Consider the following 110,594-nt stretch of genomic DNA (forward strand, 5'->3'; position numbering starts at 1 on the left):
GAACCACTTCGGCCGCAGGGCCGGCTCGGCCTTCCGCAGCGCGATCAGCTCGCGGGTGAAGGCGAGCAGGTTGAGGTCCGCGTTCTCCCAGTCGAACCACGAGATCTCGTCGTCCTGGCAGTAGGCGTTGTTGTTGCCGCCCTGGGTGCGCGCGATCTCGTCGCCGCCGAGGATCATCGGCACGCCGGCCGAGAGCAGCAGCGTCGCGAGGAAGTTGCGGCGCATCCGGGCGCGGCGCTCGTTGACGGCGCCGTTGTCGGTCGCGCCCTCCGCGCCGTTGTTGGAGGAGCGGTTGTCGCTCTCGCCGTCGTTGTTGTCCTCGCCGTTGGCCGCGTTGTGCTTGCGCGAGTAGGCGGTGAGGTCCGCGAGGGTGAAGCCGTCGTGCGCGGTGACGAAGTTGACGCTCGAGACGGGGGAGCGCTTGTCGGCCTCGTAGACGTCCGGCGAGCCGAGGATCCGCTGCGCGGTGGTGCCGAGCACCGAGTCGGCGCCGTGCCAGAAGTCGCGCACGTCGTCGCGGAACTTCCCGTTCCACTCCGACCAGTCGGCGGGGAAGCCGCCCACCTGGTAGCCGGCGGTGTCCCACGGCTCGGCGATCATCTTGACGGGGGCGAGCACCGGGTCCTGCGCGATCAGGTCGAGGAAGGCGCTGTGCACCTCGGCCTCACCGGTCTGGCGGGTGAGCGTGGTCGCCAGGTCGAAGCGGAAGCCGTCGACGTGCATCTCGGTCACCCAGTAGCGCAGCGAGTCCATGATCAGACCCAGTGCCGCGGGGTGCGCGACGTTGAGACTGTTGCCGGTGCCGGTGGTGTCGAAGTAGTTGGCGCGGTCGTCCTCGACGAGGCGGTAGTAGGAGCCGTTGTCGATGCCCTTGAAGGACAGCGTCGGTCCCTTGTCGTTGCCCTCGGCGGTGTGGTTGTAGACCACGTCGAGGATGACCTCGAGGCCCGCCTCGTGGAACGCCTTGACCATGGCCTTGAACTCGTCGACCTGCGAGCCGTCGTCGCCGGCGTGCGAGTACTCGTTGTGCGGCGCGAAGAAGCCGAGCGAGTTGTAGCCCCAGTAGTTGCGCAGGCCCTTCTCGACCAGGTGCGAGTCCTGCACGAACTGGTGCACCGGCAGCAGCTCGACCGAGGTCACGCCGAGGTCGGTGAAGTGCTTGATCGACGCGGGGTGCGCGAGACCGCGGTAGGTGCCGCGGACGTTCTCGGGCACGTCGGGGTGCAGCTGCGTGAAGCCCTTGACGTGCACCTCGTAGACGACCGTCTCGTCCAGCGGGATGCGCGGGGCCTCGTCGCCGGTCCAGTCGAAGGAGTCGGGGTCGGTCACGACGCAGCGCGGCACGGCGGCCGCGTCGTCGGCGTCGTTGCGGGTGTCGGCGTCCTCGTAGAACTGGCCGAAGACGTCCTCGCTCCACTCGTAGCCGCCCTCGATCGCGGTGGCGTGCGGGTCGAGCAGGAGCTTGGCGGCGTTGTGGCGGAGGCCGTTGGCGGGGTCCCAGGGGCCGTCGACGCGCAGACCGTAGCGGGTGCCGACCGTCATCTCGGGGACGATGCCGTGGAAGACGTGACCGGTGCGCTCGGAGAGGGTGACGCGGGTCTCGGCTCCGGAGGAGTCGAAGAGGCAGACCTCGACGCTGTCCGCGGTCTCGGAGTAGACGGCGACGTTGGCGCCGGCGTCGCCGCGCAGGGAGACGCCGAGGGGATAGGGGAAGGAACGGGGAGATGCGGGCATGCGACCATCCTGACGAACGCTCCCTGAGCGGTTCTCGCCCTTGTCCGGCGGGGCACGGGCCGGTACTGTTCCGGACCCCTCTCCACGCGCCACCCTGGCGCGAGCGGCCCGCCGAGGCATATAGTCAGCTGGCTTACTAATGGAGCTCCGGACCGGATCCTGGGCGGAGGAGGACGGCATCATGGCTCTCGCAGCAGCTCGGCGCCGCTGGATCGGACTGATCGTGATCAGCCTCGGCGTGGCGACGATCATCGTCGACTCGACGATCGTGAACGTGGCGATCCCGTCGATCGTCGCCGACCTCGGCATCACCTCGACCCAGGTGCAGTGGGTGCAGGAGTCGTACACCCTCGTCTTCGCCGCGCTCCTGCTCGCCTTCGGCACCCTCGCCGACCGCTGGGGCCGGCGCCGGATGCTCGTCGTCGGCATCGCGCTGTTCGCGCTCTCGTCCGTCGCCGCCTCGCTCGCGGCCACCGGCGACCTGCTGATCCTCTCGCGGGTGGTGCAGGGCGTGGGTGGCGCGATGGTGCTGCCGTCGACGCTCTCGCTGATCAACGCGACATTCCGCGGCAAGGAGCGCGCGATCGCGTTCGCCGTCTGGGGCTCGACCATCGGCGGGATGACCGCCGTCGGCCCGCTGCTCGGCGGCTGGCTCACCACCGACTTCTCCTGGCGCTGGGCCTTCGGGATCAACATCCCGCTCGGGATCGTCATCGTCGTCGGCGCGCTGCTCTTCGTCGACGAGTCGAAGCAGCCGGACGCGGGCCGCGTCGACCTGGTCGGCGCGCTGCTCTCGGTCGTCGCCTCCGCCGGCCTGGTCTTCGGCCTGATCGAGGGCCGGAGCCTGGGCTGGTGGCTGCCCTCGCCGGTGCCGGTCGCCTTCGTCGTCGCGGTCCTCGCCACGATCGCGTTCGTGCTCTGGGGCCGGGCCCGCGAGCGCGCCGGCCGCTCGGCGATGCTCTCGCTCCGGCTGTTCCGGCTGGCCTCGTTCCGCAACGGCAGCATCGCCGCGATGATCGTCTCGCTCGGCGAGTTCGGCATCATCCTCGCCCTGCCGATCTGGCTGCAGAACGTGCTCGGCTACACCGCCGTGCAGACCGGTCTCGTGCTGATCGCCCTCGCGCTCGGCTCGTTCGTCGCCTCCGGCTTCGCAGGCGCGTTCGGCAACCGCGTCTCCGCCGTGGTGATCGTCCGGGTCGGGCTCGCGGCCGAGATCGTGGGCGTGGTCGGCATCGGCGCCGTCGTCTCCGACACGACGCCGTGGTGGGCGCTCGTGCCCTTCCTCGCCGTCTACGGCTTCGGCGTCGGCCTCGCCACCGCGCAGCTGACCGGAGTGGTCCTCCGCGACGTGCCCGTCGAGCTCAGCGGCCAGGGCTCCGGCACCCAGTCGACCGCCCGGCAGATCGGCTCGGCCCTGGGCATCGCGGTGCTCGGCACGATCCTCTACACCTCGACCGCGGGTGTCCTCACCTCGTCGCTGGAGGAGCAGGGGCTGCCGGCCGCGCAGGTCAGCAGCACGGTGGACGCCGTCGTCGACTCCTCGGGAGCGGCCATCGCCGGACTCGCGGCCGACCCGGGCACGGCGGACGTCGCCCGCGCGGCCGGGGAGGCGCTGTCGGACGGCACGCGCTTCGCCGCCTTCGCCGCGGCGGGCTTCCTCGCCGTCGGCTTCGCGGCGACCCTCTCCCTCGGCGTGGCGCCGCGCGAGGAGAAGCGCGAGTCCGCCGAGCCGGTCGGCTCGGGTCCGATCAGCTCAGCGGAGCCGCGTCGTCGGCGGTGAAGACGATCTTGCCGATCGTGCGGTCGGTGCCCTGCGCCCGCCGCGAGAGCACGGTGATGACGTCCTCGAGCGGATGCACGGCGCCGGCCGCGGGGACGAGCTCGCCGGAGACGGCGAGCGAGACGGCCCGGCCGATGCGCTCGGCGCTCGCCGTGACGATCAGGTTGCTCACCTTCGGGCGGCCGCGCCGGACGCGGCTCGCCGCCTGGGCGCCGAGGTCCGGGCCGCTCGGCACGAGGGTGGCGTAGCGGCCGCCGTCGGCGAGGAGGAGCGCGGCGTCCCTCGCCGGCAGGTGCCCGGAGACGTCGAGCACCGCGTCGAAGCGGCCGCCGAGCACACCGAGGTCGAGCAGGCGGTAGTCGTGCGGCTCGGCGCCGAGCGCACGCAGGGTGTCGGCGGACGCGGCCGAGCCGGTCGCCGCGACGGTGCAGCCCGCGCGGAGCAGCAGCTGCACGACGAGGTTCCCGATCGCGCCGGAGCCGCCGCCCACCAGGATCTGCTCGCCGGCCCGGACCCGCAGGGCGTCGACCGTGCCGATCGCGGTGCCGCCGGACATCGCCAGCGTCACTCCCTGCACGTCGTCGAGGGCGTCGGGCAGCGGGACCAGCGAGCGGCCGCGGACGATCGCGGCGTCGGCGAAGGCGTCGCCGTCGCGGGTCATGCCGACGACGCGGTCGCCGATCGAGACGGAGTGGTCGCCGGGGCCGAGCGCCTCGACCGTGCCGGCGATGTCGAGTCCGAAGCCGTACGGGCGCTTCCGGCCGACCGCCATGATCCGGGCGGCACCGGAGAGGATCTTCTCGTCGGTCGCGTTGATGCTCGCGGCGCGCGTGCGCACCAGCACCTCGCCGCGTCCGGGCATCGGCACCGGGGCCTCCCGCCAGGACAGCACGTCCGGTCCGCCGAACCGCTCGTAGCCGAGTCGTCGCAATTCCCGCTCCCGTCGTCGCGCCGCCGAGGCGGTCGTCCTCCGAGCCTAGGCGCTGGCCGCCCGGTGCTACCGTGGCGGCCATGAGCGCAGACGACAGCCCCGAGTTCGCCGGATTCACCAGCGGAGGCTCGGCGAACGTCGAGCACCCGGACGACGTGCAGCCGGCCGACGCCGACAACGAGGAGAGCACGACCCCCGAGGAGAGCGCCGACCCCGACCACCCCTACGACTCGATGGCCGAGAGCGGCACCGAGAACGCCCCGGAGGACGAGGTCGGCTCCCGCGAGGACGAGGAGGGGCTGCTCGCCCCCGGCAGCACGGCCGAGGGCGCGGGCACCTCGCTCGGGGCCGTCCCGGTCGAGGCGCGGCGCGAGGCCGAGCCGCTCGGCGCGCACGACGGCGAGGCCGGCTCGGGCCAGCTCGCCGACGAGCGCTGGCGGCAGAACGGCGTCGATCCGCTCGGCTGACGCCCTCCCGCGCGGGGCCCCGCGTCCAGGAACTACTCCGGTTGCTCGGAGGAGCCCCCCTGGCGGGCCCCGTACGGTTCCGGAGGACGCGGCAGGCCCGCCGCGTGGACGGAGAGTCTCATGTCGTTGCTGTTCAACCGCACCCGGGAGCTCCGCTGGACCCCGGACGAGCGGAAGGCCCTCGCGGAGGCCGTGGCCGAGGACCGCGCCCAGCTGTGGCGCAGCGTCGGCGACCTGGACCGCACGGTCGTCGTCTCGACCGAGGACCCGGGCGTCCGCGGAGGCGCCCGCTGGCCCACCGATCACCGCGCCTTCCTCCGCGTCGAGCGCGGCCCCTCCGTGGTGCTGGCCACCGACGGCCTCAGCGATCCCTTCGACCGCCTCGCCCGCCCCGGCACCGGCCTCGGGCTCGAGCTGTGCCTCGAGACCTCGGCGCTGCGCGGCATTCCCGCGGCCGACCTCTGGAACCACTGGCAGTTCCGCGTGCTCTACGAGGCGGCGCGGCTCGCCGCACTGCAGGGCGTGTGCTGCCGCACGGGCGTCGACACGGCCACTCTGCCGGGCGCGGCCGCACCGGCCGCTTGGGCGGACGAGCGCGGCTCGGTCGGCGTGCTGCTGGGCCTGCGCGGCGGCGGACTCCCCGAGCGCCTCGAGCTGGCGACGGGCGACGTCGAGCTGGTGACCGTCACCCCGCTCTGGCCCGAGGAGTACGCCTGGGCCTCGGTCGACACGACCGCCCGCGAGGAGATCGCGTCCCGCCTGCGCGCCCTGCCCCACGACGAGCTCGTGCACACCGCCCGCCCCCGCGTGGTCTGAGCACCGCGGAGCCGGTGGATCTCGATACGCGCCCTGCGGGCGCTACTCGATCAGCATGAGGGGCGCGGCGGCCGCCTGCTTGCCGGTCGAGCGGCCGCCCGTTTGCCGGTCGAGCGGCCGCCAGCATGCTGGTCGAGTAGCCCCGAAGGGGCGTATCGAGACCCGGCGTCCTCAGCAGGCGGGTCTGCAGGCTCGTCGTCCGGCGGGGGTGGATCTCGATACGCCCGCTGCGCGGGCTACTCGATCAGCATGAGGCCGCGGATCAGTGCATCGAGGTCCGGGGATCAGGCGTACTCCGGGTATCAGGCGTGCTCCGGGGGCTCCTCGGTGAGCACGAGCTCGCCGGTGCTGTTGGCGTGGGCGATCAGCTCGTCGATCCAGGCGCGGTTGAGCGCCGGGCGCCGGCCGCCGTGGAAGCGGAAGTGCAGCGGCGTGGTCGGGTGGATCCAGACGGAGCTGCGGCCGTAGCCGCTCGACTCCGGCTCGGTCCAGGAGAGGCTGAACGACTCGTTCCGCCGCATCTTCGCGAACATCGCCACCTTGAGGTGGGCGAGCAGTCGATCGTCGAAGTCGATCTCGAGTGACTGCGGCCCGTAGATCAGTCGTCCCATGCTGGCGAGGATACCGCCGCGGCGCGCTCCGGGCGGGTCGGACCGGGAACGGCGAACGCCCCGTCCAGCGGATCCGAGGATCGCGGTGGACGGGGCGTTCAGAGGTCGTTGCGACCCGGAGGCCGTGTGACGCTGGAGTCGGTGATTACTCGCCGACGCCGCGGATGTTCGCGGCCTGCGGGCCCTTGCGGCCCTGCTCGACGTCGTACTCGACGTGCTGGTTCTCGACGAGCTCGCGGTAGCCCTCCTTGGCGATGGCGGAGAAGTGCGCGAACACGTCGGCGCCTCCGTCGTCGGGAGCGATGAAGCCGAAGCCCTTTTCGGAGTTGAACCACTTAACGGTGCCAGTAGGCATTTCTTTTCCTTACGTGATGGTGACGCCCGCGTGAGCGGCCGTCGTTAGATTTCGCACAGCTGTGCGGTACCCGGTCCGCTCGTCCGCCGCGGGTGAAACACGCGTCGGCCGGTCGATCCGGGTCGTCTGGGGGCGGAGAGCGCGGCTCCTCGTGGGGAGTGCGACTGCGCGGGGGAGAACGTCCCGCTCACCGAGAGTGTCGGAGAAGCGGGGGTCGAACGAGGAACGGCGCGGCTTCCGCGGCGTCCTGTGAAGGGCGGTACCCGCGGGTGAGGCGGGCGTTCGAACCGGCGGATCGAGGGCGATGCACTCGATCGTTGCGGTCTCTATCAGGGGCTGAGTCTCTTCGTCGTCGTGCGACTTCTCAGCCGTGGAATTCGGGCGATCGCCCAGGAGATGTCTCCACTCTACGGGAGAGGAGCGCCCGAGCGCGACCGTCGGGCCCAGACCGGCTCCTCGCGCGGCCCGCGCCTGTGGCACGATGCAACTCCGGGTGCGGCTCGCGCACCCCTCACGGCGAGGTGTCGATGCTGCTCACGACTGCCGGGCTCCCGAGCGCCGAGGCCGCCGACGCGGATGCGCTCGAGGTCCGCCGCGAGCAGGGCGAGGTCGGCGTCGCCTGCGCGCGCCGGGCCGGGGGAGTGTTCGCGGGCGCGTCCGCGCTCCACCTGGTGATGCTCGTGCCGACCGAGCTGCCCGCCGTGCTGCCGAGCGCCCTCCTCCTCGTGATCAGCGCCGCGATCCAGCTCTCCTCGCGCCGGGCCGGCCCGAGCGGCGCGCGGGCCGTGATCGCCGGCCTGGTGCTCGGCGTCGTCGCGCTCGCGGCGTTCCTCGGCCCGGGCGTCCCCGACGGCGACCGCACCGTGCTCAGCTGCGTGACCATGCTCGCCTCGATGGCGCTGCCGGCACCGCTGCTCGCGATCGGCTCGTCGGCGCGGCTCGGCTGGGCGGCCGTCCTCGGCGGCGTCCCGGCGCTGGCCCTCGGGATGGCGGCGACGACCGGCTCGGGACGGGCGCTGTTCGTCGGACTCTCGGTCGTCGTCTGCTGGGTCGTCGCCGTCATCGGCGCCCGCTGGCTCGCCTCGAGCGTCGAGCGCGCCCACGCCGGCACCACCCGCCTGCGCACGGCGCACGCCGCCGAGCGCCGCTCGAGCGAGAGCGAGGCGCAGCGCCGCCGCGAGGCGCGCCTGATGCACGACACCATCCTCGCCACCCTCACGCTGCTCGCCCACCGCGGCGAGGGCGTCCCCGTCGCGACGCTGCGCTCGCAGGCGGCGGCGGACCTCGCGCTGCTGCGCCGGCTCGACCGTGCCGATCCCGCTCCCGCCGACTCCGCGGAGGGGAGCCCGGCGCCGGCCGAGGACGCGGGCAGCGCGCCCTCGGTGCTCGCCGAGGTCGGCCGCCGCGCGGAGGCGCTGGGCGTGCAGGTGCGCTGGCACTCCGGCACGGCCGCGCCCGACGCGCCGCCCCTGCCCGGCGCGGCGCTCGACGCCCTCGCGCGCGCGGCGGGGGAGTGCCTCGAGAACGTGCGGCGGCACTCCGGCGCGACGACGGCCCACGTCACGCTCGACGAGGGGGCGGACTCGGTCCGCGTGACCGTCGCGGACGCCGGGCGCGGCTTCGACCCCGCGGCCGTCCCCGCGTCGCGGCTCGGCCTCGCGCAGTCGGTCGTCGGGCGGATCGAGGCCGTCGGCGGCTCGGTGCGCGTCTTCTCCGCGGTCGGCGCGGGCACCACCGTCCTGCTGAGCGTGCCGCGATGACCGCGCCGATCGCGGCCGGCGACCGCGCCGACCGCTCCGCCGGATCCGACCGCGCCGACCGCGCCGACCGCGCCGACCGCGCCGACCGCTCCCACCGCTCCCACCGCGCCGGAGAGGGCACGCTCGTCGAGCTGGTCCGCGCGGCCGGCGAGGGGCCGAGGACGCTCGACTCGGTCCGCCAGCGGATCACCCGCACCCATCGCCTGACCGCGAGCTACCTCAGCGCCGGCTTCCTCGCGATCACCGTGGCACTGGTGGTCCGCGGGCTGGCGTCCTTCCTCTGGGCGCTGAACGACCGGTCGGCGACCGGGCTGTCCGGACTGTCCTGGGCGCTGGTGCTCGCCGCGCTCGCGGTGGGGATCGTCGTCGTGGTGACCCGGCACGGCGAGCTGCCCCGGCCGGTCTTCGCGGGGGTGCTCGCCGTCGACGCGGTGGCGATGGTGCTGGAGTTCGCCGACTACGCGCTGCCGGCGCCGGCGCCGCTCTATTACCCCACGGTCTGCATCGGGGTCGGCGCGACGGTGATCGCGCTGCTCGGCTTCCAGCCGCCGTCGCGGAGCACCGCGGCGATCATCGTCCTCGTCGGGCTGAGCCTGCTCGGGCTGCTCGCCCACGCGCTGATCTCCGGCGAGGGGTCGAGCATCGCGGTCGGCAACGTGCTGCTGGCCACGACCCCCGTGGCGGTCTACGCCTCGCTGCTCACCGCGCTCGACCGCCACGTGCACCGCGGGCTCGACCGCACCCTGGCCGACAGCGTGGTCGACGGGCCGGGCACCGGTCCGGGCAGTCTCGCGGCCGTGGAGCTCGCGCGGGTCGACGCGGAGATCGCGGAGCTGCTCGAGGAGGTCGTCGCCCGGGGCGCCGCGCCCGACGCCGACCTCGGCGAGCGGGCCCGGGTGCTCGGCGACCGGCTCCGCGAGGTGCTGGCGCGCAGCCACGACCGCACCTGGCTCGTGATCGCCGTGGAGGAGTCCGCGCTGCTCTCCGGGGCGGTCCTCGTCCGCGACCCGCGGGGGATCGCCGCGGCTCTGGCGCCGCCGGACCGCTCGCGCCTGCTCTCCGTCCTCTGGCTGCTCACCGCGCAGGCCGCCGCGGGCCGGCCCGCCCTCGAGCTGGTGCTCGCGCAGCGCGAGGACACGGCGGTGCCGGTGCGGATCGTCCTGCGCGCGCCGGGCCTGCGGCCGCGGGACGTCGATCCGGCGGTCTGGGGGATCCTCGGCGAGATCGGCGCGCACCGGGCGTCTCCCGAGGGCACGGGCACGACGATCGAGCTGGACCACCGCCCGCCGGGGCGGTCGGCGTGAGCGCGGACGCCGGGACGGCGACCGGCGAGCAGCCCGGGATCGCCCTCGCGATCCTCGACGACCACCCGATCCTGCTCAGCGCGCTCACCGAGTGGATCAACCGCTCCGGGGCCGAGATCCGCGTCGTCGCGACGGCTTCGAGCTGGACCGGTCTGCTGGCGCATCCGCGCTTCCCCACCGACGTCGTGCTGCTGGACATCGACCTCGGCGACGACCTCGACCTCGCGATGAAGATCCGCACGATCACCGCCGCCGGCGCGGCCCCGGTCATCATCAGCACCCATTCGCAGGCGGAGATCGTCGCGGGGGCGCTGGAGGCCGGAGCGCGCGGCTACCTGGTGAAGAGCGAGCGGACGGAGGTGATCCTCGAGGCGATCCGCACCGCGGCGCGCGGGGAGTGCTTCCTCACCCCGCAGACCCGGGCGCTGCTGGGCGGCGGCGGCACGGGCCCGCTGACGGCCCGCGAGCGCCGGATCGTCGGGCTCTTCGTCGAGGGGCTCTCGCTCAAGCAGGTCGCGACCGAGCTCGGGATCACCCAGGACGCGGCGCGCAGTTCGCTGCGGAACGCCCGGGCGAAGTACCGCGCCGAGGGCGTGGGCGTGAGCACCAAGATCGCGCTGCGCCGGCAGGCCCTGCGCGACGGGATCATCGGGCGCACGCCCTAGCGGCGCGGCCGACGATCACGTCGTGGTCGGCGACCGGCTCGGGTCAGACGGACTCGTCGCGCTTCTGCCGGGCCGGCTCGGCCGGGCGGTCGGGGCCGTTCCAGACCGAGACGATGCCCCAGGCGACCGCGGCGATCGGCACGGCGAGGACGGCGCCGACGATGCCGGCGAGCACGGTGCCGATGGTCAGCGCGATCAGCACGATCAGCGGGTGCAGCTTGAGCGAGCGGGCCATCACGACCGGCTGGAGGAAGTTGCCCTCGAGCTGGTTGACGGCGATGACGACGATGATCACGATCAGCGCGGCCAGCGGGCCGTTCGCGACGAGGGCGACGAGCGCGGCGAGGATGCCGGCGGCGGTCGCTCCGACGATCGGGATGAAGGCGGTGAGGAAGACGATCACGGCGAGCGGGAGGGCCAGCGGCACCTGCAGGATCGCGAGGGCGACGCCGATGCCGATCGCGTCGACCGCGGCGACGGTCGCCGTGCCGCGGATGTAGCCGCCGAGGACGTCGACGGTCTTGCCGCCGACGCGCTTGGCGCGGTCGTAGCTCGAGCCGGTGAAGGGGCGGAGCAGGAACTCCCAGATCTTCGGGCCGTCCTTCATGAAGAAGAAGAGGACGACGATCATCAGCACCAGGCCGGTGACGAAGTTCGCCGCGGCCGCAGCGCCGGCCAGGGCGCCGGAGCCGAAGGAGCTGGAGGTGAGGAAGTCGACGACGCTCTGGCGGGCGTCCTCGATCTGCTGCTCGTCGATCTGGAACGGCAGGTGCTGCACGTAGTCCTGCAGCGAGGCGATGCCGTCGGAGGCGCTGCTGACCAGCTCGTCCCACTGGTCGCGGACGGCGACGGTGATCAGCCAGCCGATGGCGCCGAGGATCGCGAGCAGTCCGATCAGGGCGATCCAGGTGGCGAGGATCGACGGCACGCCCTTGCGGCGCATCCAGGCCAGGACGGGGTGGATCGCGGATGCGAGGATGATCGCGATCAGCACGGGGATCAGCACCAGCGTCAGCTGGGTCATCGCGAGGACGAGGACCGCCGCGAGCGCCAGGACGACGAGCACCTGGAGGCAGCGCAGGGCGAAGCGCCCGAGTCCGTCGGTCCACACCGTCGGCCGCCGCTCGGCGGGGGGAGTGGCCGGGGAGGCGGCCGGGGAGGCGGCCGGGGGGACGGTGCGGTCGAAGAAGCCCATGGGGGGAACCGTAGTGGAGGGACGGGGCGCGGTTCTCCCGCTTGACGGCCGCGCGGTCGCCCAGGAGACGGGGTCTGCCGGGCGGCGGCCGGATCGGGCGTGGAGTGCGGAATCGGTTGCGTCCGGTCGACTCCACTGAGCAGAATCGCCTGTTCTGCGGCGAAAAGGAGCGCAGAGGTGCGGAATCCATTGCTTCGACGACGGAATGCGCACTAGGGTCGCCGTGTCCATGCAAGCGCATGGGGTGCGGGACCCGAACCCGCGCCGCAGTCGCTCGCCGGTGCCCGCCGCCTGCCGATCAGGCGGCGGGTCCGCGCTCGTCCGGGACGACCGCGCTACGCGGCGGGGACCCGGACGGTCAGTCCGCCGGGCTCGATCCAGGTGCGGAACGCCGACGTCGTCCCGAACGGGTCGCCGTCCAGCTCGATCTCCTGCGGCTTCTCCAGGCGCACCACGAGCTCGTGGCCCTTCACGTAGCGCAGCGCCGAGACCTCCTTCGTGAGGCCCATCAGCTTCGTGCCGACCACGCCGCTGCGGCGCAGCACGCCGTTCTCCCAGACCACCTTGAAGATGATCTGAACCCAGCCGAAGAAGCCCTCCGGGCGCAGCAGCACGATGTCGAACTCGCCGTCGTCGACCGCGGCGTCCGGCAGCAGCAGGATGTTCGCCGGCAGGGCGCCGCAGTTGCCCACGATGATCGTGTGCGCGCGCACCTTGCGCGTCTTCGCACCGTTCAGGGAGTAGCGGAACTCGAGCTGGTTCTTGTCCAGCAGGGCCTTCCGCAGCGCGTCGACGTAGGCGAGCCAGCCGGCCCGCTTCTTCAGGTCGTCGTCGGTGTTCGCGAGCATCTTCGCGTCGATCCCGAGACCGGCCATCACGACGTAGGAGCGCCGGTCGCGGCCCTTCGAGGTCTCGATGTCGATCACGCCGATGTCGATGGCGCGGTCCTCACCCGAGAAGGCGACGGTCAGCGCGTTGTCGACGTCGTCGAGCGTGAGGTTCAGATTGCGGGCGAGCAGGTTGCCGGTGCCGGAGGGCAGCAGCGCGAGCGACGCCTTCGAGTCCTGCAGCGCCTCGGCCACCACGCGCACGGTGCCGTCGCCGCCGGCCGCGATCACCATGTCGACGCCCTGCTCGAGCGCCTCCCTGGTCTGGCCGGCTCCCGGGTCCTCGACGGAGGTCTCGAACCAGAGGGTCTCGTCCCAGCCGGCGGCCTCCTGGGCGCGCGCGACGGCGGCCTTCACGGCCTCGAGGTCGACCTTGACGGGGTTGTAGACGATCGCGGCGCGGCGGAGCTCAGACATCGGCGCCGTCCTCGTCCTCGTCGAGCTCGTTCCCGTCGGCGTCGACCCGGCCGGGGCGCACGGCGGCGTCGTCGCGGATGTCGATGCGGGTGTCGCCCGCGGGGGTGGTCGTCACGTCGATGCGCGGGGCCGCGTCGGCCTCCGTCGCCTTCGGTGCGCTGGTCAGCTGGTCTCGGCGATCATCCGCCTTCTGGTCGCTCATGCCTGGACGGTAGCAGCGCGATCGCGAGCGCCGCTCGGGGTTGCGTCGGCCTCGGCGGCCGCTCTCAGCGCGGGGTCGAGCGGGCGGCCTGCAGCCCCCAGAGCACCAGCGGGATCTGCAGCGGCAGGCGCAGCAGCGTGATCGCCCGGGTCCGCGGGCGGCGGGCGTCGAGGGCCATCTGCACGTTGGCGGGGAAGACCCCGGCCATCAGGGCGGCGGAGGCGAGACCGCCGGCGGCGCGGGTCGGCGGCCAGAGGGTCGTCGCGGCGCAGGCGAGCTCAGCGACGCCCGAGACGAGCACCCAGCCGCGGACCGAGCCGGGCATCGCCCGCGGGACGGCGCGCTCGAAGACGGCGGGGCGCGCGAGGTGGATCACGCCGGAGACCGCCATCGCGCCGACGAGCGCGAGCGGGCCGGCGCCGAGGCGGGCCGCCCCGGCGCGGGCGGAAGCGCGTCGCCGGAGCACGCGGCGGCTCATCGTCCCTGCGCCCCGCGCTCGAGCGGAGCGACGTGGTCGAGGATCCGGCGCCACTCGCGCACCAGCGCCAGCCGCCCGGTGCCGTCGACGGTCGCGGAGCGCGCGTCGGCGAGCCGGGAGCGGAACCAGCGCGCGTCCTCCGAGCCGGCGACCGGGTCAGCGTCGCCGTTCACGATCAGGACCTCGGCCGTGACCCGGTCGAGCTCGTCCGCCCAGGAGCCGTCGCGGAGCGCGACCAGGTCGGTCGCGGCGCCGCCGGGGCCCTGGCGCCAGCCCTCGCCGAGCATCCGCTCGAGCCGGTTGCGCAGCCCGCCGTTGCTCTCGAGGACCGGGTCGCCGGGGTCGACGCCGAGCGAGTCCAGGCCGGGCACGTCGGCGGGGAGCGTCGCGGCGATCCCCGCGACGTCCTCGCCGGGCAGGGTCTGCCGCCGCTCCCACGCCGTCGTCGGGTGCACGAGCGCCCCGGCCTGCGGGGGAGCGGGGGTGCCGACGATCGCGATGCGGTCGACCAGGTCCGGGTGCCGTGCGGCGAGCGAGAGCGCGAAGGCGCCTCCGGAGCCCCAGCCGACCACGCCGACGCTGCCGAAGCGGGCGCCGTCGACGTCGCGGGCGGTGCGCTCGGAGCGGCGGAGGTACTCCGCGAGGTCGTCGGCGCGGTCCTGGACGCGGCCGTGCTGCGCGTCGACGGGATCGGAGGCGCCGTAGCCGGGGCGGTCGAGGATCAGCAGGTGCAGGCCCCACGGGCCGGTGACCAGCGGGTCGGGGTCGAAGCCGCCCGCGCCGGGAGTGGGGTGGCAGAACACGACCAGCCGGTCCGCGATCGGGTCGCCGGCGGCCGAGACGCCCATCCCGCGTCCGGACCGCAGCTCGAATCGGTGGTTCGCCATGTCTCCTCCAGAGTGCCGCCGTCGGTCGGCGGAGCGACCCCAGTCAACCGGAGGCGCGGGGTGCGCCGCTGGGGATTGTGCGGGGGCGTGGGCATCGTGGCCTCCCCGGGCCGCCCGCCGCCACCCCCTGGCGCGGTCCGTGCGGCGCGGAGGAGAGTGGGCGTTCCGGCAGAGCGCCGGGCGAAGGGAGAGCGGCGATGAGCAGCGACAGCAGCAACGGCACCGAGGACGAGAAGACCGAGAAGACCGAGGACCTCCCCGACGGCACCGGCACCGACACCTCCAGCGGCGGCGGCGACACGGACACCGTCTCGGGCGGCGAGCCGGACGACGAGTAGTCGCCGCGGCACGCTCGGCGACGAGAAGAGGGGCGCCACCGGTGATGCCGGTGACGCCCCTCTCGTCGTTCTCCGAGGTCAGACGACGGGGCCGTTGCCCTCGCTGGTGCGGCGGGTGACCTGCTCGCCGCTGGCGGGGTCGACCGCCGAGCGGGTGGTCGAGACGGCCTGGCGGCGGCGGGTCATCAGGACGAGGCCGAGGATGAGGCCCACGGCTCCGGCGGCCATCAGGATGTAGCCGACCAGCTTGAGGTCGACTCCCGACACCTGGACGTCCACGGCGAACGCGAGGACCGCGCCGACGACGAGGAGGAAGATCCCTGCTCCGATGCTCATACGTGCTCCTTCTGCGTGCGCCGGCGTGCGCGGGAGGCGCGATGGGCACCGGCGGGCGACGCCCCACCGTAGTGCCGCGGCGCCCCGCGGCCGAAGCCCTATCCCCCACCGCCGGCCGGGGTGTAGGCGGGACATCCATGTTGATCGAGTAGCCCGCGGAGCGGGCGTATCGAGATCCACCACCGTCAGCACCAGAGTCTGCAGACCCGCCCTGCTGAGGACGTAGGTCTCGATACGCCCCTGCGGGGCTGCTCGATCCGCATGGATGCGTCCCTGCGGGGCTGCTCGACCAGCATGGAGGGCCGCTCCCGCGTCCCCACGGCATTTCGCCAACAGCTTGTTGGCGAAATGCCGGCGATCACTTCGATCCTGCGTCGGCACCACCCGGAAGGGGTGCGACGGCCTGCCGGAGGACGGCTGCGAGGTCCTCGTTGCTGCCGGTGTCCTGGCTGTGGAACCTCGCCTCCACGAAGGCGTCGCGCAGTGGCGCTCCGGGCGCGAAGAGTGCTGCATCAATCTGGTAGCCCGCCTGTTCGGCGAGCTGTGAGAAGAACACGAACTGTGTGCGGGTGTTGCCCTCCCTCGCGAAGTGGATCACGTTCAGCTCGCCCCAGCTCTCGGCGAGCTCATCGATGAACTCCTCCAGTCCGAGACCGCGGAGATGATCCTTGCGAGCGAGCTTCGCGTACTCGGCATCAGCCGCTTCGGAGAGGGCCGGGCCGGCAGGGTAGTAGGCGTGCCCGTCCTTCGTCATGCGCGCGCCGACCGGAGCGACCCGCTCCTGGCCCGCCCACGCGTACACGTCGTGGAAGATCGCACGATGGATCGCCTTCATGTGCGCGTAGTCGAACCGACCCTTGACGGGGTTCTCGTGCAGTTCTCGAATGCGGACAGCAGTGATCGCCTCCTCCATCGCACGCAGCTTCACCGGATCCGTCTCGCCGTAGGGCTTGCCCGGTCCTGTGAACTTGTTGCGCAGAACAGTCGTACCCGGAATGAAGTAGTCATCCCAGGTACGGAAGGTGGAACCGAGGGGCATCAGCCCTGAATGTGTCGCCGAATCGCGGCGACGGCCTCGTCCCCTGTCAGCTCATGGCGCGCGGCACGCTCGATGATCGCGAGTAGTGCGGGATCCGTGACCTCGTGTCCTGCCAGCGAAAGAGCCGCTTCGGCGAACATCAGGTGCTGATCGACCTCAGCGTGATCGGGCGTGACCGCCCCGAGTGCGTGCGCCATGCCGACCTCCCTCGTGAGCCCCTCTACTTTACCAGCGCCACCCCTTCCGGGGCTCAGCGGTCGGCGATGCGGAGCATCACGCGGGTGCGGTCGCCGCGGGAGACGATCCGCTCGATCACCATGAAGGCGCGGTACTCGAGGCGGTACTTGCGGAGGAAGACGCGGCCGAGGCGCTCGACGGTGTCGGTGTCGGAGACGATGTGCGCCTCCGCCTCGAGGACGGTCGCGCCGTCGGCGACGCGGCCGCGGCGGTCGCAGGGGACGAGGGTCACCCGCGGGTCGTTGCGCAGGCGCTTGACCTTGCCGCTCTTGCGGGGCGTGGTGACGATCAGGTCCGCGCCGTCCCGGGCGATCCACACCGGCGTCGACACTCCGACGCCCGTCTTCCGGAAGGTCGTGAGCGAGACGAACGAGGCGTCGGAGAGGGCCGCGAGAGCGGGCGAGAGGGTCATCCTCGAAGAGTAGGGGTGCGCGGGAGCGACTCCGCAAGCCTCCCTGGCAGCTCCGATCGCCGCCGTAGGGTGGAGGCATGACCGACCCGTCCCCCCTGATCGGTCCGATCCCGGCGCCCGAGCTCCACGTCATGACGTACAACATCCGCCGCCGCATGCCCCGGCTGACCGCCCGCGCGGTCGACCAGTGGGAGCGCCGCAAGCCGCTGGTGCGCCGGCTGCTGCAGGAGGAGAGCCCGTCGATCCTCGCGGTGCAGGAGGCGCTGCCCGACCAGGCGCAGTGGGTGCACGAGTCGCTCGGCGCCTCGTTCGAGGGCATGGGCTTCGGCCGCGACGCCGACCGCGGCGGTGAGCGGGTGATGCTCTTCGTCGACCGGAGCCGCTTCGCGGTGCGCGACTGGTCGCAGATCGCGCTGTCCGCGACTCCGGACGTCGCCGGCTCGCGCAGCTGGGGCAACCGGATCCCGCGCACCGCGGTGATCGCCGAGCTGACCGACCACGCGACGAACCGCGAGTTCACCGTCGTCGCGACGCACTTCGACCACCTCTCGCGGCGCTCGCGACTGCGCTCGGCCGAGCTGGTCGCCGAGCGGATCACCGACCTCGGCCGGCCCGCGATCGTGATGGGCGACACCAACACCGACGTCGGCACGGAGCCGTACCGGGCGCTGCTGGACGAGGGCGGGCTCGCGGACTCCTGGGTCGTCGCCGGCACGCACCTCACCCCGCACTGGGGCACCTACTCCAACTACCGCCCGCCGAAGGCCGGCCGCCAGATCGACTGGCTCACGGTCAGCGCCGGGGCCTTCGAGGTCGTCTCGGCGGCGATCAACGCGACCCGCTACGGCACGGCGCCGGGCTCGGACCACGAGGCGGTCCAGGCCGTCCTCCGCTTCACGAAGCCGTGACCCGACCCGCCGTGAGAGCCCGCCCCGAGAACGAGCCCGTCCTGATCTCGACGTTCATGGAGCCGCCGCGCACCCGGGGCGAGTGGTTCGCCGACGCGGTCCGCGCCCTCGGCGCCGTGAGCATCGTCGCCGCGATGATCGGCTGGGACCTCGTCGACGTCGCCGTGCTCGCCCTCGCCGCGATCGGGCTGGTGCTGCCGCGGTTCCTCGGGATCCGCCCGGCGCTGGACGCCACCTTCGGACTCGCTCTGCTGGTCGCGTCCTGGAGCAGCGTGCTCGGGCTCTACCAGGCCTGGGCGTCGTGGGACCTCGTCGTGCACTTCGTGCTGAACGGGCTGGTCGCGGCCGTCGCCTACATCGTCGCCGCGCGCGCCGGCGTGGTTCCGACGGTCGCCGGCGACCGCGGTCCGCTCGCCCCGGCGATCGTGCTCTGCGCCTGCTTCGGCCTGTCGATGGGCGTGGTCTGGGAGTGGGGCGAGTGGGCCGGGCACCGCTTCGTCGACCCGTCGATCTTCGTCGGCTACGAGGACACGCTGGGCGACCTCGCGGCCGGCGCGGCCGGCTCGATCGCGGCCGGCGCGCTGATGCGCTTCTGGTCGGCGAAGAGCCGCGTCGTCGGCGACCGGCGATGACCCGCCGGCACAGCCTCCTCGCCCTCCTCGTCGTGCTGCTCTGGGGGCTGAACTTCGTCGTGATCGACGTGGGGCTCGCGGACGTGCCGCCGCTGCTGTTCCTGGCGATGCGGTTCACGGTGGTCGCGGTGCCGGCCGTGTTCCTCGTGCCGCGGCCGCAGGCGCCGCTGCGGACGGTCGCGACCATCGGCGCCTTCATGAGCCTCGGGCAGTTCGCGCTGCTCTACCTGGCGCTGGCGCTGGGGATGCCCGCGGGGCTCGCGTCGCTGGTGGTGCAGGCGCAGATCGTGCTGACGGTGCTGATCGCCGCGGTGCTGCTGAAGGAGCGGCCGACGCGGCGGCAGAGCATCGGCCTGGTGGTCGGCGTCGCGGGGCTCGTGATCGTCGCCCTCTCGCACGGGGCAGTCGCGCCCTGGCTGCCGTTCGTGGTCTGCCTCGGCGGCGCGCTCTCCTGGGCGATCGGCAACGTGCTGACCCGGCGCGCGAAGGGCGCCTCGGGGCTCTCGCTGGTGGTCTGGTCGGCGCTGGTCGTGCCGATCCCGGCGCTGCTGCTCTCGCTGCTCGTCGACGGCGGGCCTGCGATCGCCGAGGCGATCCAGGGGCTCTCGCTCGCGGCGGTCCTCAGCACCCTGTACACGGCGGTGTTCGCGTCGCTCATCGGCTACGGCATCTGGAACTCGCTGCTCGCCCGCTACCCCGCCGCGTCGGTCGTGCCGTTCACGCTGCTGGTGCCGGTGGTCGGCGTGCTGTCGGCGTGGGTGCTGCTGGGCGAGGTGCCGTCGGTCGGCGTGCTGATCGGCGGCGCGGTGATGGTCGCGGGGCTCGCGGTCGCGACGATCCGCCGAGGCCGGCGCGATCCCGTCCTCGCCGCTGTCGGCGGTCCGGCGTAGTGTCGCCCGCATGTGCGGACGCTTCGCAATGGATTCCGAGACCGACGCCCTGATCGCGGAGTTCGTGGCGGCGGGCGGCCGGGCGGCCGACTGGGCGCCCGACTTCAGCGTCGCCCCGACCGACGCGGCGCCGATCGTGCGCGAGCACCGGCACGAGGAGTCGCTGGAGCGCGAGATCGAGCTGGCCTCCTGGGGGTTCCGGCCGTCCTGGGCGAAGGGGAAGGGGCCGTCGCCGATCAACGCGCGGCTCGAGACGGTCGCCTCGAACGGGCTGTTCCGCGGGGCCTTCGCCAAGCAGCGCGCCATCGTGCCGATGCGCGGCTACTACGAGTGGGAGGCGCGCGCCGACGGCAAGCAGCCGTGGTTCCTGCACGGCGAGGAGCCGATCCTCGCGGCGGCCGGCCTGTACGCGGCGCGCAAGGAGGGCGACGAGTGGCGGGTCTCCTTCACGATCATCACCCGCGAGGCGCGGGACGCCTCCGGCGAGGTGCACGACCGGATGCCCGTCTTCCTCACGCCCGACGTCCGCGACGCCTGGCTGAGCCCCGACCCGCTCGCCTCGAGCGAGGAGATGCTCGCGACCCTCGACCGCGCGTCGGTCGCCGTCGCGTCGACGATCACGGCCTACGCGGTCGACCGCCGCGTCAACAACGCCCGGACGGTCGATCGCCACGACCCGGGCCTGCTCGACCCGGTCGCGTAGGGGCTTCCTGCCGGCGATCAGGGACAGTCGTCGCATCGTGCGCCAGGCAGCGCTCCGCCCGCACGGTCGGTCACCGTCACGAATACCCTCGCCAGATGTGTTTCGCGCGCCTGTCGTTGCCTGTCCTCGCATCGGACATCCGTACTGAGCCAGATCTGTCGGCTTGGACCGACGAGATCATGGCCGAGATCGAGAAGGGCCAGCAGCTCGCCGACCATTTCCCCTCGAAGGAGGCCCTCGATCGCGGTCGCCGTGTTCTAGTCGGCGAGCTGTCCATCAGCGACGCTCGACGGGAATTGCGCGTGAAGCACACCGCGTCGGGTGAAATGCGAATGCGCACGCATTTGCGTACGCATCTGTACGCTAAGACCATGACTTCCCGCAGCCTGCCGACGTCCCGTGCCGTGCCTGTACTGTCTTTCCGCGAGGCGCGCGACGAACTCGGCCGCGCCGTAGGCCGCTTCCGCGAGGACGCCAACGCCGAGATCCTCGTGTTCGGGTCGCATCGGCGAGCGGAAGCGGCGATCGTGCCGATCGCCGTGGTCGACCAGCTCCTCTCCCGCCTGGACGACGAGGAGATCGCGGCACTCGTGCGGGAGCGCTGGGACATGGAGAGCGAGCCGCTCTCGGACGTCGCCGCTCGATTCGGCGTGGTCCTCGACGAATCGTGAGACTGAAGCTCGACGCTCTGAAGCCCGGCTTCGGCGACGACCTCGCCGATCTCATCGCCCGTGAAGGCGGCGGCACTGCTTCTCCGCATCCTCTCGCGGTCCGCGTCATCGGCCTGCTTGCACTGGTGGCTTCCGGCGATCTCGTGGGTCTCCCGCTCGAGGAGCGGAAGTTCACAGCCGACCTGAGCGACTGCCGCAAGATCTACTTCGACCTCGATCCGCGTGAACTGCGGCCACGGTTCAGACTTGTCTATCGGCTCCTGCCGAACGAAGACCGAGCGACGCGGGTGCAGGCGGTGGCGGTCGGTCGCCGTGCTGATCTCGACGCGTACGCACGAGCGGCTCGCAACCTCGGAAGGCCCTGAGGCGGACCCCGGGCGACGACGTGGTCACCCGGGGGCGGGCCGCTTCACTTCGTTCCGGCGTGGCCCGCCCGCCGGCGGAGCCGGCTGATGGGCGGGGTTCCCGGGGCGGGCCGGATCATTTCGTTCCGGCGTGGCCCGCCCGCCGGTGGAGCCGGCTGATGGGCGGGGTTCCCGGGGTGGGCCGAATCATTTCGTTCCGGCGTGGCCCGCCCGCCGGCGGAGCCGGCTGATGGGCAGGGTTCCCGGGGCGGGCCGGATCATTTCGTTCCGGCGTGGCCCGGGAACGGCTTGCCGTTCAGGCTGACCTCGTCGGGGTCGACCTCGACGGTGCCGACGTCGTCCGCGCCGCCGGTGCCGGGCACGGAGATGACCTCGGCCGAGCCGGAGACCTCCGTCCGGCTGGTGGTCGGGTCCTGGTCCTGGCGGACCTCGGTCTCGCGCTCGCTGCCGGGGGACTCGGCGCGGTCCTTCTCGACCTGCTCGCTGCTGGTCCGCGTGGCCGGAGCCGCACCGTCCGTCGCGCCGATCGTCGATCCCTGCTCGTGCTCGTCCATGTGCCTCTGCCTTTCGTCGGGACCAGCCACGCTACGCGCGGCTCCTCGGCCGAGCACCCGCTTGACAGCTCGCGAGCCCCCCGTCGAGCCCTGCGGCTCGGAAGACGGACGTACTACCCTGGGGAGACGGTCGCACCGGGGGGCGCGGCGTTGCCGCAGCATCCGCCCGAGGAGGAACCGTGTCATCCCACCGAACGGGCGAGAACCGCGTCGTCGGCACGACGATCGGCGGTCGCTACACGATCGAGGAGCTGATCGGCCGGGGCGGGATGGCCACCGTCTACCGGGCCCGCGACGGGATCCTCGGCCGCTCGGTGGCGCTGAAGATGTTCGCGCCGGGCATCGACGACGCGCAGGACCTCCAGCGCAAGTCGTCCGAGATCCGGCTGCTCGCGGCCCTCAACCACCCCGCGCTGGTGACCCTCTACGACGCCGACGACGGCGGTGACGACACCGGCGGCCAGGCCTACATGGTGATGGAGCTCGCCGAGGGGCCGAGTCTCGCGGAGCGGCTGGCCAGCGGGCCCGTCCTGCCGAACGACGTCGCGTCGATGGCCGCCGACCTCGGCGAGGCCCTGCACACGGTGCACGCAGCCGGAGTGGTGCACCGCGACGTGAAGCCCTCCAACGTGCTGCTCGTGCCGAGCCCGCTGACGAGCCGCGAGTTCCGGCCCAAGCTCGCCGACTTCGGCATCGCCTACCTGATCGACGCCACCCGGATCACCTCGCCGGGCACGCTGATCGGCACCGCCGCCTATCTCAGCCCCGAGCAGGCGCACGGCGACGTGCTGACCTCGGCGAGCGACGTCTACTCCCTCGGCCTGGTGCTGCTCGAATCGCTGACCGGGCGCCGCCCCTTCACCGGGTCGGCGATCGAGGTCACCCTCGCGCGCCTGCTGCGCGACCCGGAGGTGTCGGACTCGCTCGGCGGCGGCTGGTCGGCGCTGCTGAACGCGATGACGCGGCGCGAGCCGGCCGAGCGGCCCACGGCGATCGAGGTCGCGGAGTCGGCGCGCGCGCTGATCGATCCGCGCCGCGACGGACCGCCGACGGCGATCGTCGTCCCCGACGTGCCGGTCCGGGAGCCCGCCGGACCGCCGCCGACCGAGCGGATGCCTGCGACCGAGCGCTTCGCTCCGACCGCGGCCGCGACCGAGCTGCTGGACGCGACGTCGGTGCTGCCCGTGGGGGCGACCGAGCTGCTGCCCGGCGCCGCTCCCGCGACCGCGACGACCACGCGGGTCGCGCCGAGCGCGCCGGTCACCCCGCCCGCCGCCGTCGCCCGGCGCCGCAGCGGGCCGAGCCCGTGGCTGATCGTCGTGGTCCTCGCGCTGGTCGCCGTGGCGGTCGGCCTCGTGATCGTGCTGTTCGACGGTCCGCAGTCGCCGCTGCCCGCCGTCGACGGAGAGCTCGGCGAGCACCTCCGTCAGCTGCGCGAGAGCATCCGCTCGTGAGGGGGCCGGGTCGACGGGGCGTGAGCCGGCGGGGCCTTCGACTGCCGGCCGGGGGTGCGGCGCTCGCCGCCGTCCTCGTGCTGTCGGGCTGCTCCGCCGCGGATCCGTCGATCGACGACGGCACCGCGCAGGCCCTCGACGACGCGGTCGTGGCGGTCGCCGAGAAGGCGTCGGCCGACGACTGGGACGGAGCGCTCAGCGAGCTCGACGCGCTGCAGGCGACGCTCGACGCGGCGATCGCCGGCGGGAACGTCCGGGAGGACCGGGCCACGTCGATCCGGGCGCAGGCCGACCTCGTGCGCGCCGACCTCGCCGCGCTGATCGCCGCCGTGCCGACGCCTGAGGAGTCGACCGAGCCCGAGCCGGAGGAGACCACTCCCGTCGAGGAGGAGCCGCCCGCCGAGGAGACCCCGGAGGAGGAGACGCCGGCCCCGGTCGAGACTCCCGAGGAGGAGCCGTCGCCGACGCCCGAGGAGACCGAGCCGGTGGAGCCGACCGAGCCTCCGGAGGAGGAGTCGCCGGCGCCTGCCGCGACGACGCCGGCCGCCGGTGCGCCCGCCGTGCAGGCGCCCGCGACGCAGGCGCCCGTCGAGGAGCCGATCGAGGGACCGGGGAACTCCGGCGGGAACGGCGGCGGGAACGGCGACGGCCGCAGCCCGGAGAGCGGGCAGAACCCCGGCAACGGGAACGGCCCGGGGAAGGGCTGAGCCCCTCCGCTCCCGCGTCCTACTCCTCCGTGCGGACGACCGCGTAGGACGCGTCGAGGTCGACGTCCACGTCCGTGCCGTCGGCGCGGGTGACCTCGACGTCGAACGCGTGGTCGGCGTCGTCGCTGCGCTCGGCCTCGGTGACCGTGCCGCCGCCGATCGCGGCGATCGCGGCCTCGCTCGCGCGGGTCAGCTCCTCGCCGACGAGGTCGTCGGGGTCGACGGCGCCGGTGACGCCGGTGGTGCTGTCCTCGGAGGTGCCGGTCGTGCCGTCGCCTGTGCCATCGTCCGTGCTGCCGGTGCCGCGCACCGCGTCGTCGTCCGGGTCGACGACCAGCACGCCGAAGGAGTCGTCGAGCCGCACGTCGTACTCGAGGCCGTCGTCGCCGCGCAGCTCGAGCTCGTAGCCCGGCGTGCCGTCGTCGTCGCGCTCGGCCGAGGTGACGGTCCCGCCGCCGATCTCGGCGATCGCGACCTCACTGGCGCGGTCGAGGTCGGCGCCCGTCAGCGCGTCCGAGCGCTCGAAGCCGTCGGTCGCGGCGAAGGCGATGCCCGTGCCGGCTCCGACGAGCACGATCGCGCCCGCGACTCCGACGATGATCCCGGTCTTCTTCTTCATGATCCGCTCCGTCTCCGGCGCCGTTCCTCGACGCCGCGGCCACTGTCCCGCGGCGCCGCTGAAGCCAGCCTGAAGCGGATCGGGCCCGGCGCCGGTCAGCGCAGCGGCACCCGCAGCGTCACTCGCGCGCCGCCCCACGGCGACTCCTCGATCGCGACGCTCCCGCCGTGCGCCGCCGCGATCTCGGCGACGATCGCGAGCCCGAGACCCGAGCCGCCGGCGTCGCGGGCGCGCCCCTCGTCCAGCCGCACGAAGCGCTCCAGCACCCGCTCGCGGTCGGCTGCCGGGATCCCCGGCCCGTCGTCGTCGACGACCAGCACCGCGGAGTCGCCCTCCCCGCGGGTCGCGATCGCCAGCCGCGCGGCCCGGTGCCGCACCGCGTTGTCGACGAGGTTCCGCAGCGCCCGCCCGAGCAGCGCCTCGTCCGCCACCGCCTGCACCGGCGAGACGCCCGAGGCGTCCACGGCGATCCCGGAGTCGCGCAGCCGCCGCACCTCGCGCAGCGCCAGGTCGTCGAGGTCGACCGGGGCCGCGAGCACCGCCAGCCGCGCCTCGTCGGCGCGCGCCAGCAACAGCAGGCCCTCGATCAGGCCGCCCATCCGCACCGACTCCTCGGCGACGGTCGTCGCCAGCCGGCCCGCGTCGAGCCGGTCGGGGTGCGCGAGCGCGACCTCCGCGCTCTGCCGCAGGGCCGCGACCGGCGAGCGCAGCTCGTGCGAGGCGTCCGAGACGAACCGGCGCTGCCGCTCCTGGGCGTCCTCGAGGCGGCCGAGCATCCGGTTCAGGGTCTGCGCGAGCCGGTCGATCTCGTCGCCGGAGCCGGGCTCCGCGACGCGGCGATCGAGGGCCGCGGCGGTCACCGCGTCCGCCTCCGCGCGCATCCGGTCCACCGGCCGCAGGGCGCGGCCGACGACGATCCAGCAGACGATCGCGACGAAGGCGATCAGCAGCGGGACGGCGACGGCCAGCAGACCCGCGGTCGTCGCGAGCGCCTCCGCACGGCCCTCGTCGGGCACGCCGACGACCAGGATCGCGCCGTCGTCGAGCTCCTGGGTCGCGACGACCAGCGGATCCTCGTCCGCGGGCGTCGTCGTGAACGGCTCGTCGCGCTCCTCGGTCGCGAGCGCCGGCAGGTCGTCGGCGTCCTCGCCCGCGGCGGCCACGCGCCCGTCGACGACCAGCTGGACCACGCCCTCCGAGGCCCGCACCGCGTCGGCACCGCCGCGCTCGACCAGCGTCGCGACCCGCTCCGCCTCGGTCTCGGCGGCCGTCGCGGCACTGCCCGCGAGCACGGAGGAGAGCACCAGCAGGAAGCCGGCCGCGCCGAGCACCGCGGCGAGGGCGACGACGGCGGCGGCCGCGAGCGTGATCCGGGAGCGCAGGGAGCGCCGCCGCGTCGTCCCGCCCGTCACGGCAGCACCGTGTAGCCCGCGCCGCGCTGAGTGCGGATCGTCTCGCGCCCGAACGGCCGGTCGATCTTGTTGCGGAGCGTCCGGATGTAGACCTCGACGATGTTGGGATCGCCGTCGAAGTCGAAGTCCCAGACCGCGCCGAGCACGTCGCGCTTGGAGACGACGTCGCCCGCCCGCGAGACGAGGTACTCCAGCACGCTGAACTCGCGGGCCGTGAGCGGGATCGGGACCCCGCCCCGCTCCACCCGGCGCGCGGCCGGATCGAGCACGAGGTCGCCGACGATCAGCACGGTGGGTCGCTCGGCGGCGCCGCGGCGGATCAGCGCCCGCAGCCGCGCGACCAGCACGGGGAAGGAGAACGGCTTGGTCAGGTAGTCGTCCGCGCCGGTGTCGAGCGCCTCGACCTGGTCGAGGTCCCCGTCCTTCGCGGTGAGCATCAGGATCGGCGTCCAGTCCTCGGCCGCGCGCAGCCGCTCGCAGACGCGGAAGCCGCTGATGTCGGGGAGCATCAGGTCGAGCACGATCGCCGCGTACTCCGCCTCCCGCGCGAGCCAGAGCGCGTCGGTGCCGTTCGTCGCGGTGTCGACCGCGAAGCCCTCGCCCTGCAGCCCCGCCTCGAGCGCGCCCAGCAGGTTGATCTCGTCGTCGACGATGAGGATGCGGATGGGAGCCTCCCGGTCTCGGCGCGGACGCCCAGGTTAACCCGCGCGTTCCCCGCGTGCGCTAAGACGGTCCGGTGACAGCCGACGCCTCCCTCGCCCGCCGCCTGGGCTTCCGCGACGCCGTCGTCATCGGGCTCGGCTCGATGATCGGCGCCGGGCTCTTCTCGGCCTTCGGCCCCGCCGCCGCGGCGGCCGGGCCGTGGCTGCTGGTCGGCCTCGCGCTGGCCGCGATCGTCGCCTGGGCGAACGCCTCCTCCACGGCGCAGCTCGCCGCGCAGTACCCGCGCTCGGGCGGCGCCTACCTCTACGGCCGGGAGCGCCTCGGCGAGTGGCCCGGCTTCCTGGCCGGCTGGAGCTTCGTCGTCGGCAAGACAGCGAGCTGCGCCGCGATGGCGCTGACCGTCGCCGCCTACGCCGCGCCCGCGGGCTGGGAGCGGCCGGTCGCGGTGGCTGCGGTCGTCACGCTGGTGGCGGTGAACGTCCTCGGGGTGACCCGCACGGCGCTCGCGACGCGGATCCTGCTCTCGATCGTGGTCGTGGTGCTCGTGGTCGCGATGGCGGCGGCCGCGGCGTCCGGACCGGCGTCCGTCACCGGCGCCGATCGGCCCTTCGACGCCTACGGCGTGCTGCAGTCGGCCGGAATGCTGTTCTTCGCCTTCGCCGGCTACGCCCGCCTCGCGACGATGGGGGAGGAGGTGCGCGACCCCGCCCGCACGATCCCGCGCGCGATCCTCGGCGCCCTCGTGCTCGCGGTCCTGCTCTACACCGTCGTCGGCGCCGGGCTGCTCGCGGCGCTCGGACCGGAGAGGCTCGCCGCCTCGACGCAGCCCCTCGTCGACGCGGCCGCCGCCTGGCCGTGGACCGCGGTGCCGATCCGCGTGGGCGCCGCGGCGGCGAGCCTCGGCGCGCTGCTCGCGCTGATCGCGGGCATCGGCCGCACGAGCCTGGCGATGGCGCGGAACGGCGATCTGCCGCGGGCGCTCGCCGTGATCGACCCGGTCCGCAGCGTCCCGCGCCGCGCCGAGATCGCCGTCGGCCTGATCGTCGTCGTCCTGGTGCTCGTCGCCGACCTGCGCTCGGCGATCGGCTTCTCCTCGTTCGGCGTGCTGCTCTACTACCTGATCGCGAACATCGCGGCGCTGACCCAGGAGGCCCCGCACCGCCGCTACCCGCGCCCGCTGGCGGTCGTCGGCGTCGCCGGCTGCCTCCTCCTCGTGGCGACCCTCCCGCCCGCCTCGATCGCGGGCGGCCTCGCAGTGCTCGCCGTCGGGGCCGCTTACCGCATCCTCGCTCAGTCGCGGGTGCGGCGGAGCAGCCAGACGAAGTAGGGCGCGCCGACCAGCGCGATCATCAGCCCGGCGGGCAGCTGCGACGGCGCGATCAGGGTGCGGCCGAGGGTGTCCGCGACGAGGACGAGCAGGCCGCCGAGCAGCATCGCGACCGGGACGATGCGCCCGTGCCGCGCGCCGACCAGCGTCCGGGCCAGGTGCGGCGCGACCAGTCCGACGAAGCCGACCGTGCCGACGGCGACGACGGCCAGCGAGGCGAGCACGGCGGCGAGGGCGAGCACGCCCAGGCGGGTGCGCTCGGGCCGGACGCCGAGGATCCGCGGCGTGTCCTCGTCGATCGCCAGCAGGTCGAGGCGGCGGCGCAGCCCGAGGAGCACCGGCAGCAGCACCAGGATGCCGAGCGCGACCGGCAGCACGTCCGGGAGCGAGCGGCCGTAGGTCGTGCCGGAGAGCCAGGTGAGGATCCGCGGGGTCCGCCACGGGTCGGAGCTCAGCAGCAGGAAGGCGGTCACGGCGCTCAGCGCGTAGCCGGCACCGATGCCGACGAGCACGAAGCGGTCCGGCTGCAGCCCGCCGCGCCAGGAGAGCAGGGCGATCGCGCCGAAGGTCGCGAGCCCCGCGGCGATCGCCATCGCGATCAGCACCGGCCGGCCGCCGCCGCCCAGCCCGGTGGTGACGACGATCACGGCGCCGAGCCCGGCGCCGGCCGTGATGCCGAGCAGCCCCGGCTCGGCCAGCGGATTGCGCACGGTGCCCTGCACGGCGGTGCCGGCGAGGGCGAGCGCCCCGCCCGCGAGCACGGCCGCGGCGATGCGCGGCGCCCGCTCGTCGAGGGCGCGGGCGACGAGATCCGGTGCCGCGCTCTGCAGCCAGAGGACGACGTCGCCGAGCCGCAGCTGCAGGCTCCCCGCGAGCAGGGCGAGCACGATCGTCACGGCGAGCAGGACGGCGGCGACCGCGAGCACGACCCGGAACCGCCGCGCCGTCCGCAGCGTCGAGCGGACCGTCCGCGCCGACCGCGCCGCACCGGCGTCGCGCATCCGCAGCGCGAGGACCACGATGACGAGCCCGCCGAGCACCGCGGTGGGGATGCCCGTCGGGATGGCCGTGGCTCCCTCCGGGCTGAGGATCGCGCGCAGCAGCGCGTCGGCGAGCACGATCAGCGCGGCGCCGATCAGCGCCGACGCGGGCACCAGGAAGACGTGGCGGCGCAGCGCCGGCACCCGCGCGGCCAGGAGCCGGGTGAGGACGGGGGCGCCGAGGCCGACGAAGGCGATCGGACCGGCCAGCGTCACCGAGGTGCTGGTGAGCAGGACCGCGCAGAGCACGGCGAGCGCCCGCGTCGAGCGGACCGGGACGCCCAGCGAGGCGGCGCCGTCCTCGCCGAGGCCGAGCACGTCGAGGCGGCGCGAGAGCAGCAGCGCGAGCGCGAGGACGACGACGATCAGCGGGGCGGCGCGCGCCGACGCGTCGATGTTGAGCTGTCCGAGCGAGCCGCTGCCCCAGGCGAAGAGCCCGGTGGTGTTCTCCCGGAAGAGGATCAGCAGCATCGCCGTGCCGGAGTCCAGCGCCATCGCGATGGCCGAGCCGGCCAGGATCAGCCGGGTGCTCGAGGTGCCCGCGGCCCGCCCGGTGAGCGCGAGCACGATGGCTGCGGCCGCGAGCCCGCCGAGGAAGGCGACCCCGCTGGACGCCCAGAGCGGCACGGTCAGCGAGAAGGCGGCGACCACGGTGAGGGCGAAGTAGGCGCCCGCGGTCACCGCGAGCGTGTCGGGGGAGGCGAGCGCGTTGCGCGAGATCGACTGCAGCAGCGCGCCGGCCGCGCCGAGGGCGAGGCCCACGGCGATGCCCGCGGAGAGGCGCGGCAGCCGGGAGCCGGCGAAGACGTCGCCGGCCGAGACTCCGCCGACCGCCACGTCCTCGCCGAGCAGGGCGCGCAGCAGCCCGTCCGCGCCGATGCCCGAGGTGCCCTGGGTCAGGTGCCAGAGCCCGATGAGCACGACCGCGACGGCGAGGGCCGCGAGCACGCCGACGCCGCCGAGCGCCGCGCGCCGCCCGGAGGGGGCGGTCGCGCGGCGCTCGGCGGCGGTCGGCGTCGTCGTCACTCGCCGACGATGACGTCCACGAAGGCGTCGATGGCCTGCTCGCCCGACTTCGGTCCGCCCGCGCCCCAGACGCCGGGCGGGAACTCGAAGGCGCGCCCCTGCTGCACGGCGGGCAGCGCGGACCAGACCGGGCTCTTGGCGAGCTCGGTCACGTAGCTGTCGGGGGTGCCGTCGTTGGAGTAGACCAGGTTCGCCTCGCCGACCGCGGTCAGCCCCTCGATGTCGGTCTGCGCGAGTCCGTAGGAGGGGTCGACGCCGCCGCTGCCGTAGGAGTCGTTGATCTCGTCGGTCCAGGCGCCCTCCAGGCCGAGCTCCTCGCCCAGCTCGGTGAACAGCGCGCCCTTCCCGTAGGGGCGGATGACGACGTTGCCGCTCTCGATCCAGCCGTCGAAGAAGACGAACTCCGGCGTCGCGAGCGCCGCCTCGGCGACCTGGGTCTTGGCGTCGGCGAGGTGCTGGTCGAACTCGGCGAGCACCGCGTCGGCGCGCTCGGTCCGGCCGGTGGCCTCACCGAGGAGCGAGAACACCTCCTTCATGTTGTCGATCTGGCCGCTCGCGTCCGCGCCGATGGTGACGAGCACGGGCACGTCGCGCTCCTCGAGCTGGGCGAGGAGCTCGTCGTCGGCGCTGTACGCCTCCATCACGATCAGGTCGGGGTCGAGACCGTAGAGGGTGTCGAGGTCCGGCTCGCCGCGCTCGCCCACGTCCGCGGTGCTCGCGGGCAGGGTCTCGGCGCTGACGTAGGTGGCGTAGTCCTCGGTCGAGGCGGCGCCGACCGGGGCGACGCAGAGCGTGAGCAGGTCCTCGGTCTGCTGCCACTCCAGCACGACGATCCGCTCGGCGGGCGCGTCGAGCTCGACGGTGCGGCCGAGGCTGTCGGTGAGCGAGACGGCGCCGGTGGCGGTCGCGGTGTCGTCGGCGGCGCACTCGGCGGAGTCGACGGTGCCGGCCGCGTCGGCGCTCTCGACGGCGGTCGTGCCGCAGCCGGTGAGCAGGAGCACTCCGACGGCGGCCGCGGCCAGGGCGGAGGGGAGGAGCGGGGCTCGGGTCATTCTTCGGTGTCCTCTCGGGAACGGGCGGGGGTCGGGTGGAGCGGGTCGTGCAGGCGGCTGCTGTGCCGGCTGACGGGGTCGATGCGCAGACGGCCGGTCCGCTCGTCCACTGCGACCTCGACCCGCAGGCCGTAGGCCGCCTCGATGTGCTCGGCGGTGAGCACCTCGACGGGAGCGCCCTCGGCGAGGACGCGCCCGTCGCTCAGCAGCAGCAGGCGGTCGGACACACGCGCGGCGTGGTCGAGGTCGTGCAGGACGACGCCGACCGCGGCCCCGTGCACCTCGGCGAGATCGCGGATCAGATCGAGCGTCTCCACCTGGTAGCGGAGGTCGAGGTGGTTGGTCGGCTCGTCGAGCAGCACCACGCCGGTCTCCTGCGCGAGGCAGGCCGCGAGCCAGACCCGCTGCAGCTCGCCGCCGCTGAGCTCGCCGGCCGCGCGCTCCGCCATCGACAGCACCCCGGTGGTGGCCATCGCCTGCTCCACCGCCTCGCGGTCGCGGGTGGACGGCCCGGCGAAGGCCCGGCGGTGCGGGTGGCGGCCGAAGGCGACGACCTCCCGGACGCTGAGGCCCTGCGGGGCGGTGCGGCTCTGCGCGAAGAGGGTCACCTCGCGGGCGAAGTCGCGGCTGCTCAGCGCGGTCGCGGGGCGGTCGCCGTCGAGGACGACGGCGCCGCCGCTCGGGGCGTGCAGCCGTGCCAGCGCGCGCAGCAGCGTCGACTTGCCGGAGCCGTTCGGGCCGACGAGTGCGGTCACCCGCCCCGGCTCGAGCCGCACCGAGACGCCGTCGACGACGGTGCGCCGGCCGAAGCCGAGCACGAGGTCGGTACCGGCGAGGCGCGAGGACGCGCGCGCGGGCTCGGGGGAGGGAGGCATGGGAGGAGCGGATTCCTGCGTCGGAGAGGGAAGCGGGAGGGGATCCGCTGAGTAAGGGTTGGCTTACCTTCCTCAGGCTAGGCGGCCGCCCTGTCGTCCGCAATCGACTGCCGACGACACCGGATAGAGCGTTCCGGCCACTCAAGCCGCCTCTGCGTGGCACGGGACGGCGCCGCTCGAAGCGGCGGCTCGGACAGGGGCGGATCTCCTGGAAGAGACGCCCGCCGCATGCTGGTCGAGTAGCCCCGCAGGGGCGTATCGAGACCCAACGCGGTCCGACGCCCCGCCTCAGCCCGCGGCCGATGCCGCAGCCGTGCGCTGATCCTGCGCGAAGGCGCCGGGAGTGGTCCCCATCACCCGCTTGAACGCCGCGATGAAGGTGCTCGGGTGCGTGTGGCCCATCAGCTCCGAGACGTCCTGCACGCTGCGCCCCTCCGCCAGCAGCGCGAGCGCCCGGTGCGCCCGCAGCGCCTGGCGCCACTGCAGGAACGACAGCCCGGTCTGGGCGCGGAGGACCCGCGAGAGGGTCCGCTCGCCGACGCCGAGGTGCTCCGCCCAGTCGGCGAGCGTCCGCCGGTCGGTCGGGTCGTCGAGGAGGGCCGCGACCAGGGGCGCGAGCCGCTCGCCCTGCGGCACGGTGACGGAGTACTGCGCCGCCGACGGCGCGATGACGTCGAAGACCACCGCCTCCGCCCGCAGCCGCGCCGCCGCCTCGAGGTCGGTCCGCGCGAGCCGGGTGAGCAGCGCGGCGAGCACCGGGGTGATCTCGACGAGGACCGGCGCCGTGATCGGCACGGGCGAGCGCTCCGGATCGAAGAGCGCGTCGCAGAGGGCGGTGCGCGCGGTCGTCCGACCGGCGTGCTCCGTCCCGGCCGGGATCCAGACGCCGAAGCCGTCCGGCACGGTCAGGATCCGGTGCTCGAGCCGGACGGTCATGGTGCCGCCGCGGACCCAGACCAGCTCGTGCAGCGCGTGCCGGTGCGGCGCGAACTCGTGCGGCGCCTCGAGCCGGACGCTGCCGGCCGCGATCGCGAACGGCTCGGCGATGCGCGTCGGTGCACCGGTGTCCGCGACGACGACGGTGCTCGGCTCGCGCCGCCAGGTGCCCCGTGCGCTGTCCTCGTCCATGCACACGATCTTAGGAAGCGCCCGCGCCGGGCAGACTGTCCCGGTGACCGCAGCCCAGATCTTCCGCGACCGCCTCGTCGAGCACATCGACGCCGTCGGCTTCGGTGCACACGGCCTGCACGTGCTGATCGGCGACGACACGGCCGAGCACCGCTGGACGCCGGACGTCCGCGAGGACGTGCACTCCGTCGCCAAGGGCGTCTGCGTGCTGGCCGCGGGCCTCGCGGTCGACGAGGGCCTGATCTCCCTCGACGAGCCGCTGGGACCGCTGGCCGCGGACGTCTCGACCGACCTGGGTGAGGGAGTCGCCGACCTCACGCTGCGCCGGCTGCTCAGCATGACGAGCGGCATCGACCTGCCGTGGTCGCCGACCCTGATGACGGACTGGCCCGACCTCGCCGTCGAGTTCCTCCGCCGGCCCTCCGCCGGGCCCGTCTTCCAGTACTCCAACGCCAGCAGCTACACCGCGATGCGGCTCCTGGAGACGCGGGTCGGCGACGTGGGCGTGTACGTCGACCGCCGCCTGCTGCGGCCGCTCGGGATCGAGGGCGCGGAGTGGGAGCGCTGCCCGAACGGCCGCATCGTCGCCGGCAGCGGACTGGCGCTCCGCACGGAGGAGACCGCCCGGATCGGCCGGCTGATCCGCGATCGCGGCGTCTGGCGGAACGAGCGGATCCTCGCGCCCGAGTGGAGCGACCTGATGCACTCCGAGTGGGTCGCCGCGGGCACCGGCCCGGGCTACCGGCGCTACGCCCTCGCCGGCTGGGACGGCCCCGGCGCGAGCTGGCGCCTGCACGGCGCCTACGGCCAGCTGCTCGTCTTCGCGGGCGACGCGGTGGTGACGATCAGCGCCGACGACCATCCGGGCGCCGACGCGATCGCCGCGTTCATCGCGGCGGAGCGGGCGGCCGCCCAGCGCTGACGGCCGGCCCGCACCCGCGGACTACTCGTCGCGGTCGGTGTACTCGCCCTCGCCGGTGGAGTCGGGACCGGAGCCCTCGGTGTCGACGTAGCTGCCCTTCTCGGTGCTCGACTCCTCGTGCGAGGAGGTGTCGACGTAGCTGCCCTCCTGCTCGCCGTCGGTGTGCGAGACGCCGTCGGTCTCGGTGTACTCGCCCTCGGCCGAGGTGTCGGTGCTGTGTCCGTCGGTGCCGTGGCCGTCCGCGTCGCCGTCCGCGAGGTGGCGGCCGCGTCGGGTCGTCTCCTCGGTCGTGCCGCCGCTCTCGGTGGTCGTGGTGGTCTCGAACTCGTCGTCGTGTGCCATGGCGGGGCTCCTCGCCTCATCGCGTCGGGTGGATGCAGTCGACGATCCTGCACCCGGTCCGCCGGTGCAAGCCGTCGCGGCTGCACATCCGCGCACCTTGACATCCGGCGCACGTCCGCGGAACGTCGGCGTCCCGGTCACTTCGCCGTTCCCTGCCCCGAGCGCAACTCCTGTCGTGACCCGTCCGCCGCCGCCTAGCCTCCGAGCATGACTGCACGGACTGCACGCACCCGCTGGAGCGTCATCGGCCAGCTCGGCCCCCTGTTCGACGACGGCGGCCCGATGCTGCTCGTCGAGGCCCGCTCGGCCTTCGGGCGCCGGCCGATGCACCGCGCGAAGGCGCAGCTGCTGCTCTCGGCCCTGCGCCACCGCGGCCGCGAGCTCGGCGACCGCGTCGAGTACGTCCGCGCCGAGACCTTCGCCGAGGGGCTCGCGGGCCGCGACGACCTCGAGGTGATCGACCCGCCGACCCGGGGCGGCCGCCGCCTCGCCCGCCGGCTGGGCATGAGCGTCCTGCCCAGCCGCGGCTTCGTCACGGAGGAGGAGGACTTCCGCGAGTGGGCGCTCGCGAAGTCCGGCAAGCGCCTCCTCCTCGAGGACTTCTACCGCTGGAGCCGCGAGCGCACCGGCGTGCTGATGCGCGGCGACCAGCCGGAGGGCGGCCGCTGGAACTACGACCACGACAACCGCAACCCGCCGCCCAAGGGCGCCTCGCGGCTAGGCCTGCCCGATCCGTGGTGGCCGGAGGAGGACGACATCGACGAGGAGGTTCGCGCCGATCTCGCCCGCTGGGAGCGCGAGGGCGCGATCCGGCTCGTCGGCGAGGACGGCCCGCGCCGGTTCGCGGCGACGCCTGCGGAGGCGGAGGCGGCGCTCGCCGACTTCGTCTCGTCGCGGCTCGGCGACTTCGGCACCTACGAGGACGCGATGCTCTCCGGCGACTGGACGATGGCGCACTCGCTGCTGAGCGCACCGCTCAACCTCGGCCTGCTCGATCCGCGCGCCGTGATCGACGCCGCCGCGGCCGAGCACGCCTCCGGCGGCGCCCCGCTCGCGAGCGTCGAGGGCTTCGTCCGGCAGATCCTCGGCTGGCGCGACTACGTCTGGCACCTCTACTGGCACCTCGGTCCGGACTACCGCGAGCGCAGCAACGCGCTCGGCGCGAAGGCCCCGCTGCCGCAGCAGCTGCTCGACCTCGATCCGGCCGGCATCGAGGCGAACTGCCTGCACGAGACCCTCGACGACGTGCGCCGCCACGGCTGGGCGCACCACATCCAGCGGCTGATGGTGCTGGGCAACTGGGGCCTGCAGCGCGGCTGGGACCCGGCCGAGCTGAACGACTGGTTCGTCGACGTCTTCGTCGACGGCACGGAGTGGGTGATGCCCGCGAACGTGATCGGCATGTCCCAGCACGCGGACGGCGGGATCGTCGCGACCAAGCCGTACTCCTCCGGCGGCGCCTACATCAACAAGATGTCCGACTACTGCGGCGGTTGCCGCTTCAACCCGAAGGTGCGCCTGGGCGAGAACGCCTGCCCGGTCACCGCCGGCTACTGGGCCTTCCTCGACCGCACCGAGCCCGTCCTCCGCGGCAACCACCGGATGGCCCAGCCCCTCGCGGGCCTGCGCGCCCTCTCGGACCGCGCCGCCGTCGTCGACCAGGAGCGCCACCGCGAGAGCTACTGACCCGCGGCGGATCGAGCGGGACGTCCCGCGCCCACTGCTGATCGAGTAGCCCGCCTCGCGGGCGTATCGAGATCCGCGGTCTGCCGGGGCCCGGTCTCGATACGCGCTGCGCGCTACTCGACCAGCATGTGCGGGCGCGTGCTGACGCGCGCTGCAGGCGCTGCACGCTGATGCGCCATGCAGGCGCTGCATGCTGATCGAGTAGCCCGCGGAGCGGGCGTATCGAGATCCACCCACCGTCAGAACGGTGCGGGAACAGTGTCGAAGCGGGGCCCCGGCGGCCGTTCGGGCGGCCGGCCGGGCAATGGCGGTGGCCGGTTGCTGATCCGCTGACCGGTCGGGCTCGTCCACTCGAGCGTCCCCTGGTCATCGACTCGGTCGTAGCTCCACTGCTCGCCGTGCCGCACGTGGTGGTGCGAGGTGCAGAGCATGACGAGGTTCTCGAGCGAGGTCTCTCCGCCGTTGCGCCACTCGATGGTGTGGTCCGCCTCGGCCGTTGAGGCCGTGCGGGTGCAGCCGGGGAAGCGGCAGGTCTGATCGCGAAGCTGCAGGTGCAGGCGCATCCGTGCGGGCGGGAGGCGCTGGGTGCGGCCGACGGAGACGACGGCGCCGGTGTGCGGATCGGTGAGGACCCGGGCGAAGGACGCTGCAGTACGAATCAGCTCGCGGGCGACGTCGGCGGGGACGGGGCCGTAGCCGTCGAGGTCCGCGGGTGCGTCGTCGAGGCCCACGGCCGTGGACGCCGCGAGCGTCAGCCGCACCTCGGCGCGGACGCCGGGGACGAAGGTCGGGTCGGGCCGATGCTCGTCGTTCGGCGTCGTTCCGGCGATGTCGCCGTCGCAGAGCAGATCGACCGCGGCGTCGGCGCTGAGCTGCTGGAGTGTGCGCGGGTCGCCTTCGTCGCGGAGGATGCGGGCGATGCGGCGGAGTCGGTCGTAGGCGCCGGAGACGGCGGGCGCGGGAGCGTGGACGCACAGCGTGGCCATCCCGTCGACGTCCGGTGTGACCCAGACGGCGCGGTCCTCCTTGGCGCGGGCGTGGCGCTCGGCGAGGGGCTGCTCGTGCAGCTCCTCTCGCCAGCGGCCGAGCGCTCGGCGCAGCTGCGTCGTCGTCATCGTGAGGGCGGCGTCAGCGGCGCGTTCGTCGAGTGCCTCGCGGGAGGCCTCCGGGAGACTGCTGGCCGTCCTGCAGATGGCTTCGCCCGCATCCCACAGGATCCGACCGTCGCGCAGCAGCGCGCGCGTGAGGGGCAGGTGCTCCATCAGCGTCTGCGCGGTCTCGAGGCGGCGGGAGACCTCCCGCTCGGAGACGCCGATCGTGGTCGCCAGGTCGGCTCGGATGGAGCGCTCGACGAGGTCGCGGGTCTCGCTGCGGGACGCTCCGCGGGCGAACGCCTCCGGGACGCTGAGCGCGATTCGGTAGCCGCGGTGCATCCGTTCCGCGGCCCTCAGGCGCGTCGGGGACGCGGCGCGCTCGGCGGCGGCGGAGTCGTCGAAGCAGTCGCGCGCCTCCGCGAGTGCCGCTGCATTCTCATCTTCTGACATACGCGTATTGAAGCAGGATCCACCGACACCGGAGACGGAACCATGGGCTGATCGGGGACAACACCGTCGGATCGACGAGTGTGGAGGAGGCTCGCTCCCGGATCTCTCGGTGATGGTGGGTCTCGATACGCCGCCGAAGGCGGCTACTCGACCAGCATGCGAGGGCCGCCGGAGGCGGCTCCTCGACCAGCATGAACGGCCGCCCTGCGGGGTGCTCGACCGGCTTGTGTCGCCTCTCTTGCTGGTCGAGTAGTGCGCGCAGCGCGCGTATCGAGACCCACTCGCGTCAGAAGGACGAGCCTGCAGACCGGCCTTGCTGATGACGGTGGGTCTCGATGCGCCCCTGCGGGGCTACTCGACCAGCATGCTCGCGGGCGTCTCTTCCGAGGAGATCCACCGACGTGAGGAGGTGCGGGTCGTGAGACGACCAGCGCCCCCGCGCCGCTCCGCCTAGCCCGCGCGGTACACCGACACGGTCACCGCGACCGTCACCGTCGTCGTCTCCTCGCGGCCCGCCAGCAGGGCGTCGACCGCCGCGGCGTCCACGTGGTGCGCGCTCGGCCCCATCAGCACTTCGGCCCGCAGCTCGTCCGGTGTCATCGCGACCGCGTAGTCCAGCTCCTCGCGCGCGACCCGCTCGAAGCCCTGCAGCTGCTCGTCGAGCCGCTCCGCCTTGCCCGCGTCGATGCCGAGCATCCCGAACACCGGGCGGATCTCGCCGAGGTGCCGCTCGCGCGGTGTCACGACGATCGCGACGCCGCCCGCCCGCAGCACCCGCCGCATCTCCGGCGCGTTCCGCGGCGCGAAGACGGTCAGCAGCGCGTCCGCGCAGCCGTCGGCGAGCGGCAGCGGCTGCCACAGGTCCGCCGTGGCCACCGCGGCTCGCGGATGCGCCCGGGCGGCCCGGCGCGCCGCCGCCGCCGACAGGTCCAGCCCCAGCCCGCTCGCCTCCGGCCGAGCCTCGAGCACCGCCGCGAGGTACGCGCCGGTCCCGCAGCCGAGGTCCACGACGAGCCGCGCGTCCGCCGGCACCGCGGTGGCGACCGCGTCCTGGATCGGCCGGTAGTGCCCGGACCCCAGGAGCTCCTCGCGCGCCTGCACCATCGCCGCGGTGTCGCCCGAGGTGGCGTGCCGGCCGCGCAGCAGCGAGACGTAGCCCTGGCGCGCCAGATCCGCGCTGTGTCCGACCGGGCAGCGCAGCAGGGTCGGCCGCGGCAGCGCGTCCGGGGCCAGCGGCGCCCCGCAGACCGGGCAGGCGAGCGCGGGCAGGACCGCCGACCCGGGGACGCCCGCCGGGTCGAAGGGGTGCCGGCTCACGCGGAGCGCCCCGGATCGCGGGGCACGGAGTCGACCTGCTCCGGATCGTGCCGCATCGCCGTGATCGCCGAGTTCAGCGTCGCGATCACCGGCACCGCGAACAGCGCGCCAGCCAGCCCCGCCACCTCGAGCCCGGTCGCGACGCCCAGCACGACGGCGAGCGGATGCACCTTCACGGCCGAGCCGAGGATCAGCGGCTGCAGCACGTGCCCCTCGAGCAGGTGCACGACGACGACGACGCCGATCATGATCAGCGCCGCCACCGGTCCGCTGAACAGCAGCGCGACGACCGCGGCGAGCGCCCCTGTCACGATCGCGCCGAGGAACGGCACGAAGGAGCCGAGGAACACCACGATCGCGATCGGCACGACCAGCGGCAGCTGCAGAGCGAGCGCGCCGATCCCGATGCCGATCGCGTTGATCGCCGCGACTCCGAGCTGCGCCCGGACGAACTGGCTGAGCGTCCGCCAGCCGGCCGCAGCCCCCGTCTCCAGCGGCAGGCGCGCGGCGCGCGGCATCAGGCGGAGGAACCAGGTCCAGATCCGCCGGCCGTCCAGCAGCAGGAAGATCAGCGAGAACAGGGTGAGCAGCGCGCCCGCGAACACCTCGGCCACCTGCGAGCCGACGGCGAGGGCCCCGGAGGCGATGGTCGACGCCTGGGTGTCGGCCCAGTCGATCGCCTTCTGCGCCCAGTCGCCGAGCTGCACGTCGGAGAAGCCGAGCGGCGGGCCCTGCAGCCAGGCCTCCACGTCGTCGACCGCGTCGAGCGCCCGCTGCCCGACGCCGCCGAAGCCAGCGCGCGACTGGACGACGACGAGCCCGATCAGGCCGACCAGCGCGAGCAGGAGCGCGAGGATCGAGACGAGCACGGCCAGCGGGCGCGGCAGCCGCCAGCGCTCGAGCCGGTCGCGGAGCGGAGTGAGCAGCGCGGTGACCAGGATCGCGATCAGCACCGGCACCACGACGACCGGCACCAGCGCGACCAGCTTCACGACCAGCCAGAGCAGCGCCGCGACGGTCAGCACCCGCCAGCCCCAGGCGGCGGCGATGCGCATGCCGGGGGAGACGTCGTGCGGCTCGTCGCCGACGGCGTCGGAGGAAGTCGCGACCGGGGGAGAGGCGGCCGGCGGAGCCGCGGCCGCAGGGGTCGCCACCGAGTCGCGTCCCCCGTCGCGCGGTCGGCGTCCTCGCATGTCCCCTCCGATTTCCCTCGCAGTGTACGACCGCGGCGGACGACCTGCCCGGGAGTCCCGCGCCGGAACGACGGATCCGGTTGCGAAACGGCGAAGAAACTGACGTAATGGAGGCACTATGGCCCTCACGAGCACGGTTTTCGAACGATCCGCCCCCGATCCCGCCGTCGTCGACGCCGCCCTGGCCGGCACGCGGCGCGGGGTGTTCTGGCTCGAGGACCCTGACGCCCCGCGCCCGGCCCTCGCCGGCGCCGTCCGCGCCGACCTGGTGGTCGTCGGCGGCGGCTACACCGGCCTGTGGAGCGCCCTGCGCGCGAAGGAGCGCGACCCGAGCCGCCGCGTGGTGCTGCTCGAGGCCCGCTCGCTCGGCTGGGCCGCCTCCGGTCGCAACGGCGGCTTCGTCGAGTCGAGCCTCACGCACGGCCGCGAGAACGGCCTCGCGCGCTGGCCCGCCGAGGCCGCCCGCCTCGAGGAGCTGGGCGTGCGGAACCTCGACGACATCGAGGCGACCGTCGCCCGCTACGGCATGGACTGCGACTTCGAGCGCACCGGCTCGCTCGCCGTGGCGGTGGAGGAGTACCAGGTCGGCCCGCTCGCGGACGGCGACGGCGTCGCGGGCGGCCGCTTCCTCGACACCGCCGAGGTCCGCGCCCTGGTCGACTCGCCGACCTTCCTGGCCGGCCTGGCCGCGCCCGCCGAGCAGTGCGCCCTGGTGCACCCCGGCAAGCTCGTCCGCGAGCTCGCGCGGGTCGCCGAGGAGCTCGGCGTCGAGATCCACGAGGACAGCCGCGTGGTCGGCCTCGAGCGCGACGGCGCCGGCGTGCTCGTCCGCACCGCGGGCGGCTCCGTGGCGGCGGATCAGGCGATCCTCGGCACCAGCGCCTTCCCCTCGCTGCTCGCGCGCACCCGGCTGATGACCGTCCCGGTCTACGACCACGTCCTGATGACCGAGCCGCTCGACGCCGACCAGCTGGCCTCGATCGGCTGGACCGGCCGCGAGGGCCTCAGCGACGTCGCCAACCAGTTCCACTACTACCGCCGCACCGCCGACGACCGCATCCTCTGGGGCGGCTACGACGCCGTCTACCACCCGGGCGGCCGGATCCGCGCGGCCTACGAGGACCGCCCGGAGACCGACCGCGCCCTCGCCGCGCACTTCCTGACCACCTTCCCGCAGCTCGAGGGCCTGCGCTTCAGTCACCGCTGGGCCGGGGTGATCGACACCAGCACCCGCTTCGCCGCCTTCTACGGCACCGCGCTCGCCGGTCGCGTCGCCTACGCCGCGGGCTACACCGGCCTCGGCGTCGGGACGACCGCCTTCGCGGCCGACGTGCTCCTCGACCTCCTGGCCGGCGAGCCGACCGAGCGGACCGAGCTGGAGATGGTCCGCAGGCGCCCGCTGCCGTTCCCGCCCGAGCCGTTCGCGACTGCCGGCATCCAGGCCACGCGCTGGTCTCTCGACCGCGCCGACCACGACAGCGGCCGGCGGAACCCGCTGCTGCGGACCCTCGACGCGCTCGGGCTGGGCTTCGACTCCTGATCGGCCCCGGCTCGTGATCGGCCCCGACTCCTGACGGCGCCCTCCGCCCGGTAGCGTGCTCTGCGGGGGCACCGTCGGGTGCGGGGAGGGACACGGATGCTCGCGTCAGCGCTCGAGGTCCTGCTCGCGGTCGCCGGCGCCGCCGCCGGTGCCGTCCTCGTCGTCAGCGGCGTGCTGAAGCTCGGGCGGACGGAGCGGTTCCGTGCGAGCCTCGCCGCGCTCGGTCTGCCCGCCCGCCTCTCCGCGGGCCGGCTCTTCGCCCGCGCCTTCCCCGTCGTCGAGATCGCGCTCGGCCTGGCGATCCTGCTCGCCCCGTCACCGCTGCACCGCGGCGCGCTGCTCGGCGCGGTCGCGGTCGACGTCGTCTTCCTCGTCGTCGCGATCCGGGCGGTCCGAGCCCCGGAGCCGGTCGAGTGCGAGTGCTTCGGCGGCCTCGGCGACGCCAGGATGACCGGCCGCACGGTCGCGCGGAACGCCGTCCTGCTCGCGCTGGCGCTCGCCGGGCTCGTCGGGGCCACGGCACCGGCGGAGCTGCTCGTCCCCGGGGTCCCGGCGCTGATCGCCGTGCTGCTCGCGCTCGCGCTCGTCCCGGTGCGCGACCGGCTCGCCGCGCGAGCACCCGCCGCCTCGACGCCCGCGCCGGCACCCGTGTCCCCGAGCGACCTCGGCGACCTCGCCTTCCTCACCGCCGCCGGCGAGCCGATCGCCCTCGCCGAGTGGGCGGACCCGCCGACGCACCTCGTCTTCTTCTCGCCGTCCTGCATCTCCTGCCACGAGCTGGTCGAGCGCTTCCGCTGGTGGCCGAACGGCCTGCGCGAGGGCGAGGAGCTGATGCCCGTCTTCCTCGGCGCCCCCGCCGACTTCGCCGCCCACGAGGTGTTCGCCCCGCTCGTCGAGCACGCGCTCTACGACCCCGACCGGTCGATCGCCGCCGCCCTCGGTCGTGGCGCCACCCCGGGCCACGTGCTGCTGGACCCCGGGCACCCCCTCGGCGACGGCTGGAGCAGCGGCGCGTTCGAGATCGAGAAGCGGGTGCTCCGCCCCGACTTCTTCGAGGACGTCCGCCGCGGCGCGGTCGGACCCGCCTCCGACGCCGCCGGGCACGCGTGACCCCGCTCCTGGTGGTGCTGGTCCTCGCGCTGGTCGTGATCGCCGGCGCCGCCGTCGTCGGCCCGCGCCTCGGCGTCGCCTCGCCGCTCGTGCTGGTCGGGATCGGCGTGGCCGCGAGCTTCCTGCCCGTCGTCGGCCCGATCGAGATCGAGCCGGAGTGGATCCTGGCCGGGGTGCTCCCGCCGCTGCTCTACTCGTCCGCGGTGTCGATGCCGGCGATGAACTTCCGCCGCGAGTTCGGTGCGATCAGCGGACTCTCGGTGCTGCTGGTCGTCGGCACCTCGCTCGTGCTCGGCCTGTTCTTCCAGCTGGTCCTGCCGGATCTCGGCTTCGCCTGGGGCGTCGCGCTCGGCGCGATCGTCAGCCCCACGGACGCGGTGGCGACCTCGATCGTCAAGGGCACCTCCGTCTCGCGCCGGGTCGTCGCGATGCTCGACGGCGAGAGCCTGCTCAACGACGCGACGGCCCTGGTGCTGCTGCGCACCGCGATCGCGGCAGCCGCGGCGAGCTTCTCCTTCTGGGGCGCGCTGGGCTCGTTCGGCTACTCCGTGCTGATCGCGGGGATCGTCGGCGGTCTGGTCGGCTGGCTGAACCTGGCCGTGCGCCGCCGGGTGCAGGACCCGACGGTCAACACGATCCTGTCCTTCACCGTGCCCTTCCTCGCCTCCGTCCCGGCCGAGCTCCTCGGCGCCTCGGGACTGGTCGCGGCGGTCGTCGCCGGCGTCGTCACGGGCATCCGCGCGCCGCGCGAGCTCTCGCCGCAGAACCGCCTGTCCGACTCGCAGAACTGGCGGACGGTCGAGCTGGTGCTCGAGGGCACGGTGTTCCTCACGATGGGCCTGCAGGTCCGGGCGATCGTGACGAGCGTCGAGGAGGACCACGCCGGCGTCGGCCCGGCCGTGCTGATCGCGGTGGGCGCGCTCCTGCTGACGATCCTGGTGCGGGCGGCCTACGTCGCCCCGCTGCTCGGCGTGCTGAGGAGCCGCGGCCGGCTGCGCGAGCGGATGCGCCCGCGCGTCGAGGGCCTGCAGGAGCAGATGGGCACCGAGGAGGGCCGCGAGGAGAGCCTGAAGCGGATCAGCCGCGGCCGCCGGTCACCGACCGCCCGCGATCTCGAGCGCTTCGCCACCCGGCTGACCCGGATGCTCGCCGACATGGAGTACTTCGTCCGCGCGCCGCTCGGCTGGCGCGAGGGCACGGCCGTGGTCTGGGCCGGGATGCGCGGCGCCGTCACGGTCGCCGCCGCGCAGACCCTGCCCGAGGACACCCCGCAGCGCTCGGTCCTCGTGCTGATCGCCTTCGCGGTGGCCGCACTGTCGCTGCTGCTGCAGGGCGGCACGGTCGGGCCGCTGCTGCGCGCCATCGCCCCGGACGTCGACGAGGCGGCCGAGGAGAGGGCCCGGGAGGAGGAGCGCACCCGCGTCTTCGCCCTGCTGCGCACCAGCGCCGAGGCCGTCCAGGAGCCGCCGCCCGCCCCGGACGCGCCGCGGACCGAGGCGTTCCTCCAGGCCCAGCGGCACCGGCTCGCCGTGATCGCGGCCCAGCGCTCCGACCTCCTCGACGCCCGCGACAACGGCACCTTCGACGCCGACGTCCTCGCCTCGGTGCTCGCCGCCCTCGACGCCTCCCAGATCGACCTCGAGATCCGCGCGCGCACCGCCCGCTGATCCACCGTCCTCCGCGCCGCTCGCGGGCGACCCGGTAGCCGCCCGAAACATGAGGGTCGTACGGTGAGCGCATGCGCGCAGAACTGACCCTCGGTGCGGAGGAGGAGCTCCACCTCATCGATCTCGAGTCGAGGCAGCTCTCCCCCCACGCCCCCCAGGTGCTCGCCCGGCTGCCCAAGGAGAGCTTCTCGGCCGAGCTGCAGCGGACCACGGTCGAGACGAACACCGCGGTGGTCGACTCGCTCGACGGGCTCCGGGAGCAGCTGATCTCGCTCCGGCGCGCGGTGATCGACGCCGCGGCACCCGACGGCATCGGCATCGCCGCGGTCGGCACCGCGCCCCGCTCCGAGCAGACCGACTTCGAGCTCACCAGCACCGGACGCTACGGCCGCATGCAGGAGCAGTACCGGATGCTCGTGGACGAGCAGCTGATCTGCGGCACCCAGATCCACGTCGGCGTCTCCGACCGCGAGCTCGCCGTGCAGATCGCCCAGCGGATCGCCCGCGACCTGCCGGTGCTGCTCTCCGCCAGCGCGAGCAGCCCCTACTGGAACGGCCAGGACACCGGCTACGCCAGCATCCGCACGATCATCTGGCAGCGCTGGCCGAGCGCCGGCGCGACCGGACCGCTGGAGTCCGCGGCCGAGTACGACCGCCTCCTCGACGACCTGATCGCCACCGGGGTCATCGCCGACTCGAAGATGGCCTACTTCGACGTCCGCCCCTCCTCGCACGCGCCGACCCTGGAGCTGCGGGTCTGCGACGCGATGCCGATCGTCGACGACGCGGTGCTGATCGCCGGGCTCTTCCGCGGCCTCGTCCGCACCGCCGAGCTCGACATCGAGGCGGGCCGCCCGTTCCGGCACACGCCGCCGCCGATCCAGCGCGCCGCCACCTGGCAGGCCGCCCGCGGCGGTCTCTCGGGGCCGCTGCTCGACCACACCGAGCACCCCCGCCCCGTCCCCGCCGCCGAGGCGCTGCGCAGCCTGATCGCGCGCCTCCAGCCTGCACTGGACGAGCTCGGCGACCTGGAGCAGGTGCGCGCCCTCGCCGAGGCGCTGATCGCGCGCGGCAATTCCGCAGACCGCCAGCGCGCCGTCCTCGCCGAGCGCGGCACCCTCGATGCCGTGGTCGACGCCGTCGTCGCCGAGACGCACGGCCCGGCGAGCGGCCCGATCCTGCCCGCCCCGAGCCTGCGCACCTACCGCGTCCGCGCCGGTGACGAGGCCGTCGCCACCGGCGGCCGCGCGAAGAGCGCCTACCAGCCGATCCTCGAGCACTTCCGCGGGCTCGGCCCCGAGCGGCTCGAGACCCTGCACGAGTCGCGCGACCGGCTCGTCGAGCAGGCCGGGCTCACCTTCCGCGTCGGCGAGGAGGACCGGCCGTTCCCGGTCGACCTCGTCCCGCGCGTGCTCCAGGCCCACGAGTGGAGCGAGCTCGCCGCGGGGCTCGAGCAGCGCGCCCGCGCCCTCGAGTGCTTCCTGCAGGACGTCTACGGCGAGGGCCGGGCGGTGCGGGCCGGCGTGGTCCGTGATCTGCGCGGCGCCCCGGGCTGGAGCGAGGACGCCGCGCGGCTGCCCGCCGGCACCGTCCGTGGCGCCGTGATGGGCTTCGACCTGGTCCGCAACGAGTTCGGCGGCTGGCGGGTGCTGGAGGACAACCTCCGGAACCCCAGCGGCCTCGCCTACGCCCTGGGCATCCGCGCGCTGCTCGACGACGTGCTGCCCGATCTGCCGCGACCCGCGGGCCTGCTCGACGCGTCGACGGCGCTCGCCGGACTGCGCGCGACGCTCGCCCACGGGACGAAGCGCGCCGACCCGGTGCTCGGGCTGCTCTCCAGCGGAGCGTCGAGCTCGGCCTGGTTCGAGCACCGCCGCCTCGCCGAGGGCGCCGGGCTCCTGCTGCTCGAGGCCGGCGACCTCACGGTCGAGGGCGGCCGCGTCCTGGCCGGCGGCACGGTCGTCGACGCGCTCTACCTGCGGCTCGACGTCGAGCTGGCCGACCTCTTCGCCGGCGACCGCGCGATCGGCCGGGAGATCCTCGAGGTCGCGGCGGCCGGCGACGTGTACCTGGCGAACGCGCCCGGCAACGGCGTCGCGGATGACAAGGCCCTCTACTGCGCGGTCCCCGAGCTGATCGGCTACTACCTCGACGAGCGCCCGCTGCTCGAGTCCGTGCCGACCTACCGCCCCGAGGACGAGGCCGAGCGCCGGATCGTGCTCGAGCGGGTCGGCGAGCTGGTCACCAAGCCGGTCGACGGCTACGGCGGCCGCGGCGTGATGATCGGCCCGTCGGCCCCCGCGGCGCGGGTCGCCGAGCGGCGCGCCGAGATCGCGGCGGACCCGGGCGCCTGGGTCGCCCAGGAGGTGGTCCGGCTCTCCTCGCTGCCCGCGTTCTCGGGCACCGACCTGCAGCCGCGGCACATCGACCTCCGCGCCTTCGTCTTCGTCACCGGCACCGGACCCGGCGACGTCCGCCTCGCCGACCTCGCGCTCACCCGCGTCGCGGCGGAGGGCAGCATGATCGTCAACTCCTCGCGCGGCGGCGGCGCGAAGGACACCTGGATCGTCGGAGGCTGAGATGTGCGGCATCGCGGGCGAGATCCGGTTCGACGGCGCGCGCGCCGACATCGGCGCCGTCGACCGGATGACCGGCTGCCTCGTGCACCGCGGCCCGGACGGCGACGGCCTCTGGGCGGCGGGCCGCGTGGCGCTCGGGCACCGGCGGCTGGCGATCATCGACCTCTCCGCGGCCGGCGCGCAGCCGATGGTCGACGCCGCGCTCGGCCTGACGATCGTCTTCAACGGCTGCATCTACAACCACCGGGAGCTGCGCGCCGAGCTGGAGGGGAAGGGGCACCGCTTCTTCTCGCACTCCGACACCGAGGTGATCGGCAAGGCCTACGCCCAGTGGGGCGAGGACTGCGTCGACCACCTGCTCGGCATGTTCGCCTTCGCGATCGTCGAGTGCGAGTCCGGCCGCGTGGTGCTGGCGCGCGACCGCCTGGGCATCAAGCCGCTCTACCTCGACGAGACCCGCGAGCGGATCCGCTTCGCCTCGACCGTCCAGTCCCTGCTCGCGGCCGGCGGCGTGGACACCTCGATCGACCGCACGGCGCTGATGCTCTACCTGAGCTTCCACTCGGTGGTGCCCGCGCCGCGCACGATCCTCGCCGGCGTCACCAAGCTGCCGCCGGCGACCGTCCGCGTGATCGAGCCCGACGGCACGAGCCGCGAGCGCGTCTACTGGGAGCCGGTCTTCACCCGCGATCCCGACCGCGCCGCCTGGACCGAGCGCGACTGGCAGGAGGCGCTGCTCGCGTCGTTCCGCACCGCCGTCTCGCGCCGCATGGTCGCGGACGTGCCGGTCGGCGTGCTGCTCTCCGGCGGCATCGACTCCAGCCTGATCGTGGCGCTGCTCGCCGAGGCCGGCCAGACCGGGCTGCAGACCTTCTCGATCGGCTTCGACGCGGCGGGCGGCGAGTCCGGCGACGAGTTCGAGTACTCGAGCCTGGTCGCGGAGCACTTCGGCACCGACCACCACCGCCTGCCGATCGACTCCGCGCGCCTGCTGCCCGGGATCGACGCCGCGGTCGGCGCGATGAGCGAGCCGATGGTCTCGCACGACGCCGTCGCCTTCCACCTGCTCAGCGAGGACGTCTCGCAGCACGTGAAGGTCGTGCAGTCGGGTCAGGGCGCCGACGAGGTGCTCGGCGGCTACGACTGGTACCCGCCCCTGGCGCGGGTACCGCGCGAGCGCGCCGTCGAGGCCTACGCGGACGTCTTCGTCGATCGCCCCTTCTCCGCGCTGCAGGCGCTGCTGGCCCCCGCCTGGCGCGGGGACCCCGATGCCGCGACCGCCTTCCTCGCCGAGCGCTTCGCCCGCCCCGGCGCCGACACCGCCGTGGACGCGGCGCTGCGCAACGACACCGCGGTCATGCTCGTCGACGACCCGGTGAAGCGGGTCGACAACATGACCATGGCCTGGGGCCTGGAGGCGCGCGTGCCGTTCCTCGACCACGAGTTCGTCGAGCTCGTCGGCACGATCCCGCCGGAGCTCAAGCTCGCCGACGGCGGCAAGGGGATCCTCAAGCGGGCCGTCCGCGGCATCGTCCCGGACGAGGTGATCGACCGCACCAAGGGCTCGTTCCCGGTGCCGGCGATCCGCCAGCTGGAGGGGCCCTACCTGGAACGGGTGCGGGCGGCGCTGACCGACCCGGCCGCGCGGCGCCGCGGCGTCTTCGATCCCGCGACAGTCGACGCGCTGCTGGCCGACCCGAACGCGACCCGCACCCGCCTGGGCTCGAACGAGCTCTGGCAGCTCGCCCTGCTCGAGATGTGGCTCCAGGAGCACGGCGTCGGCTGAGCGGTGCCGGAGGATGGAGGCATGACGCCTCCTCTCATCGTTTCGCCGCAGGCCGACCGCGTGGCCGCCGCCGAGGAGCTCGCGCTCGGACTCGTGCACGCCTGGGGCAGCTGGGGTCCGACGATGACCCCGGACGCCGCCCGCGTCGCCTTCCTCAGTGACCGCGGCGGGTCGCCGGAGGTCTGGGTGCAGGACGTCGTCGTCGGAGCCGAGCCGAGCGAGGCGCGCCGCATCGCCCTCACCGAGGATCCGGTGCTCGAGGTCTCCTGGTCCGCCGACTCCGCCTGGCTGGCCTGCCTCGTCGCGACCGACGGCGGGGTGCGCAGCCAGGTCTGGGTGGTCCGCCCCGACGGCTCGGACGCCCGCCGCATCGCCGGCTCCCGCGACGCCCACGCCGAGCTCGGCCCGTGGACGCGCAGCGGCCACCACGTCGTCGTCACGATCCCGTCGGCCGAGCCGGAGCAGCCGACCCGCTCCTTCCTGGTCGACCCGGTGACGGGCGAGCGGAAGCCGCTCGTCGACGGCGACTTGATCTCGGTGCTCGACCTCTCGGTGGAGGAGCGCCTCGTCGTGGTCCGCGACGGCCAGCGCGGCCAGCAGTACTGCGTGGTCGTCGACCGGCTGACCAACGAGAACCACGCGCTCCTGCCCGACTCCGGCACCGGATCCACGGACGTCGCGCTGCTGCGCCCGTCGCCGCTGCACGACACCGAGAGCCCGATGGTCGCCTACCTCGCGACCGACGTCGACCTGCCGCGGCGCCAGCTGGTCGCGATGCCGCTCGGCCCGGACGGCTGGCGCGGCCGGATCCGCCGCCTCGCGGCCCGCGACGACGCCGAGCTCGAGGGCCTGGACGCCGACGACGCCGGACGGATGCTGATGCTGGTCTGGAACGTCGCCGGCTCGAGCGAGATCGAGCTGCTGGACACCACCACCGGCGAGCGGGTCCCGGTCGCCGGGCTGCCGGGACTGGTGGCGACGACGCCGGTGCTCTCCCGCGACGGCGGTGCCGTGATCCTCGGCGTGGAGGGCCCGGAGCGCCCCCGCGAGCTGTGGCGGCTGGACACGGCGACCCACGAGTGGTCCCGGATCACCGGGGTGCCGACGCTCGATGCGCCGCCGCTGATCGTGCCGACCCTCGAGCGCTTCACGGGCCGCGACGGCCTCGCGCTCTCCGGCTGGCTCTACCGCGCGCCCGGGGCGACGGGGGCGCGCGCGGCGATGCTCAGCCTGCACGGCGGTCCGGAGTCGCAGGAGCGGCCCACTTTCTCCGCCCAGCACCAGGCGGTCGCCGCCGCCGGGATCACCGTCTTCGCGCCGAACGTGCGCGGCTCCTCGGGCTTCGGCCGCGACTTCGTGCACGCCGACGACGTGGAGAAGCGCCGCGGCGCCTTCGACGACGTCCTCGCCGCTGCCGCGCACCTCGTCGACGCCGGGATCGCCGACCCGGCACGGATCGCCGTCACCGGCCGCTCCTACGGCGGCTACCTGACCCTCGCGTCGCTCGCCTTCTCACCCGGCGTCTTCGCCGCCGGCGTCGACATCTGCGGCATGTCGCACCTGCAGACCTTCTACCGCGACACCGAGCCGTGGATCGCCTCCGCCGCCGTCACCAAGTACGGCCACCCCGAGCACGACGCGGAGCTGCTCGAGGAGCTGTCCCCGCTGAACGCGGCCGCCGCCATCGACGTGCCGCTGCTCGTCGTGCACGGCGAGCTCGACACCAACGTCCCGATCGGCGAGGCCCGGCAGATCGTCGCGGCGCTCGAGGAGCTCGGCCGCCCGGTCCGCTACCTCCAGCTGGACGGCGAGGGCCACGAGTACCGCCGCGCCGACTCCAAGGAGGCGCTCCTGCGCGAGCTCCTGCACTTCCTCACCGAGTCGCTCGCCGCCCCGCCCTTCATGCTGGTCGAGTAGCCCCGGAGGGGCCCCTCCATGCTGGTCGAGTAGCCCCGCAGGGGCGTATCGAGACCCGCCGTCGCGAGCATGGGCGGGTCTGCAGACTCGTCTTTCGACGCCGGTGGATCTCGATACGCCCGCTCCGCGGGCTACTCGATCAGCATGAGTCGCCTGCTGGTCGAGCAGCCCCGCAGGGGCGTATCGAGACCCGCCGATCAGCGCGACTCGAACTCCTGGCGCAGCGTCCCGTGGATCGGGTGCGCCGGGTCGTCGCCGACCGCGCGCGCCGGGTCGTCGATCTCGACGGCGCGTCCCGGTGCGAGGTCCGCGTCACCGCCGATCATCTCCGAGACGCCGTCGAGCAGATCCTCGGCGATCCGGCTCGAGAGCCCGCTGCGCTCGCCCGGCCCGGGGTCGGTGAGCTCGTCGACCGGAGCGGCCAGCGCCGCCTCCAGTCCCGTCCGCTCGACGCCGGCCTCCGGCTCGTGCTCGATCCGCCGCGCCTGCTCCTGCTGTGACTCCGACCCCTGGGGCATCGTCGCTCCTCGTCCGTCTCCTCGCGGCAGCGTCGTCCCGGATGGGGGCCGTGCGCTCCCGCCGCTGCCCCGAGCGTAGATCACGGCGTGTCCGAGCGCGGCGTCAGTCGAGCAGCAGCCAGGAGTGCGCCTCGACCCGCACGCCGCCGACGCCCGCCGCCTCGTCGCCGAGGTTGAGCGCGAGCCGGGCGCTCTCGCCGGCCGGCCCCTCGGCCACCAGCAGCACGGCGGTGTTCGACAGGTCGACGCTCCTGGTCCGCGCGGCGACCAGCCACGGGTGCCGGCGGCGGAAGGCGATGACCTCCTGGTGCACGCGGTAGGCGTCGTTCCGCGGCCACTCGGCCGGGTCCGCCGGGAACTCCGGCCGGATCGCGTCGTCGCCGCCCGCGCGCTCCTCCTTGACGCCCTCGAGCCCGCGCTCGTCGCCCGAGTAGATGCTCGGCACGCCGCCGACGAAGCCGAGGATCGCGACGGCGTGCCCGTGGTGGCGCGGGTCGCTGATCGCGCTGGCGAGCCGGGTCACGTCGTGGTTGCCGACGAAGGTCAGCGGCACGAACGTCTCCAGGAACTCGGCGTGGCGCTGCAGCGTCCAGTCGAGCTCGAAGAGGTTGCCCTCCTCGATCGAGCTGCGCACCGACTTCCAGAGCTCGTACTGCGTGACGGAGTCGAGCCCCGACTCCCGCACGTAGCCGGCGTAGTCGCCGTGGATGACCTCGCCGACGAACCACGCCTCGGGGAAGCGCTCGCGCACCGGGTCGATCGCGGCGCGCCAGGAGGAGGGGTTCACCGCGTAGGCGGCGTCGAGCCGCCAGCCGTCGATCCCGCGCTCGAGCCAGTGGCTCATCACGGCGGAGACGTGCGCGGCGACCTCGGGGTTCGCGGTGTCGAGCTCGACGAGCGCCTCGTGCCCCTCGAAGACGTCGACCGGCAGGCCGTCGACCTCGCGCGCCGCGCCCGTCCGCCGGAAGCGTGCAGCAGCGGGGGAGCCCTCGCCCGCCGCGACGGCCTCGCGCCACCACGGGTGCTCGCGGCCGACGTGGTTGAAGACGCCGTCGAAGACCAGGCGGATCCCGCGCTCGCGGCAGGCCGCGATCAGCTCGTCGAGGTCGCGCTCGTCGCCCAGGCGCGGATCGACCCGGAAGTGGTCGACGGTGTCGTAGCCGTGCGTCATCGAGGCGAACACCGGCCCGAGCAGCAGGCAATTGCAGCCCAGCGCGAGCAGGTCGTCGAGCCAGGGCAGGATCCGGCGCAGGCGGTGCTGCGGCTCGTCCCCGGGCTGCGGCCCGTCGGCCGAGGTCGCCTCGGCGCCGAGGAACGCCAGCGGGTGGATCTGCCACCAGATCGCCGTCGAGATCCAGCCGTCCGTCGTCGTCTCCGCCACTGCGGCCGCCTCTCCCGGCGGGCTCGGGTGCGCGCCGTCGGCGAGTGTAGCGACGGCCCCTGACATCGCCTCCCAGCCGCTCCCGACGGCTCCGCGGGCTGCCGATCGGCGTGTTTCCGGGGATTCCGTCGCGCGAATCGCCGCCGATCCGGGATCGGGCTGGTAGGTTACGGACGGTCCGACCGGTCGACGGGGTCCGTCCCCGGCCGTTGGACGACACACAACCACCAGCTGTTCTCAACAGCGCGAACGTCCTGGGAGGACACTCCAATGGCTGACAAGTCGCTCAACCGCACCGAGCTCGTCGCGAAGATCGCCGCCGACTCCGGCCAGAGCCAGGCCGCCGTCAACGGCGTCCTCGACTCGCTCTTCTCGACCCTCGCCGACTCCGTCTCCAACGACGTGAAGGTCACCATCCCCGGCTGGATCGCCGTCGAGCGCACGTCCCGCGCCGCGCGCACCGGCCGCAACCCGCAGACCGGCGAGACCATCCAGATCGCCGCCGGCCACTCGGTCAAGGTCTCGGCCGGCACCAAGCTCAAGGCCGCCGCCAAGTAGTCACGGCCCGCGTCGTCACGGCGCAGCAGTTCCGCACGAAGACCCCGGCCCTCCGCCGGGGTCTTCGTCGTCCTGCCGCCCCCCAGCCGCGAGAACGTAGGCTTGCCGGGTGAATCGAACCGTCCGGATCGCGGGCCCGGCGCTCCTGCTCGTGGTCGCCGCTCTCGTCGCGCTCCTGGCGGCGCTCGCGTTCGGCGGCGGTTCGGCCGCACCGCTCCTGAACGACCCGGGGCCCGTCGTCCGCTTCGGCCTCCCGGTCGCCAAGCTCGCGGTCAACCTCGGCGCCGCCGGCATGATCGGCTCGCTCGTCCTGACGCTCTTCGCGCTGAGCCCCCGCGCGATCGCGAAGCGCACCGGCGCCCCCGCCGAGGCGGAGCCGCGCACCGAGTACACGATCGCGCTCGACGTCGCCGCCGCGAGCGCCGCGTTCTTCGCCGCCGCCTCCGCGCTGACCGGCTTCTTCACCTTCCTCAACGTCACCCAGACTCCGTTGAGCCTCGACCGCGACTTCGGCACCAAGCTCAGCTACTTCATCGGCAGCATCCCGGTCGGCCAGGCCTGGCTGATCACGACCCTCCTCGCGGCCGTCGTCACCGTGCTCTGCTTCGCCGTGCGCAACCAGACCGCCCTCGTCTTCGTCACCGCCGTCGCGCTCCTGACGCTGCTGCCGATGGCGCAGCAGGGCCACGCGGCCGGAGCGAGCGGCCACGACGCCGCGGTCACCGCCCTCGGTCTGCACCTGGTCTTCGCCGCGATCTGGCTGGGCGGGCTGCTCACGATCGTCGCGCTGCGGCCGCTGCTCGGCGGCGCGCGCCTGCTGCCCGTGCTCGGCCGCTACTCCAGCCTGGCCCTCGTCAGCTTCGTCGTGGTCGCCGCCTCGGGCTACATCAGCGCCGAGCTGCGGCTGGCGACGCTCGGCAACCTGCTCACCGGCTACGGCGTGCTGGTGCTCGTCAAGGTCGCGGCGCTGACCGCGCTCGGCGTCTTCGGCCTCGTCCAGCGCCGCTTCCTGATCGCGCGCATGCGCAGGGCCGGCGGAGCGGGCGGCCGCAGCTTCTGGTGGCTCGTCGCCGCGGAGATCGCCTTCATGGGCATCGCCTCCGGAGTCGCGGCGGCCCTCGCCCGCACGGCGACACCGGTCGACCAGGTCACCGCCACCGAGCTGACGAACCCGACCCCCGCGGAGCTGCTCACCGGCGAGGCGCTGCCGCCCGCGCCGTCCGCCCTGAACTTCCTCACCCTCTGGAACGTCGATCTGGTCTGGCTGCTGGTCTGCGGCTTCGGCATCGCGTTCTACGTCGCCGGCGTCGTGCGCCTGCACCGCCGCGGCGACCGCTGGCCCGTGCACCGCACCGTGCTCTGGATCGCGGGCATGCTGCTGCTGGCGTACATCACCAACGGCGGCGTCAACGCCTACGAGAAGTACCTGTTCAGCGCGCACATGCTCGCGCACATGGTCCTCACCATGGCCGTCCCGGTGCTGCTGGTCCCGGCCGCGCCGGTGACGCTGATCGCGCGCGCCGCGGCCCGGCGCACCGACGGCTCCCGCGGCGGACGGGAGTGGGTCCTGCTCGCCGTGCACTCGCGCTTCGCCACCGCGATCTCGCACCCGATCGTCGCGGCGCTGCTGTTCGTCGGCTCGCTCTGGGGCTTCTACTACTCGCCGCTCTTCCGCTGGGCGACGACCGACCACATTGGCCACGAGTGGATGATCGTCCACTTCCTGATCACCGGCTACCTCTTCGTGAGCGTCCTGATCGGCGTCGACCCGAGCGTGCACCGCGTGCCCTACCCGATGCGCCTGCTGCTGCTGCTGGGCACGATGGCGTTCCACGCCTTCTTCGGCCTGGCGCTGATGACGGGGGAGGGCCTCCTGCTCGCCGACTGGTACGGCGCGATGGGCTGGGGCACGAACGCCCTCGACGACCAGCAGGCGGCCGGCGGCATCGCCTGGAGCATCGGCGAGATCCCCACGCTCGCCCTCGCGATCATCGTCGCGGTGATGTGGAGCCGCTCGGACGCGCGCGACTCCAAGCGGCTCGACCGCCAGGCCGACCGCACCGGCGAGGCCGAGCTCACGGCGTACAACGACCGCCTGGCCGCCCTGCAGAAGCGCGGCTGAGCCGGGCCGTCCCCGATCCGGGCCGTCCCGGGTCGAGTCGTCCCCGGTCGAGTCGTCCCCGGTCGACGGACGTCCCGCGACAGCCCCGAGCGGGCTCCGCGGGCGCTTCCTAGGCTGGCCGCTGCTGTCCGACCTCGCCCGCGTCCCGCGGGCTCGAGGCGCAGCGCTGCGAGAAGGGGAGCGCATGATCGAGGCACGAGGCCTGACCAAGAGGTACGGAGCGAAGACCGCGGTCGACGGGATTGACTTCACCGTGGCGCCGGGGAGGGTGACCGGGTTCCTCGGACCCAACGGCGCCGGCAAGTCGACGACGATGCGGATGATCGTCGGTCTCGACCGGCCCTCCGCCGGCTCGGTGCTGGTCAACGGCCGGCCCTATCGCGAGCACGCCGCGCCGCTCGCCGAGGTCGGCGCCCTGCTCGACGCGAAGGCGACGCACCGCGGCCGGACCCTCCGCGACCACCTGCGCGTGATCGCCGCGACTCACCGCATCCCGCGCTCCCGGGTGGAGGAGGTCATCGAGGTCGTCGGCCTCGGCAGCGTCGCGCGCAAGCGCGTCGGCGGCTTCTCGCTCGGCATGGGCCAGCGGGTGGGCATCGCGACCGCGCTGCTCGGCGACCCGCGGACCCTCCTGCTCGACGAGCCGGTGAACGGCCTCGACCCGGAGGGCGTCCGCTGGGTCCGCGACTTCGTCCGCGCGAAGGCGGCGGAGGGCTGCTGCGTGCTGCTCTCCTCGCACCTGATGAGCGAGATGGCGCAGACCGCCGACCACATCATCGTCCTCGGCCGGGGCCGGATCCTCGCCGACGCCCCGCTGGACGACTTCCTCGCCGAGGCGCGGCCGCGCGTGCGCGTCGAGAGCCCGGACTCGGTGCGGCTCGCCGAGCTCCTCGCCGCCCGCGGCGCCGCGGTCGCCGTCACGGGCGGCGGGCTCGAGATCGAGGGGCTCGAGGCGCCGGTGATCGGCGCGCTCGCCCACGAGGCCGGAGCGGTGCTGCACGCGCTCACCGCCCTGACCCGCTCGCTCGAGGAGGCCTACGTCGCGATGACGGCCGACGCCGTCGAGTACACCGCCGCCCGTCCCCACGGATCCCAGCCCCTCGAAGGAGCCACCCGATGACCGCGACCGCCCCGAGACCCGCCCGCGACGCTCCGAGCGGGGTGAGGCTCCGCCTCGACGGGGTCGTCCTCTCCGAGCTGCTCAAGCTCGTCACCGTCCGCTCGACATGGTGGTCGATCGTCGTCTCGGTGCTCCTCGCGCTCGCTCTGGCCCTGGCCCTCGGCGCCGTCGTCACGCCGCCGAAGGAGGGCTCCGTCTCCGCGTTCGTCGCGGGCGGCGCGACCCTGCACCTGCAGTTCGTCGGCCTGGTGATCGCCGTCCTCGGGGCGCTGTCGCTCGGCGGCGAGTATTCCACCGGGATGATCCGCTCGACCTACACCGCCGTGCCGCGCCGGGTCCCGTCCCTCCTCGCCCGCGGAATCGTCGTGGCCGTCGCGTCCTTCGTGGTGGGCGTGCTCACCTGCGTCGGCTCGTTCGCCGTCATCGCCGGGATGCTCGCGGCGAAGGGAACGCCCACGTCGCTGCTCGACGACGGCGTGCTCGGCAGCCTGCTCGGCGGCGGCCTCTCCCTGGCGGTCATCGGGGCGTTCTCGGTCGCCGTGGCGGCGCTGCTGCGCAGCACGGCGGCGGCCATCGGCCTCTCGGTCGGCGTGCTCTTCGTGCTGCCGCTGCTCGCGAGCATCGCGGGCGGTCTGCTGCAGGCCCAGTGGATCATCGACGTCAGCCCCTACCTGCTCTCGAACCTCGGGCTGGCGCTGTCCAGCGTCCCGAGCGAGGGCTCCGGCGTGGAGCAGATCAGCACGACGTCCGCGCTGCTCGCCAGCGCGGGGTGGCTCCTCGCCGTCTGGGTCCCGGCGCTGACGGCGACCCGCGTCCGCGACGTCTGACCGCGGCGCCGGGGTGCGGGGGTCGGCTGGGTACAGTGGAGCGGTGACCCAGCCGACCCTCTCCGACGAGCAGCAGCGGGTGTTCGACCTCATCGAGAACACCCGCGAGCACCTGTTCGTGACGGGTCGCGCCGGCACCGGCAAGTCGACCCTGCTCAACCACCTGAGCTGGAACACCGACAAGCAGATCGTCATCTGCGCGCCGACCGGGGTCGCCGCCCTCAACGTCGGCGGGCAGACGATCCACTCGCTCTTCCGGCTCCCGATCGGCGTCATCGCCGACTCGGACCTCGATCAGCCGCCCGAGCTGCGCAAGCTCCTGAACACCATCGACACCCTCGTCATCGACGAGATCTCGATGGTCAACGCCGATCTCCTCGACGGAATCGACCGCAGCCTCCGCCAGGCGCGGCAGCGCCGGTCCGAGCCGTTCGGCGGCGTCCAGGTCGTCCTCTTCGGCGACCCGTTCCAGCTCGCGCCCGTTCCGGGCGATCCGGAGGAGCGCGCCTACTTCGCCGACCGCTACCGCTCGCTCTGGTTCTTCGACGCCCTGGTCTGGCAGGAGGCGCCGCTGCGGATCATCGAGCTCGGGAGGATCCACCGTCAGAGCGACGAGCGCTTCAAGTGGATGCTCAACGCGGTGCGCTTCGGCATGGTGACCAAGGAGATCGCGGACGTCCTCAACGCCGCCGGTGCGCGCACGCCGCCCGAGAACGACGCGATCACCCTCGCGACCCGCAACGACACCGTCAACCGGATCAACCAGACCGCCCTCGCGCGGCTCAAGGGCCCGGTCAAGACCGCCTCGGCCGAGATCAGCGGCGACTTCGGCGGCCGCGCGTACCCGGCCGATCAGAACCTCGAGCTGAAGATCGGGGCGCACGTGATGTTCCTGCGCAACGACGCCGAGCAGCGCTGGGTGAACGGCACGATCGGCCGCGTGACCAAGGTCGCCGGCACGGTCTGGGTCGAGGTGGACGGCGAAGTGCACGAGGTCGAGCCCGCGACCTGGGAGCGCTACCGCTACTCCTACTCCGCCGCGACCAAGAAGCTGACCCGCGAGATCGTCGCCGAGTTCGCGCAGTTCCCGCTGCGCCTGGCCTGGGCCGTCACGATCCACAAGTCGCAGGGCAAGACCTACGACTCCGCCGTGGTCGACCTCGGCTCGCGAGCGTTCGCCCCCGGTCAGACCTACGTCGCGCTCAGCCGCATCACGAGCCTCGAGGGGCTCTACCTCACCCGGCCGCTCCGGCCGAGCGACATCATCGTCGACAAGGACGTGCTGCGCTTCATGTCCGAGCGCCGGGCCGAGCCCGCGGCCGTCGCCGAGCCGGAGTCCGCGTCCTCCTGAGCGCCTGAGCGCCCCAGCGGCGGAGCGGCCCGTCAGGCCGCGGCGCGCGAGCCGGCGAGGTCGCGGAACACCGCGGTGGTCAGCCGGTACGCCTCCGCCACCTCGGCGATGACGCGCTCGCGCTCGTCCTCGTCCCAGCCGGCGGCGTCGAGCTGCTCGCGGTAGACCGCGCGGAAGGCGGACGGCGTCGCGATCTCGCCGTAGAGGTAGAAGCCCACGCCGTTGGTCTCGAAGCCGAAGCGCCGCTGCAGGAGGCTCCGCACGATCGAGCAGCCGGAGAGGTCGCCGAGGTAGCGGGTGTAGTGGTGGGCGACGAAGCCGCCGCTCCAGCCGCTCGCGACGGTGCGGATCCGCTCGACGTAGGCCGCCGTCGAGGGGAGCGGGCTGATCCGCGAGCGCCAGTCCTCGCCGACCAGGAAGCGCAGGTCCTCGCCGATGGCCGGCAGCCGGGTGAGCTTCGGCGAGATGAACGGCGCGGCGACCGGGTCGCCCGCCATCGCCACCGCCACGGCCTCGAGCGCCTCGTAGACGAAGTAGTGCTGCGCGATCATCGCGACGTAGTCGTCGCGGCTGCCGGACCCGGTCATCAGCGCGGTCATGAAGGCCGAGACCTCGTCGTCGGCGCCGGATCGACCGAGGCGCACGTGAAGGGCCTGCGAGAACGGGATGACGTTCGAGACGTTCGGCACGGCGGCCTCCTTCGGCGTCTTAGGTTGCCCTTACCTTAGCTCGAAGGCACCGCGGTCGCCAGGGCGGGTCTCAGTGCGAGTGCCCGCTGTCGGTGATCGTCGTCATCATCCCGCCCATGTCGTGCGAGCCCTTGGAGGAGGCGGACAGCGCGGGCGTCGCGAGGGCGGAGACGAGGAGCGCACCCGCGAAGAGACCGAGAACGGCGCGCGGGGCCGAGACGGGCCGCTCCACCGTGCGCTGCGAGCGCAGGGTCGCGGCGACGACGGCCGCGGCGACGAGCTGCAGGGCGCCCGCCGCGAGAGCGGGCAGCGGGTCGCGCAGCAGACCGGCGGCGACCGCGAGCACGAAGCCGGCGACGGTGATCCCGGTGACGGCGAGCGCGGTCCGCGGGAGGACGATCCGGCCGCGGGCGAGGACGACGACACCCCAGACCAGCTCGACGACGCCGAGGGCGGCGAGCGGGAGGGTCCCCGCGTCGAGCTGCCCGGCGGCGAGCGAGAGGTGCACGAGCCCGGCGCCGATCCCGGCGAAGGCGGCGTTTCCGCGGGCGACGGTGCTCATCGCGGTCTCCGATCGTGGTGGAGGTGCAAGAGGAAGAGGCCCCGGATCGACACACCGCATCGTGTCGTCCGGGGCCGTTCAGTCCGTCCGCCGCGGAAAACGGCGGGCCCACGGCGGACGGAGTCTAGGGGGAGCGGACGGATCCGCTCCGGGTCAGGCGACGGCGGTGCGCGCCCGGGCGCCCTTGTCAGCGGTGAGCCCGACTCCTAGGAGGACGAGCGCGCTGGCGAGGTGCAGGAAGTGGTCGGCGGTGTTCAGCGCGAGCACGTTGAGGGCGGTGTTGACCAGGAAGAAGCCGACGACGCCCAGCAGCAGATAGACCGCGCCGACCGTCGTGTTGACCGTCTTCGCCGCCGAGGTGGTGGAGAGACCGGCGATCAGCAGCGCGCCGCCGATGAGCAGGTGCGCGATGTTGTGCAGCGGATTGACCTCGAAGACGCCGAGGAGCAGTCCGCCCTCCGTCGCGAGGAACTGGACGCCGCCGGTGACGACGAAGCCGAGCAGTCCGACGACCACGTAGACCGCGCCGAAGAGCGTGGCGAGCAGCCGGTTCGGTGATGTGCGCATGATTCCTCTTCCCCTTCCGGGCAACGCCTCCGCGTCGCTTGTCCCTTCTTCGTAGCAGCCGCTCAGACGGTTTGGAAAAGGGGTGGCCGGATCCGGATCCGCGTGGTTCCGGGTCACGGTCGGGACACGAAAGCCCCCGCGCACGGCCCCCGCCCCGTGCTGCGCGAGACCGCGCCCGTACAGTGGAGGGGTTCCAGCACGCGTCTTCGGGGGGAGTCGAACGGCATGATCGGTGGCCGCAGGCCGACCCGGGTCGGGGCTCTCGTCGTGCCCGCCCTGGTCCTCGCCCTCACCGGCTGCACCGGCGGTGCCGACTCGGTCGTCCCGGACGCGCCGCCCGGGCCCGTGCCCGACGAGCTGGCGACTGCGCTCTCCGGCTTCCTCGTGGAGGCGCAGGACGCCGCGGGGGCCACCGGCGCGATCGCGGGGGTCTGGTCGCCCTGGGCCGGCGGCTGGGAGACCGCGGTCGGCTCGATCGGGGACTCCGAGGCCACCCCGGTGACCACCGAGACGCGCGTGCGCCTCGGCACCGGCGGGACCGAGGCGATGACCTGCGACGTCGTCGTCGCGCTCGCGGAGAAGGGCACGCTCGATCTCGACGCCGACGTGGGCGAGTCCCTCACATCGCTCCCCGGCATCGAGGGGATGACCCTCCGCCAGCTCTGCTCGCACACCTCCGGCCTCGCCGACTTCCGCTCCATCCTCTGGCCGACCGTCTTGCAGAACCCCGCCCGCGAGTGGCCCACGCTCGAGCTGATCTCGGCCGCGCAGGTCAGCGCGCCGATCGCCGAGCCGGGCGCCGCCTGGGCCGACTCCTCGACCGGACCGCTGCTCGCCGGCGTGGTGGCGACGCAGGCCACGGGGCGCAGCATGCAGTCGCTGTACGACGAGTACGTCGTGCCCCGCTACGGCCTGAGCAGCACCCGCCTCCCCGGCGACTCCGAGCTCGAGGTGCCCGGCCCGGCGATGATCGGCTTCTCCGCCGCCCTCGATCCGCGCTCCGGTGCCGTCCAGTGCGGCGTCCCGCGCGACCTGTCCCAGGCCTCGCCCTCCTCGCTCGGAGCGGCCGGCGGCGCCGTCACCGATCTCGACGATCTGCGCCGCCTCGCGCAGGGACTGGCGACCGAGCCCGCGGGGGAGGCGATGTGGGCCGATCCCGTCCCGCAGGGTCAGGGGCGGGCGGAGTGGCTGCTCGCCGGTCTCGGCGGCCACCAGGCCGGCCCGCTGCGAGGCTTCTCCGGCATCGCGCCGGGCTTCCTCACCGCCGCCTACTCCGACCCGGAGTCGGGGCTGACGGTCGCGGTCTCCTTCAACAGCTCGACCGCGAGCGACGGCTTCGCCGCCTCCGCCGCGCGCGCCCTCGCGGCGATCGCGGTCGAGCAGGGCGCGGCGGCCGGCGCCACCGGGCTGCCCCAGCTGCCGTGGACGGCCGACGGCGAGCGCGGCGCCGTCCAGGGCGCGCGCCCCTGCTGAGCGGTCCTACCCTGGACTCATGCCGATCACTCCCGACACCAAGGACTGGACCTGGGTGCTCGAGCGCCCCTGCCTCGAGTGCGGCTTCGACGCCTCGCTCGTCGAGCCGGACGCCGTCCCCGCGCTGATCCGCCAGAACGCCGCCGCCTGGCCGTACGTCCTCGAGCGCGAGGACGCCGCGGGCCGCCCCGACGACGAGACCTGGTCGCCGCTGGAGTACGCCGCACACGTGCGCGACGTGCACCGCATCTACCGGCTGCGCCTCGGGCTGATGCTCGAGGGCGACGACCCGCTGTTCCCGAACTGGGACCAGGACGTGGCCGCGGTCGAGGAGCGCTACGACCAGCAGGACCCGGCGGCGGTCGGCCGCGAGCTGGTCGAGGAGGCGGACCGCATCGGCGACGTCTTCGAGGGCGTCGACGGCCGGCAGTGGCAGCGACCGGGTCGCCGGAGCGACGGCGCGTCCTTCACGGTCGAGACGATCGCGAAGTACTACCTGCACGACGTCCAGCACCACCTGCACGACGTCCAGGGCTGAGCGCCCGGGGCCGGCTCGCCGGGCGGCGCGTCAGCAGTCGATCAGCTGCGGGTTGAGGAACGACAGGGTCCGCGCGTAGGCGAGCGCGGCGGCGGACGGGCTGACCGACTCCCGCAGGGTGGCGTTCGCGAAGTGCCGCCCGGTGTCCGGGTAGGTGTGCGCGGTGACGGGCGTGCCTGCCTCCTTCAGCCGGCCGACGAACGACTCCGGATCGTCGCCCTCCGGCCAGTCGTCGCTCTGCGCGTAGTGCAGCAGCGTCGGGCAGGGGACCAGCGCGTGCTCCTCCTGGCCGAGGGTCGCGTAGTAGGCGACCACGGCGTCGACGAGACCGGTGGCGGCGACGAGCAGTGCCAGCCGCCCGCCGAAGCCGAAGCCGATGATCGCGGAGCGGGCCGCGCCGGCCGCCGCCCCGGTGCGCACCGCGTCGGCGACCGAGGCGAGGGCGCGGTCCTGCGCCGCCATCGCGGCGAGGTCCCGCGCGTCCTCGGCGGCGAGCGTCGCCCAGCCGTCGTAGAGATCGGGGACGAGCACGTGGTAGCCGTGCTTCGAGACGGCCTCGGCGAACGGCTCCAGCCAGGGCAGCCGGCCGAACACGTCGTGGAGGATCACCACGACGGGGCGGCCGGGGTGCCCGTACTCGAGGGCGATGCCCGGAGACGGGATCTGGACGAGCTCGCTCATCCCTCCACCCTGCACCGCGGGACGGCCCGATCGGCCTGTCGACGCCGATCCCGTCGGCGTGTCGCGGTCCGGGCTCACCGCTCGACGGTGAAACCCTGCTCCGCGCCGTACTCCTCCAGCTCGGCCTGCCAGTCGAGCAGCCCCGCCTGCAGGGTCGTCTCGCCGGTGTAGGCCGTGCCGACGGAGTCGTTGAAGACCCCGGCCGCGTAGACCTGGTAAGGGAGGAAGCGGACGTCGTCGGGGGCGTTCTCCGACGCGGTCGCGTACTCCCGGTTGACGGCCTGCCCGCCGAAGTACTCGCTCGGCCGGTCGAGGAACGCGGGCGACTCGGTCGCGGCCCGGTGGGCGGGCCAGAGTCCGGAGTCCCGGATGACGTCCACGCCGTCGCCCGCGGTGGCGAAGGTCAGGAAGTCGACGGCGAGCTCCTTGCTCCCGCTGCTCTCGAGCACCGAGAAGCCGCCGCCGCCGTGCTCGGCGGCCACGCTCCCGCCCGGCTCCCACTGCGGCAGCTGCGCCACGCGCCAGTCACCGGCGGCGTCGGGGGCGCTCTGGGTCAGGGCGGAGGCCATCCAGCTGCCGGCCGGGAGCGTCGCGATCCGGCCCGCCGCGAGCATCCTCCGCCACTCGTCGCTCCAGTCGGCGACCGGGGCGAGCAGCTCCCCGTCGAGAAGGCGCTGCCAGTTCTCGGCGTACCGCGCGGTGCCGGGATCGGCGAGATCGATCGCGACGGCGGTGCCGTCCACGGAGAAGGGCCGGCCGCCGGCCTGCTCGATGAGGCTGGTGGCGAGTCCGGGATTGCCGACGTCGTTGAGGATGTAGACCTCCGGGTCCGCCGCGTGCAGCTGCTCGGCGGCGGTGACGTACTCCTCCCAGGTGCCGGGCACCGCCACGCCGAGCCGCTCGAAGACGGCGCGGTTGTAGAACAGCACCATCGGCCCGGAGGCCCACGGCAGCCCGTAGACGGTGCCGTCCACCTGGGACGCCGCCCACGGCCCCGGCGCGAACTCCTCCGAGAGCTCGTCGGCGCCGAGCGGCCCGAGGTCGGCGAGGGCGCCGGAGAGGGCGAACTGGGGGAGCGCGGTCGAGTCGAGGAAGGCGATGTCGGGACGTCCCGATCCGGCGGCGATCACGTTCTGCAGGGCGGTGTACTGCTCGTCGCCCGTGCCCACGTCGACCACGTCGATCTCGACCCCCGGGTGCTCCTCCTCGTAGAGCTCCGCGACCTCGGGCAGCTGCTCGTCCCAGCTCCACACGAGCAGGGAGTCGTCCTCGGCCTCCGTGCGGTCGGCGCAGCCCGTGAGCGCGGCCGCGAGGGCGGCGACGGCGAGTGCCGCCGCCGGGCGGGAGTGGTGTCGGAGAGACATCGTCGTCCTTCGCTCGATCGTGGTGCCGTCCCGGAAGGGGGAGGCCGTCGCCGATCCTACGAGACGCCTGGCCGGAATGGTTGCCTTACCATGCCAGCATGTCCGCAGATGACGCGCTCGAGGCGATCCCCCCGCCGGACTTCCTCGACGAGCTCCTGGACGAGCTGAGGCTGAAGAGGAGCCACTATGGGGAGATGACCGACGTTCCGCGCCGCCCCTCACTGGCTGACGTGGCACGCCTCGCGGGCGTCGCGCCCGTCACGGCCTCGCGGGTCGCGAACGGGCAGACGAACGTCGTCCCCGCGACGCGGCAGGCCGTCCTGGAGGCGATGCGCACCCTCGGCTACCGGCCGAACAGCGCCGCGCGCGCCCTGAAGAGCGGCTCGTTCCGCACCCTCGGCGTCGCGGTCTTCAGCCTGGACACCCTCGGGATGATGCGGACCGTGGACTCGATCGCCACTGCAGCGGCGGAGGCGGGCTACGCGATCACGCTGGTGCCGGTCTCGGCACCGAGTCAGACCGGGCTCAACGGCGCCTTCACCCGCTTCGGCGAGCTGGCGGTGGACGGCCTCATCGTGGTCGTGGAGACGTACCTGCGGGACACGGCGCAGCTGGTCCTCCCCGAGATCCCCCGGGTGCTCGTCAACGCGGCCGCCGGCGCCCAGGGGCCCGTGGTCGACGCCGACCAGGCGGGCGGCGTCCGGGCCGCGGTCGAGCACCTGCTTGGGCTCGGGCACCGCACGGTGCACCACATCGCGGGCCCGCGCGGCTCCTTCGCCGCCGAGCGCCGGGAGACGGCGTGGCGGGAGGCGCTCCTCGCGGCGGGCGCGCCCGTGCCGCCGACCCGCTACAGCAACTGGCGCTCGGACGGCGGCTATCTCCAGGGCGCCGCCCTGGCCGAGGCCGGCGACTGCACGGCCGTGCTGGTCTCCAGCGACGAGGCCGCGCTGGGGGTCTACCGCGCCTTCGCGGAGCGCGGCCTGCGGATCCCCGAGGACGTCAGCGTGGTCGGCTTCAACGACATCCCGGAGGCGCAGGACTTCTCCCCGCCGCTGACGACCGTCCGGCAGGACTACCGGGCGGTCGGGGCGAAGTGCGTCGAGCTGCTGCTCGAGCAGCTCGCGAACGGCGTCAGCGACGACCCCGTCCTCGAGCTGGTGCCGACCTCGCTGATCGTCCGGGCGAGCACCGCGCCGCCCGCGACCCGCTAGGCCGTCGCGCGTGGCCGGCCTCGCCGCGGTGATCGCCGCGCTGGAGCTGACATGGCCCGGCAACAGGGCGGTGAACCTCGTCTTCCACGGGCACAGCGTCCCCGCGGGCTACTTCGCGACGCCCCTGATCGACCGCCGTGCCTCCTACCCGCACGTGGTCGCCGGCCGGCTCGCCGAGCGCCACCCGCACGCCGTCCTCAACGCGATCGTCACCGCCGTCGGCGGGGAGCACTCGGAGTCGGGCGCGCGCCGGATGGGCGAGGTGCTCGGCCACCGCCCCGACGTCGTCCTGATCGACTACGCGCTGAACGACCGGGCGATCGGGCTCGAACGCGCCCGTCCCGCCTGGGAATCGATGATCGACACCGTGCTCGGGGCCGGCGCCGTCCCCGTGCTGGTCACGCCCTCGCCGGACCTGACCGCCGACCCGGCCGACCCCGCCGACGACCTCGTGCGGCACGCGGAGCAGATCCGTCGACTCGCCGAGCGGGACGGTGTGCTGCTGGCGGACCCGTTCCGGATCTTCTGCACGATGCACGAGGGCGGCGAGCCCCTGGCCGGCGTGATGTCGCAGGTGAACCACCCGAACGGTCGCGGCCACGCGATCATCGCGGCGGAGATCCTCGCGCTGTTCGCCGAGACGGAGCCGGCGGGGGAGGGGAGTCGGAGCGAGTGACGGGAATCGAACCCGCGCCATCTGCTTGGGAAGCAGAAGTTCTACCATTGAACTACACTCGCGCGGCGCCGCTCGGGCGCATCACGCCATGGTAGCAAGCCCGGCGCCCTAAGCTCGCCTCGTGCTGCTCTCCGATCGCGACATCAAGCTCGAACTCTCCTCCGGCCGCGTCGGGCTCTCGCCGCACGACCCGGCGATGATCCAGCCCTCGTCGGTCGACGTGCGGCTCGACCGCTTCTTCCGGCTGTTCGACAACCACCGCTACCCCTACATCGACCCGGCCGAGGACCAGCCCGAGCTGACGCGCCTGGTCGAGACCCCGGCGGGCGAGGCGTTCATCCTGCACCCCGGTGAGTTCGTGCTCGGCTCGACCTACGAGGAGGTCGCGCTCCCGGACGACATCGCCGCGCGGCTGGAGGGCAAGAGCTCGCTGGGGCGGCTGGGGCTGCTCACGCACTCGACGGCGGGCTTCATCGACCCGGGCTTCACCGGGCACGTCACGCTCGAGCTGAGCAACGTCGCGACGCTGCCGATCATGCTCTGGCCGGGGATGAAGATCGGCCAGATGTGCTTCTTCCGCCTGAGCTCGCCCGCCGAGCAGCCCTACGGCTCGGCGGCCTACCTCTCGCGCTACCAGGGCCAGCGCGGCCCGACCGCCTCGCGCTCGTCCCTCAATTTCCACCGCACCGACGTCTACGGCGACTGACCCCCTCCGCGAGATGCCACTTGTGCACGCGACACGCCGTGAAAGGCGTGCACAAGTGGCATCTCGCGGGAGGGGGCGGGCGTCAGCCGAGCAGGCGGGGGAGCTGCAGCACGAGCCAGGGGGAGAAGGCCCAGGGGGTCGCGCGGACGGCGGCGAGCGTCGCCTGGGGGTCGACCCACTCGACGTCCATGACCTCGTCCGCGCGCGGGCTCAGGGCGTCGCGGCTCGCCACGGTCGCGGTGTAGACGGGGCAGATCTCGTTCTCGACGATCCCGGAGGCGTCGACCGCGCGGTAGCGGAAGTCCGGCAGCGCGACCTCGAGCGTCTCGAGCCGGGCACCGAGCTCGCGCTCGGCACGGCGCACCACCGCGTCCTCGATCCGCTCGCCGGGAGCGGGGTGCCCGCAGAACGAGTTGGTCCACACGCCGGGCCAGGTGCGCTTGCCGAGCGCGCGCCGGGTGACCAGCAGCGCGCCGTCGGGGGCGAAGACGTGGCAGGAGAACGCGAGATGCAGGCGGGTCTGCGTGTCGTGCACGGTCGCCTTGTCGGCCACGCCGACGGCGGTCCCGGACTCGTCCAGGAGGACCACCTCCTCGAGGAGATCCAGCTGCTCGAGCTCGTCGGTGCGCACGGCGATTCCTTCCGAAGTCATGACCGTAAGTCAAGCACGACGACGGAACTCAGCCGGCTTATTGCTAGAGAAGCGAGTTTGTTAGCCTCGACCCCGTGGATACGCGCGACCCCGTGGTTCTCTCCCGAAGGCGGCAGGAGCACGTCGATGCTGTCCTCGACCGGTTCTTCTCGCTGGCGCGCTCGCGCGCGACCCGGCTCGGACCCCGCTACCTGACCCTCTGGCAGACCATCGAGGCGAACACCCGCGGCGGCAAGCGCTTCCGCCCGCTGATGGTGATCTCGGCCTACGAGGCGCACGGCGGACTCGACCCGGAGGCGTCCGCCCACCTGGGCGCGGCCTTCGAGCTGCTGCACACCGCGCTGATCGTGCACGACGACGTGATCGACCGCGACTTCGTCCGCCGCGGCGGCCCCAACGTCTCCGGCAGCTACCGCGACGAGGCGACGACCGCCGGCCTCTCGATCCCGATCGCCGAGCACCGCGGCACCTCCGTCGCCGTCATCGCTGGCGACCTCGCGCTCACCGGCGCGCACCGCCTGGTCGAGGGCGTCGGCGCTTCCGACAGCGTCCGCGCCCGCCTGCTCACCCTGCTCGACGAGGCCGTCTTCGCCTCCGCCGCGGGCGAGCTGGCCGACGTCGACTTCTCGCTGATGCCCGGCATGCCCTCCGTCGACGAGGTGCTCGAGATGGAGCGGATGAAGACCGCGGTCTACTCGTTCGAGGCGCCGCTGCAGGCCGGCGCGATCCTGGCCGGCGCCGACGACGCGGCGGTCGAGGCGCTCGGCGAGTTCGGCCGCGGCATCGGCATCGCCTACCAGATCGTCGACGACCTGCTCGGCGTCTTCGGCTCCGAGGGGCAGACCGGCAAGACCACGCTCGGCGATCTCCGCGAGGGCAAGCGCACGGTGCTGATCGCGCACGCGGCCGGCACCGACCGCTGGCCGGAGATCGAGGGGCTGATCGGCGACGAGCACCTCGACCCGGACACGGCGGAGCGGGTGCGCTGCATCCTCGAGGAGTGCGGCTCGCGCGGCTACGCGGAGGCGCTCGCGAGCGACTTCGCGAACCGGGCCTGGGACGCGCTGCACACCCCCGCGGTGACGGAGGCGTTCCGCACCGAGATGCGCCCCCTCGTCTCCAGCGTCCTCGGGCGCACCCGATGACCGCCGGACCGGCGGCCGCGCAGCGGAGGACCGCTCGCCACGCGCGGATCTCGGCCCCGATGCTTCTCGACGCCCGCGCGCGCCGTACGGTGGCACGATGAGCCGGCAGAGCGAACTGTACGACCGCGTCGCCCACGAGGCGTCCGCGCAGGTGATCCGGCGCTACTCCACCTCCTTCGGACTGGCGACCCGCCTGCTCGGCGCCGGTGTCCGCGAGCGCGTCGAGGACGTCTACGCGCTGGTGCGCGTCGCCGACGAGATCGTGGACGGGGTCGCCGAGGAGGCGCACCTGGACCGCGCCGCCGTCGAGGAGTCGCTCGACGCCTTCGAGGCCGAGACCGAGCGCGCCCTCGCCAGCGGCTACAGCGCGAACCTCGTGATCCACGCCTTCGCCCGCACCGCGCGGGCCACCGGCTTCGGCACCGAGCTGACGGGTCCGTTCTTCGCCTCGATGCGCGCCGACCTCCGCGAGACCGTGCACACGCCCGAGTCGTTCGAGAGCTACGTCTACGGCTCGGCCGAGGTCGTCGGGCTGATGTGCCTGCACGTCTTCCTCGCCGCACCCGACGCGGGCCTCGTCTCGCCCGCCGCGCGCGAGCGCCTCGTCGCCGGCGCCCGTCGCCTGGGCTCCGCGTTCCAGAAGGTCAACTTCCTCCGCGACCTGGCCGCCGACGTCGACGGCCTCGGTCGCAGCTACTTCCCCGGGGTCGACCCGCGGGCGTTCTCGGAGACCGACAAGGCGGCCCTGCTCGCCGACCTCGACGACGACCTCGCCGCCGCCGGCGCGATCGTGCCGGAGCTGCCGCGCTCGAGCCGCCGCGCCGTGCTGCTCGCGCACTCCCTCTTCGCCGCCCTCGCCGATCGGATCCGCGCGACCCCCGCGGAGGAGCTCCTCCGAGCTCGAGTCAGCGTGCCGACCGCGACGAAGGCGGCGCTCGCCGCCCGCGCCGCCGTCTCGACCCTCGGCCCGCGCCTGGGCACCGGCCCCGCCCGCGCCTCCCGCTCCGCGAGCGGCCCGCACCGCGCCGTCGTGATCGGCGGCGGCATCGGCGGACTCGCCTCCGCCGGCCTGCTCGCCCGCGACGGCTGGGACGTCACGCTGCTCGAGCAGCGCGAGGTCGTCGGCGGCCGCGCCGGCTCCTGGGAGCGCGACGGCTTCCGCTTCGACACCGGCCCCTCCTGGTACCTGATGCCCGAGGTGTTCGACCACTTCTTCCGCCTGATGGGCACGAGCGCCGCCGAGCGCCTCGACCTGAAGCGACTCGACCCGGGCTACCGGGTCTACAGCCAGGGCATCGACGAGCCGATCGACGTGCTCGCCGATCTCGAGTCGAACCTCGCCCTGTTCGAGAGCATCGAGCCCGGCGCCGGCGCGCGGATGCGGGTCTACCTCGAGTCGGCGCGCGACACCTACGAGGTCGCCAAGCGCCGCTTCCTCTACACCAGCTTCGCGTCCTTCCTCCCGCTGCTGCGCCGCGACGTGCTCAGCCGCACCGGCCGGCTCGGCCGCCTCCTGCTCACCCCGCTGGACACCTTCGCGGCGACCGCGGTCACCGACAACCGCCTGCGGCAGATCCTCGGCTACCCGGCCGTCTTCCTCGGCTCCTCGCCGTTCGCGGCGCCGAGCATGTACCACCTGATGAGCCACCTCGACCTGGCCGACGGCGTGCTCTACCCGATGGGCGGCTTCACCCGCCTGATCGCGGCGGTCGCCGAGGTGGCGGAGGAGGCGGGCGTCACCGTCCGCACCTCCTCGCCCGCGACCCGCATCCTCACAGCGCGCGCCCCGCGCGGCAGCCGCCGCGGCGCCGAGGTCGTCGGCGTCGAGTACGAGGGGCCGGAGGGAACGGGGCGGCTCCCGGCCGAGCTCGTCGTCAACGCCTCGGACCTCTTCACCACCGAGCAGTCGCTGCTGCCCGACGAGCTGCGCAGCTACCCGCCGGAGTACTGGGAGAACCGCGAGCCCGGCCCGAGCGCCGTGCTGGTGCTGCTCGGCGTCCGCGGCGCACTGCCGCAGCTCGAGCACCACACGCTGCTGTTCACGAGCGACTGGCGCGAGAACTTCGGCCGGATCTTCGGCGAGAACCCCTCCGTCCCCGACCCCGCGTCGATCTACGTCTGCCGCCCGAGCGCGACCGACCCCGGCGTCGCTCCCGAGGGCCACGAGAACCTCTTCGTGCTCGTGCCGATCCCGGCCGACACCTCGATCGGCCACGGTGGCATCGACGGCGCCGGCGACGCGCAGGTCGAGGCGATCGCGGACGCCGCGATCCGCCAGATCGCGACCTGGACCGGTGCCGAGGACCTCGCTGAGCGCATCGTGGTGCGCCGCACCATCGGCCCGGCCGACTTCGAGAGCGACCTCGGCGCCTGGCGCGGCTCGATGCTCGGACCGGCGCACATCCTCTCGCAGAGCGCGTTCTTCCGCTCCGGCAATGCGAGCGCGCACGTGGACGGGCTGCTCTTCGCGGGCAGCTCGACGATCCCGGGCATCGGCCTGCCGATGTGCGTGATCAGCGCCGAGGTGATGCTCAAGCGCGTGCGCGGCGACGTGTCGACCGAGCCGCTGCCGGTGCGCGAGGCGCCGGCGGCGCCGGTCGCGCCGAGCGTGGCGCCCGAGCCCGTGCCCGAGTCGGTCGCGGTCGCGGTCGCGGGGGAGTAGCGCGTGGGGGTGCTCTACCTGCTCGCGCTCGTCGTCTCGATCACCGGGATGGTCGTGCTCGACCGGCGCTTCGGCTTGTTCTTCTGGGCGGACGTCCGCCGTGCCGCGATCGTGCTCCCGGCCGGCGTCGTGTTCTTCCTGCTCTGGGATCTCGCCGGGATCGGTCTCGGCGTCTTCTTCCGCGGCGAGACGCCGTACATGACGGGGCTGCAGATCGCGCCGGAGCTGCCGATCGAGGAGGTCCTCTTCCTCACGCTGCTCTGCTATCTGTCGATGGACGTGCACGGGTTCCTCGCGAAGCGGGCGGAGGCGCGCGCGTGACCTACCTGCTCCTGAACGCGGTGTTCCTCGCGGCGGTCGCGGTGCTGCTCGTGGTCGCGCTCCGCCGCGGCCGGCTCCGGCTGCCCGCGCTGCTCGGCACCCTCGCGGTGCTGCTCGTGATGACCGCCGTCTTCGACAACATCATGATCGGCGTCGGGCTCCTCGTCGCCTACGACGACGACCTGATCTCCGGCATCCGGATCGGCGTCGCGCCGATCGAGGACTTCGCCTACGCGATCGCCGCCGCGGTCGCCCTGCCGGCGCTCTGGACCCTCCTGCCCGCCCGGCGCCGGAGCGCCCCGTGAAGCGGCTGCGCGCGCTGTTCGTCTCGAGCCGCCCGCTGAGCTGGGTCAACACCGCGTACCCGTTCGCCGCGGCCTACCTGCTGACCACCCGCGAGATCGACCTCGCCTTCGTGCTCGGCACCCTCTACTTCCTGATCCCCTACAACCTGGCGATGTACGGGATCAACGACGTCTTCGACTACGAGTCCGATCTGCGGAACCCGCGGAAGGGCGGCGTCGAGGGCGCGGTCCTCGACCGCAGCGAGCACCGCGCGACCCTCGTCGCGGCGGTGGCGACCAACGTCCCGTTCCTGATCGCGCTCGTGCTGCTCGGCTCGCCGCTCTCCTGGCTGGTGCTGGCGATCAGCGTCTTCGCCGTCATCGCCTACAGCGCGCCCGGGCTGCGCTTCAAGGAGCGGCCGTTCGTCGACTCGCTCACCTCGGCGACGCACTTCGTCAGCCCCGCGGTCTACGGCCTCGCGCTCGCGGGCACGACGGCGACGCCGGGTCTGTGGGCCCTGCTGGTCGCGTTCTTCCTCTGGGGGATCGCCAGCCACGCCTTCGGTGCGGTGCAGGACATCCTCGCCGACCGGGCCGGCGGCATCGGCTCGATCGCCACGGTGATCGGCGCGAAGGCGACGGTGCGCTTCGCGATCGCCGCCTACGTCGCCAGCGGGCTGCTCCTGCTGCTGCTGCCCTGGCCGGGAACCCTCGCCGCTCTGCTGGCGATCCCCTACGCGCTGAGCGTCTGGCCGTACCGCTCGCTGACCGACGAGCAGGCCGAGCGGGCGAACGCGGGCTGGAAGCGCTTCCTCGCGCTGAACTTCCTCACCGGCTTCCTGGTGACGCTGCTGCTGATCCTGTTCTGGCTCGCGTCCTGATCGGAGCTCGCCGCCTGATCGGAGTCCGCGAGCTGTTCAGTCGCTCGTCCGGGCGGCGGCGGCCGGCGTCTTGACCGGCAGCAGCAGCGCGAGCCCCGCGGCCAGCACGACGACCAGCCCGAGGATGCCCCAGTACTGCACGTCGGCGTCGCCGGAGACGCCCGCGGCGATCGAGACGGCCGCGGCGAAGGCGGCCGGCGCGAGGAACGACGCCGCACGACCGGTCGTGGCGTAGAGGCCGAAGATCTCGCCCTCGCGCCCCTCCGGGATGAGCCGGGAGAGGTAGCTGCGGCTCGCCGACTGCGCGGGGCCGACGAACAGGCACAGCAGCAGGCCGAAGACCCAGAACGCGGTCGCGCCGGCGTCGTGCAGGAGGAAGACGGCAGTGCCGCAGACGATCAGCCCGATCAGCGAGGCGACGATGACGGACTTGGGGCCGAGGCGGTCGTCGAGAGCGCCGACGGCGATCGTCGCGACCCCGGCGACGATGTTCGCCGCGATCGCGAAGAGGATGACCTGGCCCGCGCTGAAGCCGAAGGTCCCCTGCGCGAGGACGCCGCCGAAGGTGAAGACGCCGGTCAGGCCGTCGCGGAAGACGGCGCTCGCGAGCAGGAAGGCGAGCGTCGTCGGGCTCTCGCGGCGGAGCGCCCCGATCTGGCGGAAGAGCGCGCGGTAGGACTCGAGCACACTCACCCGCTCCCCGCCGCCGACCCGTCCCGGGAGCTCCGGGACCGCGAACAGCACCGGCAGCGCGAAGACGGCGAACCAGACGCCGGCGAGGAGGATCGAGACGCGGACGTCGAGGCCGTCCTCGCCGGTGACGCCGAAGAGCCCGACCTCGGGCGAGATGAAGCCGAAGTAGAGGATCAGCAGGAGCGCGATGCCGCCGACGTAGCCCATGCCCCAGCCGAAGCCCGAGACGCGCCCGACACTCGCCCGGGTGGAGACCTGGCTGAGCATCGCGTTGTAGTTGACGCTCGCGAACTCGAAGAAGACCGTCCCGACGGCGAGGAGACCCAGCCCGAGCCAGAGGTAGGCCGGGTCGGGGCGGACGAGGAACATCAGCAGGATGCAGGCGACGACGACCGCGGAGTGCAGGCCGAGCCAGCGGCGCCGACTCCCGCCGAGGTCGGCGCGGCGACCGGTGACCGGGGCGATCAGCGCGACGACGACCCCGGCGCCGGCGAGGGTCCAGCCGAGCGCGGCCGAGACACCGCTCGGCGTGCCGAAGAGGCCGTCGGTGGTGAGGTAGACGGTGAAGACGAACGTCGTGACGACGGCGTTGAAGGCGGCGCTGCCCCAGTCCCACAGCCCCCAGGCGAGGACGGGCCAGCGGCCGGTGCGGGGGCGGGGGAGGGTTCCGGCGGTCATGGACTCACCGTAGGGGGACCGGGAGAACGGCGGGTAGCGTGACGTTTTCTGCAGCCTGAGAGTTGAGTCGAGGCGACTCAGGTTCTCGGCTCTCGACTTGACTCCCCCCTGCCGATGCGTAGACTTGAGCGTGCGGGACTCAACTCCCGCGAACGACTTTCCCGCAGAAGATCCACCAGTGAGGGGCGGCCCGACGGCCGCCCGCGAAGGAGAAACACGCATATGTCCCGTGCCGTAGGCATCGACCTGGGAACCACCAACTCGGTCGTGGCCGTCCTCGAAGGTGGCGAGCCCACCGTCATCGCCAACGCCGAGGGCTTCCGCACCACCCCGTCCGTCGTCGCGTTCACCAAGGACGGCGAGGTGCTCGTCGGCGAGACCGCGAAGCGCCAGGCCGTGACGAACGTCGACCGCACCCTCGCCTCCGTCAAGCGCCACATGGGCACCGACTGGACCTTCGCCGTCGAGGACAAGAAGTACACGCCGCAGGAGATCTCGGCGCGCATCCTCGGCAAGCTCAAGCGCGACGCCGAGCAGTACCTGGGCGAGAAGGTGACCGACGCGGTCATCACCGTTCCGGCCTACTTCAACGACGCCGAGCGCCAGGCCACGAAGGACGCCGGCGAGATCGCCGGCCTGAACGTGCTCCGCATCATCAACGAGCCGACCGCCGCGGCGCTCGCCTACGGCCTCGACAAGGGCAAGGAGGACGAGCTCATCCTCGTCTTCGACCTCGGTGGCGGAACCTTCGACGTCTCCCTCCTCGAGGTGGGCAAGGACGACGACTTCTCCACCATCCAGGTCCGCGCGACCTCGGGTGACAACCGCCTCGGCGGCGACGACTGGGACCAGCGCGTCGTCGACTACCTGGTCAAGCGCTTCAAGGACTCGACCGGCGTCGACGTCTCGAAGGACAAGATCGCGCGCCAGCGCCTCAAGGAGGCGGCGGAGCAGGCCAAGAAGGAGCTCTCCTCGAGCACCTCGACCAGCATCCAGCTGCCCTACCTCTCGCTCACCGAGAACGGCCCCGCGAACCTCGACGAGACGCTCACCCGCGCCAAGTTCGAGGAGCTCACGAACGACCTGATCGAGCGCACCCGCAAGCCGTTCACCGACGTCATCGCGGAGGCCGGTGTCAAGGTCGACGACATCGCGCACGTCGTGCTCGTCGGCGGCTCGACCCGCATGCCCGCCGTGGCCGAGCTCGTCAAGAAGCTCACCGGCGGCAAGGAGCCCAACAAGGGCGTCAACCCGGACGAGGTCGTCGCCGTCGGCGCCGCGCTGCAGGCCGGCGTCCTCAAGGGCGAGCGCAAGGACGTCCTGCTCATCGACGTCACCCCGCTCTCCCTCGGCATCGAGACCAAGGGAGGGATCATGACCAAGCTCATCGAGCGCAACACGGCCATCCCGACCAAGCGGTCCGAGACCTTCACCACGGCCGACGACAACCAGCCGTCCGTCGCGATCCAGGTCTTCCAGGGCGAGCGCGAGTTCACCCGCGACAACAAGAACCTGGGCACCTTCGAGCTGACCGGCATCGCGCCGGCGCCGCGCGGCATCCCGCAGGTCGAGGTCACCTTCGACATCGACGCCAACGGCATCGTGCACGTGTCCGCCAAGGACAAGGGCACCGGCAAGGAGCAGTCGATGACGATCACCGGCGGCTCGTCGCTGCCCAAGGACGACATCGACCGCATGGTGCGCGAGGCCGAGGAGCACGCCTCCGAGGACAAGGCCCGCCGTGAGGCCGCCGAGGTCCGCAACAACGCCGAGACCCTCGCCTACTCGATCGACAAGCTGATCAAGGAGAACGAGGACAAGCTGCCCGAGGACGTCAAGACCGAGGTCCAGGGCGACGTCGACGCGCTGAAGACCGCGCTCGCCGGCGACGACGACGCGGCCGTCAAGACCGCGTTCGACGCGCTCAACGCCTCGCAGACCAAGATCGGGCAGGCCATCTACTCGCAGGACCAGGCCGCGCAGAGCGCTCCGCAGGACGCGCCGGCCGAGGACGAGAAGAAGGACGACGAGGACATCGTCGACGCCGAGGTCATCGACGAGGACGAGCCGAAGGACACGAAGTAGCGATGGGGAAGCACAACCAGGAGCCGGACAACGGCGTGCCCGAGGACGAGCCGACCAGCGGAGCCGAGGCGGCCGAGTCCGCCCAGGACACCGAGGGCCTGATCGAGGCCGAGGGTCCCGACGTCGAGACGACGCTCTCCGACGCCGACCTCTCGTTCCTCTCCGGTCAGTCCGACGCCGAGACGCTCGCGGCCGAGCACCTCGCCGACCTCCAGCGGGTCACCGCGGAGTACGCGAACTACCGCAAGCGCACCGAGTCGAACCGCCAGGTCGACAAGGAGCGGGCGATCGGCGACGCGGTGAAGGTCATCCTCCCCGTGCTCGACGACATCGACCGCGCCGAGAAGCACGGCGACCTCGCCGAGGGCGGTCCGTTCACCGCCATCGCGCAGAAGCTGCGCGGCGGGATCGAGAAGCTCGGGCTGGTGAAGACGGGCGCCGTGGGCGACCTGTTCGACCCGAACATCCACGAGGCGATCTTCCAGCAGCCCACTCCCGGCGCCGAGACCTCCACGGTCGCGGACGTCGTCGAGTCGGGCTACTACCTCGGCGGCTCGCTGCTGCGCGCCGCCAAGGTGGTCGTCGCGGTCCCCGCCGACTGACCCGCCTCCCGCACCACTGCGGAGTCTCCGCTCCCGAGCAGGGGCCGCCCCGATCACGGGCGGCCCCTGCCGGGCGGCGGGGGCCGCGCACCACGACGCAGGCCGCACGACGGCACCGGGCCGCACGACGGCACCGGGCCGCACGACGACCCGGGCCGCAGGACGGCACAGGCCGCACTACCGAGAAGAAAGAGGCGCATGGCCAGCCAGGATTGGTTCGACAAGGACTTCTACAAGATCCTCGGTGTCTCGAAGGACGTCTCCGCGGCGGACCTGAAGAAGACCTACCGCAAGCTCGCCCGGCAGTTCCACCCCGACTCCAACCCGGGGGACGCGAAGGCCGAGGCGCGCTTCAAGGAGATCAGCGAGGCGTACACCGTCCTCTCCGACGCCGAGCACCGCAAGGAGTACGACCAGATCCGCGCGATGGGCTCCGGCGCCCGCTTCACGGCCGGCGGCCAGCCCGGCGGCTTCGACGACGTCTTCGGCAACGTCTTCAACCAGGGCGGCGGCGGCCGCACCTCGTACAGCACCCAGCAGGGTCCGCCCGCCGGCTTCGAGGACATCCTCGGCGGCATGTTCGGCAACGCGGGCGGCGGCCGCTTCGGTCAGCCCAGCGGCGGATTCCGCGGCTTCGGCGGCCCGCAGAAGGGCGCCGACGTCACTGCCAGCACCACCATCGACTTCCGCACCGCCACCCAGGGCGACACCGTGCAGCTGCAGACCGGCGAGGGCCGCGCGCTCTCGGTCCGGATCCCGGCCGGCGTCGCCGACCAGCAGAAGATCCGCGTCCGCGGCAAGGGCCGCCCGAGCCCCGACGGCGGCGAGCCCGGCGATCTCGTGCTCACCGTCGCCGTGCGCAAGCACCCCGTCTTCGAGCGCGACGGCCTGAACCTGCGCGTCACCGTCCCCGTCACCTTCGTCGAGGCCGTCTTCGGCGCGACGATCGAGGTGCCGACCCTCGGCGGCGACCCGGTCAAGCTCCGCGTCGCGCCCGGCACCCCGAGCGGCCGCGTGCTGCGGGTCAAGGGCCGCGGGGTCGCGACCGGCAAGGGCACGGGCGATCTGCTGGCAGAGATCCAGGTCGCGGTGCCCGATCACCTGTCCGGCGCGGCGCGCGACGCCCTCGAGGCCTACGCGGCCGCCGAGCCGTCGGACAACCCGCGGGACGACATCCTGGAGAAGGCCCGCTACTAGCGCGGCATCAGGGTGGTCCGGCCCGAGCGGGCCGGCCGGAGAGGAGGAGACGTGGACGAGAGCACCCCGGTGTTCGCGATCGCGGTCGCCGCCGACCTCGCCGGCATGCACCCGCAGACGCTGCGGCAGTACGACCGGCTGGGCCTCGTGCGGCCGACCCGGACGGCCGGCAAGTCGCGGCGGTACTCGATGCGCGACGTCGTGCAGCTGCGCGAGGTCGCCCGGCTCTCCTCCGAGGGTGTCTCGCTCGAGGGCATCGCCCGCATCCTCCAGCTCGAGAACCAGGTGCTCTCGCTGTCGCAGCGCGTGCGCGAGCTGGAGTCCGCGCTGGCCGACGAGCTGCTCAACCGCCCCGGCCGCCGGGTCTTCGCCGCGGGCCTCGAGGGCGACGTCGTCACCCTCCGGCACGGCACGCGCGCGCAGCGGCGGACCGAGCTCGTGGTCTGGCGGCCGCTGCCGCGCGGCGGCGGCGAGGATGCCGACACCCCTGAACAGGGCTAGCCTGACGGGGTGCTCGGAACGGACCGGGCCGCTGAGAGGGCACCATGACTCAGGACGACCGCGGCGACGACGCCGCGACGCCGGACGCCGAGACGGCCGACTACAGCCGCGAGGACTACGCGATCCACGCGACCCGGAGCGAGCTGCCGCTCTTCGCGGACGCGGTCGCCGACCGGCGGAACGACTCCGCCTGGCTCTCCTCGCTCTCGGGTGTCCTCGGCGGCACCGAGAAGGACACCGCAGCGGCCGCCGCGCAGGCGGCGCTCGAGCGCCGCGCGCGCAGGACCGACGGCGCCTGACCAGCCTGCTGGGGCCGGTGGGTCTCCTAAGAAAGATCACCTAGTAGGTATGGGAAAGCCATGCTGATCGAGTAGCCCGCGCAGCGGGCGTATCGAGATCCACCAGCATCAGAAGCCGAGTCTGCAGACCGCCCTGCTGGTGACGGCGGGTCTCGATAGGCCCCTGCGGGGCTACTCGACCAGCATGACGCGGCGCAGCCGCGTCCTTTCCCTCACCACCGAGACGCGAAGCGGCTTCCTCGCTCGATACACCCCTGCGGGGCTACTCGACCAGCATGGGTCGGCTACTTGCGGGCCGGGACGCGCAGGGGGGCAGGGGCGCCGAGGCGGCCGCCGCTGAGGCGGCTCAGGATCTCGGAGCCGAACGGGACCGCGCCGATGAGACGGCGCGCGTCGACGCGCTCCTCGTCGGAGTAGCTCACGAGCACGTAGACGCCGACGACGACGATCGCGGCGATGGTGGCGACACGGACCGGGATCTGGTCGACCGCGCCGCCTCCGCCGTCGACCGGCTCGGCGAGCGTGACGCACATCAGGAAGACCGTGGCGTAGACCGCCAGGTGCCGGTGGGTGCTGCGCCAGGGCCGTGAGAGCGCGGCCATCGGCAGGATCCACAGCGCGTACCACGGGTGGATGGCGGTCGACGCGGTGACGAAGGCCAGCAGCGCGCCGGTCAGGCGGGCGAGCGGGTCGATGGCCCGACGCGACAGCATGAGGGCGCCGGCGATCAGCCCGGCGGCGAGCAGGGCGAGCATCTTGACCACGGCGATCGCCGTCGCCGGGTCGTGGCCGGTCATCTGCACGGCCGTGGAGACCGCGACGACGACGGCGGACATCGGCGCGTACCAGTGCAGGATCGAGCCGGGCACGATCATCGCGCCGATCCAGCCCACGCCCACGCCCGCGGCGAGGCCGATCGCGACGACGACGGCGAGCGCGCCGGCGCCGCTCCAGGCCCAGGCGCGGATCCGCTCGCGCAGCGTCGCGTCGTGGCGGAGCCAGAGCAGCGCGAGCACCGGCAGCGCGATGACCGCCACCGGCTTGACCGCGATCGCCGCTCCCATCAGCAGCACCGCCGCCACCCGGCGGTCGGTGTGCCCGTAGTAGAGCGAGGCGAGGATCAGCGCGATCATCACCGAGTCGTTGTGCCCGGCGACGACGAAGAGGACGAGGGTGAGCGGGTTGGCGACGAGGCTCCAGGCGGTGAGCGGGACGGACAGCCCGCGCAGCCGGGCGAGCCGGAGCGCGTAGACGGCGCTGACGGCGACTCCGGCGACGGACAGCGCGCGGAGCATCGCGATCGAGAGCTCGGGGAAGGTCCAGCCGGCGACGTGCACGGCGGTCTGCTCGGCGAGCAGGTAGAGCGGGCCGTAGGGCGTCGGGGTGTCGGCCCAGCGCGGATCGACGCCGAGGGCGAACCAGCCGGGGAGGGTGGCGACTCCGCTGGAGTACGGGTTCACGCCGGCCGTCATCAGCCGGCCTTGCGCGACGTACGAGAACATGTCGCGGCTGAACAGCGGGACGGCGAGCAGCAGGGGAGCGGCCCAGGCGAGCGCGGCGACCAGGATCGCCCGGACCGAGCCGGGCCGGTCGTCCAGCGCGACCGCGCGCAGGCGCAGCCAGGCGACGAGCAGCAGGATCCCGCCGCCGACGACGGCGACGACGCCGAGCTCGGTGGCGCCCGAGGAGGCGCGCAGTGCCGCGATCAGCGGCCAGCTCCGGATCGGCGAGTCGAGCGGCAGGTAGCCGACCGCGAGCGAGCCCGCGAGGATCGCGAGCGAGCCGATCAGTCCGACCACGAGCGGCGCCGCCGTCGACAGCAGTGGTGCGCGCAGGCGCAGCCCCTGCGTCCGGACCTCGTCCGGTCGTCGTGTCGTCCCCCGAGTCACCATCCCGGCCACGCTAGGGGACCCGCATCGGAAAGCGGTGGACAGGCGGTGAACGGTTGACCAGCGGACTCTCAGGCGTTACCGGCGTCCGGGGCGGCCTCGGCGAAGCGGAGCTGGTTCCCGAACGGATCGATCAGATCGAGCGCGAAGCCGAAGGGCGACCGCGTGATCCGCGGGTTGAGGTACGGGTACTCCTTCGAGTCGAGCTCGGCGTGCAGCTCGCGCACCCCGCGGAGGGCCACGTGCACCGCCGCTCCGGGGCTCCCGTCGCGGTGGTGCTCGCTCAGGTGCAGCCGCAGACCCGACCTCGAGACCTGGAGGTAGAGCGGTGCGTCTCGGGAGGCACGGTGCTCCCAGTCGACTGTGAAGCCGAGGTAGTCGACGTAGAACTCGCCCGCCTTCGCGACGGAGAAGATCCTCAGGATCGGCACAGCCGCCTCCAGCCGGACCGCTTCCAGGCGCGGAACGTCGCCTCCGGTCGGATGGTCTCTGGCGCGTCGTCTCGTCTCCACGCCACGAGGCTAGCCGCCTGCGCGAGGGCCGCTCGCCAGCGTCGTCGGCCGGTGACGGCCCGCTCAGTCGACGAGGTCCAGGGCGCGCAGCCGCGCGAGCGTGTCGACCCCGGCGGGCGGGCAGCGGTGCGCGTCGGCGCCGGTGATCCAGTGCAGGGCGTCGATCTCACCGCTGGCGCGCGGCTCGTCGGCGAGCTCCGCGGCGAAGACGGTCATGTGCACCTCCCGCCCCTCCGGCTCGCCGTGCGCCTGGGTGCGGACGGTGAAGAGCTCGCGCAGGGCCGTGGGCGCGGTGCCGAGCTCCTCCTCCGTCTCGCGCGCCGCCGCCTCGGCGCTCGTCTCGCCCGGGTCGACCTTGCCGCCCGGGAGGTAGACGACGTCGCGTCCGCGGGCCGTCACCATCAGCACGCGGCGCTCGCGCAGGACGGCGACGGCGGAGACGACGAGGGGAGGGAGGCTGCTCATCCCGCCATCATGCCCGCGGACGGACCCCGCCCGCGGTCGGCCGCCGGGCCCGCGGCTACCATGGACGCACACCAGAAGGACGCGCGCAGCCGGCGCGCGCCAGGGCCCCGTGCGCCCGAACAGCTAGGAGCTCCCCGTGGCAGAACCCACCACCCTCGACAAGGTCGTCACCCTCGCCCAGCACCGGGGGTTCGTCTTCCCCTCGGGCGAGATCTACGGGGGCACCCGCTCCGCCTGGGACTACGGCCCCCTCGGCGTCGAGCTCAAGGAGAACATCAAGCGCCAGTGGTGGAAGGCGTTCGTGCAGGGCCGCGGTGACGTCGTCGGCCTCGACTCCGCCGTGATCCTGCCGACCGCGATCTGGAGCGCCTCCGGCCACGTCGGCGTCTTCTCCGACCCGCTCACCGAGTCGCTGATCACCCACAAGCGCTACCGCGCCGACCACCTCTTCGAGAAGTACGAGGAGGTCAACGGGCACGCGCCCGAGAACGGCCTCGCCGACATCCCGGACCCGGAGCACCCCGACAAGATCGGCCAGTGGACCGAGATCAAGCAGTTCTCCGGGCTGATGAAGACCTACCTCGGCGTCGTCGACGACGAGTCGGGGCTGCACTACCTCCGCCCCGAGACGGCGCAGGGCATCTTCACCAACTTCGCCAACGTGCTGCAGAGCGCGCGGAAGAAGCCGCCGTTCGGCATCGGCCAGATCGGCAAGGCGTTCCGCAACGAGATCACCCCCGGCAACTTCATCTTCCGCACCCGCGAGTTCGAGCAGATGGAGCTCGAGTTCTTCGTCGAGCCCGGCACGGACGAGGAGTGGCAGGAGACCTGGATGCAGCTCGCCTGGGACTGGTTCGTCGACCTCGGGATCTCGCCGGAGAACATCCGCCAGTTCGAGCACCCGAAGGACAAGCTCTCCCACTACTCCAAGCGCACCGTCGACATCGAGTACCGCTTCAGCTTCGCCTCGGGCGAGTGGGGCGAGCTGATGGGAGTCGCGAACCGCACCGACTTCGACCTCAAGACGCACATGGAGCACTCCGGCAAGGACCTCTCCTTCTTCGACCAGACGAAGAACGAGCGCTTCGTGCCGTTCGTGATCGAGCCGTCCTTCGGCCTGACCCGCGCGCTGATGGCGTTCCTCGTCGACGCCTACGAGGAGCAGGAGCTGCCGCCGAACGCGAAGGGCAAGGTCGAGACGCGCACCGTGCTGCACCTCGACCCGCGCCTCGCGCCGGTCAAGGTCGCCGTGCTGCCGCTCTCGCGCAACGAGGCGCTCTCGCCGCTCGCCCGCGAGGTCGCCGACCGGCTCCGCGCGCTCTGGAACGTCGACTTCGACGACTCCGGCGCGATCGGCCGCCGCTACCGCCGCCAGGACGAGATCGGCACGCCCTACTGCGTGACCATCGACTTCGACTCGCTCGAGGACAACGCGGTGACCGTGCGCGACCGCGACACGATGAAGCAGGAGCGCATCCCGCTCGACCAGCTGGAGACCCACCTCTTCACGGGCCTGCGCGGCGCCTGACCCTTCTCGGATCTCGATACGCCCGCTCCGCGGGCTACTCGATCAGCGGAGGATCATGCTGGTCGAGTAGCCCCGCAGGGGCGTATCGAGACCCACCGTCGTCAGCAGAGTGGGTCTGCAGACTCAGGTCCTGACGGTGGTGGATCTCGAGACGCCCGCTTCGCGGGCTACTCGATCAGCATGAAGTGTCCCGCCCGTCTGCAGTGGGGCCGATCGATCGGGATGAGTGGTCAGCGAAGGGATCATGCTGGTCGAGTAGCCCGCAGGGGCGTATCGAGACCCGGAGGGCGTCAGCGCTCGCGGGCGAGGAGGGCGTAGACGAGGGTCGAGGTCCACTCGCCCTTGCAGAACTCGTCGTCGAGGTGGTGCGCCTCGAGGCGCAGGCCGAGCCGCTCGCAGAGGCGGGCGGAGGCGGTGTTGCGCGCGTCGAGCTGCGCGACGACCCGGTGGGCGCCGAGCCGGTCGAACGACAGCTCGATCAGGGCGCGGGCGGCCTCCGTCGCGAAGCCCCGCCCCTGCGCCTCCGGGTGCAGGACCCAGCCGATCTCGACGCCGGCCTGCTCGGTCGAGGTCGCGATCAGCGTGAGATCCCCGACGACCCGGCCGGCGAACGGCCCGGATCGCGGCACGATCGCGAGCACGACGACGTCGCCGTCGGCCGCGAGCCGGTCCGACGGCAGCCGGACGGCCAGGTGCGCGCGCGACTCCTCGGGGGTCCGCACCGGCCAGCGAAGATAGCGGACGGCCTCCGCATCGCCCTGGTAGCGGGCGTGGTCCTCGGCGTCGTCGAGCGAGAGCGGACGCAGCAGCAGCCGCTCCGTCTCGATCGGCTCCGCCTCGTACGGGAGCCGGAGCGGCGTCACGCCGAGGCCGCGGACGCGCCGCCGGCCTCGAGCGGGCGGGCTACGGTGCGCTCGGCGGGCACCTCGATGCCGAACAGCGCCTCGAGGCCGGTGAGGTACGCCTCCTGCTCGCCGGCGCGGGCGTAGTCGCGCGCGCGGACGCTCGGGGTGTGCAGCAGCACGCCGGCCAGGTGCCGCAGCGCCTGCTCGGTGCGGCCGTCCTCGTCGCCGCGGGAGCGGGCGCGCTCGATCTCGGCGTCGAGCGCGTCGAAGACGTGGGCGCGGAGGGCGACCACCGCGGGGGTGAGGCTCTTCTCGTCGGCGACGTCGGAGAACTTGCGGACGGCCTTGTCGACCAGGGCGCGCGCCTGGGTCGACGCGTCGAGCACGTCGAGCGGGGCGTGCAGGCTGATCGTCTCGAGGTCGAGCAGCTCGACGCCGGTCACGGTGGTGACGTCGGCGGCGACGTTGCGGGGGAGGCCGAGGTCGATGACCAGCTGGCGCTCGCGGGAGAAGCCGCGCAGGCGTCCCTCCGCGAGGATCGCCGCGTCGAGGACGGGCTCCTGGGTGGTGGTGCAGGTGATGACGACGTCGGCGGCGACGGCCTCGGTCGCCAGCTCGGCGCCGTCGATCGGGCGGAGCGCGCGGCGGGTCGCGAAGCCCTCGGCGCGGCCGGAGGGGGAGTGCACGGCGATCTCGAGCACGCCGCGATCGCGGAGCGCCGCGACGGTCGCGCGGGCGTAGCTGCCGGTGCCGATCAGCAGCACCCGGGCGGCGCGCCAGTCGGTGATGCGGCTGGAGGCGAGGTCGAGGGCGAGGCGGACGATCGAGCGGCCGGCGCTGCCGAGGCCGGTGCGGTTCTTGATCCCGCGCGAGGTCTGCGAGGCGCGCTGGAAGAGGCGCTCGAGCTCGGAGGAGGTGGTGCCGAGGCGGCGGGCCTCCTCGAGCGAGCGGCGGACCTGGCCGGCGATCTCGCCCTCGCCGACGACGACGGACTCGAGCCCGCTGGAGACGGCGAAGAGGTGCTCGGCGACGCGGTCGCCCGAGACGACGGAGACCGAGCTGCGCAGCTCCTCCTGCTCGACGCCGGTCGCGGCGCTCACTGCCGCGGTGGCGGCCTCGACGGTCACGGCCTGCGCGGCGGTGAGCGGCTCGTCGATGTCGAGGTAGGCCTCGAAGCGGTTGCAGGTCGCGACGACCACGGCACCCGAGACGAAGTCGATGCCGTCCGAGAGCGCCGACGCGACGGCGGAGGAGTCGACGGAGAGCTTCTCGAGGAGATCGAAGCTGGCGTTCTTGTGCGACGCCGTCAGACACAGAAGCACCAGGGCAGTCTACCCGGGGCGTCCGGGGGTCGGCCGCGGTCCTCGGGAAGACTGCACGAATGCTCCCGGATCAGCGGGGCCTGGAATAATGCCGCGGTGACCTCCCCCATCGCCGGCCTGCTCGATCCGCTGCACCCGCTCGCCTCCGGGCGCACGGCCGACTCCTCCCTCCTGCGGGCCTACCGCTCTGATCGACCGGAGTCGACGCCCGTCTGGTTCATGCGCCAGGCCGGCCGCAGCCTGCCCGAGTACCGGGCGCTGCGCACCGACACCCAGATGCTCGACGCCTGCCTCGACCCGGCGCTCGCGAGCGAGATCACCCTGCAGCCGATCCGCCGGCACGGTGTGGACGCGGCGATCTTCTTCAGCGACATCGTCATCCCGCTGCGCCTCGCGGGCGTCGCGGTCGACATCGTCCCCGGGCGCGGACCCGTTCTCGAGAAGGCGGTGCGCACCGCCGCGGACGTCGACGAGCTGGTCGCGCTCGATCCGGCCCTGCTCGACGAGACCCTCGAGCCGATCCGCGAGGGCGTCCGCCGCACGGTCGAGGGCCTGCGGGAGATCGGCGAGGGCGGGACACCGCTGATCGGCTTCGCCGGCGCCCCCTTCACCCTCGCGGCCTACCTCGTGGAGGGCGGGCCTTCCAAGGACCACGTCCGCGCCCGCACCCTGATGCACGCCGACCCCGAGGCCTGGGCTCGGCTGATGGAGTGGACCGCCGAGGTCACCGGCCGCTTCCTGCGCGCGCAGGTGCTGGCCGGGGCGAGCGCCGCGCAGCTCTTCGACTCCTGGGCCGGCGCGCTGTCCCTCGCCGACTACACCGCGCACGTGGCTCCCGCCTCCTCGCGAGCGCTGACCCACGTGCGCGACCTGGCCTACGACCACGGCGAGATCCGCCGCAACGTGCCGATCGTGCACTTCGGCGTCGGCACCGGCGAGCTGCTCGGCGCGATGCACGGGATCGGCGCGGACGTCGTCGGCGTCGACTACCGCATCCCGCTCGACGAGGCGAACCACCGGCTCGGCGGCTTCGTCCCGGTTCAGGGCAACGTCGACCCGGCGCTGCTCTCCGCCCCGTGGGAGGTGCTGGCCGCGCACGTCGACGACGTCCTCCGCCGCGGCACCAGCGCGCCGGCCCACGTGCTCAACCTCGGCCACGGCGTGCCGCCCGAGACCGACCCCGACGTGCTGACGCGCCTGGTCGCGCACGTGCACGCCTGGCGGCCATGACCCAGGGGAACAGCACCGAGGGGAACGGCAGCAGGGCCGTCGCCGACTACGACGTCGCGGTCGTGGGCGGGGGAGTGGCGGGGCTCGCTGCCGCCGCCGAGTGCCTGCGGATCGGTCTGCGCGTGGTGGTGCTCGAGGCGGGCGACGCGGTCGGCGGCTCGGTCGCCGCGCTCGAGATCGCCGGAGCCGTCCTCGACGCCGGCGCCGAGAGCTTCGCCACCCGCGGCGGCCACGTCGAGAAGGCGCTCGCCGCGCTCACCCTCGACGGCCGGCCGCTCGCCGAGTCGATCGTCGAGCCGCGGACCGGCGGCTCCTGGCTGCACCTCGTGGGCGGGCGCTCCGTCCCCTCGCCGCGCGCCGGGATCCTCGGCATCCCCGGCACTCCGCTCGCACCCGACGTCGTCCGCGCGATCGGCCGCCGCGGGGCCGCGCGCGCCTGGCTCGACGCCGTGATGCCGGTGCTGCGGATCGGCCGGGCGCACTCCCTCGCCGAGCTGGTGCGCACCCGGATGGGGCAGCGGGTCCTCGACGACCTCGTCGCGCCCGTCGTCTCCGGCGTCTACTCCAGCCGCCCCGAGGACATCGACGTCGACGCGGCGGCCCCCGGGCTGAACGGGGCGATCACCCGGGCGGGCTCCCTCGCCGGCGCGGTCGCCGCCCTGCGCGCGAACCTCCCGGCCGGCGTGGCCGTCCGCGGGATCGACGGCGGGATGCACCGCCTGGTCGCCGCGCTCGTCGAGCGGATCGACTACCTCTCCGGCGACATCCGGGTGCGGACCGGCGTGACCCGGCTCGAGGGCGACGGCGAGCCGTTCCTGCTCACCCTCGACGACGGCGCCGTGCTCACCGCGCGATCGGTCATCGTCTCGACGCCGGAGCGCGACGCGCGCGAGCTGCTCGCCGGGATCGTCCCCGCCGTGCGCGACGAGGCGGCCGAGGTGCTGCACGACTCCGTCGAGCTGGTCACCCTCGTCGTCGACGACGCCCGCCTGGACGCCGCCCCGCGCGGCTCCGGCGTGCTCGTCGCGCCGACCGCCCGGGACGTCACGGCGAAGGCGCTCACCCACGCGACCGCGAAGTGGGCCTGGCTGGCGGCCGGCCTGCCCGCAGGCCGGCACGTCCTCCGTCTCTCCTACGGGCGCCCGGGCGAGCACCCGCCGCTCGAGGGCGCGAGCGACGCCGAGGCGGCTGCGACCGCCCTGCGCGACGCGTCGATCCTGCTGGGGATCGAGCTCGACCCGGCGACCCTCGTCGACTCCGCCCGGGTGCGCTGGGCGAACGTCCGCCCGGCCGCGGCGCTCGGCCGGCGCGCGCATCTGGAGGCCTTCCGCGCGGCGCTCGCCCCGGTCGCCGGGATCGCCGTCACCGGCACCTGGCTCGCGGGGACCGGGCTGGCCTCGGTGCTCCCGCACGCCGCCGAGACCGCCGCTCTTATCCGCCGCCGACTGGTGCGTCAAGGCGTCGGCATACCGCGCGAAGAATATGACGGCGACGGCTACTCTGGGTCGGAGGCTCCCGCATGACTGCGGCGTGCCCCGACACGAGTGGTCATCGACCGCGTGAACGAGCCGCGAGAGCGGCCCAGGACGAGGAGTAGGCGTGAAGGGCAAGATTCTTTTCGTGGCAGGAGCCGCAGCCGGCTACGTGCTGGGAGCGCGTGCCGGTCGCAAGCGGTACGAGCAGATCGCCTCGGCGGCGAACAGGTTCTGGCAGACGCAGCCCGTGCAGGACGTCGCGGGCGCCGTCGGCGGAGCCGCCAAGACGCAGCTCAGCACGGTCTCGGACAAGGCCTACGAGCTGGTCCGGAACGTCGTGGTGAAGGCCGTCTCCGGTGGCAAGAAGGCCCAGGGCGCGTCCTCGGCCGAGGCGACCGCCGCGGCCCGCTCGGCCGCGTCGAAGGTCGACGAGGCCGCCGCCGCGGCCGGCTCCGGAGGATCGACCTCGTCGTCCTCCACCAGCAAGGCGTAGTCCTCATCCCTCCGGGCCGTCCGTTCGGCCGAGGCCCGGCACGACCACCCTCCGAGGAGCCCCCGTGGTGAACGAACGCAATCCGAAGAACGCCCGATCGCTGGGCGAGCTGGTCAGCGACCTCCCCGGTCTCGTGATCGAGCTCGTCAAGGCCGAGATCGCGTCCCTCAAGAACGAGCTGTCCGGGAAGGCGAAGAGCGCCGGGCTCGCGGTCGCGCTGTTCGCGGTCGCGGCCTTCTTCCTCCTCACCGCGTGGGCGACCCTCGTCACCTTCGCGATCATCGGCATCGCCTCCTGGCTCCCCGCCTGGCTGTCGGCGCTGATCGTGACCGTGTTCTTCCTGCTCGTGGCGGTCGTGCTGATCCTGGTCGGCGTCAAGTCGATCAAGAAGGCCGTCCCGCCCGTCCCGCAGGACTCGATCGAGAGCATCAAGAAGGACGTCCAGGCGTTCAAGGGAGTCGGCAGCTATGACCACTGATCGCGCTGTATCCAGCACCACGCCCCGCTTCGTCGACCCGGCGGAGCTCCAGCCGAGCCAGCTGAAGGCCGACATCGAGCGCGCGCGCACCGAGCTCGCCGCGACGCTCGACGCCATCGAGTACAAGGTGAACGTCCCGCGCAAGGTGCGGAACGTCCAGCGGACGCTCGAGCGCAAGGTCTCCGTCGTGCGCAAGCACCACCCCGAGGCGCTGATCGCCGGGGCCGCCGGTGCGGCCGCCGCGGTCGGCCTCGTCGTCTGGGGCATCGTCCGCGCCGTCGTCGAGGACTGACCCCACTCGCCTCACCTCCTGCGCCGAGGGGTCCGGATCGCTAGCGCTCCGGACCCCTCGGCGCCAGATCCCCTCCCGCTTTTGTGCATCCGCACGAGCGGAGGGATGATGGATCAATGACCGATCAGACCGCCGACACGGCGGGTCCCGTTCAGTCCGCCCCCGACACGAGCGCCGCTCCGGCGCCGCAGCCCCCCGCCGATCAGGATCACTCCGATCAGGCCCTGGGATACACGCTCTGGGCGGTTCTCCGCAGGGATCCCTCACGTCCGTTCACCCTCTCCGCCGACGAGGCAGCCCAGGCGGCCGCCGGCTACGAGGACACCGTGGCGCGGCTCGCGGGGGAGGGCGTCACGGTGCGCGGCACCTACGACGTCTCGGCCCTCCGCGCCGACGCCGACATCATGCTCTGGCTCACCGGAGCCGCGCCCGAGGAGCTGCAGCGCGCCTACCGCGAGCTGCGCCGCACCGAGCTGCTCTGCGCGCTGCTGCCCACCTGGAACGCGATGGGCGTGCACCGCGACGCCGAGTTCAGCGCGAACCACCTCCCCGCCTACATGCGCGGCAAGGCGCCCGCCCGCTGGCTGACGGTCTACCCGTTCGTCCGCTCCTACGAGTGGTACATCCTCCCCGAGGAGGAGCGCCGCACCATGCTCGCCCAGCACGGCCGTCAGGGCTCGCGCTTCCGCTCCGTGCTGACCAACACGGTGGCCTCGTTCTCGCTCGGCGACTACGAGTGGATCCTCGCGCTCGAGGACGAGGAGCTGGTCAACCTGGTCGACCTCATGCGCGATCTGCGAGCCACCGAGGCCCGCCGTCACGTGCGCGAGGAAGTCCCCTTCTACACCGGTCGGCGCATCGAGGCCGACCAGATCGCCGAGGTCCTCCGATGAGCTCCACCGTCCCCGCCCCCGAGGCGCGCGACTTCGCCGAACCCGTCCCCGAGGTCGCCGAGGGCGTCCTCGTCCGCGGTGCCACGCCGGCCGCGGCGTCGGGCCCCGAGCACGTGACCGAGCCGGTCGCCTACGACGCGATCCTGCTCGCCGGCTTCGGCGGCCCCGAGGGGCAGGACGACGTCATCCCGTTCCTGCGCAACGTCACCCGCGGCCGCGGCATCCCGGAGGAGCGCCTCGAGGAGGTCGCCCACCACTACCGCCACTTCGGCGGCGTCAGCCCGATCAACGCGCAGAACCGCGCGCTGAAGGCCGCCCTCGAGGCCGAGCTCGCGAACCGCGGCATCGACCTCCCGGTGCTCTGGGGCAACCGCAACTGGGCGCCGTACATGAGCGAGGCGGTGACGGAGGCGAAGGAGCGCGGCTTCTCGAACCTGATCGCCATCGCCACCAGCGCCTACTCCTCCTTCTCCTCCTGCCGGCAGTACCGCGAGGACTTCGCGGCCGCGCTCGACGCGACCGGCCTCGAGGGCGAGCTGCGGATCGACAAGGTCCGCCAGTTCTTCGACCACCCCGGCTTCGTCATGCCGTTCGTGAAGGCCGTCCACGACGGGCTCGACGAGCTGCGCTCGCGCCTGCCCGGGCTGGACGCCACCACCGAGGTCGAGGTGCTCTTCGCGACGCACTCGATCCCCTCCACCGACGCCGCGCGCAGCGGCCCGCACGAGCGGCACGAGGACGGCACCGTCGTCGACGTGCACCACTTCGGCGACGGCGGCGCCTACGAGGCGCAGCACCTCGCGGTCGCGGAGGTCGTGATGGCGGCCGCCGGCGCGGAGGACGTGCCGTGGCAGCTGGTCTACCAGTCGCGCTCCGGCCCGCCCACCCAGCCGTGGCTCGAGCCCGACATCAACGACGCGATCGCCGAGCTGCCCGCCAAGGGTCGCAAGGCGCTGGTGATCGTCCCGCTCGGCTTCGTCTCCGACCACATGGAGGTCATGTGGGACCTCGACAACGAGGCCCTCGAGACCTCGGAGGAGCACGGCCTCGTCGCCGTCCGCGTGGCGACGCCGGGCACCGACCCGGTCTACGTCTCCGGTCTCGTCGACCTGGTGATGGAGCGGGTCAACGGCACGCCCGTGGAGGACCGTCCGTCGATGACGGCGCTCGGCCCCTGGTACGACGTCTGCCGTCCCGGCTGCTGCGAGAACGTACGCGCGGGCTTCAAGCCGGCGCTGGCGGGGATCGCGCCGTGACGGGCGGGGTCGCCCTGTGACGGGGAGCACCGCCCCGTGAGCATCCGAGTCGGCACCCGCGCGAGCGCGCTCGCGGTGGCGCAGACCCGGATGACCGCCGATCGGATGGCGCAGGCCGCCGGCGTGCCCGTCGAGCTGGTGCGCATCGAGTCCGACGGCGACCGGATGCGCGGCTCGCTCGCCTCGCTCGGCGGCACCGGGGTCTTCGTGAGCGCGCTGCGCGACGCGCTGCTGGCCGGGCGCTGCGACGCGATCGTGCACTCGCTCAAGGACCTGCCGACTGCGTCGGTCGAGGGCCTCGTCCTCGGCGCGGTGCCCGAGCGGGAGGATCCGCGAGACGCGCTCTGCGCCCGCGACGGGGCGACGCTCGCGACGCTGCCCCGCGGCGCGCGGGTCGGCACCGGCTCGCCGCGTCGGAGGGCCGCGCTGCTCGCGGCGCGTCCCGATCTCGAGATCGTCGACATCCGCGGCAACATCGACACCCGGCTCGGCCGCGTGGCCGCCGGGAGCTCGTCGCCGCTGGACGCGATCGTGCTCGCTCTCTCCGGCCTGCGGCGCCTCGGCCGGACCGACGCGGTCACCGAGGTCCTCGACTTCGGGGTCTCACCGCACGCGCCGGGTCAGGGTGCGCTGGCGATCGAGGTCCGCGACGAGGAGCCCTCCGACGAGCTGCGCGCGGCCCTCGCGGCCGTCGAGCACGCTCCGACCCGGGCGGCGATCACCGCCGAGCGGGCGCTGCTGGCCGTGCTCGAGGCGGGCTGCGCGGCGCCGATCGGCGCGAGTGCCACGGTCGAGGGCGGCCGGGTGGTGACGCGCGGCGTGGTCTTCGCGGTCGACGGCTCTGCGTCCCTCTCTCGGGAGGTGGCGGAGCCGATCGATAACGGTTCGGTCGACGGACCTCGACACCTGGCGGTTTCGCAGTATGGTGGTCGCGAACTGCCCGTCGTCGAAGCCGCGTTCCGTTGCGGCTCTCTGCTCGCTGACGCGCTTCTCGGTGCGGGTGCCGCCCAACTCGCACCTCTGGGAGCCTCTTCGTGATCGTGCCCGCCGCCTACTCCCAGTGGGAGAAGCCGTTGCAGGGCTGGCGTGTCCTCGTCCCCCGCGGAGGTCCGTGGGGCGACGGCGTCGCCGGTGCCCTGCGCGCGAAGGGCGCGTCGCCCGTCGTCGCGCCCATGATCAACTTCGCGCCGACCGACGACTTCCCGGCGCTCGAGCAGGCCCTGGCCGACCTCGAGGCCGGCGCCTTCGACTGGATGACGGTGACCAGCGCGACCACGGTCGACGTGCTGTCCCTGCTGCGCACCACCGTGCCCGCGGGCACGAAGGTCGCCGCCGTCGGCGAGACCACGGCCGCGGCACTCGTGGCGGCCGGCTACTCGGTCGACCTCGTGCCGTCCGAGGACAACTCCGCGAAGGGCCTCCTCGCCGAGTGGGAGCAGGCGACCGGCGGGCAGCACCCGCTCCGCGTGCTCACGCTGCGCTCCGAGATCGCGAAGCCGCTGCTGACCGAGGGCCTGAAGCGCATCGGCCACGACGTCCGCTCGGTGGTCGCCTACCGCACCGTCGGCGTGCAGGTCGAGGACCGCGTCGTCGCCGACGTCGCGAGCGGCGCCGTGCACGCGATCCTGGTCACCTCGGGGAGCGTGGCCGAGCAGGTGCAGAAGCAGCTCGGACCCGTGCCCGAGTCGACGCTGGTCGCCGCGATCGGCCCGCAGACCGCGAAGGACGCGCGCGCCTTCGGCCTGCGCGTCGACGTCGTCGCCGACGAGCGCTCCGCTTCCTCCCTGATCGACGCCGTCGCCGGCGTCGCTGCGGAGCGCGCGCCCCGCTGACCCGCGCCTGCTGGCTGCGGAGTTCGATCGACGGCACTGCGGATCACGGTGGATCTCGATACGCCCGCTGCGCGGGCTACTCGATCAGCATGGGATGGTCGAACCGATCTGTGCGCTGGATCAGCACGGTTCGCCGCGTGCTTGCTGGTCGAGTAGCCCCGCAGGGGCGTATCGAGACCCGCCCGCCCGGGCATCGGGTGCGGCCAGGCGGCGTTCGGCGAGCCCGGCTTAGGCTGGAGGCATGACCGCGATCCGCCCGCGGCGCCTCCGCACGACCCCGGCCCTGCGCCGGCTCGTGCGGGAGACGCGCGTCCACCCCGCCCAGCTCGTCCTCCCGCTCTTCGTCGCCGAGGGGATCACGGAACCTCAGCCGATCGGCTCGATGCCGGGGGTGTCGCACCACTCGCTGGACAGCGTCCGGCGGGCGGTGACCGAGGCGGCCGAGGCCGGGCTCGGCGGCGTCATGCTGTTCGGCGTGCCGACCACGCGCGACGCGGTGGGCTCGGGAGCCACGGACCCCGACGGTGTGCTCAACGCCGCCACGCGGGTCGTCGTCGAGGAGGTCGGCGACGCGCTCGTCGTGCAGACCGACCTCTGCCTCGACGAGTTCACCGACCACGGGCACTGCGGCGTGCTCGACGCGCACGGCCGGGTCGACAACGACGCGACGCTGCTCCGCTACGAGCAGATGGCGCTCGCGCAGGCCGAGGCCGGCTCGCACCTGCTCGGGCTCTCCGGGATGATGGACGGCCAGGTCGGTGCGATCCGCGCGGCCCTCGACGGTGCCGGCCACCTCGACACCGCGATCCTCGCCTACTCCGCGAAGTACGCCTCCAGCTTCTACGGCCCCTTCCGCGAGGCCGTGCAGTCGACGCTCGAGGGCGACCGCCGCACCTACCAGCAGGACCCGGCGAACCGCCGCGAGGGGCTGCGCGAGGCGACGCTCGACCTCGCCGAGGGCGCGGACGTGGTGATGGTGAAGCCGGCGATGTCCTACCTCGACGTGCTCTCCGACGTCGCCGCGATCTCGGACGTGCCGGTCTGGGCGTACCAGGTGTCCGGCGAGTACGCGATGATCGAGGCCGCCGCTGCGAACGGCTGGATCGACCGCGAGGCGGCGATCGTGGAGTCGGTCACCGGCATCGTCCGCGCCGGCGCCGACGCCGTGCTCACCTACTGGGCCGTCGAGCTGGCGAACGATCTGCTGAAGTAGGCCGGGCGGTCCGGCGTCCGGCGTCCGCTGAGGCGCGCGCCGTATCGTGGTCGGGTGACTCCCACCGCGAACGACACCCTGTACGAGCGTGCCCGGCACGCGATCCCCGGCGGCGTGAACTCGCCGGTCCGCGCCTTCCGCTCGGTCGGCGGGACCCCGAGGTTCATGGTGTCGGCGACCGGCCCGTACATCACTGACGCCGACGGCCGCGAGTACGTCGACCTGGTCTGCTCCTGGGGTCCGGCTGTGCTCGGCCACGCGCACCCCGAGGTCGTCGCCGCCGTGCAGGAGGCGGCGGCCCGCGGGCTCTCCTTCGGCGCGTCGACCCCGGCCGAGACCGAGCTGGCCGAGCTGGTCGAGGCGCGGATCACGGCTGGCGGCGTCTCGCCGATCGAGAAGCTGCGCCTGGTCTCCACCGGCACCGAGGCGACGATGACCGCGATCCGCCTGGCCCGCGGGGTCACCGGCCGCGATCTGCTGATCAAGTTCTCCGGCCACTACCACGGCCACTCCGACGGACTGCTGGCCGACGCCGGCTCCGGCCTCGCGACGCTCGCCCTGCCCGCCTCGGCCGGCGTCACCGCGGCCACCGCGGCGCAGACGATCGTGCTGCCCTATAACGACCTCCACGCGGTGCGCGCGGTCCTCGCCGAGCGCGGCTCCGAGATCGCCGCGGTGATCACCGAGGCGGCCGCCGCGAATATGGGCGTCGTCCCGCCCGCGCCGGGCTTCAACGCGGCACTCGCCGAGCTCGTGCACGCCAACGGCTCGCTGCTGATCATGGACGAGGTGCTGACCGGCTTCCGCGTCAGCGCCGGCGGCTGGTGGGGTCTGGAGAACGCGGGCGCCGGTGCCGATGGCGCCGAGGCGCCCTACGTCGCCGACCTCTACACCTTCGGCAAGGTCATCGGCGGCGGGATGCCGGTCGCGGCGCTCGGCGGCCGCGCGGACGTGATGGACCACCTGGCCCCGCTCGGGCCGGTGTACCAGGCGGGCACCCTCTCCGGGAACCCGGTCGCCGTGGCCGCGGGCATCCGCACCCTGCAGCTCGCCGACGACGCCGTCTACGCCTCGCTCGACCGCACCGCCCTGACGCTGCAGCGCGAGGTCTCGGCCGCGCTCTCGGCCGAGGGCGTCGTGCACACGGTGCAGAGCGCGGGCAGTCTCTTCAGCTTCATGTTCACCGACATCGGCGGACCGGTGCGCGACTACGCCCAGGTCCAGGCGCAGGAGTCGTTCCGCTACCCGGCCTTCTTCCACGCGATGCTCGACGCGGGCGTCTCGCTGCCGCCGTCGGTGTTCGAGGCGTGGTTCGTCTCGGCCGCCCACGACGACGCGGCCATCGGCCGGATCGTCGACGCGCTGCCGGCCGCCGCGAAGGCCGCGGCGGCCGCGCGCCCGCAGGAGTAGGCGGTCGCGCCGGGGGTCAGCCCCGGCGCGACACCGACTTCGGCAGCACGAAGACGAGCGCGAAGGCGGCGATCGCCATCAGCGCGCTGACCAGCATCGCCGGGGCGGCGGCGTCGAGGAAGCCCGAGGCGACGGTGTCCGGGCCGGTGATGACCAGGCCGCCGAAGAGGATGCTGCCGATCGCGGCGATGCCGACCGCCGAGCCGATCCGCTGGATCGCGGAGATCACGCCACTGGCCGCGCCCGCGTCCTGCGGGTCGACCGTCGAGACGATGAACTGCACGTTCGGCGCGATGAAGAAGCCGTTGCCGATGCCCGCGATGAACAGCGGCGCGAGCAGCTGCCAGTTGGTGATCGAGTCCGGCGTCGCGGTCAGCAGCACCAGCCACACCCAGATCAGGCCGACGGCGAGCAGTCCGCTGCCGAGCACCAGGACGTTGCGGCCGAGCTTCGCGGTGAGGCGGTTGCTCTGCGAGGAGCTGACGATGCTGCCGATCGCGAAGGGGATCGAGACGAGGCCCGACTCCAGTGCCGTGTGGCCGAGGCCGGACTGCCAGAGCAGCGAGATGGTGAAGAAGATGCTCGTGAAGGCCGCGAAGTAGACCAGCGCCAGGATCACTCCGCCGGTGAAGGCGGGGTGGTGGAACAGGGTCGGCGGCACGAGCGGCGCGCGGCCGCGGCGGGTGTATGCGACCTCCCAGGCGCCGAACGCGGCGAGGAGGATCACGCCGCCGGCGATCGAGAGGAAGGTCCAGAGCGGCCAGCCCTCGTCCTCGCCCTGGATCAGCGGCACGAGCAGCGCGACGAGGCCGGCCGAGACGAGGATCAGCCCGAGCCAGTCGACGCCGCCGCTCGGGGCGCGGTCGCCGTCCTGGAGCTCGCTGCGGGTCGGCAGCAGCATCGCGGCGGCGATGAGTGTCGCGACGCCGATCGGCAGGTTGACCCAGAAGACCAGGCGCCAGCCGTTCTCGTCGCCGAAGGCCTGGATGATCAGTCCGCCGATGATCGGGCCGAGCGCCGACGAGACGCCGAGGACGGCGCCCATCACCGCGAACGCCTTGCCGCGGGCGGGGCCGCGGAAGAGGATCTGGATGTAGGCGTTGACCGCCGGGACGAAGATCCCGCCCGCGAGGCCCTGCACGACGCGCGCGATGACGAGCTGGACGTCGTCGGCGGCCAGTCCGCAGGCGAAGCTCGCGACGGTGAACAGCGCGACGCCGCTGACGAAGACCCACTTGTGACCGAAGCGGTCGCCGAGGCGGCCGGCCGGGATCAGCGCGAGGCCGAAGGCGAGCGCGTAGCCCGAGATGATCCAGGAGAGCGTCGACTCGGAGGCGTCGAGGGTGGTGCGGATCGTCGGCAGGGCGACGTTCACGATGGTGGTGTCGAGCAGGGCGATGAACATGCCCGCCAGGAGGACCACGAGGGAGCGCCAGGCGCGGCGGTCGGGGGCCGGCGGGGCGCCGGTCACGCGGTCGGACGACGTCTCGGTCATGCGGAGGGAGGCCTTTCGAGAGGCGGGAGAAAGGGGGAGGGGGAGCGGGACCACCCATCGGGGGTACGACCGCATGTGAACTCTCGCAGGAGCACCCGGGTTTCTGCACGCCTTGGCCTGTGGGGGCCTTCAGGTGCGGGCGCGGAACCGGCGTCAGCGGCGGCGGGACTCGGCGGCGCGGGCGCAGGCGATGCAGAGGTCGGCTGTGGGCGGGCCTCGAGGCGGGCGGCGCCGATCGGCACCGGTCGAGAAGGAGGCGCGCGTGCACTTCCCGGTACTGCTCCTTGGAGGAGACCCCGCTTCCATGCTGGTCGAGTAGCCCCGAAGGGGCGTATCGAGACCCACCGTCCTCAGCAGGGCAGGTCTGCAGACTCGGCTTCTGACGGCGGCGGATCTCGATACGCCCGCTGCGCGGGCTACTCGATCAGCATGGATGCTCCCTCCGGACGTCGGTCTCTTTCCCGCACTGCGCAGGCGCCGACTCCGATCGGCGTCGCGGGAGTGTCAGCGGTGGCGGGACTCGGCGGCGCGGGCGCAGGCGATGCAGAGGTCGGCGGTGGGGCGGGCCTCGAGGCGGGCGGCGCCGATGGGGAGGCCGCAGCGGGCGCAGTCGCCGTAGTCACCGGCGGCGAGGCGGGTGCGGGCGGCGGCGAGATCGCGCTCGGTGCGGGCGAGAGCGTCGCGCACCCCGGCCATCCGCGACCACTCCGCCGAGAGCGGGGTGCCCTCCGGATCGTGCTCGTCGTCGGCGGTGCCGTCGGCGCGGTCGAGGAGGAGCTCGCGGAGCGACTCGTCCAGGCGCTCCGCCTCGCGGCGGGCCTCGGCCTGCCGCTCGGCGAGGCGCGCGTCGAGGAGGCGCCGCTCGTCCGGATCCGTGGCCATCCCTCCATGCTGCCACTGCGACCCCCGGGCGCCGAGTGCGATGGGCGGGGCAGACTAGGGGCATGCCCGTCGTGACCGTGCTCCCCGACCGCCTCGAACTCCGCCTGACCCGCGCCGAACGGGTGCTCGCCCTGCACCGCGGCGACGTCGTCGTGGAGCGCTCGAGCATCCGCTCGGCGACCGTCACCGAGGATCCGTGGATCTGGGTGCGCGGCATCCGGGCGCCGGGGACCGCGGTGCCGCTGACCCTCGCGGCCGGCACCTGGAAGTTCCACGGCGGCAAGGACTTCCTGCTGATCAAGCGGACGGCCGCCGCGGTGGTGATCGACCTCGTCGACGAGGAGTACTCGCGCCTGATCGTCAGCACGAAGCACGCCCCCGAACTGATCGCGGCGCTGCAGCTGGGGACCGCGACCTCGGCGATCCCCGTCATCGAGACGGACGACCTCGTCGTCGTGCCGGCCGTCGCGGAGCAGGCCGCCGAGCGTCTGGCCGCAGCGCAGGCGGAGGCGGAGCGCAGGGACGAGCGGAGGCCTGCGGAGGAGACGCCGGCCGCGAAGGAGACGGTCGCGACGAAGCCCGCGGCGAAGAAGGCGCCCACGAAGAAGCCGGCGCCCGAGAAGCCCGCCCCGAAGAAGCCGGCCCCGAAGAAGCCCGCCGCCGCGAAGCCGCGCCCCGACTCCTCCGTCGGTCACGCCTCCGCCGAGCCCAGCGGCGCGACCGAGGCCGCCGAGTAGCTCGGACCGCCGCGCGACCCGAGCTCCGGAGCGTCAGCCCCGCACGTCGACCAGCGTGCGCCCGTGCGCGCGCCCTTCCAGCAGGTCGGCCGCGGCGTCGATCGCGCCCGCGAGCGGCACCGCCGTGGTCAGGCCGTCGAGCAGCTCCAGGTCGAGGTCGTGGGCCAGCCGGCGCCACGCCTCCTCGCGCAGCTTCCGCGGCGCCTCCACCGAGTTGATGCCCGCGAGCGTCACTCCGCGCAGGATGAACGGCATCACCGTCGCGGGCAGGTCGCCGCCCTGCGCGAGACCGCAGGCGGCGACGGTGCCGCCCCAGCGGGTCTGCGCGAGCGCGTTGGCGAGGGTGTGCGAGCCGGCGGAGTCGATCGCGCCGGCCCAGCGCTCCGACTGCAGCGGCTTGCCCTTCTCGGACAGCTCGGCCCGGTCGAGGACCTCCGTCGCGCCCAGGCGCTGGAGCAGCTCGCCGTGCTCGTCCGCGCGCCCGGTCGAGGCGACCACCTCGTGGCCGAGCTTCGCGAGCAGCGCGACGGCGAGGGAGCCCACGCCGCCCGAGGCGCCGGTGACCAGCACCGGTCCGTCGCCGGGGCGGACGCCGTGCCGCTCGAGGGCGAGGACGGCGAGCATCGCGGTGAAGCCGGCGGTGCCGATCGCGCCGGCGCGGGCGGAGGAGATCGCGCCGGGGATGCGCAGCAGCGACGCGGAGTCGACGCGGGCCCGCTCGGTGAAGCCGCCGTCGAAGCGCTCGCCGAGGCCGGCGCCGTTGAGCACCACGCGGTCGCCGGAGTCGAAGCGCTCGGCCGCGGCGCCGTCCGCGTACTCGACCGTGCCGACGACGTCGATGCCCGCGATCAGCGGGGTGCGGCGCACGACACCCGGCCGGCCGGCGAGTGCGAGAGCGTCCTTGTAGTTCACGCTCGAGTACTCGACGGCGAGGGTCACGTCCCCGTGCGAGCGATCGGGATCGTCCCGCTCCGTCAGTCGTGCGCGATTCGGGGTCTCGGTGTCGGAGGAGGAGTGCTGCTCGACGACGACGGCTCGGAACATGAGCCCACGGTACGCCCGAGCGCGCGGAACGCGCCCGGGCGGCGGGGTCAGTTCAGCGGACGGGTGCCCTCGGGCAGCGCGCCGCCGGCGTAGAGGGCGGTCGCCGCGTCCTGCAGGGCGGTCAGCGCGACGCGCTGCGTCCACGGTCCGTAGGAGACGCGGGCCAGGCCGAGCTCCTCGAAGCGCGCGGGCGACTGCGAGCCGGGGACGCCGATCACGCTGACCCGCTGGCGGCCGAGCTCGGCCACGAGGGCCTCGAGCTCCGCGTCCTGGAGCAGGCCGGGGACGAAGAAGCAGGTCGCCCCCGCGTCGAGGTAGGCGCGTCCGCGCTCGATGGCGTCGGCGAGCACCTCGCCGCGGTCGCGGTCGCCGGCGCGGAGGAAGACATCGGTGCGGGCGTTGAGGGCGAAGGGCACGGCCTCCTCCTCGGCGGCGGCGACCGCCTTCTCGACGGAGCGCAGCGCCTCGGCGAGCGGCTTCGCCTGGTCCTCGAGGTTCGCGCCGACGACGCCGACCTCGATGGCGCGGCGCACGGTCTCGCCGGCGTCGCCGTAGCCGGCCTCGAGGTCCGCCGAGACGGGGACGTCGACCGCGGCGACGATCCGCTCGATCATGCTCAGGTGCAGGTCGAGCGGGATCTGCTCGCCGTCCTCGTAGCCGAAGGTCGCGGCGATGGAGTGGCTCGCCGTCGCGAGCGCCCGGGTCTCGGGGAGGGCGGTGATCGTGGTCGCCGAGACCACGTCCCAGACGTTCACCACGCTCAGCAGCTCGGGGGCGGTGTGGAGGTCGACGAGGGTGCGGCCGCGCGCTTCGATGCTCATCCCACGACCGTAGGGGCCCGCGGGGCGCGCTCGCGGGGGCTGGCGCAGGTCGATGGTCAGACCGGAGAATCCGCGCGGTGCTCGGCGCAGGCCGCGCTCCCGCAGCCCTCGCAGACGACGAGCTGCTCGCGGCAGGCGGGATCGGCGCAGTTGCGCATCCGGCTGGTCGGCTCGGCGCAGACGGCGCAGCGGCCGAGCACCTCGGCGTCCGGGGAGAAGGTCAGCGAGCCGCGCCCGTCGAAGACGTAGAGCGCACCGCGCCAGAGCCCCGTGTCGCGGCGGGCCTCCTGGTAGCGGACGATCCCGCCGTCGAGCTGGTACACCTCGCCGAAGCCGCGGGCGAGCATCAGGCTCGAGAGCACCTCGCAGCGGATCCCGCCGGTGCAGTAGGTGACGACCGGCCGGCCCTTGAGGTGGTCGTAGGCGCCGGAGTCGAGCTGCTCGACGAATTCGCGGGTGCTCGCGACGCCCGGCACGACCGCGCCGTCGAAGCGGCCGATCTCGGCCTCGAAGGCGTTGCGCCCGTCGAAGAAGACCACGTCCTCGCGCTCGGCGACCAGGGCGTCGAGCTCGTCGGGGGCGAGCCGGACGCCGGTGCCGACGACGCCGGACTCGTCCACCCGCAGCTCCTCGGGTGCTCCGAACGAGACGATCTCCTCGCGCACCTTCACCGAGAGCCCGGGGAAGTCGATGCTGCGGCCCTCCTCGTCCAGGCCCGAGCCGTCGCTCCACTTCACCTCGAGCCCGCGGAAGGCGGAGTGCTCGCGGGTACGGCGGACCCAGCGCTTGAGCGCACCCATCTCGCCGCCGAGGGTGCCGTTGACGCCGTCCTTCGAGAGCAGGACCCGGCCGCGCAGGCCGAGGTGCTCGGCGAGCTCGCGCTGCCAGAGCCGGACGGACTCGGGGTCGGCGAGCGGCACGAAGCGGTAGAACAGCAGGATCTTCGGCAGCACCGGGTCATCCTACGAGGGCCGGGCCGGGTCGGCCGAAACGCTCCGGCAATGCGGGTGTGACAGCATCTCCCGGTGACCGACGCCCCTCTCCCCGTGCCGCACAGCCGCTTCGAGGACGTCTTCGGCCTCGTGACCGGCGCGTTCGTCGTCTCGCTCGGCCTGTTCCTGCTCCGCGCGAGCGAGGCGGTGACCGGCGGGACCGCGGGGCTCGCGCTGCTGCTGGGCTACGTCGCGCCGATCCCGTTCGGTGTGATCCTGGTCGTCGTCAACCTGCCGTTCCTGGCGCTCTCGCTCTGGAAGAAGGGCTGGCGCTTCACCCTGCGGACGATGTCCTCGATCGTGCTGGTCTCGGTGCTCGCCGGGCTGCACCCGCTCGCCTTCGGGACGCTCCGGATCGACCCGGTGTACGGGGTGCTCACCGGCGACGTGCTCGCGGGGATCGGCCTGCTCATCCTGTTCCGGCACGGCTCGAGCCTGGGCGGCTTCAGCATCTTGGCCCTCCTCGCGCAGGAGCGGCTGGGCTGGCGGGCGGGCTACGTGATGATGGCGCTCGACGCCTGCGTGGTCGTCGCGGCGCTGCTGGTGGTGCCGCCCCTGAACGTGCTGATCTCGGCCGCGGGCGTCGTGGTGCTGAATCTCGTGCTCGCCTTCAACCACCGGCCGGGGCGCTACCTCGGCTCGTGAGCGGCGCAGTGTGAGCGGCGCAAGCCCTCGACCTGCGGCCGGTGGTTCCTAGGCTGGTCCCAGGCGCGCGACTGCCGCGCCCGAACGGAGAACCGGATGTCCGACTGGAACTACGACCCCTACGCCCGCCTCGGCGAGGTGCCGACCTTCACCCTCGAGAGCGACGACATCAGCGAAGGCGCAGCGCTCGCCCCGCGCCACTACGGCGAGGGCTCGGGCGGCGAGGACGTCTCGCCGCAGCTGCGCTGGTCGGGAGCACCCGCCGAGACCAAGAGCTTCGCGGTGACCGTGTTCGACCCGGACGCGCCGACCGGCTCGGGCTTCTGGCACTGGGCGGTCTACAACCTGCCGGCCGACACCACCGAGCTGCCGACCGGCGCAGGCGCGGCCGGCTTCGAGCTGCTGCCCTCGGGCGCGCAGACCCTGCCCAACGAGATGCGGCTGCGCCAGTTCATCGGTGCGGCGCCGCCGGACCGCGAGCACCGCTACTTCTTCGTCGTGCACGCGCTCGACGTCGAGGAGCTCGAGCTCGACCCGGAGTCGACCCCGGCGATCCTCGGCTTCAACGTGCACTTCCACACGCTCGCGCGCGCGGTGCTCGTCGCGACGGCGACGCCGGACGGCGCGAAGGGCTGACCGGCCCGGGTCTCGATACGCCGCTGCGCGGCTGCTCGACCAGCAGGAGACGACGGCGGGTCTCGATACGCCGCTCCGCGGCTACTCGACCAGCATGAGACGACCGTGGGTCTCGATACGCCGCTGCGCGGCTGCTCGACCAGCAGGGAAGGCGCGCCGCCCGCGTGAGCGAGGCGTCCCCTCCATGCTGATCGAGCAGCCCGCGGAGCGGGCGTATCGAGATCCACCGCCGTCAGGAGCGAGGTCTGCAGACCCGCCCTGCTGATGACGGCGGGTCTCGATACGCCGCTGCGCGGCTGCTCGACCAGCATGCAGCGCGCTACCCGAAGAGGGTGCGCGCCTCCTCGTAGCGGGAGTCGGGCACCGTCTTCAGGGTGCCGAGGGCCTCGGCGAAGTCGACGTGGTAGATGTCGGTGCCGCGCAGGGCGACCATGCGGCCCCAGTGCTCGGCGACGACGGAGTCGGCCGCGGCCATGCCGAGGCGGGTGGCCAGCACGCGGTCGAAGGCGCTGGGGGTGCCGCCGCGCTGGATGTGGCCGAGTGTGGTGGCGCGGGTCTCGATGCCGGTGCGGTCCTCGATCATCGGGGCGAGCATCTCGCCGATGCCGCCCAGGCGCGGGCGGCCGAAGGCGTCGAGGCCGCGCTCGGAGTGCGCGTCGTCCATCGAGTCGAGGGAGAAGCCCTCGGCGACGACGACGAGCGGGGCGCGGCCGCGGTCCTGGGCGCTCTGCACCCACTCGACGATCTGCTCGATCGAGGTCTTCCGCTCGGGGATGAGGATGACGTGCGCGCCGGCCGCCATGCCGGAGTGCAGGGCGATCCAGCCGACGTGGCGGCCCATGACCTCGGCGACCATGCAGCGGCCGTGCGAGTCGCCGGTGGTGCGCAGGCGGTCCATCGCGTCGGTCGCGATGCCGACGGCGGTGTCGAAGCCGAAGGTGTAGTCGGTGGCGCCGAGGTCGTTGTCGATCGTCTTGGGGACGCCGACGATCTTGAGGCCCGCGTCGGTGAGGCGCTTCGCCGCGGCCAGGGTGCCCTCGCCGCCGATCGCGATGATCGAGTCGATGCCGTTGCGGTCCATCATCTCGGCGATCTTCTCGGGGCCGCCGTTGTCGCCCTCGAAGGGGTTCGTCCGGCTCGTGCCGAGGATCGTGCCGCCCTGCTTGGCGATGCCCTGGATCTCGGGCCGCCCGAGGGGGAGGAGGTCGCCGTCGACCACTCCGCGCCACCCGTTGCGGAAGCCCACGAATTCTTGGTCGTACACCTTGATGCCCTTGTACACGGCACCGCGGATGACGGCGTTCAGCCCGGGGCAGTCGCCCCCGGAGGTCAGGATCCCGATCTTCACCCGCTCAGAGTAGAGGACGCGGGCACGGGGTCGGGTCGCCCGCTCCGGCCGGGAACGACGAAGGGCCCCTCCTCGCCGCCTCGAGGAAGGGCCCTTCTTCGTTCAGGGACTAGAGAGTGTCAGTGACTAGTTGGCCTGGCTGGTGTTGACGACGCCGTTGACGCCGGCGGGGAAGAATCCACCGGAGGTCGCGGCCTTGCTGTTCAGGTAGACGACGTTCAGGACCTGGCCGGGGTTGCGGCTGAAGGCGATGCCGTTGGCGTCGGTGGGCTGGATGTTGGCCTGCCCGTCGACCTTGACGCCCTGGTCGTCGTCGGTGGGGCCGTCGAGGCTGTCGCGCGCGTCGGACAGCTTGCCCGCCTGCACGTCGAGTCCGGCGCCGTAGATCGCCGAGCGGATGGCACCGGCGTGGTACGCCTCGACCGCGAGGATGCCGGCGGCCGCCTCCAGGTAGAGCTTCGACTGGATGAGGGGGGCAGCGCCCTTGTAGGCGGTGACTCCGACGTCCTCGAAGACGAAGGCGCCGAGCAGGAAGTTCTGCTCGTTGAGGAACGGGTCGAACGTGCCGCCCGCGGGGATGAGGCCGGCCGCGGCGGCCGCGGCGTTGAAGCTGGCCTCGAGGTTGATCGAGGGGCGGGCGACAGCGGCAGCACCGAGCTGGCCGCGGAGGAACTTGACGTGCGCCTTCTCGTCGTTGGCGACCTCGCGGGCGAAGGACTTCAGCCACGGGGTCTTGAAGGGGACGGCGCGGCCGCCCTTGACGCCGCCGAGCTTGCCGGTGCCGCCGGTGTCGCTGCTCGCGAGGCCGGAGCCGGTGACGGCGCGGAGGTAGAACTCGGCCTCGAGGTACTCGAGGTTGAGCGCGAAGTTGAGGACGGCGGCGTCGCCGGGGCCCTCAGCGGCGACCTCTTCGGCCGAGGCGGCGGGGGCGGAGGCCAGGGCCGCCGCTCCGATGCCGAGTCCGGCGACGCCGGTGGCCTCGAAGAAGCGGCGACGGTCGAGAGCCGTCTCCGAGCTCCTGACGATCGCGTTGCGGATGAATGTGGTGTCGAACATGTGCGCATCTCCAGTGATAGGCGGTTGGCCGGGCTGACGGACTGTGCCGCGACAGCGCGAAACTACGCCCGGGATCGGGGTACTGCCTAGCGGAATCGGGGGATCCAGATTGCGCATGTGTTCTTCCCGGTTGAACCAATCCGGGCGGGGTGCCGCTCCGAACACGTCGTGGATGGCAGTTCTGCGGGAGGCCTGATCAAGGCGGGGATCGACCGGTCCCGGCGGGTGTCGGCGGCCGCGGCTAGCATCGCAGCGTGTCGTCCGCGCTCTCCGCTCCCGTGCCGTTCCTGGCCACGGTCTACGCGCCGGCCGTGCCGGTGAGCCTCGCGCTCACGCTCCGCACGCTGCTGCGCGGCTCGGGCGACCCGACGATGCTGATCGACGCGACCGGCTTCTGGCGCGCGTTCCGCACGCCGCTCGGCCCCGGCACGCTGCACCTGCGGCAGGCGGCCGATGGTGCCGTGCACGCGCGGGCCTGGGGCGAGGGCGCGGAGTGGCTGATCGATCATGTGCCCGAGCTGCTCGGCCACGGCGACGACTGGAGCGCGCTCGATCTCTCCGCACACGGTCCGCTGGCCGAGGTGCTGCGCCGCTCGGCGGGGCTGCGGCTGACCCGGGCCAACCTCGTCTTCGAGATGCTGGCGCCGTCGATCCTGGAGCAGAAGGTCACCAGCACGGAGGCGTGGCGCGCCTACCGCGCGCTGGTCCGGCTGCACGGCGAGCCGGCTCCCGGTCCGGTGGCGCTGCACGTGGCGCCGTCGGCCGAGCAGTGGCGCCGCGTCCCGTCCTGGGACTGGCACCGGGCGGGCGTCGATCCGCGGCGCTCGCGCACCGTCCTGACGGCGGCGCTGGTGGCGAAGGGGCTCGAGCGCACGCTGGCGCTCGGCCGCGGCGGCGAGGTCGTCGCGCAGCGGCTGCAGTCGGTGCCCGGCATCGGGCCGTGGACGGCGTCCGAGGTGATGATGCGGGCCCACGGCGACCCGGACGCGGTGAGCGTGGGCGACTACCACCTGGCTGCGGCGGTCGGCTTCGCGCTGACCGGGCGCCTCGGGGTCGACGACGACGGGATGCTCGAGCTGCTCGAGCCGTGGCGCGGGCACCGGCAGCGGATCATCCGCCTGATCGGGACGAGCGGCGCCCGCAAGCCGCGGCACGGCCCGCGGATGACGATCCAGGACCACCGCTGGCACTGATCCGCCGAGTGCTCTGAGGCGGTCCCGGTCTCAGGCGCCGAGCGCCTCCAGCACCGCCATCGCCGCGTTGTGGCCGCCGATCCCGGAGACCCCGCCGCCCCGGCGCGCGCCCGCGCCGCAGAGCAGCACCCGCGGGTGCTCGGTGGCCACGCCCCAGCGCTGGGCCGGGGTGTCCAGCGGCTCGTCGTCCTCCGCGAACGGCCAGGACAGCGGTCCGTGGAAGATGTGGCCGCCGGGCAGGCCGAGGCTCTCCTCCAGGTCCCGGGTCGTCCGGGTCTCGATGCAGGGGTTCCCGTCGGCGTCCAGGAGCAGCAGGTCGCGGATCGGCTCGGCGAGCACGGAGTCGATCGAGTCGAGGACAGCGGTCTCGAGCTGCTCGCGCGTCGGAGCGGCGTCGCCGGTCAGCAGCCGGTCGGGGACGTGCAGGGCGAAGACGGTGAGCGTGTGCGCGCCGCTCGCGGCGAGCTCCGGCGAGAGGATCGTCGGGTCGGTCAGCGAGTGGCAGTAGATCTCGCAGGGGATCGGCGAGGGGAGGCGCCCCTGCTCCGCCGCGCGGTGGGCGTCGTCGAGCTGGCGGTAGCCCTCGTTGACGTGGAAGGTGCCGCCGAAGGCCGCCTCCGGGGCGACGCTCTCGTCGCGGAGGCGCGGCAGGCGGCGCAGCACCAGGTTCACCTTCACCTGGGCGCCCTCGGGACGCACGGCCTCCGGGCGCGCTCCCTCGGGGCGCACGGCCTCGCCGCCGCCGCCCAGCAGCCGGTCGAGGACGAACGGGGCGACGTTCGAGAGCACGAACCGCGCCCGCACGCGGCGGGTCCGCGGTCCGCGGCGGTAGACGACGTCGCCGGCCGGGTCGACGCCGGTCACCTCGGCGCCGGTGAGGATCCGGGCGCCGGCGTTCCGGGCCGCCCGCTCCAGCGCGCCCGAGACGCTGCCCATGCCGCCGACCGGGACGTCCCAGTCACCGGTCCCGCCGCCGATCACGTGGTAGAGCAGGCAGCGGTTCTGCGCGAGGTCGGCGTCGCCGGCACCGGCGAAGGTGCCGATCAGCGCGTCGGTGAGCAGGACGCCCCGGGCCGCGTCGCCGGCGATGTTCCGCTCGATCACCTCGCCGATCGGCCGCTCGATCATCGCCCGCCAGATCGCGTCCTCGCCGACGAGCCGCCGCGCCTCCTCCCGGCGCAGCAGCGGCTGCGTGAGGGTCGGCCAGAGCGCGCGCGCCAGCCGCGAGGTGTGCCGGGAGAAGTCGGCGAACGTCTCGGCGTCCTCCGGGGTGCCCATCCGCGCGAAGGAGTCCGCGGTGGCCAGGGCGTCGCCGGTGTCGACGAGCAGCCCGCGCGTCGGATCGGCGGGGTCGGGCGTGTAGGAGGAGTAGCGGCGGCGCACGAGCGGCACGTCGACCCGCAGATCGGCGAGGATCGACGGCGGCAGCAGGCTGACGAGGTAGGAGTAGCGGCTGAGCCGCGCCTCGACGCCGCGGAACGGGTACTCCGAGACGGTCGCGCCGCCCGCGCGCGCCCCTCGCTCGAGGACGAGGACGTCGAGTCCAGCCTGGGCGAGGTAGGCCGCCGCGACCAGGCCGTTGTGACCGGCGCCGACGATCACGACGTCGACCGAGGGATCGACCGCGGCGGGGGTGTCGGAGCGCAACGGGCCGGGCGCGGTGCCGCTGCGCTCGGAGAGGTCTCGGGTGCGGTGCCTGTCGCGTCGGGCCATGATTCCCAGTCTGGCGTCAGCCCTCGTCGCTGCGCAGCGCCTCGGTGACGAACTCGCGGAGGGAGAAGAGGATCTCCTCGCTGGAGCGGCCGCTCGCCTCGACGAGGCGGCCGGTCAGCCAGGTGAGGCAGATCACCGCGGCGCCGGCGACGTCGGAGGAGGTGGGGACGACGACGCCGTCCTCGTCCAGCACGCCGTTCTCGATCGGGCTCAGCGCGCGCTCGAGGACGGCGCGGTTGACGGTGCCGGTCGCCTCGCCGTCGTAGGACGCGGAGCTGTCGATCAGGGCCTGCGCCGCGATCATCGCGGCGCGGGGGATGGGCAGCGGATCCATCGGGGTCTCCGATCGGGAGCGGGAGTGTCGGGTGCGCCCCATGGTGCTCCTCCGCCGGGCTCGCGTCCATCGCCCCTGCACGGGTGTCGTCCACAGCGGCAGTTCTCCGTCGAGTGTCCACAGACGGGGCGACACGACCGGCCGTCGCGCCGCCTCGGGCATAGCCTCGGGGGATGGAGAAGTCGACGCCCTCAGCCGTGCCCGGGAACGACCCGGAGCAGGACGAGACGATCGACCCGCAGGGCCCGACGGACGAGCCGGACGAGCCGACCGAGACGACCGAGCCGGCCGAGCACGACGAGAAGATCGACCGCCACGCCCTGAGCGACACCGGTCAGTACCAGACCGGCATGGCGCTGCGGCTGCCCCGGCAGAAGCCCGAGTTCGACGTCGAGGCGCCGATCCTGTCCCGCGTCGAGGCGCTGGTGCGCCGCTGGCTGGTGCGCAGCCGGGCGTTCCCGGTCGACCCCGCGGCGCAGCGCCTCGCCGGCGTCCTGCAGGATCCGAACGGCCTCGACTTCACGGTCGGCTTCGTCGACGGCGTCGCCCGCCCGGAGGACCCGGTGGTCGCGGCCGAGAACCTCGCCGCGCTGACCGCGAAGACCCCCGCGTTCCTCCCCTCCTACCTGCGCGCCGCGGTCGCGACCGGCGGCGCGGTCGGCCCGGTGCTGCCGTGGGTCGTCGTCCCGGCGGCCCGCCAGGTGCTGCGCAGGATGGTGGGCCACCTCGTCGTCGACGCCTCCGACGCCCGGCTCGGCTCGGCGATCCGCCGGCTGCGCGAGGGCGGCGACCGCCTCAACCTCAACCTGCTCGGCGAGGCCGTGCTGGGCGAGCGCGAGGCCGACCGGCGCCTCGAGGGCACCCGGCGGCTGCTCGAGCGCGACGACGTCGACTACGTGAGCATCAAGGTCTCCAGCATCGCCAGCCAGCTCTCGATGTGGGCGTTCGACGAGGCCGTCGACCGTGTCGTGCAGCGGCTGACCCCGCTCTACCAGTTCGCCGCGGCGAGCCCGGAGCCGAAGTTCATCAACCTCGACATGGAGGAGTACAAGGACCTCGACCTCACCGTCGCGGTGTTCCGCCGTCTCCTCGAGCAGCCGGGCATGCAGCAGCTCGAGGCAGGGATCGTCCTGCAGGCGTACCTCCCCGACGCCCTCGGCGTGCTGGTGTCGCTGACGGAGTGGGCGACCGAGCGCCGGCGGCTCGGCGGCGCGCCGATCAAGGTCCGCGTCGTCAAGGGCGCGAACCTCGCGATGGAGCGGGTGGACGCCGCGATCCACGACTGGCCGCTCGCGACGGTGGGCAGCAAGGCCGAGGCCGACACGAACTACAAGCGGCTCCTCGACTACGCGCTGCGGCCCGAGCGGACGGACGCGGTCCGGATCGGCGTGGCCGGTCACAACCTCTTCGACATCGCCTGGGCCTGGATCACCGCGAACGAGCGCGGCGTCGCCGACGCGGTCGACATCGAGATGCTGCTCGGGATGGCGACCGGTCAGGCGCGCGCCGTCCGCGAGGACGTCGGCCGGCTCCTGCTCTACACGCCGGTCGTGCACCCGCGCGAGTTCGACGTCGCGATCTCGTACCTGATCCGCCGCCTGGAGGAGAACTCCAGCCCGGAGAACTTCCTCTCGGCCGTCTTCGAGCTCGAGGACGAGAGCGTGCTGCAGCGCGAGCTCGGCCGCTTCCGCGCCTCGCTCGAGGCGCTCGACGCCTCGGTGCCGACCCCGAACCGCACCCA

General features: G+C 73.5%; 109 protein-coding genes and 1 tRNA gene (2 of these 110 cut by a window edge). 61 read left to right on the forward strand and 49 right to left on the reverse strand.

Annotated features, from left to right (window positions below; translation table 11 throughout):
• Positions 1–1,734 carry the 5' portion of a glycogen debranching protein GlgX gene (glgX, locus tag EDF17_RS01185; protein WP_123444798.1) on the reverse strand. 312 nt of this gene lie to the left of the window's left edge, so only the first 1,734 of its 2,046 coding nucleotides appear in the window; its start codon is at positions 1,732–1,734; the stop codon falls past the left edge of the window.
• Between the two features lie 181 nt (positions 1,735–1,915).
• Here glgX and EDF17_RS01190 point away from each other — a divergent pair, with 181 nt between their 5' ends.
• A complete protein-coding gene (locus EDF17_RS01190; RefSeq protein WP_123445337.1) occupies positions 1,916–3,514 on the forward strand; it encodes a DHA2 family efflux MFS transporter permease subunit in 1,599 nt (532 codons plus the stop codon).
• On the opposite strand, the gene EDF17_RS01195 is transcribed toward EDF17_RS01190, so the two are convergent.
• On the reverse strand, positions 3,483–4,445 hold the full coding sequence (locus EDF17_RS01195; RefSeq protein ID WP_123444799.1) for an NADP-dependent oxidoreductase: 963 nt from the start codon (positions 4,443–4,445) through the stop codon (positions 3,483–3,485). The genes EDF17_RS01190 and EDF17_RS01195 overlap by 32 nt on opposite strands.
• Before the next feature lie 80 nt (positions 4,446–4,525).
• Between EDF17_RS01195 and EDF17_RS01200 the strand changes: the two genes are divergently transcribed.
• Entirely contained in the window at positions 4,526–4,912 is a 387-nt protein-coding gene (locus EDF17_RS01200; RefSeq protein WP_132434935.1) for a hypothetical protein, read from the forward strand.
• Between the two features lie 120 nt (positions 4,913–5,032).
• Complete coding sequence (locus tag EDF17_RS01205; RefSeq protein ID WP_123444801.1) at positions 5,033–5,728, forward strand: suppressor of fused domain protein; 696 nt, start codon at positions 5,033–5,035, stop codon at positions 5,726–5,728.
• 302 nt (positions 5,729–6,030) lie between these two features.
• Here EDF17_RS01205 and EDF17_RS01210 read toward each other — a convergent pair whose 3' ends face one another.
• Positions 6,031–6,339 carry a hypothetical protein gene (locus tag EDF17_RS01210; protein ID WP_123444802.1) on the reverse strand — a complete coding sequence of 103 codons (309 nt, stop codon included), beginning with the start codon at positions 6,337–6,339 and terminating at the stop codon, positions 6,031–6,033.
• A gap of 145 nt (positions 6,340–6,484) precedes the next feature.
• Entirely contained in the window at positions 6,485–6,694 is a 210-nt protein-coding gene (locus EDF17_RS01215) for a cold-shock protein (protein WP_123444803.1), read from the reverse strand.
• 527 nt (positions 6,695–7,221) lie between these two features.
• Between EDF17_RS01215 and EDF17_RS01220 the strand changes: the two genes are divergently transcribed.
• Genes EDF17_RS01220 through EDF17_RS01230 form a run of 3 tightly spaced genes read left to right on the forward strand, consistent with a single transcriptional unit; the run spans position 7,222 to position 10,423 of the window.
• Positions 7,222–8,454 (forward strand): ATP-binding protein, encoded by a 1,233-nt coding sequence (locus tag EDF17_RS01220; RefSeq protein WP_123444804.1) that lies wholly within the window; start codon positions 7,222–7,224, stop codon positions 8,452–8,454.
• The gene (locus EDF17_RS01225) at positions 8,451–9,758 is read left to right on the forward strand and encodes a hypothetical protein (protein ID WP_123444805.1); all 1,308 of its coding nucleotides are present in this window, start codon (positions 8,451–8,453) and stop codon (positions 9,756–9,758) included. The genes EDF17_RS01220 and EDF17_RS01225 overlap by 4 nt, the downstream gene beginning before the upstream one ends.
• Positions 9,755–10,423 carry a response regulator transcription factor gene (locus EDF17_RS01230; RefSeq protein ID WP_123444806.1) on the forward strand — a complete coding sequence of 223 codons (669 nt, stop codon included), beginning with the start codon at positions 9,755–9,757 and terminating at the stop codon, positions 10,421–10,423. The genes EDF17_RS01225 and EDF17_RS01230 overlap by 4 nt, the downstream gene beginning before the upstream one ends.
• Positions 10,424–10,466: 43 nt before the next feature.
• Here EDF17_RS01230 and EDF17_RS01235 read toward each other — a convergent pair whose 3' ends face one another.
• From EDF17_RS01235 to EDF17_RS01255, 5 genes are all read right to left on the reverse strand, one after another.
• Positions 10,467–11,618 carry an AI-2E family transporter gene (locus EDF17_RS01235; RefSeq protein ID WP_123444807.1) on the reverse strand — a complete coding sequence of 384 codons (1,152 nt, stop codon included), beginning with the start codon at positions 11,616–11,618 and terminating at the stop codon, positions 10,467–10,469.
• 335 nt (positions 11,619–11,953) lie between these two features.
• Positions 11,954–12,922, reverse strand: a complete 969-nt coding sequence (locus tag EDF17_RS01240; protein ID WP_123444808.1) for a diacylglycerol kinase family protein — start codon at positions 12,920–12,922, stop codon at positions 11,954–11,956.
• The gene (locus tag EDF17_RS01245) at positions 12,915–13,124 is read right to left on the reverse strand and encodes a multidrug transporter (protein ID WP_123444809.1); all 210 of its coding nucleotides are present in this window, start codon (positions 13,122–13,124) and stop codon (positions 12,915–12,917) included. The genes EDF17_RS01240 and EDF17_RS01245 overlap by 8 nt, the downstream gene beginning before the upstream one ends.
• 64 nt (positions 13,125–13,188) lie before the next feature.
• Entirely contained in the window at positions 13,189–13,590 is a 402-nt protein-coding gene (locus EDF17_RS01250) for a hypothetical protein (protein WP_243732753.1), read from the reverse strand.
• 8 nt (positions 13,591–13,598) lie between these two features.
• On the reverse strand, positions 13,599–14,489 hold the full coding sequence (locus EDF17_RS01255; protein WP_123444810.1) for an alpha/beta hydrolase: 891 nt from the start codon (positions 14,487–14,489) through the stop codon (positions 13,599–13,601).
• A gap of 197 nt (positions 14,490–14,686) precedes the next feature.
• Between EDF17_RS01255 and EDF17_RS19690 the strand changes: the two genes are divergently transcribed.
• Positions 14,687–14,827 (forward strand): hypothetical protein, encoded by a 141-nt coding sequence (locus EDF17_RS19690; protein ID WP_159423548.1) that lies wholly within the window; start codon positions 14,687–14,689, stop codon positions 14,825–14,827.
• Between the two features lie 78 nt (positions 14,828–14,905).
• Here the strand turns inward: EDF17_RS19690 and EDF17_RS01260 are convergent, their stop codons facing one another.
• The 4 genes from EDF17_RS01260 to EDF17_RS01275 form a co-directional block, all read right to left on the reverse strand.
• A complete protein-coding gene (locus EDF17_RS01260; protein WP_123444811.1) occupies positions 14,906–15,163 on the reverse strand; it encodes a DUF6458 family protein in 258 nt (85 codons plus the stop codon).
• A gap of 358 nt (positions 15,164–15,521) precedes the next feature.
• A complete protein-coding gene (locus EDF17_RS01265; protein WP_123444812.1) occupies positions 15,522–16,202 on the reverse strand; it encodes a Fic family protein in 681 nt (226 codons plus the stop codon).
• A complete protein-coding gene (locus tag EDF17_RS01270; protein ID WP_123444813.1) occupies positions 16,202–16,399 on the reverse strand; it encodes an antitoxin VbhA family protein in 198 nt (65 codons plus the stop codon). The genes EDF17_RS01265 and EDF17_RS01270 overlap by 1 nt, the downstream gene beginning before the upstream one ends.
• Positions 16,400–16,452: 53 nt before the next feature.
• The gene (locus EDF17_RS01275; protein ID WP_123444814.1) at positions 16,453–16,851 is read right to left on the reverse strand and encodes a PPOX class F420-dependent oxidoreductase; all 399 of its coding nucleotides are present in this window, start codon (positions 16,849–16,851) and stop codon (positions 16,453–16,455) included.
• A 77-nt stretch (positions 16,852–16,928) separates the two neighbouring features.
• Here EDF17_RS01275 and EDF17_RS01280 point away from each other — a divergent pair, with 77 nt between their 5' ends.
• The 6 genes from EDF17_RS01280 (at position 16,929) to EDF17_RS01305 (ending at position 21,020) form a co-directional block, all read left to right on the forward strand.
• On the forward strand, positions 16,929–17,759 hold the full coding sequence (locus EDF17_RS01280) for an endonuclease/exonuclease/phosphatase family protein (RefSeq protein WP_123444815.1): 831 nt from the start codon (positions 16,929–16,931) through the stop codon (positions 17,757–17,759).
• Positions 17,756–18,391 (forward strand): hypothetical protein, encoded by a 636-nt coding sequence (locus EDF17_RS01285; protein ID WP_123444816.1) that lies wholly within the window; start codon positions 17,756–17,758, stop codon positions 18,389–18,391. The genes EDF17_RS01280 and EDF17_RS01285 overlap by 4 nt, the downstream gene beginning before the upstream one ends.
• On the forward strand, positions 18,388–19,281 hold the full coding sequence (locus tag EDF17_RS01290; protein WP_123444817.1) for an EamA family transporter: 894 nt from the start codon (positions 18,388–18,390) through the stop codon (positions 19,279–19,281). The genes EDF17_RS01285 and EDF17_RS01290 overlap by 4 nt, the downstream gene beginning before the upstream one ends.
• 10 nt (positions 19,282–19,291) lie before the next feature.
• Positions 19,292–19,984, forward strand: a complete 693-nt coding sequence (locus tag EDF17_RS01295) for an SOS response-associated peptidase (protein ID WP_123444818.1) — start codon at positions 19,292–19,294, stop codon at positions 19,982–19,984.
• Between the two features lie 95 nt (positions 19,985–20,079).
• The gene (locus EDF17_RS01300) at positions 20,080–20,655 is read left to right on the forward strand and encodes a hypothetical protein (protein ID WP_123444819.1); all 576 of its coding nucleotides are present in this window, start codon (positions 20,080–20,082) and stop codon (positions 20,653–20,655) included.
• Entirely contained in the window at positions 20,652–21,020 is a 369-nt protein-coding gene (locus EDF17_RS01305; RefSeq protein ID WP_243586104.1) for a hypothetical protein, read from the forward strand. The genes EDF17_RS01300 and EDF17_RS01305 overlap by 4 nt, the downstream gene beginning before the upstream one ends.
• Positions 21,021–21,277: 257 nt before the next feature.
• Here EDF17_RS01305 and EDF17_RS01310 read toward each other — a convergent pair whose 3' ends face one another.
• Positions 21,278–21,574 carry a hypothetical protein gene (locus EDF17_RS01310; protein ID WP_123444820.1) on the reverse strand — a complete coding sequence of 99 codons (297 nt, stop codon included), beginning with the start codon at positions 21,572–21,574 and terminating at the stop codon, positions 21,278–21,280.
• A 179-nt stretch (positions 21,575–21,753) separates the two neighbouring features.
• On the opposite strand from EDF17_RS01310, the gene EDF17_RS01315 reads away from it, so the two are divergent.
• Positions 21,754–23,028: a serine/threonine-protein kinase gene (locus tag EDF17_RS01315; protein WP_123444821.1), complete on the forward strand. Its 1,275-nt coding sequence runs from the start codon at positions 21,754–21,756 to the stop codon at positions 23,026–23,028.
• Between the two features lie 20 nt (positions 23,029–23,048).
• A complete protein-coding gene (locus EDF17_RS01320) occupies positions 23,049–23,735 on the forward strand; it encodes a hypothetical protein (protein WP_123444822.1) in 687 nt (228 codons plus the stop codon).
• 19 nt (positions 23,736–23,754) lie between these two features.
• On the opposite strand, the gene EDF17_RS01325 is transcribed toward EDF17_RS01320, so the two are convergent.
• The 3 genes from EDF17_RS01325 to EDF17_RS01335 form a co-directional block, all read right to left on the reverse strand.
• Positions 23,755–24,354, reverse strand: coding sequence for a PepSY domain-containing protein (locus EDF17_RS01325; RefSeq protein WP_123444823.1), 600 nt, complete (start codon positions 24,352–24,354; stop codon positions 23,755–23,757).
• Positions 24,355–24,449: 95 nt separating this feature from the next.
• Positions 24,450–25,766, reverse strand: a complete 1,317-nt coding sequence (locus EDF17_RS01330; RefSeq protein WP_243732755.1) for an ATP-binding protein — start codon at positions 25,764–25,766, stop codon at positions 24,450–24,452.
• Complete coding sequence (locus tag EDF17_RS01335) at positions 25,763–26,431, reverse strand: response regulator transcription factor (protein WP_123444824.1); 669 nt, start codon at positions 26,429–26,431, stop codon at positions 25,763–25,765. The genes EDF17_RS01330 and EDF17_RS01335 overlap by 4 nt, the downstream gene beginning before the upstream one ends.
• A gap of 71 nt (positions 26,432–26,502) precedes the next feature.
• Here EDF17_RS01335 and EDF17_RS01340 point away from each other — a divergent pair, with 71 nt between their 5' ends.
• Complete coding sequence (locus EDF17_RS01340) at positions 26,503–27,756, forward strand: APC family permease (RefSeq protein WP_123444825.1); 1,254 nt, start codon at positions 26,503–26,505, stop codon at positions 27,754–27,756.
• Here EDF17_RS01340 and EDF17_RS01345 read toward each other — a convergent pair.
• From EDF17_RS01345 to EDF17_RS01360, 4 genes are all read right to left on the reverse strand, one after another.
• A complete protein-coding gene (locus tag EDF17_RS01345) occupies positions 27,720–29,822 on the reverse strand; it encodes an iron ABC transporter permease (protein ID WP_123444826.1) in 2,103 nt (700 codons plus the stop codon). The genes EDF17_RS01340 and EDF17_RS01345 overlap by 37 nt on opposite strands.
• Positions 29,819–30,874, reverse strand: coding sequence for an ABC transporter substrate-binding protein (locus tag EDF17_RS01350; protein WP_123444827.1), 1,056 nt, complete (start codon positions 30,872–30,874; stop codon positions 29,819–29,821). Before EDF17_RS01350 ends, EDF17_RS01345 begins: the two co-directional genes overlap by 4 nt.
• Positions 30,871–31,749 (reverse strand): ABC transporter ATP-binding protein, encoded by an 879-nt coding sequence (locus EDF17_RS01355; protein ID WP_123444828.1) that lies wholly within the window; start codon positions 31,747–31,749, stop codon positions 30,871–30,873. Before EDF17_RS01355 ends, EDF17_RS01350 begins: the two co-directional genes overlap by 4 nt.
• Before the next feature lie 288 nt (positions 31,750–32,037).
• A complete protein-coding gene (locus EDF17_RS01360; protein WP_123444829.1) occupies positions 32,038–32,877 on the reverse strand; it encodes a helix-turn-helix transcriptional regulator in 840 nt (279 codons plus the stop codon).
• Positions 32,878–32,920: 43 nt separating this feature from the next.
• Between EDF17_RS01360 and EDF17_RS01365 the strand changes: the two genes are divergently transcribed.
• Complete coding sequence (locus EDF17_RS01365) at positions 32,921–33,799, forward strand: serine hydrolase (RefSeq protein WP_123444830.1); 879 nt, start codon at positions 32,921–32,923, stop codon at positions 33,797–33,799.
• A 21-nt stretch (positions 33,800–33,820) separates the two neighbouring features.
• On the opposite strand, the gene EDF17_RS01370 is transcribed toward EDF17_RS01365, so the two are convergent.
• The gene (locus EDF17_RS01370; RefSeq protein WP_123444831.1) at positions 33,821–34,141 is read right to left on the reverse strand and encodes a hypothetical protein; all 321 of its coding nucleotides are present in this window, start codon (positions 34,139–34,141) and stop codon (positions 33,821–33,823) included.
• A gap of 207 nt (positions 34,142–34,348) precedes the next feature.
• Here EDF17_RS01370 and EDF17_RS01375 point away from each other — a divergent pair, with 207 nt between their 5' ends.
• A complete protein-coding gene (locus EDF17_RS01375; RefSeq protein ID WP_123444832.1) occupies positions 34,349–35,827 on the forward strand; it encodes a cryptochrome/photolyase family protein in 1,479 nt (492 codons plus the stop codon).
• A gap of 239 nt (positions 35,828–36,066) precedes the next feature.
• Here the strand turns inward: EDF17_RS01375 and EDF17_RS01380 are convergent, their stop codons facing one another.
• The 3 genes from EDF17_RS01380 to EDF17_RS01390 form a co-directional block, all read right to left on the reverse strand.
• Complete coding sequence (locus EDF17_RS01380) at positions 36,067–37,371, reverse strand: HNH endonuclease signature motif containing protein (protein ID WP_123444833.1); 1,305 nt, start codon at positions 37,369–37,371, stop codon at positions 36,067–36,069.
• Between the two features lie 450 nt (positions 37,372–37,821).
• The gene (locus EDF17_RS01385; protein WP_185019937.1) at positions 37,822–38,688 is read right to left on the reverse strand and encodes a methyltransferase domain-containing protein; all 867 of its coding nucleotides are present in this window, start codon (positions 38,686–38,688) and stop codon (positions 37,822–37,824) included.
• Complete coding sequence (locus EDF17_RS01390) at positions 38,685–39,881, reverse strand: AI-2E family transporter (protein WP_123444834.1); 1,197 nt, start codon at positions 39,879–39,881, stop codon at positions 38,685–38,687. The genes EDF17_RS01385 and EDF17_RS01390 overlap by 4 nt, the downstream gene beginning before the upstream one ends.
• A 118-nt stretch (positions 39,882–39,999) precedes the next feature.
• Between EDF17_RS01390 and EDF17_RS01395 the strand changes: the two genes are divergently transcribed.
• From EDF17_RS01395 to EDF17_RS01420, 6 genes are all read left to right on the forward strand, one after another.
• Positions 40,000–41,421: an FAD-binding oxidoreductase gene (locus tag EDF17_RS01395; RefSeq protein ID WP_123444835.1), complete on the forward strand. Its 1,422-nt coding sequence runs from the start codon at positions 40,000–40,002 to the stop codon at positions 41,419–41,421.
• 96 nt (positions 41,422–41,517) lie between these two features.
• The gene (locus tag EDF17_RS01400; protein ID WP_123444836.1) at positions 41,518–42,531 is read left to right on the forward strand and encodes a MauE/DoxX family redox-associated membrane protein; all 1,014 of its coding nucleotides are present in this window, start codon (positions 41,518–41,520) and stop codon (positions 42,529–42,531) included.
• Positions 42,528–44,198 carry a sodium:proton antiporter gene (locus tag EDF17_RS01405; protein WP_123444837.1) on the forward strand — a complete coding sequence of 557 codons (1,671 nt, stop codon included), beginning with the start codon at positions 42,528–42,530 and terminating at the stop codon, positions 44,196–44,198. Before EDF17_RS01400 ends, EDF17_RS01405 begins: the two co-directional genes overlap by 4 nt.
• Before the next feature lie 71 nt (positions 44,199–44,269).
• Positions 44,270–46,777, forward strand: a complete 2,508-nt coding sequence (locus tag EDF17_RS01410; RefSeq protein WP_123444838.1) for a glutamate--cysteine ligase — start codon at positions 44,270–44,272, stop codon at positions 46,775–46,777.
• A gap of 1 nt (position 46,778) precedes the next feature.
• A complete protein-coding gene (locus EDF17_RS01415) occupies positions 46,779–48,563 on the forward strand; it encodes an N-acetylglutaminylglutamine amidotransferase (RefSeq protein ID WP_123444839.1) in 1,785 nt (594 codons plus the stop codon).
• Positions 48,564–48,584: 21 nt separating this feature from the next.
• Entirely contained in the window at positions 48,585–50,480 is a 1,896-nt protein-coding gene (locus EDF17_RS01420) for a S9 family peptidase (RefSeq protein ID WP_123444840.1), read from the forward strand.
• A 197-nt stretch (positions 50,481–50,677) separates the two neighbouring features.
• Here EDF17_RS01420 and EDF17_RS01425 read toward each other — a convergent pair whose 3' ends face one another.
• Both EDF17_RS01425 and EDF17_RS01430 read right to left on the reverse strand, forming a co-directional pair.
• Positions 50,678–50,998 (reverse strand): hypothetical protein, encoded by a 321-nt coding sequence (locus EDF17_RS01425; RefSeq protein WP_123444841.1) that lies wholly within the window; start codon positions 50,996–50,998, stop codon positions 50,678–50,680.
• Between the two features lie 103 nt (positions 50,999–51,101).
• On the reverse strand, positions 51,102–52,379 hold the full coding sequence (locus tag EDF17_RS01430) for an alpha-amylase family glycosyl hydrolase (protein ID WP_243732756.1): 1,278 nt from the start codon (positions 52,377–52,379) through the stop codon (positions 51,102–51,104).
• 270 nt (positions 52,380–52,649) lie between these two features.
• On the opposite strand from EDF17_RS01430, the gene EDF17_RS01435 reads away from it, so the two are divergent.
• The 5 genes from EDF17_RS01435 (at position 52,650) to EDF17_RS01455 (ending at position 58,357) form a co-directional block, all read left to right on the forward strand.
• Positions 52,650–52,937: an HU family DNA-binding protein gene (locus EDF17_RS01435; RefSeq protein WP_055786347.1), complete on the forward strand. Its 288-nt coding sequence runs from the start codon at positions 52,650–52,652 to the stop codon at positions 52,935–52,937.
• A gap of 109 nt (positions 52,938–53,046) precedes the next feature.
• Entirely contained in the window at positions 53,047–55,059 is a 2,013-nt protein-coding gene (locus tag EDF17_RS01440) for a cytochrome c oxidase assembly protein (RefSeq protein ID WP_208110559.1), read from the forward strand.
• 184 nt (positions 55,060–55,243) lie between these two features.
• Entirely contained in the window at positions 55,244–56,179 is a 936-nt protein-coding gene (locus EDF17_RS01445; RefSeq protein WP_123444843.1) for an ATP-binding cassette domain-containing protein, read from the forward strand.
• Complete coding sequence (locus EDF17_RS01450; protein ID WP_123444844.1) at positions 56,176–57,006, forward strand: ABC transporter permease; 831 nt, start codon at positions 56,176–56,178, stop codon at positions 57,004–57,006. The genes EDF17_RS01445 and EDF17_RS01450 overlap by 4 nt, the downstream gene beginning before the upstream one ends.
• Positions 57,007–57,049: 43 nt before the next feature.
• Positions 57,050–58,357 carry a DEAD/DEAH box helicase gene (locus EDF17_RS01455; protein WP_123444845.1) on the forward strand — a complete coding sequence of 436 codons (1,308 nt, stop codon included), beginning with the start codon at positions 57,050–57,052 and terminating at the stop codon, positions 58,355–58,357.
• 32 nt (positions 58,358–58,389) lie between these two features.
• Here EDF17_RS01455 and EDF17_RS01460 read toward each other — a convergent pair whose 3' ends face one another.
• The 3 genes from EDF17_RS01460 to EDF17_RS01470 all read right to left on the reverse strand — a co-directional run bounded on the left by EDF17_RS01460 (position 58,390) and on the right by EDF17_RS01470 (position 60,175).
• The gene (locus tag EDF17_RS01460; protein ID WP_243732757.1) at positions 58,390–59,046 is read right to left on the reverse strand and encodes a biliverdin-producing heme oxygenase; all 657 of its coding nucleotides are present in this window, start codon (positions 59,044–59,046) and stop codon (positions 58,390–58,392) included.
• Between the two features lie 70 nt (positions 59,047–59,116).
• Positions 59,117–59,608 carry a hypothetical protein gene (locus EDF17_RS01465; RefSeq protein WP_123444846.1) on the reverse strand — a complete coding sequence of 164 codons (492 nt, stop codon included), beginning with the start codon at positions 59,606–59,608 and terminating at the stop codon, positions 59,117–59,119.
• A 153-nt stretch (positions 59,609–59,761) separates the two neighbouring features.
• Positions 59,762–60,175, reverse strand: a complete 414-nt coding sequence (locus EDF17_RS01470) for a DUF4383 domain-containing protein (protein ID WP_123444847.1) — start codon at positions 60,173–60,175, stop codon at positions 59,762–59,764.
• 267 nt (positions 60,176–60,442) lie between these two features.
• Between EDF17_RS01470 and EDF17_RS01475 the strand changes: the two genes are divergently transcribed.
• On the forward strand, positions 60,443–61,648 hold the full coding sequence (locus EDF17_RS01475) for a serine hydrolase domain-containing protein (RefSeq protein WP_166649572.1): 1,206 nt from the start codon (positions 60,443–60,445) through the stop codon (positions 61,646–61,648).
• A gap of 19 nt (positions 61,649–61,667) precedes the next feature.
• Complete coding sequence (locus EDF17_RS01480; protein WP_123444849.1) at positions 61,668–62,186, forward strand: DinB family protein; 519 nt, start codon at positions 61,668–61,670, stop codon at positions 62,184–62,186.
• A 30-nt stretch (positions 62,187–62,216) separates the two neighbouring features.
• Here EDF17_RS01480 and EDF17_RS01485 read toward each other — a convergent pair whose 3' ends face one another.
• Both EDF17_RS01485 and EDF17_RS01490 read right to left on the reverse strand, forming a co-directional pair.
• Positions 62,217–62,867, reverse strand: a complete 651-nt coding sequence (locus tag EDF17_RS01485; RefSeq protein ID WP_123444850.1) for a dienelactone hydrolase family protein — start codon at positions 62,865–62,867, stop codon at positions 62,217–62,219.
• A gap of 74 nt (positions 62,868–62,941) precedes the next feature.
• Complete coding sequence (locus tag EDF17_RS01490) at positions 62,942–64,231, reverse strand: sugar ABC transporter substrate-binding protein (protein WP_123444851.1); 1,290 nt, start codon at positions 64,229–64,231, stop codon at positions 62,942–62,944.
• Positions 64,232–64,329: 98 nt separating this feature from the next.
• Between EDF17_RS01490 and EDF17_RS01495 the strand changes: the two genes are divergently transcribed.
• Entirely contained in the window at positions 64,330–65,442 is a 1,113-nt protein-coding gene (locus EDF17_RS01495) for a LacI family DNA-binding transcriptional regulator (protein WP_243732758.1), read from the forward strand.
• Between the two features lie 10 nt (positions 65,443–65,452).
• Positions 65,453–66,118: an SGNH/GDSL hydrolase family protein gene (locus EDF17_RS01500; RefSeq protein WP_123444852.1), complete on the forward strand. Its 666-nt coding sequence runs from the start codon at positions 65,453–65,455 to the stop codon at positions 66,116–66,118.
• On the opposite strand, the gene EDF17_RS01505 is transcribed toward EDF17_RS01500, so the two are convergent.
• Positions 66,110–66,180 (reverse strand) — tRNA-Gly (locus EDF17_RS01505). The genes EDF17_RS01500 and EDF17_RS01505 overlap by 9 nt on opposite strands.
• Positions 66,181–66,239: 59 nt before the next feature.
• Here EDF17_RS01505 and dcd point away from each other — a divergent pair.
• Positions 66,240–66,824: a dCTP deaminase gene (dcd, locus tag EDF17_RS01510; RefSeq protein ID WP_123444853.1), complete on the forward strand. Its 585-nt coding sequence runs from the start codon at positions 66,240–66,242 to the stop codon at positions 66,822–66,824.
• 82 nt (positions 66,825–66,906) lie between these two features.
• On the opposite strand, the gene idi is transcribed toward dcd, so the two are convergent.
• Positions 66,907–67,476 carry an isopentenyl-diphosphate Delta-isomerase gene (idi, locus tag EDF17_RS01515; protein WP_123444854.1) on the reverse strand — a complete coding sequence of 190 codons (570 nt, stop codon included), beginning with the start codon at positions 67,474–67,476 and terminating at the stop codon, positions 66,907–66,909.
• Positions 67,477–67,568: 92 nt separating this feature from the next.
• Between idi and EDF17_RS01520 the strand changes: the two genes are divergently transcribed.
• The 5 genes from EDF17_RS01520 (at position 67,569) to EDF17_RS01540 (ending at position 72,769) form a co-directional block, all read left to right on the forward strand.
• Positions 67,569–68,621 (forward strand): polyprenyl synthetase family protein, encoded by a 1,053-nt coding sequence (locus EDF17_RS01520; RefSeq protein WP_123444855.1) that lies wholly within the window; start codon positions 67,569–67,571, stop codon positions 68,619–68,621.
• Between the two features lie 97 nt (positions 68,622–68,718).
• Positions 68,719–71,283, forward strand: coding sequence for a phytoene desaturase family protein (gene crtI, locus EDF17_RS01525; protein WP_123444856.1), 2,565 nt, complete (start codon positions 68,719–68,721; stop codon positions 71,281–71,283).
• 3 nt (positions 71,284–71,286) lie between these two features.
• Complete coding sequence (locus tag EDF17_RS01530; RefSeq protein ID WP_123444857.1) at positions 71,287–71,604, forward strand: lycopene cyclase domain-containing protein; 318 nt, start codon at positions 71,287–71,289, stop codon at positions 71,602–71,604.
• Positions 71,601–71,909, forward strand: coding sequence for a lycopene cyclase domain-containing protein (locus tag EDF17_RS01535; RefSeq protein WP_123444858.1), 309 nt, complete (start codon positions 71,601–71,603; stop codon positions 71,907–71,909). The genes EDF17_RS01530 and EDF17_RS01535 overlap by 4 nt, the downstream gene beginning before the upstream one ends.
• A complete protein-coding gene (locus EDF17_RS01540) occupies positions 71,906–72,769 on the forward strand; it encodes a prenyltransferase (protein WP_123444859.1) in 864 nt (287 codons plus the stop codon). Before EDF17_RS01535 ends, EDF17_RS01540 begins: the two co-directional genes overlap by 4 nt.
• A gap of 36 nt (positions 72,770–72,805) precedes the next feature.
• On the opposite strand, the gene EDF17_RS01545 is transcribed toward EDF17_RS01540, so the two are convergent.
• The gene (locus EDF17_RS01545) at positions 72,806–74,140 is read right to left on the reverse strand and encodes an MFS transporter (RefSeq protein ID WP_123444860.1); all 1,335 of its coding nucleotides are present in this window, start codon (positions 74,138–74,140) and stop codon (positions 72,806–72,808) included.
• 222 nt (positions 74,141–74,362) lie between these two features.
• On the opposite strand from EDF17_RS01545, the gene dnaK reads away from it, so the two are divergent.
• The 5 genes from dnaK (at position 74,363) to EDF17_RS01570 (ending at position 78,824) form a co-directional block, all read left to right on the forward strand.
• Entirely contained in the window at positions 74,363–76,225 is a 1,863-nt protein-coding gene (gene dnaK, locus EDF17_RS01550) for a molecular chaperone DnaK (RefSeq protein ID WP_123444861.1), read from the forward strand.
• 2 nt (positions 76,226–76,227) lie between these two features.
• Positions 76,228–76,827 (forward strand): nucleotide exchange factor GrpE, encoded by a 600-nt coding sequence (grpE, locus tag EDF17_RS01555; RefSeq protein WP_123444862.1) that lies wholly within the window; start codon positions 76,228–76,230, stop codon positions 76,825–76,827.
• 198 nt (positions 76,828–77,025) lie between these two features.
• On the forward strand, positions 77,026–78,024 hold the full coding sequence (locus tag EDF17_RS01560; RefSeq protein WP_123444863.1) for a DnaJ C-terminal domain-containing protein: 999 nt from the start codon (positions 77,026–77,028) through the stop codon (positions 78,022–78,024).
• Between the two features lie 51 nt (positions 78,025–78,075).
• A complete protein-coding gene (locus EDF17_RS01565; RefSeq protein ID WP_123444864.1) occupies positions 78,076–78,525 on the forward strand; it encodes a MerR family transcriptional regulator in 450 nt (149 codons plus the stop codon).
• A 44-nt stretch (positions 78,526–78,569) separates the two neighbouring features.
• Complete coding sequence (locus EDF17_RS01570) at positions 78,570–78,824, forward strand: hypothetical protein (RefSeq protein WP_123444865.1); 255 nt, start codon at positions 78,570–78,572, stop codon at positions 78,822–78,824.
• Between the two features lie 284 nt (positions 78,825–79,108).
• On the opposite strand, the gene mptB is transcribed toward EDF17_RS01570, so the two are convergent.
• The 3 genes from mptB to EDF17_RS01585 all read right to left on the reverse strand — a co-directional run bounded on the left by mptB (position 79,109) and on the right by EDF17_RS01585 (position 81,690).
• Entirely contained in the window at positions 79,109–80,716 is a 1,608-nt protein-coding gene (mptB, locus tag EDF17_RS01575; RefSeq protein WP_133671826.1) for a polyprenol phosphomannose-dependent alpha 1,6 mannosyltransferase MptB, read from the reverse strand.
• A gap of 68 nt (positions 80,717–80,784) precedes the next feature.
• A complete protein-coding gene (locus tag EDF17_RS01580; protein WP_260321442.1) occupies positions 80,785–81,225 on the reverse strand; it encodes a glyoxalase superfamily protein in 441 nt (146 codons plus the stop codon).
• A 63-nt stretch (positions 81,226–81,288) separates the two neighbouring features.
• Positions 81,289–81,690 (reverse strand): NUDIX domain-containing protein, encoded by a 402-nt coding sequence (locus EDF17_RS01585; protein WP_123444867.1) that lies wholly within the window; start codon positions 81,688–81,690, stop codon positions 81,289–81,291.
• A gap of 136 nt (positions 81,691–81,826) precedes the next feature.
• Between EDF17_RS01585 and EDF17_RS01590 the strand changes: the two genes are divergently transcribed.
• Complete coding sequence (locus tag EDF17_RS01590; RefSeq protein ID WP_123444868.1) at positions 81,827–83,218, forward strand: glycine--tRNA ligase; 1,392 nt, start codon at positions 81,827–81,829, stop codon at positions 83,216–83,218.
• Positions 83,219–83,508: 290 nt separating this feature from the next.
• Here EDF17_RS01590 and EDF17_RS01595 read toward each other — a convergent pair whose 3' ends face one another.
• Positions 83,509–84,081, reverse strand: a complete 573-nt coding sequence (locus EDF17_RS01595; protein WP_243732759.1) for a GNAT family protein — start codon at positions 84,079–84,081, stop codon at positions 83,509–83,511.
• The gene (locus EDF17_RS01600; RefSeq protein ID WP_123444869.1) at positions 84,078–85,385 is read right to left on the reverse strand and encodes a glutamyl-tRNA reductase; all 1,308 of its coding nucleotides are present in this window, start codon (positions 85,383–85,385) and stop codon (positions 84,078–84,080) included. Before EDF17_RS01600 ends, EDF17_RS01595 begins: the two co-directional genes overlap by 4 nt.
• Positions 85,386–85,481: 96 nt before the next feature.
• Here EDF17_RS01600 and hemE point away from each other — a divergent pair, with 96 nt between their 5' ends.
• From hemE to hemL, 11 genes are all read left to right on the forward strand, one after another.
• Positions 85,482–86,615: a uroporphyrinogen decarboxylase gene (gene hemE / locus EDF17_RS01605; protein ID WP_243732760.1), complete on the forward strand. Its 1,134-nt coding sequence runs from the start codon at positions 85,482–85,484 to the stop codon at positions 86,613–86,615.
• Positions 86,612–88,138 carry a protoporphyrinogen oxidase gene (gene hemG, locus EDF17_RS01610; protein ID WP_123444870.1) on the forward strand — a complete coding sequence of 509 codons (1,527 nt, stop codon included), beginning with the start codon at positions 86,612–86,614 and terminating at the stop codon, positions 88,136–88,138. The genes hemE and hemG overlap by 4 nt, the downstream gene beginning before the upstream one ends.
• Positions 88,139–88,235: 97 nt before the next feature.
• Positions 88,236–88,583, forward strand: a complete 348-nt coding sequence (locus EDF17_RS01615; protein WP_185019938.1) for a YtxH domain-containing protein — start codon at positions 88,236–88,238, stop codon at positions 88,581–88,583.
• Between the two features lie 64 nt (positions 88,584–88,647).
• Complete coding sequence (locus EDF17_RS01620; RefSeq protein ID WP_123444871.1) at positions 88,648–89,061, forward strand: phage holin family protein; 414 nt, start codon at positions 88,648–88,650, stop codon at positions 89,059–89,061.
• Positions 89,051–89,353, forward strand: a complete 303-nt coding sequence (locus EDF17_RS01625; RefSeq protein WP_123444872.1) for a DUF3618 domain-containing protein — start codon at positions 89,051–89,053, stop codon at positions 89,351–89,353. Before EDF17_RS01620 ends, EDF17_RS01625 begins: the two co-directional genes overlap by 11 nt.
• Positions 89,354–89,469: 116 nt before the next feature.
• Positions 89,470–90,246: a hydrogen peroxide-dependent heme synthase gene (gene hemQ / locus EDF17_RS01630; RefSeq protein ID WP_123444873.1), complete on the forward strand. Its 777-nt coding sequence runs from the start codon at positions 89,470–89,472 to the stop codon at positions 90,244–90,246.
• Positions 90,243–91,502 carry a ferrochelatase gene (locus tag EDF17_RS01635; RefSeq protein WP_123444874.1) on the forward strand — a complete coding sequence of 420 codons (1,260 nt, stop codon included), beginning with the start codon at positions 90,243–90,245 and terminating at the stop codon, positions 91,500–91,502. The genes hemQ and EDF17_RS01635 overlap by 4 nt, the downstream gene beginning before the upstream one ends.
• A gap of 36 nt (positions 91,503–91,538) precedes the next feature.
• Positions 91,539–92,540: a hydroxymethylbilane synthase gene (hemC, locus tag EDF17_RS01640; protein ID WP_123444875.1), complete on the forward strand. Its 1,002-nt coding sequence runs from the start codon at positions 91,539–91,541 to the stop codon at positions 92,538–92,540.
• Positions 92,540–93,334 carry a uroporphyrinogen-III synthase gene (locus tag EDF17_RS01645; RefSeq protein WP_123445348.1) on the forward strand — a complete coding sequence of 265 codons (795 nt, stop codon included), beginning with the start codon at positions 92,540–92,542 and terminating at the stop codon, positions 93,332–93,334. Before hemC ends, EDF17_RS01645 begins: the two co-directional genes overlap by 1 nt.
• Before the next feature lie 241 nt (positions 93,335–93,575).
• On the forward strand, positions 93,576–94,547 hold the full coding sequence (gene hemB, locus EDF17_RS01650) for a porphobilinogen synthase (protein ID WP_123444876.1): 972 nt from the start codon (positions 93,576–93,578) through the stop codon (positions 94,545–94,547).
• Between the two features lie 54 nt (positions 94,548–94,601).
• Positions 94,602–95,957: a glutamate-1-semialdehyde 2,1-aminomutase gene (gene hemL / locus EDF17_RS01655; RefSeq protein WP_185019939.1), complete on the forward strand. Its 1,356-nt coding sequence runs from the start codon at positions 94,602–94,604 to the stop codon at positions 95,955–95,957.
• Positions 95,958–95,973: 16 nt separating this feature from the next.
• Here the strand turns inward: hemL and EDF17_RS01660 are convergent, their stop codons facing one another.
• Positions 95,974–97,452: an MFS transporter gene (locus EDF17_RS01660; RefSeq protein ID WP_123444877.1), complete on the reverse strand. Its 1,479-nt coding sequence runs from the start codon at positions 97,450–97,452 to the stop codon at positions 95,974–95,976.
• A 504-nt stretch (positions 97,453–97,956) separates the two neighbouring features.
• Positions 97,957–98,334 carry a TraR/DksA C4-type zinc finger protein gene (locus tag EDF17_RS01665; protein ID WP_123444878.1) on the reverse strand — a complete coding sequence of 126 codons (378 nt, stop codon included), beginning with the start codon at positions 98,332–98,334 and terminating at the stop codon, positions 97,957–97,959.
• 62 nt (positions 98,335–98,396) lie between these two features.
• Here EDF17_RS01665 and EDF17_RS20205 point away from each other — a divergent pair, with 62 nt between their 5' ends.
• Positions 98,397–99,071, forward strand: coding sequence for a hypothetical protein (locus EDF17_RS20205; protein WP_243732761.1), 675 nt, complete (start codon positions 98,397–98,399; stop codon positions 99,069–99,071).
• A 33-nt stretch (positions 99,072–99,104) separates the two neighbouring features.
• Here EDF17_RS20205 and EDF17_RS01675 read toward each other — a convergent pair whose 3' ends face one another.
• From EDF17_RS01675 to EDF17_RS01685, 3 genes are read right to left on the reverse strand one after another with little or no spacing between them, the layout of a single operon-like run.
• Positions 99,105–100,115 (reverse strand): MDR family oxidoreductase, encoded by a 1,011-nt coding sequence (locus EDF17_RS01675; RefSeq protein WP_123444879.1) that lies wholly within the window; start codon positions 100,113–100,115, stop codon positions 99,105–99,107.
• 47 nt (positions 100,116–100,162) lie between these two features.
• Positions 100,163–100,936 (reverse strand): isocitrate lyase/phosphoenolpyruvate mutase family protein, encoded by a 774-nt coding sequence (locus EDF17_RS01680; RefSeq protein ID WP_123444880.1) that lies wholly within the window; start codon positions 100,934–100,936, stop codon positions 100,163–100,165.
• Between the two features lie 56 nt (positions 100,937–100,992).
• A complete protein-coding gene (locus EDF17_RS01685; protein ID WP_123444881.1) occupies positions 100,993–101,889 on the reverse strand; it encodes a rhodanese-related sulfurtransferase in 897 nt (298 codons plus the stop codon).
• A gap of 72 nt (positions 101,890–101,961) precedes the next feature.
• On the opposite strand from EDF17_RS01685, the gene EDF17_RS01690 reads away from it, so the two are divergent.
• Both EDF17_RS01690 and EDF17_RS01695 read left to right on the forward strand, forming a co-directional pair.
• Entirely contained in the window at positions 101,962–102,573 is a 612-nt protein-coding gene (locus EDF17_RS01690) for a YitT family protein (protein ID WP_123444882.1), read from the forward strand.
• A gap of 96 nt (positions 102,574–102,669) precedes the next feature.
• Positions 102,670–103,209, forward strand: coding sequence for a YbhB/YbcL family Raf kinase inhibitor-like protein (locus EDF17_RS01695; RefSeq protein WP_123444883.1), 540 nt, complete (start codon positions 102,670–102,672; stop codon positions 103,207–103,209).
• A gap of 319 nt (positions 103,210–103,528) precedes the next feature.
• Here the strand turns inward: EDF17_RS01695 and EDF17_RS01700 are convergent, their stop codons facing one another.
• Both EDF17_RS01700 and EDF17_RS01705 read right to left on the reverse strand, forming a co-directional pair.
• Positions 103,529–104,557: a 6-phosphofructokinase gene (locus EDF17_RS01700; RefSeq protein ID WP_123444884.1), complete on the reverse strand. Its 1,029-nt coding sequence runs from the start codon at positions 104,555–104,557 to the stop codon at positions 103,529–103,531.
• A 126-nt stretch (positions 104,558–104,683) separates the two neighbouring features.
• Positions 104,684–105,613: a ferritin-like domain-containing protein gene (locus tag EDF17_RS01705; RefSeq protein WP_123444885.1), complete on the reverse strand. Its 930-nt coding sequence runs from the start codon at positions 105,611–105,613 to the stop codon at positions 104,684–104,686.
• Positions 105,614–105,867: 254 nt separating this feature from the next.
• Between EDF17_RS01705 and EDF17_RS01710 the strand changes: the two genes are divergently transcribed.
• Complete coding sequence (locus EDF17_RS01710) at positions 105,868–106,806, forward strand: DNA-3-methyladenine glycosylase (RefSeq protein WP_123444886.1); 939 nt, start codon at positions 105,868–105,870, stop codon at positions 106,804–106,806.
• 30 nt (positions 106,807–106,836) lie between these two features.
• Here the strand turns inward: EDF17_RS01710 and EDF17_RS01715 are convergent, their stop codons facing one another.
• The gene (locus tag EDF17_RS01715) at positions 106,837–108,519 is read right to left on the reverse strand and encodes an NAD(P)/FAD-dependent oxidoreductase (RefSeq protein ID WP_166649573.1); all 1,683 of its coding nucleotides are present in this window, start codon (positions 108,517–108,519) and stop codon (positions 106,837–106,839) included.
• A 16-nt stretch (positions 108,520–108,535) separates the two neighbouring features.
• Positions 108,536–108,853 (reverse strand): hypothetical protein, encoded by a 318-nt coding sequence (locus tag EDF17_RS01720; RefSeq protein WP_123444887.1) that lies wholly within the window; start codon positions 108,851–108,853, stop codon positions 108,536–108,538.
• 173 nt (positions 108,854–109,026) lie between these two features.
• On the opposite strand from EDF17_RS01720, the gene EDF17_RS01725 reads away from it, so the two are divergent.
• Positions 109,027–110,594: the beginning of a bifunctional proline dehydrogenase/L-glutamate gamma-semialdehyde dehydrogenase gene (locus EDF17_RS01725; protein WP_243732762.1), read on the forward strand. 2,407 nt of this gene lie beyond the right edge of the window; 1,568 of the gene's 3,975 nt are visible here — the first part of the coding sequence; its start codon is at positions 109,027–109,029; the stop codon falls past the right edge of the window.

The organism is Rathayibacter sp. PhB1 (assembly GCF_004362935.1).
In the GTDB taxonomy this organism is placed as follows: Bacteria; Actinomycetota; Actinomycetes; order Actinomycetales; family Microbacteriaceae; genus Rathayibacter; species Rathayibacter festucae.

What these genes read in the sequence shown, in the direction of transcription:
- EDF17_RS01190 (WP_123445337.1), top strand. Translation starts at nt 1,916, where the DNA reads ATGGCTCTCGCAGCAGCTCGGCGCCGCTGGATCGGACTGATCGTGATC.
- EDF17_RS01200 (WP_132434935.1), top strand. Translation starts at nt 4,526, where the DNA reads ATGAGCGCAGACGACAGCCCCGAGTTCGCCGGATTCACCAGCGGAGGC.
- EDF17_RS01205 (WP_123444801.1), top strand. Translation starts at nt 5,033, where the DNA reads ATGTCGTTGCTGTTCAACCGCACCCGGGAGCTCCGCTGGACCCCGGAC.
- EDF17_RS01210 (WP_123444802.1), bottom strand. Translation starts at nt 6,339, where the DNA reads ATGGGACGACTGATCTACGGGCCGCAGTCACTCGAGATCGACTTCGAC.
- EDF17_RS01215 (WP_123444803.1), bottom strand. Translation starts at nt 6,694, where the DNA reads ATGCCTACTGGCACCGTTAAGTGGTTCAACTCCGAAAAGGGCTTCGGC.
- EDF17_RS01220 (WP_123444804.1), top strand. Translation starts at nt 7,222, where the DNA reads ATGCTGCTCACGACTGCCGGGCTCCCGAGCGCCGAGGCCGCCGACGCG.
- EDF17_RS01225 (WP_123444805.1), top strand. Translation starts at nt 8,451, where the DNA reads ATGACCGCGCCGATCGCGGCCGGCGACCGCGCCGACCGCTCCGCCGGA.
- EDF17_RS01235 (WP_123444807.1), bottom strand. Translation starts at nt 11,618, where the DNA reads ATGGGCTTCTTCGACCGCACCGTCCCCCCGGCCGCCTCCCCGGCCGCC.
- EDF17_RS01240 (WP_123444808.1), bottom strand. Translation starts at nt 12,922, where the DNA reads ATGTCTGAGCTCCGCCGCGCCGCGATCGTCTACAACCCCGTCAAGGTC.
- EDF17_RS01245 (WP_123444809.1), bottom strand. Translation starts at nt 13,124, where the DNA reads ATGAGCGACCAGAAGGCGGATGATCGCCGAGACCAGCTGACCAGCGCA.
- EDF17_RS01255 (WP_123444810.1), bottom strand. Translation starts at nt 14,489, where the DNA reads ATGGCGAACCACCGATTCGAGCTGCGGTCCGGACGCGGGATGGGCGTC.
- EDF17_RS19690 (WP_159423548.1), top strand. Translation starts at nt 14,687, where the DNA reads ATGAGCAGCGACAGCAGCAACGGCACCGAGGACGAGAAGACCGAGAAG.
- EDF17_RS01260 (WP_123444811.1), bottom strand. Translation starts at nt 15,163, where the DNA reads ATGAGCATCGGAGCAGGGATCTTCCTCCTCGTCGTCGGCGCGGTCCTC.
- EDF17_RS01265 (WP_123444812.1), bottom strand. Translation starts at nt 16,202, where the DNA reads ATGCCCCTCGGTTCCACCTTCCGTACCTGGGATGACTACTTCATTCCG.
- EDF17_RS01270 (WP_123444813.1), bottom strand. Translation starts at nt 16,399, where the DNA reads ATGGCGCACGCACTCGGGGCGGTCACGCCCGATCACGCTGAGGTCGAT.
- EDF17_RS01275 (WP_123444814.1), bottom strand. Translation starts at nt 16,851, where the DNA reads ATGACCCTCTCGCCCGCTCTCGCGGCCCTCTCCGACGCCTCGTTCGTC.
- EDF17_RS01280 (WP_123444815.1), top strand. Translation starts at nt 16,929, where the DNA reads ATGACCGACCCGTCCCCCCTGATCGGTCCGATCCCGGCGCCCGAGCTC.
- EDF17_RS01290 (WP_123444817.1), top strand. Translation starts at nt 18,388, where the DNA reads ATGACCCGCCGGCACAGCCTCCTCGCCCTCCTCGTCGTGCTGCTCTGG.
- EDF17_RS01295 (WP_123444818.1), top strand. Translation starts at nt 19,292, where the DNA reads ATGTGCGGACGCTTCGCAATGGATTCCGAGACCGACGCCCTGATCGCG.
- EDF17_RS01300 (WP_123444819.1), top strand. Translation starts at nt 20,080, where the DNA reads ATGTGTTTCGCGCGCCTGTCGTTGCCTGTCCTCGCATCGGACATCCGT.
- EDF17_RS01310 (WP_123444820.1), bottom strand. Translation starts at nt 21,574, where the DNA reads ATGGACGAGCACGAGCAGGGATCGACGATCGGCGCGACGGACGGTGCG.
- EDF17_RS01325 (WP_123444823.1), bottom strand. Translation starts at nt 24,354, where the DNA reads ATGAAGAAGAAGACCGGGATCATCGTCGGAGTCGCGGGCGCGATCGTG.
- EDF17_RS01350 (WP_123444827.1), bottom strand. Translation starts at nt 30,874, where the DNA reads ATGACCCGAGCCCCGCTCCTCCCCTCCGCCCTGGCCGCGGCCGCCGTC.
- EDF17_RS01355 (WP_123444828.1), bottom strand. Translation starts at nt 31,749, where the DNA reads ATGCCTCCCTCCCCCGAGCCCGCGCGCGCGTCCTCGCGCCTCGCCGGT.
- EDF17_RS01360 (WP_123444829.1), bottom strand. Translation starts at nt 32,877, where the DNA reads ATGGACGAGGACAGCGCACGGGGCACCTGGCGGCGCGAGCCGAGCACC.
- EDF17_RS01370 (WP_123444831.1), bottom strand. Translation starts at nt 34,141, where the DNA reads ATGGCACACGACGACGAGTTCGAGACCACCACGACCACCGAGAGCGGC.
- EDF17_RS01375 (WP_123444832.1), top strand. Translation starts at nt 34,349, where the DNA reads ATGACTGCACGGACTGCACGCACCCGCTGGAGCGTCATCGGCCAGCTC.
- EDF17_RS01380 (WP_123444833.1), bottom strand. Translation starts at nt 37,371, where the DNA reads ATGTCAGAAGATGAGAATGCAGCGGCACTCGCGGAGGCGCGCGACTGC.
- EDF17_RS01390 (WP_123444834.1), bottom strand. Translation starts at nt 39,881, where the DNA reads ATGCGAGGACGCCGACCGCGCGACGGGGGACGCGACTCGGTGGCGACC.
- EDF17_RS01395 (WP_123444835.1), top strand. Translation starts at nt 40,000, where the DNA reads ATGGCCCTCACGAGCACGGTTTTCGAACGATCCGCCCCCGATCCCGCC.
- EDF17_RS01400 (WP_123444836.1), top strand. Translation starts at nt 41,518, where the DNA reads ATGCTCGCGTCAGCGCTCGAGGTCCTGCTCGCGGTCGCCGGCGCCGCC.
- EDF17_RS01410 (WP_123444838.1), top strand. Translation starts at nt 44,270, where the DNA reads ATGCGCGCAGAACTGACCCTCGGTGCGGAGGAGGAGCTCCACCTCATC.
- EDF17_RS01415 (WP_123444839.1), top strand. Translation starts at nt 46,779, where the DNA reads ATGTGCGGCATCGCGGGCGAGATCCGGTTCGACGGCGCGCGCGCCGAC.
- EDF17_RS01420 (WP_123444840.1), top strand. Translation starts at nt 48,585, where the DNA reads ATGACGCCTCCTCTCATCGTTTCGCCGCAGGCCGACCGCGTGGCCGCC.
- EDF17_RS01425 (WP_123444841.1), bottom strand. Translation starts at nt 50,998, where the DNA reads ATGCCCCAGGGGTCGGAGTCACAGCAGGAGCAGGCGCGGCGGATCGAG.
- EDF17_RS01435 (WP_055786347.1), top strand. Translation starts at nt 52,650, where the DNA reads ATGGCTGACAAGTCGCTCAACCGCACCGAGCTCGTCGCGAAGATCGCC.
- EDF17_RS01445 (WP_123444843.1), top strand. Translation starts at nt 55,244, where the DNA reads ATGATCGAGGCACGAGGCCTGACCAAGAGGTACGGAGCGAAGACCGCG.
- EDF17_RS01450 (WP_123444844.1), top strand. Translation starts at nt 56,176, where the DNA reads ATGACCGCGACCGCCCCGAGACCCGCCCGCGACGCTCCGAGCGGGGTG.
- EDF17_RS01465 (WP_123444846.1), bottom strand. Translation starts at nt 59,608, where the DNA reads ATGAGCACCGTCGCCCGCGGAAACGCCGCCTTCGCCGGGATCGGCGCC.
- EDF17_RS01470 (WP_123444847.1), bottom strand. Translation starts at nt 60,175, where the DNA reads ATGCGCACATCACCGAACCGGCTGCTCGCCACGCTCTTCGGCGCGGTC.
- EDF17_RS01480 (WP_123444849.1), top strand. Translation starts at nt 61,668, where the DNA reads ATGCCGATCACTCCCGACACCAAGGACTGGACCTGGGTGCTCGAGCGC.
- EDF17_RS01485 (WP_123444850.1), bottom strand. Translation starts at nt 62,867, where the DNA reads ATGAGCGAGCTCGTCCAGATCCCGTCTCCGGGCATCGCCCTCGAGTAC.
- EDF17_RS01490 (WP_123444851.1), bottom strand. Translation starts at nt 64,231, where the DNA reads ATGTCTCTCCGACACCACTCCCGCCCGGCGGCGGCACTCGCCGTCGCC.
- EDF17_RS01495 (WP_243732758.1), top strand. Translation starts at nt 64,330, where the DNA reads ATGTCCGCAGATGACGCGCTCGAGGCGATCCCCCCGCCGGACTTCCTC.
- idi (WP_123444854.1), bottom strand. Translation starts at nt 67,476, where the DNA reads ATGACTTCGGAAGGAATCGCCGTGCGCACCGACGAGCTCGAGCAGCTG.
- crtI (WP_123444856.1), top strand. Translation starts at nt 68,719, where the DNA reads ATGAGCCGGCAGAGCGAACTGTACGACCGCGTCGCCCACGAGGCGTCC.
- EDF17_RS01545 (WP_123444860.1), bottom strand. Translation starts at nt 74,140, where the DNA reads ATGACCGCCGGAACCCTCCCCCGCCCCCGCACCGGCCGCTGGCCCGTC.
- dnaK (WP_123444861.1), top strand. Translation starts at nt 74,363, where the DNA reads ATGTCCCGTGCCGTAGGCATCGACCTGGGAACCACCAACTCGGTCGTG.
- grpE (WP_123444862.1), top strand. Translation starts at nt 76,228, where the DNA reads ATGGGGAAGCACAACCAGGAGCCGGACAACGGCGTGCCCGAGGACGAG.
- EDF17_RS01560 (WP_123444863.1), top strand. Translation starts at nt 77,026, where the DNA reads ATGGCCAGCCAGGATTGGTTCGACAAGGACTTCTACAAGATCCTCGGT.
- EDF17_RS01570 (WP_123444865.1), top strand. Translation starts at nt 78,570, where the DNA reads ATGACTCAGGACGACCGCGGCGACGACGCCGCGACGCCGGACGCCGAG.
- mptB (WP_133671826.1), bottom strand. Translation starts at nt 80,716, where the DNA reads ATGGTGACTCGGGGGACGACACGACGACCGGACGAGGTCCGGACGCAG.
- EDF17_RS01585 (WP_123444867.1), bottom strand. Translation starts at nt 81,690, where the DNA reads ATGAGCAGCCTCCCTCCCCTCGTCGTCTCCGCCGTCGCCGTCCTGCGC.
- hemG (WP_123444870.1), top strand. Translation starts at nt 86,612, where the DNA reads ATGACCCAGGGGAACAGCACCGAGGGGAACGGCAGCAGGGCCGTCGCC.
- EDF17_RS01625 (WP_123444872.1), top strand. Translation starts at nt 89,051, where the DNA reads ATGACCACTGATCGCGCTGTATCCAGCACCACGCCCCGCTTCGTCGAC.
- hemQ (WP_123444873.1), top strand. Translation starts at nt 89,470, where the DNA reads ATGACCGATCAGACCGCCGACACGGCGGGTCCCGTTCAGTCCGCCCCC.
- EDF17_RS01635 (WP_123444874.1), top strand. Translation starts at nt 90,243, where the DNA reads ATGAGCTCCACCGTCCCCGCCCCCGAGGCGCGCGACTTCGCCGAACCC.
- hemB (WP_123444876.1), top strand. Translation starts at nt 93,576, where the DNA reads ATGACCGCGATCCGCCCGCGGCGCCTCCGCACGACCCCGGCCCTGCGC.
- EDF17_RS01660 (WP_123444877.1), bottom strand. Translation starts at nt 97,452, where the DNA reads ATGACCGAGACGTCGTCCGACCGCGTGACCGGCGCCCCGCCGGCCCCC.
- EDF17_RS01665 (WP_123444878.1), bottom strand. Translation starts at nt 98,334, where the DNA reads ATGGCCACGGATCCGGACGAGCGGCGCCTCCTCGACGCGCGCCTCGCC.
- EDF17_RS20205 (WP_243732761.1), top strand. Translation starts at nt 98,397, where the DNA reads ATGCCCGTCGTGACCGTGCTCCCCGACCGCCTCGAACTCCGCCTGACC.
- EDF17_RS01675 (WP_123444879.1), bottom strand. Translation starts at nt 100,115, where the DNA reads ATGTTCCGAGCCGTCGTCGTCGAGCAGCACTCCTCCTCCGACACCGAG.
- EDF17_RS01680 (WP_123444880.1), bottom strand. Translation starts at nt 100,936, where the DNA reads ATGAGCATCGAAGCGCGCGGCCGCACCCTCGTCGACCTCCACACCGCC.
- EDF17_RS01695 (WP_123444883.1), top strand. Translation starts at nt 102,670, where the DNA reads ATGTCCGACTGGAACTACGACCCCTACGCCCGCCTCGGCGAGGTGCCG.
- EDF17_RS01705 (WP_123444885.1), bottom strand. Translation starts at nt 105,613, where the DNA reads ATGTTCGACACCACATTCATCCGCAACGCGATCGTCAGGAGCTCGGAG.
- EDF17_RS01715 (WP_166649573.1), bottom strand. Translation starts at nt 108,519, where the DNA reads ATGGCCCGACGCGACAGGCACCGCACCCGAGACCTCTCCGAGCGCAGC.
- EDF17_RS01720 (WP_123444887.1), bottom strand. Translation starts at nt 108,853, where the DNA reads ATGGATCCGCTGCCCATCCCCCGCGCCGCGATGATCGCGGCGCAGGCC.